The organism is Streptomyces sp. SX-6, assembly GCF_059089585.1.
This window is the reverse complement of the sequence record NZ_JBTHHU010000022.1, coordinates 1-111940: the sequence shown is the minus strand read 5'-3', so window position 1 is coordinate 111940 and position 111940 is coordinate 1. Positions and strand designations below refer to the sequence as shown.

Genomic DNA, 111940 nt, shown 5'->3' with positions numbered 1-111940 from the left:
CGAGGATGGCGGCGGCCTCGTCGGGGTCGGCGGTGCCGCCGTACAGGTCGATGTCGTACGCCGAGTCCGGCCGTCCGATCCCGACGACGACGTCGAACGCCTCGTCCGGCGCGAGCCGCCCGCCCGCCGCGCCGACCGCGACGACGGCGGCCCGCCCGGCGAGTGCCTGGAGGCACAGCGACTCGAGCACGGGCCGCACCAGCCGGTCGGTCTTGCCGCACCCGGGAGGGCCGACGGCGAGCAGCGAGGTGCCGAGCAGCTCCGGGTCGAGGGCGCAGCCGGCGCCGCGGTGCTCGTAGGGGTTGCGCTCCTCGTCGGCGGCGGTGCCGATGCGGACCTGCGAGGTGACGAGGTCGTGCCGTGCGGAGCGCGCGGGCAGGTCCCGCGCCCCGGAGGGGTGGGCGCAGGCGGCGGCCCCGTGCCGCAGCACCGTGTCGGTGAACGCCGCGAGGCGACTGGGCCGGGCGCGTACGGACTGCCAGGCGCGCTCGATGCGGGCGTGGTCCACGTCGTTCATCAGCCCGCCCCATGTCTCCGCCGCGAGCCGGTCGGCCGCGTCGTGCGCCCCCATGGCCCGCAGGTGCGCCCACTGCGCGGGGTCCTCCTCCGGTGCGGCTGCGGCATGCGGTGCGCCGGCCGCGGGTTGCCGGGCGCCCTGGTCCGCAGCGCCGCCGTAGCGGCGCATGAGCTCGCGCCAGTGGCCGAGGCGGTGGGCGATGGCGAGGAGGAGGAGGGTGAAGAGGACGTAGTAGGTGTACGAGGCGTAGAGCCACGACCCGGGCGATTCACGCCATGAATCGGGTGCGACCTGGAGCAGCGGCCACATCCAGTCCTTGCCCAAGTCACCGTCGATGAGCAGGGACATCACCACCCAGACGCCGACGAACGCAAGGGCTGCACGGGTGATGAGGTGTGGCGCCGGAATCCGTTCCGGCGCCACCGGCACAAAGAACCGCGGGTAACGATTCTTGAGCGTCCGGCAAGCAGGCTCGACGGCACGCCGGACCGGGTCGAGCAACCGGTTGCCGCACCAGCGCCCGACCGGCACGAAGTACCGGCGCCACAGCTCGGGCCACCTGCCGATCCGGCCGAAGAAGGCGGCAAGCACACTCAAGATCAGCACGAAGTACGCATACGAAGCGATGTAGTGCTCCTGGGTGGTGTCGTCCCACGAGTCCGGCATCATCGCGTCCAAGGGCCACCGCCAGTACGGGCCGAGATAGCCGTTCGACAACAACGACCACGCCAGCCACCCGCACAAGAACGCCACCACCGCCCCGCCCACCAACTGCCGCCCCGGCACCCGCCCCGGCTCCTCCGGCGGGCGGGGCCGGTGCTCGTAGGCCCAGATGCCCGGCCGTGTGACGACGCGCGGCGCGCGCAGCCAGGTCACGAACGGCGGTGGCGGGGCGCCGGGGCCGGCCGGGTTCTCGACGGCGGGAGGGGCAGGGGTGCGAGGGGGCGGCACGTCGGCCGGATGAGGGAACGCCCCCTGCCGTGCGCCCTGCGTCCCGTACGTGCCCTCGGTGTCCATCCGCCGCTCCTCGCCCCCCGACCAGAAGGTCCGCGTGCCATCGCTCCGCGGCTCAATCTAGTGTCTTCGCAGCGGGAGTTCAGCGTCCCCGGCACTGCCGGGGCCCGCGGGCGGGTCCCGGCCCGCCATATCCGGTACGGACAAGGCGCCGCGCGCACTTCTCCCGAACGGAACATGCCCGGCCCCCCTCCGCGCCCCTAGCCTGCGACCAGCAGCACTTCCCCACCTCCCGAAGCCGAAGCCTGGAGCCCCTCATGACCGAACTGACCGGAGGCCCGTCCCTCCCCCAGGAGCGCCGCGTCGTCACCGCGATCCCCGGCCCCAAGTCGCTGGAGCTCCAGGCCCGCCGCACCGCCGCCGTCGCCGGTGGTGTGGGTTCCGTGCTGCCGGTGTTCACCGTGCGCGCCGGCGGCGGTGTGCTCGAGGACGTGGACGGCAACTCGCTGATCGACTTCGCCTCCGGCATCGCCGTGACCTCGGTGGGCTCGAGTGCCGAGGCGGTCGTGCGCCGGGCGTCGGCGCAGCTCGCCGACTTCACCCACACCTGTTTCATGGTGACCCCGTACGAGGGCTACGTGGAGGTCTGCGAGCAGCTCGCCGAGCTGACCCCGGGCGACCACGCCAAGAAGTCCGCGCTGTTCAACTCGGGCGCGGAGGCCGTGGAGAACGCGGTCAAGATCGCCCGTGCGTACACCAAGCGGCAGGCGGTCGTCGTCTTCGACCACGGCTACCACGGCCGGACGAACCTGACGATGGCGCTCACGGCCAAGAACATGCCGTACAAGCACGGCTTCGGCCCGTTCGCCCCCGAGGTCTACCGCGCCCCGCTGGCCTACCCCTACCGCTGGCCCACCGGCCCGGAGAACTGCGGTCCCGAGGCCGCGGCCCAGGCCATCGACATGATCAGCAAGCAGGTGGGCGCGGACAACGTCGCCGCGATCATCATCGAGCCGGTCCTCGGCGAGGGCGGCTTCATCGAGCCGGCCAAGGGCTTCCTCCCGGCGATCGCGCAGTTCGCCAAGGACAACGGCATCGTCTTCGTCGCCGACGAGATCCAGTCCGGCTTCTGCCGCACGGGCCAGTGGTTCGCGTGCGAGGACGAGAACGTCGTCCCGGACCTGATCACCACGGCCAAGGGCATCGCGGGCGGTCTGCCGCTCGCCGCCGTCACCGGCCGTGCGGAGATCATGGACGCCGCGCACGCGGGCGGTCTCGGCGGCACGTACGGCGGCAACCCGGTGGCGTGCGCGGCGGCGCTCGGCGCGATCGAGACGATGCGCGAGCTGGACCTCAACGCGAAGGCCAAGCGCATCGAGGAGGTCATGAAGGGCCGCCTCACCGCGATGCAGGGCAAGTACGACATCATCGGCGACGTCCGCGGCCGCGGCGCGATGATCGCGATCGAGCTGGTGAAGCCCGGCACGAAGGAGCCCAACGCCGAGGCGGCGGGCGCGCTGGCGAAGGCCTGCCACGCCGAGGGGCTGCTCGTGCTCACCTGCGGCACCTACGGCAACGTGCTCCGCTTCCTGCCGCCGCTGGTCATCGGCGAGGACCTGCTGGGCGAGGGCCTGGACATCATCGAGGCGGCACTGGCGCGTATCTGAGCGTCGGACGCGCGCCTGAGCGTCCATCGTTCAGGAGTGCGTGAAGAACGTGTGCGGGGCAGGTGGTGGAGGGGTGATCCGGCTTTCGGCCCCCGCCCCCGCTGCCGTACGGTTTCTTCAGATGAACGCACCACCCCATCCTCACCGATCGGACGGCCGCCCGCCCCACACCCCCCGGGGCGCGCGGCACACCGGTCATGACGACGGCCCCGGAACGCTCCCCCCTGTTCCGGGGCCGTCGGCTGTCCTCCCGGCCGTCTTCCCGGCCGTGTGCGCCGTGCTGTTCGCCCTGATCACCTGGCAGGTCGCCGGGCACGGGCCGCTGCGCTCGCTCGACGAGCGGCTGGGCCGGGCCGTCGCGGGCTCGGCCGTCCCCTCCTCCGTCGCCGGATTCCTCGCCGACCTCGGCAACGCCTCCGTGGCGCTGCCGGTGCTGGCCGTCGCCGTGCTCTGGGTCGTACTGCGCCCCCGTACACCGCGCCGTGCACTGCCCCCGCTGGCCGCCGTGCTCGCGATGGCGGCGGTACCCGCGCTGGTCGTCCCACTCAAGACGTGGATCGCCCGCCCCGGCCCGCCCGCCATGGGGTCCGGCCCGCACGACGGCTTCTTCCCGTCGGGCCACGCGGCCACGGCCGCGGTCGCGTACGGCCTCGCGGTGCTGGTGCTGCTCCCCCGACACCGACGCCAACACCGACACCAACACCGGCTCCGCCACCGGCTGCCGGTGGCCGTCGCCTTCGTCCTGCTCAACCTGGGCACCGGCATCGGGCTCGTCCGGCGCGGCTACCACTGGCCGCTGGACGTGCTCGGCGCCTGGTGCCTGGCCGGCATCCTGCTGTGGGCCTTCACGCGCGTACAAGCCCGGGCCGGCTAGCTGTCGAAACCGAGCCCCACCTTGTCCATGGCCTTGAGCCAGAGGTTGCGGCGTCCGCCGTTCTCGTCGGCCCGGGTCATCGACCACTGCGTGAGGCCGATGCCCACCGACCGCACCGGCTCGGGCGGGAAGGGCAGTGGCTTGCTGCGGACCATCTCCAGCTCGGTGCGCTCCGTACGCTCCCCGGACAGCAGGTCGAGCATCACGTCCGCGCCGAAGCGGGAGGCACCGACGCCGAGGCCGGTGTAGCCGAGGGCGTAGGCGACCCGGCCGCCGTGCGCCGTGCCGAAGAAGGCGGAGAAGCGGGAGCAGGTGTCGATGGCACCGCCCCACGCGTGCGAGAAGCGCACGCCCTCGAGCTGCGGGAAGTACCGGAAGAAGTGCTCGGCGAGCCTCTGGTACGTGGCCGGGTGGTGGTCGTACTCCGCCCGGATCCCGCCGCCGTAGTGGTAGACGATGTCGTAGCCGCCCCACAGGATGCGGTGGTCCGCGGTGAGCCGGAAGTAGTGGAAGTGGTTGGCGCTGTCGCTCAGCCCCTGCCGCCCCTTCCAGCCGATCGCCGCCAGCTGTCCGGCCGTGAGCGGCTCGGTCATCAGCGCGTGGTCGTAGACGGGCGCGATGTACGAGCGCAGGCGCTTGACCAGCGACGGGAAGGCGTTGGTGCCCAGTGCCGCCTGCCGGGCGAAGACCCGCCCGTAGGGGGTGCGGACCGCGACGCCGGCGCCGCGCGAGGAGAGTTCGGTGCCGGGCGTGTGCTCGTAGATCCGTACGCCCGCCTCGAGGCAGGCGCGCCGCAGGCCCCAGGCGAGCCGGGCGGGGTGCAGCATCGCGACGCCGGTGCGGTCCCACAGGCCGGCGAGGAAGGCCGGGGAGTCCACTTCGGCGCGCAGGGCGTCGTGGTCCAGGAACTCATGGCCGGGGAAGCCCAGTTCGGCGAGCGTCTCGGCGGTCTCCCGCAGCTCGTCGACCTGGTGCGGTGCGGTGGCTATCTCGATCTCGCCGGTGCGCTCGAAGTCGCAGTCGATGCCGTGGCGGGAGAGGGCGTCCTCGATCCCGTCGAGGTTGCGGCGTCCGAGCTCCTCGAGCAGGGGGAGTTCATCGGGCCAGCGGGCCAGGCCGTTGCCGAGGCCGTGGGTGAGGGAGGCGGCGCAGAAGCCGCCGTTGCGGCCGGAGGCGGCCCAGCCGCACTCCTCGCTCTCGATGAGAACGACGTCGCGGCCCGGATCGCGTTCCTTCGCGTTGAGGGCGGTCCACAGACCCGTGTAGCCGCCGCCGACGACGAGCAGATCACAGTGCTCGTCACCGACGAGGGCGGCACGGGCCTCGGGCCGGCCGGGGTCGTCGAGCCAGTAGGGGCGGAGGGTGGTGTCGGAGAGTGATTGGACAGGGTTCATGGCACCGGCGGCCATGGTCTCAGCTCCTTCTTCGCCTCCTGCCGGCCAGCTGGCCGACGAGGACGCACAACACGGCGATGACGAACATCGCCGTTCCGATGACATTGATCTGAACGGGCGTGCCCCTTTGCGCCGCTCCCCACACGTACATGGGGAAGGTCACAGTGGAGCCCGCGTTGAAGTTCGTGATGATGAAGTCGTCGAACGAGAGCGCGAAGGAAAGCAGTGCTCCGGCCGCGATGCCGGGGGCGGCGATCGGGAGCGTGACCCGCAGGAAGGTCTGCAGCGGGGTGGCGTAGAGGTCCTGGGCGGCCTGTTCCAGGCGGGGGTCCATGCTCATGACCCGGGCCTTGACCGCGGTGACCACGAAGCTCAGGCAGAAGGTGATGTGGGCGATCAGGATGGTCCAGAAGCCGAAGCTGACGCCCATGTTGAGGAAGAGCGTGGCCAGCGAGGCGGCCATGACCACCTCGGGCATCGCCATCGGCAGGAAGATCAGCGTGCCGACGGACGAGCGGGCCCGGAAGCGGTAGCGGGCGAGCGCGAAGGCGATCAGGGTGCCCAGGACGGTCGCGCCGATCGTGGCCCACACGGCGATCCGCAGGCTGAGGGAGAGCGAACCGCACAGGTCGGCGACGTCGCAGGGGTGGGTCCAGGCGTCCGTGGAGAAGCGCTGCCACTCGTAGTTGAAGCGGCCGTTGGGCTTGTTGAAGGAGAAGACCGTCACGACGACGTTGGGCAGCAGCAGGTACGCCAGCGTCAGCAGACCGGCGATCACGACCAGGTTGCGGCGGAGCACGCGCATCAGACCACCTCCTCCGTCCCGGACCGGCGGATGTAGACGGTGACCATGGCGAGGATCGCGGCCATGAGGATGAAGGACAGGGCGGCGGCCGTCGGGTAGTCCAGGACGCGCAGGAACTGTGACTGGATGACGTTGCCGATCATCTTCTGGTCGGGGGAGCCGAGCAGTTCGGCGTTGATGTAGTCGCCCGCGGCGGGGATGAAGGTGAGCAGCGTCCCGGCGACGACTCCCGGCATGGACAGCGGCAGCGTCACCTTGCGGAAGGTGGTCAGCGGCCGGGCGTAGAGGTCGCCGGCGGCCTCGTGGAGCCTGCCGTCGATGCGTTCGAGGGAGGCGTAGAGCGGCAGGATCATGAAGGGCAGGAAGTTGTACGTGAGGCCGCAGACGACCGCGAGCGGGGTGGCCAGCAGCCGGTGGCCCTCGGTGAGGCCCAGGGCGTCGGTCAGGCCGAGGACGTGCAGCGAGTCGAGCGCGGAGACCACGGGTCCGCCGTCGGACAGGATCGTCTTCCAGGCGAGGGTGCGGATGAGGAAGCTGGTGAAGAACGGCGCGATGACCAGGACCATCAGCACATGGCGCCAGCGGCCCGCGCGGAAGGCGATGAGGTACGCGAGCGGGTAACCCAGCACCAGGCAGAGCGCCGTGGCCACGGCGGCGTAGCCGACGGAGCGCAGGAACTGCGGGTAGTACTGGCTCAGCGCGTCCGCGTAGGTGGCGAAGTGCCAGGTGACCCGGAAGCCCTCTTCGAGCGAACCGGTCTGTACGGAGGTGGACGCCTGGTAGACGAGGGGCGCGGCGAAGAAGACGAGCAGCCACAGAACGCCCGGGAGCAGCAGCCAGTAGGGGGCGAGCTTGCGGCGGCGGGCCGCTTTGGGGACGGTCGTCACGATGGCCCCTCCCCCAGGCCGACGTCCGTGCCGGCCTCGATGCGCTGGGCGGCGTCCAGGCCGAAGCCGTGGCCCGGGTTCCAGTGCAGGACGACCTCGGCGCCGGGGGCCAGGCGGGAGTCGCGGTCGACGTTCTGCTGGTACACGGACAGACCGGTGCCCGCGGGGCTGTCGACGAGGTACTGCGTGGCGACGCCGGTGAAGCTGCAGTCGGCGATGCGGCCGGTTATGCGGTTGCGGCCATCGGCGATGGTCCGGGCGTCCTCGGCGGGGGTGAGGGCGATCTTCTCCGGCCGGATGCCGGCCAGGAGCTTCCCGCCCGCCCGGGCGGTGGTGGTACATCGGGCCGCGGGGAGCGAGAGGGTGGTGCCGGCGGCACGGAGCACGAGATTCTCCCCGGAGGTGTCGACGACCTCGGTGGCGATGAGGTTGGAGGTGCCCAGGAAGTTGGCGACGAACGTGGTGCGCGGGGTCTCGTAGAGGTCCGCGGGGGCACCGAGCTGCTCGATCCGGCCGGCGTTCATGACGGCGACGGTGTCGGCCATCGTCATCGCCTCCTCCTGGTCGTGGGTGACATGGATGAAGGTGATGCCGACCTCGGTCTGGATGCGCTTGAGCTCGAGCTGCATCTGGCGGCGGAGCTTGAGGTCGAGGGCACCGAGCGGCTCGTCGAGGAGCAGCACCTGCGGGCGGTTGATGAGCGCGCGGGCGACGGCGACGCGCTGCTGCTGTCCGCCGGAGAGCTGCTGGGGCCTGCGGCGGGCGAGGTCGCCGAGCTGGACGAGCTCGAGCATCTCGTCGACCTGCTTGCGGACGGACTTGATGCCGCGGCGGCGCAGGCCGAAGGCGACGTTCTCGTGGACGTCCAGGTGGGGGAAGAGCGCGTAGCTCTGGAAGACGGTGTTGACAGGCCGCTTGTACGGAGGGAGAGCGGTGACGTTCGTGCCGTCCAGCGCGACGGTGCCGGTGGTGGGCTCCTCCAGCCCGGCGATCATGCGCAGGGTGGTGGTCTTGCCGCAGCCGGAGGCGCCGAGGAGGGCGAAGAACGAGCCCCCGGGCACGGTCAGATCGAGCGGATGGACGGCGGTGAAGCCGCCGAAGCGTTTGCTGATCTTGGTGAGGCGTACGTCGCTACCGCTGCTGCCGCTGCCGTTCAGGGCGGGTTCTGTCATGGGTGAGGATCCAGGAGTGTGGGGGCGTAGAACACATAACAGTGACATACGGTCGCCAGTGGCCCGATACTGGCCGGGCTGCCTGGATGGGTTCGCCGATCCTGGCAGAGCGAAAGGGATGTAACAAGGGATATCGTCGCAGCTTTTTGTTTCAGCGACGGAATCAGCAACTGTCAGTCCCGGGTGCCAAGATGACGGCATGACAAGCCCACGCTCCGTGACCGAACTGACCACCGCCGTCGCCCTCGGCGAGCACTTCAAGTACGTGTATTTCTGGGGTCATAGGCCCCGCCGTGACGGCAGCGCGGGCCCCGGGTGCTTCAGCCAGTGGTGGCCGTCACCCTTCACCGTGGACGGCGTGGAGTACGCCACGGCGGAGCACTGGATGATGGCAGGCAAGGCCCGGCTCTTCGGCGACCCCGAGGCGGAGGCCAAGGCGCTGGCCGCGGGTCACCCCAAGCAGGCGAAGGACGCGGGCCGCGCGGTGCGCGGTTTCGACGAGGAGAAGTGGCGCGCGCACTGCTTCGAGCTGGTCACCGAGGGCAGCGTGCACAAGTTCGCGCAGCACCCGGAGCTGCTGGAGTATCTGCTGGGCACCGGGGAGCGCGTGCTCGTGGAGGCCAGCCCCCTGGACCGGGTGTGGGGCATAGGCCTGGCGGCCGACGACGAACGGGCGCAGGACCCGGCACGCTGGCGCGGGGAGAACCTGCTGGGCTTCGCGCTGATGGAGGCCCGTCAACGCCTCGCCCGTCAGCGCCTGGCGGCGAACACGAGCGGCGCGGGCCCGGGCGGCGCGGACAGGTAGGCCCCGTAGGTCGCGTCGGGGTCGTCCTCCTCCACGGGATCGCTGCCGCGGTGGCTGTGGTGATGGGTGGCGATCAGTATCACCAGCACGATGGCGACGATGAAGCCCGCGCTGCCCATGATCAGGCCCGTGAGGGCCTGGCCCCGGTTGGCCGCCTCGCCCCGGCCGGACTTGCCCATGCCGATCGCGCCGAAGACGATCGCGAGCACACCGAGCACGACGCCGAACACCATGGTCCACGACAGGACGAACGCCACGATGCCCAGCACCAGGGCGGCCGTGCCGAAGCCGTTGCTGGGCACCGCGGGAACAGGGGCGGGGGCGCTCCAGCCCGCTCCGTAGGGCCCGCCCGGATAGGCGTACGACCCCTGCGGGTACGGCCCCTGGGGGTACGGGGGCATCGGCGGCGGCTGGTAGGCGCTGGGGGTGCCCGGACCGGTGGGCGCGAGGGGTACGGGCGGCACGGGCGGCCCGCCGAACGGTTCCTGCGGCTGTGGCTGCGGTGTGTCCCGGTCGGACATGTCCCTCCCCATCGGCTGTGCCGTCATGCTAAGCCCTCGTTCCGGTCGCCATGCCCACGACGCATACGATGATCGACGCCCACGTTGCCGCCCACGGTTCGAACAGCCCTTGGAGGCCTGCATGTCCCTCGACCCGTTCATCGCCGGGCTCCCGAAAGCGGAGCTGCACGTGCACCACGTCGGTTCCGCCTCGCCCCGCATCGTCGCCGAGCTGGCCGCCCGGCACCCCGATTCGCCGGTGCCCACCGACCCCGAGGCATTGGCGGACTTCTTCACCTTCCGCGATTTCGCGCACTTCGTCGAGGTCTATCTCTCCGTGGTCGACCTCATCCGCGACGCCGAGGACATCCGGCTGCTGACCTACGAGGTCGCCCGCGACATGGCCCGCCAGAACATCCGCTACGCCGAGCTGACCGTCACCCCGTACAGCTCGACCAAGCGCGGCATCCCGGACGGCGCCTTCGTCGAGGCGATCGAGGACGCCCGCAAGGCGGCCGAGACCGAGCTGGGCGTGACCCTGCGCTGGTGCTTCGACATCCCCGGCGAGGCAGGCCTGGAGGCCGCCGAGGAAACGGCCCGCATCGCCTGCGACCTGCGGCCGGAGGGTCTGGTCTCGTTCGGGCTCGGCGGCCCCGAAATCGGCGTCCCCCGGCCCCAGTTCAAGCCATACTTCGACCGGGCCATCGCCGCGGGCCTGCACAGCGTCCCGCACGCCGGCGAGACCACCGGCCCGCAGACGATCTGGGACGCCCTGACCGAGCTGCGCGCCGAGCGCATCGGCCACGGCACCAGCGCCACGCAGGACCCGAAGCTGCTGGCGCACCTGGCCGAGCACCGCATCCCGCTGGAGGTCTGCCCGACCTCCAACCTGGCGACCCGCGCCGTGGCGGACATCGAGCGGCACCCCGTCAAGGAGATGGTCGCCGCCGGCGTCCTGGTGACCATCAACAGCGACGACCCGCCCATGTTCGGCACCGACCTCAACACCGAGTACGCGGTCGCGGCCCGGCTGCTCGGCCTCGACGAGCGGGGCATCGCCGGTCTCGCCAAGAACGCCGTCGAGGTGTCCTTCCTGGACGCCCCGGGCAAGGCGGCGCTCACCGCCGAGATCGACGCCTACACCGCCGACTGGCTGGCCCGTCGCTGACCCGACGGACACAATGGCCCGCATGCGAGCGTTCACCGTCGTCGGTCACCGCGGCGACCCCTACGTCCACCGCGAGAACACCCTGCCCTCGCTCCGCTCGGCCTGGCGGGCGGGGGCGGGATCGGTGGAGATCGATGTCCGGCTCACCCGGGACGGCGTGCCCGTGCTGCTGCACGACGCGACGCTGGCGCGGCTGTGGGGGCACGACCGCCCCCTCGCCGCGCTCTCGGCGGACGAGGTCTCCGGGCTGACCGGCGGCGGGGTGCCCACCCTGCGGGAGGCGCTCGCCGAGGAGGGCCCCGGCCGGCTGTTCATCGACCTGCCGGACCCGGCCGCGGCGCAGCGAGCGGTCGCCGAGGTGCACGCCCACGGGGCCGCCGGGCGGGTCTACTACTGCGGTGGCACGCCGTCGATGCTCGAGGTCCGCCGGGCCGACCCGGACGCCGAGATCGCGCTCACCTGGACGAGGTCCGTCCCGCCCCGCCCGGCGCTGCTCGCGGCGGTGCGCCCGCACTGGCTCAACTACCGCTTCGGACTGGTGACTCCGGAGGTCGTGGCACGCGACCACGACGCCGGGCTGCGGGTGTCCGCCTGGACGGCCGACACCGGGTACACCATGCGGCGGCTGCTGCGCGCCGGGGTGGATTCGATCACGACGAACCGGGTCGCGGCACTCCGGGCACTGGCCTCCTAGAGCCCGACGATCTCGTTCCACTCCTTCTCGAACTCCGGCCGCTCCCTGGGCGTCATGTCGCGGGCGGTCGCGAGCCGCTTGCGCATGTCGTCGCTGGGGAAGATCAGCGGGTTCTCCGCGAGCGCCGCGGTGTCCTTGTCCTTCGACGAGGCGAGCACCTCACGGGCGGCGGGCACGGGACAGACGTAGTTGACCGAAGCGGCGAGCTTCGCGGCCACCTCGGGCTCGTAGTAGTAGTCGATGAGCTGCTCGGCGCTGCGCTTGTGGCGGGCCAGGTCCGGGATCATCAGGCTCTCGGCCCACAGCTCCGCGCCCTCCTGCGGCACGACGAACTCGATGTCCGGGTTGTCGGCCTGGAGCTGGATGATGTCGCCGGAGTAGGCCTGGCAGGCCAGGACATCGCCGGAGGAGAGCTCCTTGATGTAGTCGTTGCCGGTGAAGCGCCGGATGTGCCGCGCCCGCACGAGGCGGCGCAGCTGGTCGGTCATGGTGTGGAAGTCGTCGGCGGTCCAGCGGGTGACGTCCGCGCCGTTGCCCTGCATCAGCAGGGAGAACGCCTCGTCCATCCCGGCCAGCAGCGTGACCCGGCCGCGCAGGTCGGGCTTCCAGAGGTCGGAGGTGTGCCGTATCTCGCGGCCGAGCTTCTTGCGGTGGTAGGCGATGCCCGTGATGCCGGACTGCCACGGGACGGTGTGCCGCCGCCCGGGGTCGAAGGACGGCTTGCGCAGCAGCGGGTCGAGGTTGCGGGCGACGTGGGGCTGGCGCGTGCGGTCCATCTCCTGGACCCAGCCGAGGCGGACGTAGCGGGCGCACATCCAGTCGCTGACGACGATGATGTCCCGGCCGGTGTCCTGGTGGTTCATCAGGGCCGGGCCGATCTTGCCGAAGAACTCGTCGTTGTCGTTGATCTCCTCGGTGTACTTCACCGAGATGCCGCTGCGCTTCTCGAAGCCCTCCAGCGTCGGCCGCCGCTGGGGGTCGTGCTCGTCGGTGTCGATGTAGAGCGGCCAGTTGGCGAAGGTGAGCCGCCGGTCGGCCGCCGAGCGGTCGGCCGCGGTCCGGTCGCCGGGGGCGATGTACGCGGCGGGCACGCCGCATCCGGCGAGCGCGGCGGCCCCCGCGCCCGCGCCCAGCGCGCGCAGCAGAGAACGGCGGGACAGGGACTTCAAGGGCTCACTCGCAATTCCGGCGGGACGGCGGGGACGGGCGGTCGGCTCCTTGCGCGCTGGGGGCGCCGGGCCGACCGCCGATGATAACGGCCGCCGGCCCGTGATCCCGAGACCGTCCTCAGCCGAGGGAGGTCATCACGTGCTTGATGCGCGTGTAGTCCTCGAAGCCGTAGGCCGACAGGTCCTTGCCGTAGCCGGACTGCTTGAAGCCGCCGTGCGGCATCTCGGCGACGAGCGGGATGTGCGTGTTGATCCAGACGCAGCCGAAGTCGAGCGCCTTGGACATCCGCATGGCCCGCGCGTGGTCCTTGGTCCACACCGAGGACGCCAGCGCGTACGCGACGCCGTTGGCGTAGGCGACGGCCTGCTGCTCGTCGGTGAAGGACTGGACGGTGATGACCGGGCCGAACACCTCGTGCTGGATGATCTCGTCGTCCTGCTTGAGCCCGGAGACGACGGTGGGGGCGAAGAAGTAGCCCTTGTCACCGACCCGGTGGCCGCCGGCCTCGACCTTGGCGTGTGCGGGCAGCCGCTCGATGAAGCCGGTCACCTGCTTGAGCTGGTTGGCGTTGTTGAGGGGGCCGTAGAGCACGTCCTCGTCGTCCGGCCGGCCGGTCTTCGTGTCGGCTGCGGCCTTGGCCAGGGCGGTGACGAACTCGTCGTGCACCGACTCGTGCACCAGTACCCGGGTCGCGGCCGTACAGTCCTGGCCGGCGTTGAAGTAGCCGGCGACGGCGATGTCCTCGACGGCCTTGGCGATGTCGGCGTCCTCGAAGACGACGACCGGTGCCTTGCCGCCCAGCTCGAGGTGGACGCGCTTGAGGTCGCGGGAGGCGGACTCGGCGACCTGCTTGCCGGCCCGTACGGAGCCGGTGATCGCGGCGAGCGCGGGCACCGGGTGCTCGACCATCAGCCGGCCCGTCTCGCGGTCGCCGCAGATGACGTTGAACACGCCCTTGGGGTGGCCCAGTTCCTCCAGGACCCCGCCGATGATCTCGGCGATCAGGACGGTGGAGGCGGGGGTGGTGTCCGACGGCTTGAGGACGACGGTGTTGCCCGCGGCGAGCGCCGGGGCGAACTTCCACACGGCCATCATCATCGGGTAGTTCCACGGCGCCACCTGGGCGCAGACACCGATCGGCTCGCGCCGGACGATGGAGGTCATCCCCTCCATGTACTCGCCGGCCGAGCGGCCCTCCAGCAGCCGGGCGGCGCCGGCGAAGAAGCGGACCTGGTCCACCATCGGGGGGACCTCTTCGCTGCGGGTGAGCGCCAGCGGCTTGCCGGTGTTCTCCGACTCGGCGGCGATCAGCTCCTCCGCCCGCGCCTCGAAGGCGTCGGCGATCTTGAGCAGGACCTTCTGGCGCTCGGCGGGCACGAGGTCGCGCCAGTGGGGGAAGGCATCCGCGGCCGCCGCCATGGCGGCGTCGACATCGGCCGCGCCGGACAGCGGGGCGGTGGCATAGGGCTCGCCCGTCACCGGGTTGATCACCTCGGTGGTCCGCCCGTCGGCGGCGTCCCGGAACTCTCCGTTGATGTAGTTGCGCAGACTGCGGAGCTCGGCGGTCACTTATGCACCTCTCCTGTGAGATGTCCGGCGTGTGAGACGCCCAGCCTAGTCAGGAGGGCGACGTTTTCGATACACCCAAACACATAGAACAACGAAATCAGTGGCCATCGGATCCCCTAACAACGAATTTCATCACTTCGAGGCTTGCCCCACAGCGGACTCCTCATGCACAGTGGACCCGTGGCCACTCGTAGTGCAGATCCGAAGAGCGCGACCGGCACACCGCCGCTCGACTCCGTCTCCCTGGCGATCATCGAGCAGCTCCAGGAGGACGGCCGCCGCCCCTACGCGGCGATCGGCAAGGCCGTGGGGCTGTCCGAGGCGGCCGTGCGGCAGCGTGTGCAGAAGCTGCTCGACCAGGGCGTGATGCAGATCGTCGCCGTCACCGACCCGCTGACCGTGGGGCTGCGGCGGCAGGCGATGATCGGCATCAATGTCGAGGGCGACCTCGACCCGGTCGCCGACGCCCTCACCGCGATGGACGAGGTGGAGTACGTGGTGGTGACCGCGGGCTCGTTCGATCTCCTCATCGAGATCGTCTGCGAGGACGACGAGCACCTCCTCGAAACGATCAACAAGCGCGTCCGGACCCTGCCGGGTGTGCGCTCCACCGAGACCTTCGTCTATCTCAAGCTCCGCAAACAGACCTATACCTGGGGAACTCGATAGCCGTGAGCAAGGACCATTCCAGTACGGCGTACGACCACCTGTGGATGCACTTCACCCGCATGTCGTCGTACGAGAACGCGCCCGTGCCCACCATCGTGCGCGGCGAGGGCACGTACATATTCGACGACAAGGGCAAGCGCTACCTCGACGGTCTCGCCGGGCTGTTCGTGGTCCAGGCCGGCCACGGCCGCGCCGAGCTCGCCGAGGCCGCCGCCAAGCAGGCGCAGGAGCTGGCCTTCTTCCCGGTGTGGAGCTACGCCCACCCCAAGGCCGTCGAACTGGCCGAGCGGCTGGCCCACTACGCCCCGGGCGATCTCAACAAGGTCTTCTTCACCACCGGCGGCGGCGAGGCCGTCGAGACCGCGTGGAAACTGGCGAAGCAGTACCACAAGCTCACCGGCAACCCCACCAAGTACAAGGTGATCTCCCGGGCCCTCGCCTACCACGGCACCCCGCAGGGCGCCCTCTCCATCACCGGACTCCCGGCCTTCAAGGCCCCGTTCGAGCCGCTGGTGCCCGGCGCGCACAAGGTGCCCAACACCAACATCTACCGCGCCCCGGAGCACGGGGACGACCCCGAGGCGTTCGGCCGCTGGGCCGCCGACCAGATCGAGCAGGAGATCCTCTTCGAGGGCCCGGACACCGTCGCCGCCGTCTTCCTCGAGCCCGTGCAGAACGCGGGCGGCTGCTTCCCGCCGCCGCCCGGGTACTTCCAGCGGGTGCGCGAGATCTGCGACCGGTACGACGTGCTGCTGGTCTCGGACGAGGTCATCTGCGCCTTCGGCCGGCTCGGCACGATGTTCGCCTGCGACAAGTTCGGCTACGTGCCGGACATCATCACCTGCGCCAAGGGCATGACCTCCGGGTACTCCCCCATCGGCGCCGCCGTGATCTCCGACCGGATCGCCGAGCCGTTCTTCCGGGGCAGCAATGTCTTCCTGCACGGCTACACCTTCGGCGGCCACCCGGTCTCCTCGGCCGTCGCCCTGGCCAACCTCGACATCTTCGAGCGCGAGGGCCTCAACCAGCACGTGCTCGACAACGAGGCGGCATTCTCCGGCACGCTGTCCAAGCTGACGGACCTGCCGATCGTCGGCGACGTGCGCGGCAACGGCTTCTTCTACGGCATCGAGCTGGTGAAGGACAAGGCCACCAAGGAGTCGTTCACCTCCGAGGAGTGCGAGCGGCTGCTCTACGGCTTCGTGTCCAAGAAGCTCTTCGAGAACGGCCTGTACTGCCGGGCCGACGACCGGGGCGACCCGGTCATCCAGGTCGCCCCGCCGCTGATCTCCGACCAGTCGACGTTCGACGAGATCGAGCAGATCATCCGCGGCGTCCTCACCGAGGCCTGGACCAGGATCTGACGCAAGCCGCCACCCCCCACCCGGCCGTGGGGGGGGGGGGGGGGGGGGGGGGGGGGGGGGGGGGGGGGGGGGGGGGGGGGGGGGGGGAGAGGGGGGGGGGGGGGGGGGGGGGGGGGGGGGGGTGGTGGGGGGGGGGGGGGGGGGAGGGCGGGTCCGGGGCTCAAACCCTAGCGCCAGCCACCCCCGTCCACCCCGCCCGGCACCGCACCACCAGGCGCATACGGCTCACGCGTGAAGACGAACGTGCCGACATCCAGGTGGCTCACCGTCCCGTCCGGGTGCCGTACGACCGTGAGGGTCTCCCCCGCGTAGTACCCGTCGAGCCCCGTCCACGTCCCGTCCGCCTCCGCGCGGAACCGTGCCTCGCGGCCGGAGTTGCCGAGTGCCGACAGCTCCAGCCCGCGGTGTGCGCGGAGGCGCAGGGTCATCGGGGCGGCGCCCCAGTACCAGGGGCCGGTCAGCTCGAGCAGGGCCGGGTCCACCGCGTCGAGCGGACGCCACGGTGCGGGGATGCGGGGCTCGTGCCGTACGACCGTGTCCACCAGGTCCGCGACCACCGGCTCCACCGGTCCCGATGTCCTGTTCGCCAGCGCGACCGCCGCGACGTCCTCGTCCGGACTCGCCCAGAGCGTTGCCACGAACCCCGGCATCGAGCCGGTGTGCCCGCACACGAACCGCCCGTGGCGACGGGCCAGTTGCAGGCCGAGGCCGTAGCCGTCGGACCAGTCGGCACCCTGCGGCTCGACCGCCGGGCGGCGCATCTCCGCCAGCGACGCGGCATCGAGCACCCGGTCGTCGCCGTGCAGCAGGAAGGCCGCGTACCGGCACAGGTCTGCGGCCGTCGACCACAGCTGTCCGGCCGGGGCCAACAGCCCGGTGTCCGCGGCGGGTTCGGGCAGCAGGGCGTCCGCCCACGGGTGCACGGCCCAGCCGTCCGCGTGCGGCGCCGCGGGCGCGTACGTCGTGCGCCGCATGCCGAGCGGCTCCAGCACCTCACGGCGCAGCACCTCGTACCAGCTCTCCCCGCGCAGTTGCTCGACGAGCGCGCCGACCAGCGCGTACCCGGGGTTGGAGTAGTGGTACAGGCGCCCGGCCGGGTGCTTCCGCGGGCGCTCGCCGAAGATGTCCGCGCGCTCGGGGCGCAGTGCGCCGTCCGTACGCTCCCACCACGGGCCGCGCGCCTCGGCCGCCAGGCCCGAACTGTGCGACAGCAGCTGGGCGATGGTGGCCTCGGCGGCCTCGGGCACGTCGAGGTGCTTGGCCAAGGGGTCGTCCAGGTCCAGCAGCCCCTCGTCGCGCAGCCGCAGGACCAGGACCGCGGCGAAGGTCTTGGTGAGCGAGCCGATGCGGTACTGGGTGCCGGCGTCCGGTGTCCGCCCGTCCACGCTGCCGCGCCCGGCGGACCACACCATCCGTCCCTCGCGCATCACCGCCGCCGTGAGGGAGGGCATACGGTCCTCCGCCTGGGCAACGGCGACCCGGTGCAGCAGGGCCCGTCGGGTGGCGGGCAGCAGCTCGGTGAACTCCTCGTGTGCAGTGGTCATTGCCGCACCATAGGCATCTCGGCTCACACACGTCACGACCTTATGGTGCCTGAGGCAGAAGAATTGACCCGTCTTTCCGGCGCGGAAATGCACCCCTCGGGCGGTCTCTGCCGTTCCTAGGGTGAAGCACATGACAGAGATCCACAGCACCGAACGCATGAACTTCCACGCCCTCGCGCCCAAGGTCTACAAGGCCGTCCTGGCCCTGGACGGCGCCGCCCGGGCGGGCGTCGACCCGGTCGTCCTCGAGCTGGTCCAGATCCGCACCTCGCAGCTCAACCGCTGCACGTACTGCATCGATTACCACACGAAGGACGCGCGCAAGGCGGGCGAGACCGAGGAGCGGATCTACCAGCTCAGCGCCTGGGAGGACTCGCACCTGTTCACCGCCCGGGAGCGCGCCGCGCTCGCCCTGACCGAGGCCGTGACCCTGCTGCCGGGCGGCGTCCCGGACGACGTGTACGACCGCGCCGCCCGGCACTTCGACGAGCAGGAGCTGGCCCAGCTCATCTCGGTGATCTTCACGGCCAACGTGTGGAACCGGATGAACGTCACCACGCGCCCCCATGGCTGAACGCATGGGGGTACCCCCATCGCCGCCGGGCACGGAATGACGGGCGACGCCATGACCCTGGCCGGTACCCCGGCCACCGACGACGACGTCCGCTCGCCCCTGAAGGGGTGGGCGGCCGTCCTCGCGGTGACGCTGGGCATCTTCTCCCTCATGACCTCCGAGCTGCTGCCCGTCGGTCTGCTCACCCCGGTCGCCTCCGCGCTCGACGTGTCGGAGGGTACGGCCGGCCTGATGGTCACCGTGCCCGGCCTCGTGGCCGCGGTCTCGGCGCCCCTGGTGACCGTGGCCACCGGGCACGTGGACCGGCGCCTCGTGCTCGTCGCGCTGATCGGCATCGTGGGCGCCGCCAATCTGGCGTCCGCCTGTGCACCGTACTTCGCCGTGGTCCTGGCGGCCCGGTTCCTCATCGGGATCAGCGTCGGCGGCTTCTGGGCGATCGCCGGGGGCATCGCCCTGCGGCTGGTGCCGGAGGAGCACGTGGGCCGGGCCACCGCCGTGATCTTCGGCGGGGTCGAGACCGCGTCCGTACTCGGCGTGCCCACCGGCACCCTGCTCGGCGACCTCAGCGGCTGGCGTACCGCCTTCGCGGCCGTGGGACTGCTGGGGCTGGCCGCGCTGACCTGCATGGTCTTTCTGCTGCCGCCCCTGCCCGCGACCCGGACGATCACTCTGGCCGAACTGCCCCGGCTGCTGCGCGCGTTCTCCGGGCTGCGGGCCGGACTCGCCGTCACCTTCCTCGTCATCACCGGCCACTTCGTGGCCTACACCTTCCTGCGCCCGGTGCTGCGGGACGACGGCATCGACGGCAGCGCGATCGGCGTGCTGCTGCTGGTCTTCGGCGTGGCCGGGATCGCCGGCAACTTCCTCGCCGGTGCGCTGGTCACCCGGCACGTCCGCCGTGTCGTCACCGGCATCGGGGCCGTGCTCGCCGCCGCCATGGCCGCGCTCGCCCTGGCCGGCGACGGCGGAACGCCGGCCGCGGCGGCCGTGCTGGTCCTCTGGGGGCTGGGCTACGGGGCCGTGCCGGTCAGCATGCAGACGTGGGTCCTCAAGGCCGCGCCGGACGCGACCGAGGCCGCGTCCTCGCTGTACGTCGCGGTGTTCAACCTGTCCATCGCCCTGGGCGCGCTGTTCGGCGGCTTCGCGGTCGACGGCCTCACCACGGCCGGGGTGTTGTGGATCGGCGGCGGACTGACGGTGCTCGCGTCGCTGGTGATGGTGGTGACGGTGGTGCGACCCCGCGCGTCATGAAGACCCCGCGCGTCATGAACCGGAACGGGCGCGCGGGGCAAGGACGGTGAGGGCGGTGAAGGCCATGCCGATCAGGAGCGCGCCGCCGTGGATGTTCTGCGCGGCCGCGAGGACCAGCGCTGTCGCCACCGCCGCGACGGCGGCCCAGCGGGCCGCGCCGCGGGCCCGCATCTTCTCGATCACGGTCCCCGCCACCACGGCACCCACGATGCCCGGCACCAGCGCCACACTCGCCATCGTGGCCAGCAGCGCGGCGCACCAGATCAGCAGTACGCGGGGCGCGGCGGCGGGGAGGCGGCCGTCGCCGCGCCATATCGCGAAGGCGACCGAACCGGTCAGGCCGCAGATCGCGATCGAGTTGCCGCCGCCGACCGGCTGCCATGCGTAGCCGATGAACTCGGCGGCCACACCGGCTCCGAAGTAGTGCACCAGCCAGGCGCGGCGGGAGAGCACCTGCTCGGCCACCGCGCCGATCAGCGCCAGGAAGAGCAGGTTGGACAGCGTTCCGATCACGCCGCCGTCCTGGACGAACAGCGAGGTCACCGACCGCCACCACTGCCCGTGCAGGCCCTGCGGGGTGCGCTGGAGGTGTTCAAGCATCCCGGGGATCACGAACTGGAGCGCATTGGCCACAGCGGTCACGGCGAACACCGCGCCGGTGACGACGGGACGGCGGTGGCCCAGCAGAGCCGGAGCGCCGGCCTCGGCGCTGATCGTTGTCATGCGACGATCATAGAGAGAAAATATAGATCGGGTCAATATTTAAGCCCGGCCGAAGCTTGTACTGGGTATGCTGGAGCCATGACCGGACAACTCGGCCTGCGGGAGCGCAAGAAGCTCCGGACCACGCAGCTGCTCTTCTCCAACGCCATCGGCCTGTTCCTCGAGCACGGCTTCGACAACGTCACCGTGGCCCAGATCGCGGAGACCTCGGACGTCTCCAAGATGACGGTCTTCAACTACTTCCCCACCAAGGAGGACCTCGTCCTGCGCCCCCTCGAGGAGCACGTCCCCGACGCGGCCCGCATCGTCCGCGAGCGGGCCGCCGGCGAGTCCCCCCTCGCGGCCCTGCGCCGCGCCTTCCTGGCCGCGCTCGACGCACGCGACGCCTCCACCGGGCTCAACGACTCCCCGACCGTCCTGGGCGTGTGCCGCCTCGTGCACAGCACCCCCTCGCTCTCCGCGCGGGCCCTGGTCCTCACCCGGCGGGGCCACGCCCTGCTCGCCGCCGAGCTCCCCGGCCCCCCGGTGCTCGCCGAGGCCGTAGCGGCCCAACTGGCCGGGACCCACGAGGCCTTGTACGCCGAGAACCTGCGGCGCATGCTCGCGGGCGAGACGGCGGACGCCGTCCACCCCGACGCGGTCGCCAACGCCGAGGCGGCCTTCGGCCTGCTCGAGGGTGGCCTCCGTCACTTCGGGGCCGGGGATGTCACATCCGTCGCCCAGACTTCGTCATGATCATGGCGATCACGACCGAAAGACACTGAAAGACGGGGCCGATGGAGCCGATGGAGCCGATGGGCGAGAACGACTTCCTGGCGGAGCGCTTCGAGGAGCACCGCGGGCATCTGAAGGCGGTGGCCTACCGGATGCTCGGCTCGCTCACCGAGGCGGACGACGCCGTCCAGGAGGCCTGGATCCGGCTCAGCCGCTCCGACGCCGACACCGTGGAGAACCTGGGCGGCTGGCTGACCACGGTCGTCGGCCGGGTGTGCCTCGACATGCTGCGCTCGCGCACCTCGCGCCGGGAGGAGTCGCTGGAGGAGCGGGTACGGCTGCCCGACCCGGTCGTCGACGGCACCGAGGCCGTCGACCCCGAACACGAGGCGCTGCTGGCCGACTCCGTCGGCCTCGCGCTGCTCGTCGTCCTGGGCACGCTGGCCCCCGCCGAGCGGCTCGCGTTCGTCCTGCACGACATGTTCGCCCTGCCCTTCGACGAGATCGCCCCCGCCCTCGGGCGCACCCCGGCGGCGACCCGCCAGCTCGCGAGCCGCGCCCGCCGCCGGGTGCAGGGCGCCGATACGGCCCCCGACACCGACCTGCCCCGCCAGCGCGAGGTCGTCGACGCCTTCCTCGCCGCCGCCCGCGGCGGCGACTTCGAGGCGCTCGTCACCGTCCTCGACCCGGACGTCGTGGTCCGCTCCGACGGCGGCAGCCGACGCCCGAGCCTGGTCCGCCGCGGCGTCGCCGCCGTGTCCGAACAGGCCGTCCTGGGCGCCCGTTTCGCCGGGGCCACCCGGCCCGTACTCGTCAACGGAGTCGCGGGGGCCCTCGCCACGATGGACGGACGCCCCCTGTCCCTCATGGCGTTCACGGTCAGGGGCGGCAGGATCACCGCGATCGACATCCTCACCGACCCCGAGCGCCTCAGCCGCCTCGACCTCACGGAGTTCGACGGCTGAGGCTGCGTCAGATCACTGCGCCGGGTCAGTCGTCTTTCACGCTGAGGCCGATGTGCTGCGCCAAGACCGGTGCCAGGTCGAACAGTTGGGCCGTGCTGATCGTCGCGCCGTTCAGGGATCCGATCCCGGAGGCGATGCCCAGCGCGGTGGCCTCGCGCAGGTCGACCCTCGTCAGCCTGGCCTTGTCGAACCGTGCCCGGTCCAAGGACGATCCGGGGAAGCGGACGTCGGTCAGTTCCGCACCGCCGAAGTCCACGTCGCGCAGGAGGCAGTCGACGAAGACGACGTCCTTCAGCGTGGTCGCGCGCAGGTTGACCGAGTCGAGTTTGCACTGGTGGAAGACGACACGGCGCATCTCGGCACCGTGGATCTCCGTACCGGCGAAGACACCGGCGACGCACTCGCTGTCCAGCCAAGTGGTCTCCGCGAGGTTCGTCCCGACCATACGGACGGCGTGCAGCCACACCTCGTCGAACCGGGAACGCCGCAGACGGCCACGGTCGAAGGCGGCCGAGGAGAAGGCCGACTCACTGAAGAGGGCACTGCCTGCTTCCGCGTCCTGGAAGGAGGAGCCGTCGAAGTGGAGCCGTTCGTAGGCGCCCGCCTGCTCGAGCTCGCCGGTGAAGGGCTCGAGGTGGTGCGCATACGGCAGTGCGGCCAGGTCGCGGGGGGCGCTCACTCGCATGGGTTCCTTCCGGGGCGACGGAGTCGGGCGCCTTCACAAGGCCCCTGCGATCAGGTCTGGGCCATGTCCACGAAGCGCGAGTAGTGGCCCTGGAAGGCCACCGTGATCGTGGCCGTCGGGCCGTTTCGGTGCTTGGCCACGATCAGGTCCGCCTCGCCCGCGCGGGGCGACTCCTTCTCGTACGCGTCCTCGCGGTGGAGCAGGATGACCATGTCGGCGTCCTGCTCGATGGAGCCGGACTCACGCAGGTCGGAGACCATCGGCTTCTTGTCCGTACGCTGCTCCGGGCCACGGTTCAGCTGCGACAGCGCGATGACCGGGACCTCGAGCTCCTTGGCGAGGAGCTTGAGGTTACGGGACATGTCCGAGACCTCCTGCTGACGGCTCTCGGGGCGCCGGGCGCCGCCGGACTGCATCAGCTGGAGGTAGTCGATGACGATGAGCTTGAGGTCGTTGCGCTGCTTGAGACGGCGGCACTTGGCGCGGATCTCCATCATCGACAGGTTCGGGGAGTCGTCGATGTAGAGCGGCGCGGCGGAGACGTCGGGCATGCGGCGCGCGAGGCGCGTCCAGTCGTCATCGGTCATCGAACCCGAACGCATGTGGTGCAGGGCGACCCGGGCCTCGGCGGAGAGGAGACGCATCGCGATCTCGTTGCGGCCCATTTCGAGGGAGAAGATGACGCTCGGCAGATCGTTCTTGATCGAGCAGGCCCGGGCGAAGTCCAGCGCGAGCGTCGACTTGCCCATCGCGGGACGGGCGGCGATGACGATCATCTGGCCGGGGTGGAGGCCGTTCGTCAGGGCGTCGAGGTCCGTGAAGCCGGTGGGGACGCCGGACATCTGGCCGCTGCGCGAGCCGATGGCCTCGATCTCGTCGAGCGCGCCCTCCATGATGTCGCCGAGCGGGTGGTAGTCCTCGTTGGTGCGCTGCTCGGTGACGGCGTAGATCTCGGCCTGGGCGTTGTTGACGATGTCGTCGACGTCGCCGTCGGCCGCGTATCCCATCTGCGTGATGCGGGTGCCCGCCTCGACCAGCCGCCGCAGGACCGCACGCTCATGGACGATCTCGGCGTAGTACTCGGCGTTGGCCGCGGTCGGGACGGTCTGAACCAGGGTGTGCAGATACGACGCACCGCCGACGCGGGCGATCTCGCCGCGCTTGGTGAGCTCCGCCGCGACCGTGATCGGGTCGGCGGGCTCGCCCTTGGCGTAGAGGTCGAGGATGGCCTGGTAGACGGTCTCGTGCGCGGGCTTGTAGAAGTCGCTGCCCTTGAGGACCTCGACGACGTCGGCGATCGCGTCCTTCGAGAGCAGCATGCCGCCGAGGACGGACTGCTCGGCGTCGACGTCCTGCGGGGGGACGCGCTCGAAGCCGCCGGACTGCTGGCCCTGCCAGGCGCTGTCGTCGCCCCCGCGGTCGTGCTGCTCGCGGGAACGGCCGTCACCACGGCCGTCGGCACGACGGGAGCGGGGGAAGGGGAGACGGTCGCCGGGGCCGCCGCCCGCCCAGGGGTCGTCCATGGGCTCGGGGACGCTCACCCCCACCACCTCCTCCCGTCCGCGAAGCGGACCTCACCGTGCCTCTCTTTCTTACGGCACGGCTCCGACAAACAGGACGCCCGGCTCCGGTTGTGGCGCGTCGGGATGACGCCGGTCTCGTAAGGTCGAAAGGGGGCCTGGGAGACGGGAACGGACGGTGGGCGCCGGTCCACGGTAGGCCCGCGGGCACCGTCAGCCAATCTGGTTATCCACAGGGCATGTGGATGAGGGGCCCCAAGCTGTGGAGAACCCCCTCCAACCTGTGCACGGGTCGGGGGAAAGCGCTGTGGACAACACCACTCCACCGCCATGAGCGCGCTTCTGACCTGCATGTTTGTCATCCACCGGCTGTTGAGGAGAAAAAGTTTTGCGGCCGGGCCCAGATGGCGACAAACGGCACAGAGAAGATCGCGGTTCACAACGCCGAGTAAGTGACAAAAGGCCATTGCGCTCATTACCTGTGGAAGATTGAATGGGACCTGTGAGTCACACCCTCCCCCGCCGCCTGCCCATGGCCCACGCGCACGACCGCGAGATCGTCGCCCTGGCCCTGCCGGCCTTCGGCGCGCTCGTCGCGGAGCCCCTGTTCGTGATGGCCGACAGCGCCATCGTCGGCCACCTCGGCACCCCGCAGCTCGCCGGGCTGGGCATCGCCGCGGCACTCCTCACCACCGCCGTCGGCGTCTTCGTCTTCCTCGCCTACGCCACCACCGCCGCCGTCGCGCGCCGGGTGGGTTCGGGAGACCTCCGGGGGGCCGTCCGGCAGGGCATGGACGGTATCTGGCTCGCCCTGCTGCTGGGTGCCGCGATCGTCGGCGCCGTGCTGCCCACCGCTCCGGCACTCGTCGAGCTCTTCGGCGCCTCCCCGGCCGCGGCCCCGTACGCCGCCGACTATCTGCGGATCAGCGCACTGGGCGTGCCCGCCATGCTCGTCGTGCTCGCGGCCACGGGGGCGCTGCGGGGGCTCCAGGACACCCGGACCCCGCTGTACGTCGCCGTCGGCGGCTTCGCCCTCAACGCCGTGCTCAACCTCGCGCTCGTCTACGGCGCCGGGCTCGGCATCGCGGGCTCCGCCTGGGGCACGGTCGCCGCGCAGTGGGCCATGGCGGCCGTCTACCTCGCCGTCGTCGTACGGGGCGCGCGGCGGCACGGCGCCCCGCTGCGGCCCGACGCCGCCGGGATACGGGCCTGCGCCCGGACCGGGGTGCCGCTGCTGGTCCGTACGCTCGCGCTGCGGGCGGTGCTGATGATCGCGACGGCGGTCGCGGCCCGGCTCGGCGACAGCGAGACGGCGGCGCACCAGATCGTCCTCTCCCTGTGGAACCTGCTCGCCTTCGCGCTGGACGCCATAGCGATAGCCGGGCAGGCGATCATCGGCCGCCAACTCGGCGCGGGGGACACCGAGGGGGCGCGCGCGGCATGCCGCCGCATGGTGCAGTGGGGCATCGCCACCGGCGTGGTGCTGGGGGTGCTGGTGATCGCCGCGCGGCCGCTGTTCGTCCCGCTGTTCACCTCCGACCCGGCCGTACGGGACACGCTGCTGCCCGCCCTGCTGGTCGTGGCAGCCGTACAGCCCGTCGCGGGCATCGTCTTCGTCCTGGACGGGGTACTGACGGGGGCCGGGGACGGCCCGTACCTCGCCTGGGCGATGCTGGCGGTCCTCGTCGTCTTCGCACCCGCCGCGCTGCTCGTCCCCGCCCTGGGCGGCGGGCTCACGGCCCTGTGGTGGGCGATGGCGCTGATGATGGCGGTGCGCATGCTCACACTGTGGCTGCGGGCACGGTCGGGGCACTGGATGGTCACCGGGGCGGTACGGGCGTAGGAGCCGTACGTCACGTGACGTCACGTACGCGGAAGGGCCGCACCCCGAGGGGGTGCGGCCCTTCCTCATGCTCTGCCGAGCACGACGCTGCTTACGCGGCGATGACCTCGATGCCGAGCTTGGCAACGACGTCGGCGTGCAGACGCACGGACACCTGGTGCGCGCCCAGGGTCTTGATGGGCGAACCCAGCTCGACGCGGCGCTTGTCGACCTCGGGACCACCGGAAGCCTTGATCGCCGAAGCGACGTCGGCCTGGGTCACGGAGCCGAACAGGCGGCCGGCCTCGCCGGCGCGGACGCCCAGGCGGACCTTGACGCCCTCGAGCTGGCCCTTGATCTCGTTGGCCTGCTCGATCGTGGCGATCTCACGGATCTTGCGGGCGCGGCGGATCTGCGCCACGTCCTGCTCGCCACCCTTGGTCCAGCGGATCGCGAAACCGCGCGGGACCAGGTAGTTGCGGGCGTAGCCGTCCTTGACGTCCACGACGTCACCGGCGACACCGAGGCCGGAGACCTCGTGGGTGAGGATGATCTTCATTATTCGGTCACCCTTCCCTTATCGCGCGGACGAGGTGTAGGGCAGCAGCGCCATCTCACGGCTGTTCTTCACGGCCGTGGCGACGTCACGCTGGTGCTGGGTGCAGTTGCCGGTAACGCGACGGGCACGGATCTTGCCGCGGTCGGAAATGAACTTCCGCAGCATGTTCGTGTCCTTGTAGTCCACGTACGCGGTCTTGTCCTTGCAGAAGGCGCAGACCTTCTTCTTCGGCTTGCGCGGAGGCGGCTTAGCCATTGTCTCTCTCCAGTGTGATCAAGAAGTTTGTTGCTGTTCGCCCTAGAAGGGCGGTTCGTCGGAGTAGCCGCCGCCGGAGTTGCCGGAGCCGCCGCCCCAGCCGCCTCCGCCGCCCTGCTGGCCGCCGGACGGAGCACCGGTCGCCCAGGGGTCGTCGGCGGGAGCCCCGCCGCCACCCTGCTGGCCGCCGCCGGGACCGGAGCCCCAGCCGCCGCCCTGGCCGCCGTTGCCGCCCTGGCCACCCTGGCCGCCGCCGTAGCCACCCTGGCCACCACGGCCGGTGGTCTTGGTGACCTTCGCCGTGGCGTTCTTCAGGCTCGGCCCGACCTCTTCGACGTCGAGCTCGTAGACCGTGCGCTTGACGCCCTCGCGGTCCTCGTAGGACCGCTGCTTGAGCCGGCCCTGCACGACGACACGCATGCCGCGCTGGAGCGACTCGGCGACGTTCTCCGCCGCCTGCCGCCACACCGAGCACGTCAGGAAGAGGCTTTCGCCGTCCTTCCATTCGTTGCTCTGGCGGTCGAAGGTGCGGGGAGTGGACGCGACACGGAACTTCGCGACCGCCGCACCGGACGGGGTGAAGCGCAGCTCGGGGTCGTCGACGAGATTGCCGACGACCGTGATGACGGTCTCGCCTGCCATGGATGAACCTCTCGGCGGGTGTGCTGGCTGCTTGCTACTCGTTGCGATACAGCCCGATTACCGCTGAACCGGTGGGGTTCAGTGGGTCTCGGGACGGAGGACCTTGGTCCGGAGGACCGACTCGTTCAGGTTCATCTGGCGGTCGAGCTCCTTGACGACCTCAGGCGTGGCCTGCAGGTCGATGACCGAGTAGATGCCCTCGGGCTTCTTCTTGATCTCGTAAGCGAGACGACGACGGCCCCAGGTGTCGACCTTCTCGACCTTTCCGTTGCCCTCACGGACGACGGAGAGGAAGTTCTCGATCAGCGGGGAGACAGCGCGCTCCTCGAGATCGGGGTCGAGGATGACCATCACCTCGTAGTGACGCATGTGGAACCCACCTCCTTTGGACTCAGCGGCCACGGTCGATCCGTGGCAGGAGGGTCGTGATGCGTTGACAACGGTATCGGCCAGCACTGACAAACAGTGCGGAGCCGAAGGACCGGCCCTTGGCAGATACCGATGCAGACCGTACAGAGTACCCGTACACCGGCCTCCGGTTGAAATCCTGGCGCCGGGGGCCACAATTTGTACGCAACGGGTGTGACCGGCGCCATAATGCGCCACCTGCCTTGAGGAGGTAGCTCGATGACACAGGCGGTCAGGCAGCCCCACGGTTTGCGCGCTCTGATCAACTCCGTGCTCAACAGCGACGGAAAACCGCATCCAGTCGAGAACACCTTCGTCGTCCTGACGGTCGCGCTCGGTGCGCTGGCCTTCATCTCCTCGGCCTTCAAGGACCTGCACCTGCTCAGCTCGTGGAGCGGGCTGGCGGGCGTCCTCAGCGGGGCCTGGGGACAATTCATCTCGGCCACCACGGGAGAGCGTTTCCTGCTGATCATCGGGCTGGGCGCCTCCGCGATCGGCCTCTTCCTCGGCATCGCCCACGGCGGGCTCTTCGGCGGCGTGCTCGGATAGGGGGCGGTACGCCCAAACGGGGCGCTCCCCGGTCGCAGTAGGCTTCGGCGCGAGAGCCGGAGCCCCGACCCTGGGGACACACCTGCCGAGGAGCGCCCCGTGAGCCTGACCCTGAGGACCATCAGCCGAGAGCAGCATCTGGCATACATCCAGAGTCTGCCCGCGGCCAGTCACATGCAGGTCCCGGCGTGGGCTGACGTCAAGGCGGAGTGGCGCTCGGAAAGCCTCGGCTGGTTCGACAAGACCGGGCAGATGGTCGGCGCCGGCCTCGTCCTCTACCGTCAGCTCCCCAAGATCAAGCGATACCTGGCCTACCTGCCCGAGGGCCCGGTCATCAACTGGTACGCCCCGAACCTCGAGGACTGGCTCCAGCCCATGCTGGCCCACCTCAAGCGGCAGGGCGCCTTCTCCGTGAAGATGGGCCCGCCGGTCGTCATCCGCCGCTGGGACGCGGGCGCCATCAAGGCGGGCATCGCCGACCCGGACGCCAAGCGCCTGCGCGACGTCGAGGCCACCTTCATCGAGCCGCGTGCCTTCGAGGTCGCCGACAAGCTGCGCCGCATGGGCTGGCAGCAGGGCGAGGACGGCGGCGCCGGCTTCGGTGACGTGCAGCCGCGCTACATCTTCCAGGTGCCGCTGGAGAACCGTTCCCTGGAGGACGTCCACAAGGGCTTCAACCAGCTGTGGCGGCGCAACATCAAGAAGGCCGAGAAGGCCGGCGTCGAGGTCGTCCAGGGCGGCTACGAAGACCTGCCCACCTGGCAGCACCTGTACGAGATCACCGCGGAGCGCGACAAGTTCCGCCCGCGGCCGCTCAGTTACTTCCAGCGCATGTGGACGGCCCTCAACACCGAGGACCCCAACCGCATGCGGCTGTACTTCGCGATCCACGAGGGCGAGGCCGTCGCCGCGGCGACCATGCTGATCGTCGGCGGGCACGTCTGGTACTCCTACGGCGCCTCCGCCAACCACAAGCGCGAGGTCCGCCCCTCGAACGCGATGCAGTGGCGGATGCTGCGCGACGCCTACGCGCTGGGCGCGAGCGTCTACGACCTGCGGGGCATCGGCGACTCCCTCGACGAGAACGACCACCTCTTCGGGCTCATCCAGTTCAAGGTCGGCACGGGCGGCCAGGCCGCCGAGTACCTCGGCGAGTGGGACTTCCCGCTCAACAAGCTGCTGCACAAGGCCCTCGACATCTACATGTCGCGCCGCTGACCCCACCGCACCGACCACACCCAGGGAAAGGAACCGGGACCGGCCATGGCGCTCACGCTCTACGTCGACACCCAGCGCTGGAGGACACACCAGCAGTCCGTCCTCCAGCAGTTCCCGGGCATCGTCCCGGTCTGCAAGGGCAACGGCTACGGCTTCGGCCACGAGCGGCTGGCCGATGAGGTGGCCCGCTTCGGGTCGGACACCATCGCCGTCGGCACGACCTACGAAGCGGCCCGGATGAAGGACCTCTTCGGCGGCGACATCCTGGTGCTCACCCCCTTCCGGCTCGGCGAGGAGCCCGTGCCGCTGCCCGACCGGGCCATCAGGTCCGTCTCCTCGGTCGAGGGCGTGCGCGGCCTGGTCGGCGCGCGGGTCGTCGTCGAGGTCATGAGCAGCATGAAGCGGCACGGCATCAGCGAGGAGGACCTGCCCAAGCTGCACGCCGCCATCGAGGACGTGCGCCTGGAGGGCTTCGCCATACATCTGCCGCTGGACCGCGGCGACGGCAGCACCGCCGTCGACGAGGTGACCGCGTGGATGGAGCGCCTGCGCAACGCCCACCTGCCGCTGCACACGATGTTCGTCAGCCACCTCAAGGCCGATGAACTCGCCCGGCTGCAGCAGCAGTTCCCGCAGACCCGCTTCCGCGCCCGCATCGGCACCCGGCTGTGGCTCGGCGATCACGACGCCACCCAGTACCGGGGCTCCGTCCTGGACGTCACGCGGGTGTCCAAGGGCGACCGCTTCGGCTACCGCCAGCAGAAGACGGCCGGTGACGGCCACCTCGTGGTCGTGGCCGGCGGCACCTCGCACGGCGTCGGCCTGGAGGCGCCGAAGGCGCTGCACGGCATGATGCCGCGCGCCAAGGGCGTCGCCCGCGCGGGCCTGGCGACCATGAACCGCAATCTCGCGCCCTTCGTGTGGGCGGGCAAGCAGCGCTGGTTCGCGGAGCCCCCGCACATGCAGGTCTCGATCCTGTTCGTGCCCAACGACGCACCCGCCCCGCAGGTCGGGGACGAGCTGGTGGCCCATCTGCGGCACACCACCACCCAGTTCGACCGGTTGCTCGACCACTGATCCACCCCCCGTGGTGACCGGGCCCGGAGCAGCGGCTACACGGAGCCGCTGCTCCCGTCGGCCCATCGGACAGACGTGCTGTCGGAGCGGTCCGCGGGCGACCGGCCCGCGGAACCGAGGGTGACTATGTCCGGGGCCCCGTCCAGCACGCCGCCCGAGGGGTCGTCCGAGCCGTCCTGCCGCACGACGTCCCGCTCCGGCCGGAGGATGTCGCGCACGACGATCGCGCACAGGTAGAGCGTCCCCAACAGGTGCAGGACGATGGCCAGTTGATAGCCCTCCACCGGCAGGCCCTGATGCTTGTCGCCGCTGTTGGTGTAGGCCAGGTAGAACCAGATGCCCAGGAAGTACAGGACCTCGCACGCCTGCCAGACGAGGAAGTCGCGCCACTTGGGACGGGCCAGCACGGCCAGCGGGATGAGCCACAGCACGTACTGCGGCGAATAGACCTTGTTGGTGAGGACGAAGAGCGCCACGATCAGGAAGGCCAGCTGCGCGAAGCGCGGCCGCACGGGAGCGCGCAGGCCGAGCCAGGCCAGGGCCAGACAGCCAAGGACCATCAGCACCGTCGCATAGGTGTTGACGTCCTCCAGCGGATCGCCCGTGCGCTGGGAGATGATCAGCCAGAGCGAGCCGAAGTCGACCGGCCGCTCCTGGCTGAAGGCGTAGAACTTCGCCCAGCCCTCGCGGATGTGGAGACCCGAGGCGCCGTACGTGAGCATCACCGGCAGGTTCACCACGAGCCAGGCGCCCGCCGCCGCGGCCAGGGTCCGGCAGAAGTCCCGCCACTTCCCGGCCCGAAGGCACAGGATGAACAAGGGCCCCAGCAGAAGCAGCGGATACAGCTTCGCCGCGGTCGCGAGCCCCAGAAGAACGCCCGCGAAAACCGTGCGGCCACGTGACCACATGAGCATCCCGGCAGCTGTCAGCGCCACCGCGAACAGGTCCCAGTTGATGGTGGCGGTCAGCGCGAGGGCCGGGGAGAGGGCCACCAGCAGGGCGTCCCAGGGGCGGCGGCGGTGCGTCCGCGCCACGCATGCCACCACGACGACGGCGCAGGCCATCAGCATCCCGGCATTGATGAACCAGTTGAACTGCTCACGGCTCTGGAGGCTGCCGCCGCCCGGCGTGAACAGGGCCGCGACCTCCATGAACAACCCGGTGAGGACCGGATATTCGAGGTAGTCCATCTCCCCGGCGCTGCGGGGGATCCGGTCGAAATACGGAATGAGACCGGAGTCGAAGCCGCGCCCGGAGAACAGGTGCGGGATGTCGGAGTAGCAGGCGTGCGTGTACTGGGTGGTGGCGCCGAAGAACCAGCCATGGTTGTAGCACGGCAGCTTCTGCACCATCCCCACGGCGAACATGCCGATCATCACGAACGCGATCACCAGGACCGGCGTCAGCCACCGGACGCCGCCGGGCAGCGCCCGCCGTCCGGCCGGCCCACCGATGAGCTCACTGCCGGCGGCAGCCACCTCGTCCTCGACGGTGGGCCGTACAAGCTGGTCGTCCCGCACGCTCCTCATGCGCCCATCCTGCCGTACCCGGCACGAGGCCGCTGAGGCCTGTGGACAGGCCCGGGCCTGTGGACAACTCCGTCACACCCCCGGGGACCGCCCCGCAACGCTGCGAGACGGCCCCCGGGGCCCGGACGGTACGAAGGTGCCGGTCAGACGGTACGGAGGGACCGGTCAGCGGTCTCCCGCCCCGCCGGACAGCCCGCCGAAGAGGCCACCGCCCGTACGCCGGGTCGGCCCGGGCTGTGCCGTCTCCCCGGGATCGCCGGGTCCGCCCGTGGTGCCGGGGCCGCCTGTGGTGCCCTCGTCGGCGCCACCGTTGCCCCCGGTGCTGCCGGGACGGCAGTGACGGTCGAGCAGCCCGCAGGTCCTGCTGGGCGACGGCGAGGCGGACGGGGAGGCCGAGGCCGACGGGGACTCCGACGGCGAGGCCGGGACCGAGGGGGCCGCCGACGGGGACGGAGCGGCCGAGGGGCCGGCACCGTTGCCGTAGATCTTCTCCCCGATCGGCTGAGGCGCGTCGAACGACTCGGACTGCTGCCCCTTGAGCGCCTGGCCCATGTAACTCGCCCAGATCTCCGCCGGGAACGACGCTCCGTGAATCGTGGGCTTGCCGCCCACGCCGCGCATCGACAGGAATTCCTGGTTCTTGGCATTGGGGTCGACGCGGAACATGCCGATCGCCGTGGACAGTTGCGGGGTGTATCCCGCGAACCAGGCGGAGCGGTTTCCGTCGGTCGTTCCCGTCTTGCCCGCGACGGGCCGGTCACCAAGCCGCGCGGCCGTACCGGTGCCCGCGTCGACGACGGTCTTCAGCACGTCGGTGACATTGTTCGCGACATTCGAGCTGAAGGCCTGCTTGCTCTGCTTGGCGTGCTCGAAGACGGGCTTGCCGTTCTTCTCCACCTTCTCGACCGAATACGGATCGATCTGCCTGCCGCTGTCCGCGAAGGTCGCATACGCACCTGCCAGCCGGATCGCACTGGGTGCCGAGGTACCCAGGGAGAAGGTCGGTGTGAGCGCGGCGAGCTGTTCCTTGTCCAGCCCGGCCCTGAGCGCGGCTTCCTGGACCATGTCGGTGCCGACGTCCATGCCGAGCTGGATGTAGGGGGTGTTCACCGAGAACTGCATGGCGGTCCGCAGGCTGACGTCGCCCTTGTCCTCACCGCCGTCGTTCTTCTGGTGCCATTCGCTGCCGTCCTTGTCGTGCCAGACCGTACCGCTGTACGTCCGCAGCGTCAGCTTGTTGTCGCCGTTGTAAATGCTCTCCGGGGAAACAAGCGTGCGCTGGCCGTCCGTCTGCTGCGGCCCGAGGGCGGGATTGCGCTTGCCGTGCGTCATGGCGGCGGCCAGCACGAAGGGCTTGAACGTCGAACCCACCTGGACGCCGGTGTAATCCGCGTTGTTGGTGAAGTGCGTCAGGGCGTTCTCGCCGCCGTAAATGGCCACGATCCGGCCAGACTTGGGCTCCACCGAGGCGCCTCCGAACTGCACGAACTGGTCGACGTCCCGCACATCCGGCTTGATGTTCGTCTTGCGCACGGCGTCGACCGACTTCGCCAGGGCCTCCACCTTGTCCCGGTCGAAGGTCGTGTAGATCTGATAACCGCCCTTGTCCAGCTCGCCCTTGCTGATCGTCGAGTGGGCGACGATGTAGTTGTCGGCGAGATCGGTGAGGTAGCCGACCTGCCCGGCCCGGTTGGTCGCGGGCTTGGGCTTCTGGGGCTGTGGGAATCCCTTGGAGACCCACATGTCGCGCTCGGACGCCCCCAGGTGACCCACCTGGACCTCCCGGTCCAGGGTCCATTTCCAGCGGTCCGAGGCCCTCTTGAGATTCCTCTCCGGCGTCGCCGCCGGCCCCTGTCCGCCGTACGGGTCGTACAGATTGGGCCCGTTCAGCGTCGCCGCCAGATAAGCGCTCTCGCTCGCCGTGAGGTCCGCGCAGTCCTTGTCGTAGTACGCCCGCGCCGCGGCCTGGATGCCGTATGCGCCGCGCCCGTAATAGGCCGTGTTGAGATACCCCGCGAGAATGTCGTGCTTGTCCTGGGTGGCACCCACCTTGACCGAGATCAGCAGCTCGGTGGCCTTGCGCTTGAGCGTCTGCTCCTGGCTCAGATAGGTGTTCTTCACGAACTGCTGGGTGATGGTCGAACCGCTCTGCGTCTCACCGCCCTGCGCCATCTTCACGACCGCCCGGGCAATGCCCATCGGGTCGACGCCCCAGTCCTTGTAGAAGCTGGCGTTCTCGGCCGAAATCACCGCGTTCTGCATGGACTTGGGGATCTGCGAGATCGACACGATCTGCCGGTTCAGATTGCCGCCGCCGGCGACGACCATCTGCTTCCCGTCGGACCAGTAGTAGACGTTCTTCTGCACCTTCGAGGCCAGCTGCGCACTCGGCACCTGCACCACGGCCAAGGCGACGCCCAGCGTCCCGATCACCAGCCCGGCGAACGACGCGCACGCGCCCGCGACCAGCTTCCAGGAAGGGATCCAGCGCCATACGCCGGTCCGGCCCGCGCGCGGGTAGTCGATGAAGCGCTTACGGTCCGGTCTGCCCTGCCCGGGCGAGCGTCTGCGCCCGCCGCCACCGCGCTGAGCGGCGCGCCGGGCTTCGGCCCGCCCGCCGTACCGGGGTTCACCGCCCCGGCCGGGGCCGGGCACGGAGGGGCTGCTGCGCGGTGCGGCGCGGCGGCCGGACGCCGGCTGCTGGGCCGCACGGCGGGCAGCGGCCCGGCCTCCGCCCTGCGGCCGCGGTGGCTTGCGGCGATGCTCGCTCATCGAACGACTACTTCCTCGGGCAGGCACTATCGCCTGGAAGCGGCAGGTGGGTTGCGTTCCCCCCGGTGCGCGAACCGGCCTCCCTGAGCGACCGGGCGCACTGCATGCGGGACGAGGACGCCTGCCGGCGTCACTCGGTTCCCGGTGGTCCGCATGGCGCACAGACTACGCACCGTCAAATCCCGACCACTGTGGATGTTCACTCCAAATCAGGCCGCACGTGTCCCACGAACCGGTGATGTGACGTCGTTCACCGTTCCCCCTCTTGTCCACCCGGGACGGCCGTTCTATCTTCTGGATGTATCGAGTCGATACATCAGCTCGGCACATCAGCTCGACACTCAGCTCGCTATAAGGGACCTATAAGGACAAGGGATCAAAGGGACTAGGCTGTGGGAGACAAGGAGGCGAAACATGAGCAGACGCTCCGGCATCCTCGAGTTCGCCGTCCTCGGCCTGCTCCGCGAGTCCCCGATGCACGGCTACGAGCTGCGAAAGCGCTTGAACACCTCGCTCGGAGTGTTCCGGGCGTTCAGCTACGGGACCCTCTACCCCTGCCTGAAGTCCCTGGTGGCGAACGGCTGGCTGGTCGAGGAGCCCGGAAGTGCTCCCGAGGACGCCAGAGCGGCCACCCTTGCCGGCCGACGAGCGAAGATCGTCTACCGGCTGACGGCGGCGGGGAAGGAGCACTTCGAGGAGTTGCTCGCCCACACCGGTCCCGACGCGTGGGAGGACGAGCACTTCGCCGCCCGGTTCGCGTTCTTCGGGCAGACCTCCCGGGACGTGCGGATGAGGGTGCTGGAAGGCCGCCGCAGCCGTCTGGAGGAGCGTCTCGAGAAGATGCGCGCCTCCTTCGCCCGTACCCGGGAACGGCTGGACGACTACACCCTCGAACTCCAGCGCCACGGCATGGAGTCGGTGGAGCGCGAAGTCCGCTGGCTGAACGAGCTGATCGAGAGCGAGAGGGCCGGGCGCGACAAGCGCACCGGTCCGGACCAGTGACCCCTGCACCCCGCAGGGCTTCGTCGGATACACACAGGGAGCAACCGGAATGGGTTCGGTTCGCGTAGCCATCGTCGGCGTGGGCAACTGCGCCGCCTCGCTGGTACAGGGCGTCGAGTACTACAAGGACGCCGACCCGAACGGCCGCGTGCCGGGTCTGATGCACGTTCAGTTCGGTGAGTACCACGTGCGGGACGTCGAGTTCGTCGCCGCCTTCGACGTGGACGCCAAGAAGGTCGGCCTCGACCTCGCGGACGCCATCGGCGCCAGTGAGAACAACACCATCAAGATCTGCGACGTGCCCGCCACCGGCGTCACCGTCCAGCGCGGCCACACCCTCGACGGCCTGGGCAAGTACTACCGCCAGACCATCGAGGAGTCCTCCCAGGCCCCGGTCGACATCGTCCAGGTCCTCAAGGACAAGCAGGTCGACGTCCTGGTCTGCTACCTGCCGGTCGGCTCCGAGGCCGCCGCCAAGTACTACGCCCAGTGCGCCATCGACGCCAAGGTCGCCTTCGTCAACGCCCTTCCGGTCTTCATCGCCGGCACCAAGGAGTGGGCGGACAAGTTCACCGAGGCGGGCGTTCCGATCGTCGGTGACGACATCAAGTCCCAGGTCGGCGCCACCATCACCCACCGCGTCATGGCCAAGCTCTTCGAGGACCGGGGCGTCATCCTGGACCGCACGATGCAGCTGAACGTCGGCGGCAACATGGACTTCAAGAACATGCTCGAGCGCGAGCGCCTGGAGTCCAAGAAGATCTCCAAGACGCAGGCCGTCACCTCCCAGATCCCCGACCGCGACCTGGGCGAGGAGAACGTCCACATCGGTCCCTCGGACTACGTGGCCTGGCTGGACGACCGCAAGTGGGCCTACGTGCGCCTCGAGGGCCGCGCGTTCGGCGACGTCCCGCTGAACCTGGAGTACAAGCTCGAGGTCTGGGACTCCCCGAACTCCGCCGGCGTCATCATCGACGCCGTGCGCGCCGCGAAGATCGCCAAGGACCGCGGCATCGGCGGCCCGATCCTGTCGGCCTCCTCGTACTTCATGAAGTCCCCGCCGGTGCAGTACTTCGACGACGAAGCCCGCGAGAACGTCGAGAAGTTCATCAAGGGTGAAGTGGAGCGCTGAGCCCCTCACCGGCGCTGAGCACCCACCCATACGCCGCGGGCCCCCGGGAAATCCCCCGGGGCCCCGCGGCGTGTGTGAGGCTGGGCGGCATGCCCGTTGTGCGTGATCTTCGCGTCCTGCTCCGGCTGCGGGACTTCCGCCGGCTGCTGGCCGTACGCCTCCTCTCACAGGCCGCCGACGGCGTCTACCAGGTCGCGCTCGCCGCATACGTGGTCTTCTCCCCGGAGAAACAGGCATCCCCCGCCGCCATCGCCTCCGCCATGGCCGTTCTGCTGCTGCCCTACTCCCTGCTCGGCCCCTTCGCCGGAGTGCTGCTGGACCGCTGGCGCCGCCGCCAGGTGCTGCTCCACGGCAATCTGCTGCGGGCCGTCCTGGCCACCGTCACCGCCCTGCTCATCGTCGTGCGGGTCCCCGAGTGGCTCTTCTACGTCTCCGCGCTGTCGGTCACTGCCGTCAACCGCTTTGTCCTGGCCGGGCTTTCGGCCTCGCTGCCCCGGGTCGTCGACAGCCAGGAACGCCTCGTCATGGCCAACGCGATCTCGCCGACCGCCGGCACGCTCGCCGCCACGGCGGGCGGCGGCGTGGCCTTCGTCGTACGCCTCGCCGTCCCCGGGGGAGTGGCCTCCAACGCCCTGGTCGTCCTTGTCGGGGCGGTGCTGTATCTGTGCGCGTCACTCAGCTCGCTGCGCATCCCCATCGCGCTGCTGGGCCCGGACGCCTCCGTGCCCGGGGTCAGGCTGCGTACGGCCCTGGCGGTCACCACGCGCGGACTCGTGGACGGGCTGCGGCACCTGGCGGAGCGTCATACCGCCGCACGCGCGCTCGCGGCGATGACGCTGATGCGCTTCTGCTACGGCGCGCTGACGGTCACTCTGCTGACGCTCTGCCGCTACGCCTGGACCGATACCAGATCCGCAGGGCTGGCGCTGCTCGGCCTCGCCGTCGCGGTCTCGGGCGCGGGGTTCTTCGCGGCCGCCGTGGTCACCCCGTGGGCGGTGACGTGGCTGGGGCGGCTCGGCTGGATCGTGGCCTGTGCCGCAGTCGCCGCCGTCCTCGAACCCGCGCTGGGGCTGCCGTTCGAGCCGGTGCCGATGCTCATCGCGGCCTTCGTCCTGGGGCTCGTCACCCAAGGCGCCAAGATCTCGACGGACACAGTGGTGCAGGCCTCGGTCGACGACGCCTTCCGCGGCCGGATCTTCTCGCTCTACGACGTGCTCTTCAACGTCGCCTACGTCGGCGCGGCGGCCGCGGCGGCGCTGATACTGCCGCACGACGGACGGTCGGTGGCACTGGTGATCACCGTGGCCGTGATCTACGCAGCGGTCGCCGCCGCCCTCGCCGGGGGCGGTGTTTCACGTGAAACACCGCAACGTTTCACGTGAAACACCGCAGGGGCCTCAGCCCTGCGCCGCCCACCACTCCTTGAGCGCGGCCACAGCCTCGTCATGCTCCATCGGCCCGTTCTCGAGCCGCAGTTCCAGCAGGTGCTGGTACGCCTTGCCGATCCGGGGGCCCGGGCCGACGCCCAGAATCTCCATGATCTCGTTGCCGTTCAGATCCGGCCGGATCGCGTCCAGCTCCTCCTGCTCCTTGAGCAGGGCGATGCGCTCCTCGAGGCCGTCATACGCCCGGGAGAGCGCCTGCGCCTTCCGCTTGTTGCGCGTCGTGCAGTCGGAACGGGTCAGCTTGTGCAGCCGGTCCAGCAGCGGACCCGCGTCCCGGACGTACCGGCGCACGGCCGAGTCGGTCCACTCGCCCGTGCCATAGCCGTGGAAGCGCAGGTGGAGCTCGACCAGCCTCGAGACGTCCCTCACCAGCTCGTTGGAGTACTTGAGCTTGGTCATCCGCGCCTTGGTCATCTTCGCGCCCACCACCTCGTGGTGGTGGAAGGAGACACGGCCGTCGGACTCGAAGCGGCGGGTCTTCGGCTTGCCGATGTCGTGCAGCAGCGCCGCCAGGCGCAGCACCAGGTCCGGACCGTTCTCTTCCAGCGCTATGGCCTGGTCCAGGACGGTGAGCGTGTGCTCGTAGACGTCCTTGTGCCGGTGGTGCTCATCGTGCTCCAGGCCCAGCTTCGGGAGCTCCGGCAGCACGAGTGCCGCGAGCCCGGTGTCGACGAGCAGGCGCAGGCCCTTGCGAGGGTGGCCGGAGAGGATCAGCTTGTTGAGCTCGCCCTGGATCCGCTCGGCGGAAACGATCTCGAGGCGGTCGGCCATCTCCGTCATCGCCGTGACGACCTCGGGCGCGACCTCGAAGTCGAGCTGGGCGGCAAAGCGCGCGGCGCGCATCATGCGCAGCGGGTCGTCGGAGAAGGACTCCTCCGGAGTGCCGGGGGTGCGCAGAACCCGTGCGGCGAGGTCCTCGAGGCCGTTGTGCGGGTCGATGAACTCCTTCTCCGGCAGCGCGACGGCCATGGCGTTGACCGTGAAGTCACGGCGGACGAGATCTTCCTCGATGGAGTCGCCGTAGGAGACCTCCGGCTTTCGCGAGGTCCGGTCGTACGCTTCCGACCGGTATGTCGTGATCTCCAGGTCGAAGCCGGATTTGCGGCATCCCACCGTACCGAAGGCGATGCCGACCTCCCAGAGGGAGTCCGCCCACGGGCGCACGATCTTGAGCACGTCCTCCGGACGGGCGTCGGTGGTGAAGTCCAGGTCGTTGCCGAGGCGGCCCAGCAGGGCATCCCGTACCGATCCGCCGACCAGGGCGAGGGTGAACCCGGCCTCGCGGAAACGGCGGGCGAGGTCGTCGGCCACGGGGGAAACCCGCAGGAGCTCGCTCACGGCACGGCGCTGCGCCTGGCTGAGCTCGTTGGTCGGCGTGGGGTTGCTGTTGTTGGCATTCGGCACAACAGAAGAGGGTACGTGCCCGCACGCCCGTCGGGCCTCCTGGTGACGGTGCGCACGTGGCGGCTGTCACAAAGCAGGAGCAGCAGGGCATCGGGACCCACAGACGATCTTGTGTCCCGGTCCGCAGCACTTCGTCACAGCGGGTCTCGTTACCATTCGTGGACGCACATCCGACGACCACCACTGACTGACGAGGGACGGGCGAGCGCGTGGCCGAGGCGGCAGAGTTCCAGGAGACGTTCCAGGGGACGCCCGCTTCTGCCTGCCGGTGGTTCCGGCACGCCGCCATTCTGCTCGCCGGAGTGCTGCTGTTCATGGGGCTGACCCAGCTGCCGGCGACTCCCGCCGCGCACGCCGAGGACGGGGGCTCCCGCACGGTCTCCGTGTCCATCGACACGCTGACGCCCATCGCACCCACCCAGGGCGACACTGTCACCGTCTCGGGCACGGTCACCAACAACGGGAAGTCGACGGTCACCGGTGCCCACGTCGGGCTGCGTGTGGGCTCGCTGCTCAGTACGCGCAGCGACATCGACGCCATCGGCGACCGGAGCGGTTTCTCGCCCGGCACGGACGGCGCCGAGCTGTCGGGCCACACGCAGAAGATCGACAAGCTGGCGCCGGGTATCAGCCGCGAGTTCAAGCTGTCCCTGCCGGCGAAGGACCTCAACCTCGACCGAGACGGCGTCTACCCGCTGGGTGTCTCACTGTCGGGTCAGACCGCCGACCAGCAGTACGAGCGGGTGCTGGGCATCAAGCGCACCCTGCTCCCCTGGCAGCCGTCCACGGCCGACGGCAAAAAGACCCAGATCACCTTCCTGTGGCCGCTCGTCTCGGCCACGCACCTCACCGGCCGCACCCAGCCCGACCAGCAGCAGACGCCGGTCTTCCCGAACGACGACCTGGCGAAGGAGCTGGCGCCCGGAGGCCGCCTGCAGCAGCTCGTCGCCCTGGGCAAGAACCTGCCGGTCACCTGGGTGATCGACCCCGACCTGCTGGCCACGGCCGAGGCGATGACGAAGAGCTACCGCGTCGCCGGGCCGAACGGCACGGTCACCCCCGGCCACGGCCAGGCGGTCGCCAAGCAGTGGCTCAGCCAGCTGCAGTCCGCGATCGACAAGCATCAGGTGGTGGCGCTGCCCTTCGGCGACCCCGACATCGCCTCGCTCGCCCACAGCGGCAAGAACGTCTCGGGCTCCCTCAGCCACCTCCAGCCCGCCACCGAGCTCGCGGCGACCACCGTGGACACCATCCTCGGCGTCAAACCGCGCACGGACTTCGCCTGGCCCGTCGACGGTGCCGTCGACTCCTCGATCGTGGACGTCGCCACCTCGGCCGGCGCCCACAACGTGATCGCCCGCAGCGACAGCCTGCGCGAGGCGGCCGGCTCCCCGTACGCCCCCACGGCGGCCCGGCAGATCGGCGGCGGGAACACAGCGGTAGTCGCGGACGCCCGGCTGTCCACGGCCTTCCAGGGCGACCTGACGCATGCCGGAGACTCCTCGCTGGCCGTGCAGCAGTTCCTCGCCCAGAGCCTCATGGTCAACAAGCAGGCGCCGGAGAACGAGCGCAGCATCGTGGTAGCCCCCCAGCGCATGCCCACCACGAGCCAGGCACAGGCGATGGCCGCGGCACTCGGCGGCCTCACGGACGGCCGCTGGACCCAGCCCCTCGACCTCGGGAACGCGGCCAAGGCGAAGCCGGACCCGGCAGCGAACCAGCAAGTGCCCGGCAGCGGCTCGTACCCGTCGTCGCTGCGCGCGCAGGAGTTGCCCAAAGAGGCATTCGACGAGATCAAGAGCACCCAGGACGCCCTGGACAGCTTCAAGGTGATCCTGACCTCGCCGGACCGCGTCGTCACCCCGCTCGGCAACGCGATCATGCGCGAGATGTCCGTCTCCTGGCGCGGCGACGCCGACGGCGCGAGCAGGTTCCGGGGCTCCGTGGCCTCGTACCTGCAGGAGAACAAGCGGCTCGTCCAGCTGGTGAAGAAGTCCGACATCACCCTCTCCGGGCGCAGCGCGACCATCCCGGTGACCGTGCGGAACAGCCTGCTGCAGCCGATCGCCGGACTGCGCCTGGAACTGCAGTCGACGCAGCCGAACCGGCTCAGAATCGACACGTCGCAGCCGATCAAGATCGACGGTGGGCACAGCCAGTCCGTGAAGTTCGAGACGCGGGCCTATGCCAACGGTCCGGTGAAGGTAAGGGCTCAGCTCTACACTGCCGACGGCCAGCCTTATGGCCAGTCGATGGACTTCATCGTGCATGTCACCTCAATCACCCCTATGGTGCTGCTGGTCATCGCCGGTGGTGTCCTCCTGTTGGTGCTCGCGGGCCTGCGGATCTATCTCAAGCGCAAGCGCTCGGGCAACCGCAGCACCGGGGAGAACGGGCCGGAAGGCGGCAGCGAAGCCGCACCCGCCGGTGACGGGAACGGGGGCGGCGAGCCCGAAACCGGATCGCGAAGCGGTGACCCATCCGGCTCAGGTGAGAAAGTGGAACGTTGACGTGTCATGGGGCCGCTCGGCCGCGGACTGATGAGGTGGGGTTGCGATGAACGCGCCGTACGAGGGTGACCGCGGACAGGGCGCGGGCGGTGAGCAGCGGGTCCCGTACCCGCCGACTCCGCCCGTCCCGGATCCGCAGCACCCGGGCCCGTACACCCAGGACCCCTATCTGCGGGACGCCTACGCATCCGACCCGTACCCCGGCCACGACCCGGCCGCGCAGGACCCGATGACCGGTGCGCCGTACCCGCAGCAGCACGCGTACGGCGGCGATGACGCCCCGACACAGCTGATCGGCACCGTCGGCGGCTTCCCGCCGCCCCAGGCCCCGGAGCAGCCGCAGCGGGACGCGTTCGCGCACCTCTTCCGCGACCAGCAGCAGCCACAGCCGCAGCCGTACGAGCCGCCGCAGCAGCCGTACGAGGCACCGCAGCCTCCGCAGGGCCAGCAGATCCCGGCGCCGGGGCAGTACGCGCCCCCGCCTTACGGGGCTCCCGCGGCCCCGGCGATCGCGGAGCCCGAGCCGGAGCCGATTCCGGCCGCCGCCCCGGCGAAGGGCGGCAAGGCGGCCAACCTTCTGAAGTCCAGCGCGCTGATGGCGGCGGGCACCCTGGTCTCCCGGCTCACCGGCTTCGTCAAGAACGCCTTGATCGTCGCCGCGCTTGGCGCGGGCGTGCTCGGCGACGCGTACAACGTCCCCATGCAGTTGCCGACCATGGTCTACATCCTGACCATCGGCGGCGGTCTCAACTCCGTCTTCGTCCCCCAGCTCGTCCGGGCGATGAAGGAGGAGGACGACGGCGGCGAGGCGTACGCGAACCGGCTGCTGACTCTGGTGGCCGTGGTGCTCGGCGGCCTCGTCCTGCTCACGGTGTTCGCCGCGCCCCTGCTCGTCCGTATGGTGTCGAACCCGCTGGCCGACAATCCGTCGGCCAACTCGGTCGCCGTCACCTTCGTCCGGTACTGCATGCCCACGATCTTCTTCATGGGCATCCACGTGGTGATGGGGCAGATCCTCAACGCGCGCGGGAAGTTCGGGGCGATGATGTGGACTCCGGTCCTCAACAACATCGTCGTCATCGCCACCTTCGGCCTGTTCATCTGGGTCTACGGCACCCAAGCCACCTCCGGCATGGAAGCGGCCACGATCCCGCCGGAGGGTGTACGCCTCCTGGGCGTGGGCACGCTGCTCGGCCTCGTGGTACAGGCCCTGGCGATGATCCCCTACCTCCGCGCGACCGGCTTCAAGATCCGGCCCCGCTTCGACTGGCGCGGTCACGGCCTCGGCAAAGCTGCCAAGCTGGCCAAGTGGACGGTCTTCTTCGTCCTCGCCAACCAGGCAGGCCTCATCGTCGTCACCCAGCTCGCCACCTGGGCCGGGATGAAGGCATCGGACCAGCACCACGCCGGAACGGGCTTCACCGCCTACCTCAACGCCCAGCTCATCTGGGGCATGCCGCAGGCCATCATCACCGTCTCCATCATGGCCGCCATGCTGCCGCGCCTCGCCCGCTCCGCGGCCGACGGGGACGCGAGCTCGGTGCGGGACGATATCTCGCAGGGCCTGCGCACCTCGGCCGTCGCCATCGTGCCCATCTCCTTCGGCTTCGTCGCCCTCGGCATCCCCATGTGCACGCTGCTCTACGGCGGATCCGGCATCGACAGCGCCCGCGCCATGGGCTATGTCCTCATGGCCTTCTCCCTCGGCCTGATCCCGTATTCGGTGCAGTACGTCGTCCTGCGTGCCTTCTACGCCTACGAGGACACGCGCACGCCCTTCTACAACACCGTCATCGTCGCCGCCGTGAACGCGGCTGCTTCGGCCATCAGTTACGTCGTCCTGCCCCCCCAGTGGGCCGTGGCCGGCATGGCCGCGTCCTACGGCCTCGCCTACGCCACCGGCGTCGGCGTCGCCTGGCGCCGACTGCGCAACCGGCTGGGCGGCGACTTGGACGGCTCGCGCGTCGTGCGCACCTACGCCCGCCTCGCCGGTGCGTCCCTTCCCGCGGCCCTCATCAGCGGTGCCATCGCCTACGGCATCGGCAAGGTGCTGGGGAGCGGCATCATCGGTTCGCTCGCCGCTCTGATCGGTGGCGGGATCATGCTGCTCGGTGTCTTCTACATTGCCGCGAAGCGGATGCGCATCGAGGAGATGACCGCCATGGTGGGCATGGTCCGCGGGCGGCTGGGACGCTGAGCCGAGTGCAACCTTCGCCCGCCTTCGCGTGTCGTGCATAGCGTCGGACTGTGGGCACAATTGTCGTGGCTGTGGACAGGGTGCAACGGATGGGGAGGCAGGAACGGCGGTGGCGGAACGGAGCATGGCTGCTGTCGACGTGGCAGGCAACAGCGGCGACCAGCCGCTGACCGCCAAGGCGGGCAAGGCCACGGCCGACGGGGCGGAGGCAGAAAAGGACGGCAGGAGTCCCGCGCGTGACGCGCAGCGGGCCGAGCTGCACAGCGGCCACAAGCTCGCCAGAAGGTACCGCCTCGAGGAGTGCGTCACCCGTCTGGAGGGATTCAGCAGCTGGCGTGCCGTCGACGAGAAACTGCGCCGGGCCGTCGGGGTCCACCTGCTGCCGGCCGACCATCCGCGGGCCCGTTCGGTCCTCGCCGCCGCCCGGTCGGCCGCCCTCCTCGGCGACCCGCGCTTCGTCCAGGTCCTCGACGCCGTCGAGGAGAACGACCTCGTCTACGTCGTCCACGAGTGGCTGCCCGACGCCACCGAACTCACCACGCTCCTGACCTCCGGCCCGCTCGAGCCGTACGAGGCCTACCAGCTCGTCTCCCAGGTCTCCCAGGCCATGGCCGCCGCCCACCGCGAGGGCCTGGCCCATCTGCGCCTCGGCCCGGGCTCCGTCCTGCGCACCGGGAGCGGCCAGTACCGCATCCGCGGCCTGGCCGTCATGGCCGCGCTCCGCGGCATCACCTCCGACCACCCCCAGCGCACCGACACGGAGGCCATCGGCGCGCTCCTGTACGCCGCGCTGACCCAGCGCTGGCCGTACGAGGGCAACGCCCACGGCCTGTCCGGGCTGCCCAAGGGCGTCGGACTCATCGCCCCCGACCAGGTCCGCGCCGGGGTCCACCGGGGCCTGTCCCAGCTCGCGATGCGCGCGCTCGTCAACAACGGCGCCACCGCCTCACGGCAGGAACAGCCGTGCACCACCCCGGAGGAGCTCTCCAAGGCAGTCTCCGCGATGCCGCGCATCCGCCCCCCGGAGCCGGATTTCACCACCACGCCCTCCTACGGACGCACCGTCTACCAGCAGGGCGCCTACGGGCCACGGACGGAGCCCGCCCCCGTCTCCCCGCCGCCCCCGCTGCAGAGCCCCACGGGCACGGCCATCAAGTGGGTCGTGTCCTCGATCCTCATCGCCGCGCTGGGGCTGGGCAGTTGGCAGCTCGCGGACACCCTGCTGAAGCACGGTGAGGAGGACAAGACCGACCACTCGCAGACCACGGACGGCGACGAACGGACGAAGAAGGCTCCGGTCAAGAAGCTCGCCATCGCGGGTGCGAAGGAGTACGCGACAGATGGAAATCTCCAGCGTCCCGACAAGGTGAAGAGCACGTACGGCCAAAGCTCCGGCATGTGGCGCACGGCGACGTACACCGGCGGCCCGGAGCTCGCCCCGTTCAAGGACGGGGTCGGGATCGTGTACGACCTGGGTGCCGAGAGGAAGCTCTCGAAGGCCACGATCAAGCTGCGTTGGAGCGGGGACTACACCCGCATCTCGCTCTACGCAGTTGATGGTCTGTCGCCCTCCGAGGGGCCGAAAGCACTGAAGGACCTGCAGACCAGCAAGACGTCCGGCACCTCGATGAACTTCTCCCTGAAGACACCGGCCCACACCCGTTACGTCCTCTTGTGGATGACCGCCGTGCCCGAATCGGGGGCGGATTCCGGGACATTCACCGGGGCCGGATACAAGCAAGCCATCACCCATGTGGAGTTTCGCGGCGAGTAGCCCCTCGGTGCCGTAGGCCCTCTGCCCCTATCCAGCCAAACCCCGCCCTCTCTAAGTTGGTCCTGGCAACAGGCCGCGCACACACGAGACGGCGCTCTCGGGGACGGGGTGAGGGCAATCACGACACATGGAAGCCGCAGCGACGGCGAGTTGCTCGCCCGCCATGTCGCCGGTGACCCCGATGCCTTCGGCGAGCTCGTACGCCGTCATCGCGACCGGCTCTGGGCCGTGGCGCTCCGCACCCTCGGCGACCGGGAGGAGGCGGCCGACGCCGTGCAGGACGCGCTGGTCTCCGCCTACCGGTCCGCCCACACCTTCCGTGGGCAGTCCGCCGTCACCACCTGGCTGCACCGCATCACCGTCAATGCCTGCCTGGACCGGGCGCGCAAGGCCGCCGCACGGCGTACCGCACCGCTCGCGGAGACCGAGCGGCTGGAGCAGCTCCTCGAGCCCCACGAATCCGCGGCCGAACCCGCCGAGCGCATGGACCTGCACCGCGAACTGCTCGGCGCACTGGCCACGTTGCCTCCCGACCAACGGGCAGCCCTCGTTCTCGTCGACATGCAGGGCTACCCCGTGGCGGAGGCGGCCGCTGTGCTGGACATCCCGGTCGGCACGGTGAAGAGCCGCTGCGCGAGAGGCCGGGCCCGGCTGCTGCCGATGCTCACCCATCTGCGGCCCGGTGGCAGGGGTAGCCCTCCCACCGAAAGGGAAAGGAACCGGTCGCAGGGGACGTCCGTCCCACCACCGGCAGGACAGAGTGACGCGGATCCAGTGAAGGGCGGAGGTGGGCGAGCGTGACCTCGACGACCGGCACGGACGGACACCCGGAGGTTGCGGAGATCTCCGCACTGACCGAAGGCGTGTTGTCTCCCGCCCGTACCGCCGACCTGCGGGCGCACCTGGCCGACTGCGAGCTCTGCGAGGACGTGCACAGCTCGCTGAACGAGATCCGTGGCGCGCTCGGCACCCTCCCCGGTCCGGTACGGATGCCGGCGGACGTGGCGGGAAGAATCGACGCCGCACTCGCAGCCGAAGCGCTCCTCGATGCGACCACCCCAGGCACCGTTTCACGTGAAACGGCGGCAGGCACGGCCACGACGGTTTCACGTGAAACGACGTCGCGTGGCACCGAACGTGTTTCACGTGAAACCGCCGACCGGCCTGCGGGCCGACCGCGCACAGCCACCGGCCCCGGCCGCATCACCCGCCGGGGCCGCCGCTGGCCCACGGCCCTGCTCGGCACCGCGTGTGCCGCCGCAGTACTCGGCGTGGGCACCCTCTTGCTCCAGTCCGGCAACGGCGGCACCGCGGTGCAGGGGGCGGAGCCTCACGCGTCGACACCCCGAAGCGCCTCCGGTGATCTCACCGACCGGGTCCACGCTCTCCTGAGTTCCCGGAAGGCCTCAGCGACGCGGGGCATGAGCGAGCAGAACTCCTCCGAGACCCTGCGCGACGCCGGCACCACCGCCCCGGTCTGTGTGCGGCGGGGCACCGGGCGCACGGACCAGCCGCTGGTCACACACCAGGAGACGTACGAAGGCAAGGACGCCTATTTCGTGGTCTTGTCGCACCCCGGTGATGACACGCTCGTCGACGTTTTCGTCATCGATTCCGCCTGTGACACCGTCTCGCCGTCAACGCCGGGAAAGGTGCTGGTGAAACGGACGGTGTCGGGTTCCTGAGGAAGCTCTGCCGCTGCTGTCGTGTCTCCCGTGGGAATGCTCGCCCCGTAGGATCCGTTGGGTGGGGTGAGACCCAGCAAGGACCCCAGTCAGCAGTCGGCAGACAAGGAAGACACCCGTGAGCGACGTCCGCAACGTGATCATCATCGGCTCCGGGCCCGCGGGCTACACCGCTGCGCTCTACACCGCCCGCGCCTCCCTGAAGCCCCTGGTCTTCGAGGGCGCCGTGACCGCTGGTGGTGCGCTGATGAACACCACCGACGTGGAGAACTTCCCCGGCTTCCGTGACGGCATCATGGGCCCCGACCTCATGGACAACATGCGGGCCCAGGCCGAGCGCTTCGGTGCCGAACTCGTTCCGGACGACGTCACCGCCGTCGACCTCAGCGACGAGATCAAGACGGTCACGGACTCCGCCGGCACCGTCCACCGTGCCAAGGCCGTGATCGTGACCACGGGCTCCCAGCACCGCAAGCTGGGCCTGCCCCGCGAGGACGAGCTCTCCGGCCGCGGTGTCTCCTGGTGCGCCACCTGCGACGGGTTCTTCTTCAAGGACCAGGACATCGCCGTCATCGGCGGCGGTGACACCGCGATGGAGGAGGCGACCTTCCTCTCGCGCTTCGCCAAGTCCGTCACCGTGGTCCACCGCCGCGACGCGCTGCGGGCCAGCAAGGCGATGCAGGAGCGTGCCTTCGCCGACCCGAAGATCTCGTTCGTGTGGGACAGCGAGGTCGCCGAGATCCACGGAGACGCCAAGCTCTCCGGCCTCACCCTGCGGAACATCAAGACCGGCGAGACCTCCGAGCTGCCCGTGACCGGGCTGTTCATCGCCATCGGCCACGACCCGCGCACCGAGCTTTTCAAGGGCCAGCTGGAGCTGGACGACGAGGGCTACCTCAAGGTCGACGCCCCCTCCACCCGCACCAACCTCACCGGTGTGTTCGCCGCCGGTGACGTCGTGGACCACACCTACCGGCAGGCGATCACCGCCGCCGGCACCGGCTGCTCCGCCGCGCTCGACGCGGAGCGCTTCCTCGCGCACCTCGCCGACGGCGAGAAGGTCCGCGAGCCCGAGCACACCGCCTGACCCCCTCCCACCCCCCTCGCAGAAAACACACAAGGAGACCTCCATGGCTCTCAAGGCCGTGACCGACGCGTCCTTCGACGAGGACGTCCTCAAGAGCGACAAGCCCGTCCTGGTGGACTTCTGGGCCGCCTGGTGCGGTCCGTGCCGCCAGATCGCGCCCTCGCTCGAGGCGATTGCCGCCGAGCACGGCGACAAGATCGAGATCGTCAAGCTGAACATCGACGAGAACCCGGCCACCGCCGCGAAGTACGGCGTGATGTCGATCCCGACGCTCAACGTCTACCAGGGTGGTGAGGTCGCCAAGACCATCGTCGGCGCCAAGCCCAAGGCTGCCATCGAGCGGGACCTGGCCGACTTCCTCGGCATGTAAGCAGTCGCTGTTTCACAACGGCCTCAGCGCCGGCTCCTTCTGCACCGCACCGAGCAACCGGTCCAGTGCCAGCTCGACGTCCTCCTTCCAGGAGAGCGCCGACCGCAACTCCAGCCTCAACCGCGGATATCGCGGGTGGTGCCGCACGGTCTTGAACCCCACCGCCAGCAGATGATCGGCAGGCAGCACACACGCGGGCTCCTTCCAGCGGGCGTCGCCGAAGGCCTCGATCGCCTTGAAGCCCCGCCGGAGCACATCCTTCGCAACGGTCTGCACCATCACCCGGCCCAGTCCCTGCCCCTGGTAACGCGGCATCAGCCAGGACGTCATCAACTGCACCGCGTCCGCCGCCACGGGGCTCGTGGGGAAGGCCGTCGAACGCGGCACATAGGCCGGCGGGGCGTAGAGCACAAAGCCGACCGGCACATCGTCGACGTACACCACGCGGCCACAGGAACCCCACTCCAGGAGAACGGCCGAGATCCAGGCTTCCTTCTCCAGCTCCGGGCGTCCGGCCCTCAGCGCCGCTTCGCCACTGACAGGATCCAGCTCCCAGAAAACGCAGGCACGGCAGCGGTTGGGGAGGTCCGGGAGATTATCCAGCGTGAGCGGTACGAGCCGACGCCCCATGGAGCCAGTTCCTCACTTCCGTCGCGTGCCGCGACCCGGGCGGCACCCAGTGCCTTGCGCTCCCGGAGCAGGCTTCCGACGAATCCGCCCGCTGCCCCCAGGCCCAAGCCCGTCGCCACCAGTCCGGTCCGGCTCACCGTTCGCATGGCCTCGCCCCTCCGTGAACGTGCGTCAACGTGTCCAACGTGGTTATGCCATACCTCAACGCATCGTATCCGCACGTCGATTGGGCGGACAGTCGGCCACGGCAAAGGGGCGGGCCGTGTTCCACGCGAGTGTTCCACGTGAAACACGGCCCGCCCCTTTGCGGCCGTTGGCGGTCCTACTCAGCCGCGTCCTCATCGGTGAGCTTCTGGTCCAGTACGCCGCCCTCACCCGGGGCGAGCGTGCCCAGGATCCGCTCCAGATCCTCGATCGAGGCGAACTCGACGACGATCTTGCCCTTCTTCTGGCCGAGGTCGACCTTCACCCGGGTCTCGAAGCGGTCCGACAGTCGTGAGGCCAGATCACCCAGGGCCGGCGACACCCGGGCTCCGGCCCTGGGCCCCCTGGCCTTCGACGGGCTCTTCGAGCGCGACCCCATCAGATGCACGATCTCCTCGACCGACCGCACCGAGAGCCCCTCGGCCACGATGCGGCGGGCGAGCTTGTCCTGCTCCTCCGCTTCGTCGACGCCGAGCAGCGCACGGCCGTGACCGGCGGACAGAACACCCGATGCCAGCCGCTGCTGCACGGACGGCGTCAGCTTCAGCAGCCGGAGCGTATTGGAGACCTGCGGACGCGAGCGCCCGATACGGTCGGCCAGCTCGTCGTGCGTGCAGTTGAAGTCCCTGAGCAACTGGTCGTAGGCGGCGGCCTCTTCCAGCGGATTCAGCTGGGCGCGGTGCAGGTTCTCCAGGAGCGCGTCGAGGAGCAGCTTCTCGTCGTCCGTCGCCCGGACGATCGCCGGGATCCTCTCCAGCCCGACCTTCCGGCAGGCCCGCCAGCGACGCTCGCCCATGATGAGCTCGTAGCGCTCGGGCGCCGTCTGACGCACCACCACGGGCTGGAGGAGTCCCACCTCACGGATGGACGTCACCAGCTCGTCGAGAGCTTCGTCGTCGAACACCTCACGGGGCTGACGCGGGTTGGGCGTGATGGAGTCGAGGGGCAGCTCGGCGAAGTACGCTCCGGCCACCGTCTCCACAGGCGCTTCGACGGACGGCTCGGGGATCGCTGTTTCACGTGGAACGACGACGTCGTCCACCGCGAGCGCAGCCATCTGCACCGCGGCCCCACGGTCCGCCGTCAGTACCGGAACCGCTGCGGGGGACGTCGCACCGGGTCCCATCGCCGGTGCACCGTTCTCCGATCCCTTCGGCGCCGCCGGGATCAGTGCACCGAGCCCACGGCCCAGTCCTCTACGTCGCTCACTCACTGCAGCCCCTCCGACATGCTGTGCTGGTCTTGCTGTTGCTGACGACCCACCGTATGGGCCCTGCCAGCGTCGTAGTGCACACCGACCCCCCGCAGGGCGATCTCGCGAGCCGCCTCCAGGTACGACAGCGCGCCGCTGGAGCCCGGGTCATAGGTGAGAACCGTCTGACCGTAGCTGGGGGCTTCGGAGATGCGCACCGAGCGCGGAATGCTGGTCCGGAGCACCTCCTGGCCGAAGTGGCTGCGCACCTCGTCGGCCACCTGCGAGGCGAGCCTGGTCCGGCCGTCGTACATCGTCAGCAGGATCGTCGACACATGGAGCTCGGGGTTGAGGTGACCCCGCACCAGCTCCACGTTGCGCAGCAACTGGCCCAGTCCTTCCAGCGCGTAGTACTCGCACTGAATGGGGATCAGCACCTCGACACCGGCCACCAGCGCATTGACCGTCAGAAGGCCGAGCGAGGGCGGGCAGTCGATGAGGATGTAGTCCAACGGCTGTTCATAGGCCTTGATGGCCCGGTCCAGCCGGCTCTCGCGGGCCACCAGCGAGACGAGCTCGATCTCGGCACCCGCCAGGTCGATGGTGGCGGGGGCGCAGAAGAGGCCCTCCACATCCCGCACGGGCTGGACCACATCGGACAGCTGCTTCTGGTCCACCAGGACGTCGTAGATGGACGGGACGTCGGCGTGGTGGTCGATGCCCAGTGCCGTCGAGGCATTGCCCTGCGGGTCGAGGTCGACCACCAGCACCCGGTTGCCGTGCAGCGCCAGCGAGGCCGCCAGGTTCACGGTGGTCGTGGTCTTGCCGACCCCGCCCTTCTGGTTGGCCACCACCATCACCCGGGTCTGTTCCGGCCTGGGCATAGGGGGCGGCGTTTCACGTGAAACCGCCTCCCCGGCGGCCAAGGGGCCGGGACCGGGCACCGGTTCGGAGTCGGCGGGGCGGGGGCCGGGGACCGGGTCGGCCATCGGCCCCGCGATATTGGCGTCGGACCGCAAGGATTCACTCTCCTCGACTTCAGGCTCGCGATGAACAGAGCCTGCCATGGTTTCGGGGCCGTGAACCAGCGAGGCCCGCTCTCCTGTGGATGAATCCACTTCTGTGGACAACTCCACAACACCCTTGAGCGGCCGCCGGTCGCGTCCGGCAGCCGCTCGACCACGGTTGATGATGCCGTGCAGCAAGGAGCGATGTTTCACGTGGAACACGATGAACGCGCCCCACGGCCACCCCGCTGCGACACTCCGCTTGCGTAGTTTTGACAGCTTGTATGGAGCAACGCCGGTCTGCTCCAGCGCAACGTCAGCGGCGACGGCGCGCCCTGGCCGCCTTCGCCCGCTTCGCGGCGAAGCGCACACCGCCGGGACTCTCCCCGACCTCGACCCGCACCAGGGTCGACGGCGGATCGACCACGCCCTCACCGACCTGCAGTACCGAGGTGCGCACGACCCCGAGCTTGCTCAACGCGGCCCGGGCGCCCTGCAGTTCGGACTCGGCCGTGTCGCCCTTGAGGGCCAGCATTTCGCCGTACGGACGCAGCAGCGGCACGCCCCAGCCCGCCAGCCGGTCCAGCGGGGCCACGGCCCGGGCCGTCACCACATGCACCGGCGGCAGCTTGCCCAGCATCTCCTCGGCCCGGCCGCGGACGACCGTGACATGGTCGAGCCCCAGGAGCTCGACGACCTCCGAGAGGAAGGTCGTACGGCGCAGCAGCGGCTCCAGCAGCGTGATCTGGAGGTCGGGGCGAACCAGGGCCAGCGGGATGCCCGGCAGTCCGGCGCCCGAGCCCACATCGCAGACCGAGACTCCCTCCGGCACGGCCTCGGAGAGTACGGCGCAGTTGAGCAGGTGCCGCTCCCAGAGCCTCGGGACCTCACGGGGGCCGATCAGCCCACGCTTCACCCCCGCGTCGGCGAGCAGCTCCGCGTAGCGGACGGCGTCAGGAAAGCGGTCGCCGAAAACCTCCCGTGCCTCCGGGGGCGCCGGGGGGAGCTCCGCTGCCTCTTCCACGGTGAACCGTCCTTCCGTACAACGTTGGATCTGAGATATCAGGCTGACAAGGATCGGCCCCGTCTGCGAGCAGACGGGGCCGTGAACACCGGGAAGCTGGGTCGGATCAGGAGGGCAGGACGACCACGCGGCGCTGCGGCTCCTCGCCCTCGGACTCGCTGCTCAGGCCCGCCGCCGCCACGGCGTCGTGGACGACCTTGCGCTCGAAGGGGGTCATCGGGTCGAGCCGGACCGGCTTGCCCGTGCTCCTGGCCTCCTCGACGGCCTTGGCGCCCACCTTGGCGAGCTCGTCACGCTTGCGGGCCCGGAAGCCGGCGATGTCCAGCATGAGACGGCTGCGGTCGCCGGTCTCCCGGTTCACGGCGAGCCGGGTCAGCTCCTGGAGCGCCTCCAGCACCTCACCATCGCGGCCCACCAGCTTCTGCAGATCGCGGCTGGACGGGTCGCTGATGATCGAGACCGAGGCACGGTCGGCCTCGACATCCATGTCGATGTCGCCGTCGAGGTCGGCGATGTCCAGCAGTCCCTCGAGGTAGTCAGCCGCGATCTCGCCTTCCTGCTCGAGGCGGGACATGCTGTCGGCGCCCTCGGCGGCAACCGCACTGGCCTGGTGCTGGGTGTCCGTCACGGTGGACTCCTTCTTACTTCTTCGACGACTGGTGCTTGGCCCGCGGCTGGCCCTTGCGCTGCCCGGACTTGGCGGCACGGGCCGAGGAGCCACCGTTCTGCTGGGGCTTGGTGTCCTCGGACGCCTTGGACTCCGGCTTCCCGGACTCCGGCTCCTTGTCCTGCGGCTCCTCGGCCTCCGGCTCCGGGTCCTCCTCCTTGGCACCGTTCCCGGAGGACGCGCGGGTGCGGGGCTGCGAGGGACCGGCGGGGCCGCCGGTCTGCCGCTTCGACTTCGGCTGCCGCTTGGGCTGCTGGCGGGCGGCACGGGCGGCCTCGGCGGCCTCCCGCTTCTCGACGGCCTCCGGCTCCTCCGTGAGCTTGCCCTTGGCCCGCAGCCGCTCCTGGCGCTGCTTGAAGGCGAGGCTGCCCGGGGTGGGGTTACGCCGGATGACGAACATCTGCTGGCCCATCGTCCACACGTTGGTGGTCAGCCAGTACACGAGGACACCGACCGGGAAGTTGATGCCGAAGACGGCGAACATGATCGGGAAGACGTACATCAGCATCTTCTGCTGCTGCATGAACGGCGTCTTCACCGTGAGGTCGACGTTCTTCGTCATCAGCTGGCGCTGCGTGAAGAACTGCGACAGCGACATCAGGACGATCATGACGACCGTCACGACCCGCACGTCGGTGACCGACGCGTTGAGGCTCTCGATCTTGTGCGCGTTGTCCAGGAACTTCACGGACAGCGGGGCGCCGAAGATGTGCGCGTGCCGCGCGCTCGCCAGCAGGTCCGCGTTGATGAAGCCGACCGTCTTGCCCTGGGCGATGTGGTTCAGGACCTGGTACAGCGAGATGAAGAAGGGCGACTGCGCGATGATCGGAAGGCAGCTCGAGAGCGGGTTGGTGCCCGTCTCCTTGTAGAGCTTCATCATCTCTTCGGACTGGCGCTGCCGGTCGCTCTTGTAGCGCTCCTGGATCGCCTTCATCTTCGGCTGGAGCGCCTGCATGTTCCGCGTCGCCTTGATCTGCTTCACGAAGAGCGGGATCAGGCAGATACGGATCAGCACCACCAGCGAGACGATGGACAGACCCCACGCCCAGCCACCGTTCCTGTCGAACATCAGACTGAAGAACGAGTGGAACTGGACGATGATCCAGGAAACTACGTAATAAAGAGGACCGAGGATCGTGTCCACGAATCAGGCTCCTTGGGCGTTGGGCTGAGTCTCGGGCTGTGCGGCGGGACCCTGTACGGGGTGCCCGCCCAGTCGGCTCCTCAGCCGCTGGTGCCAGACCGGGCGCTTCCGGGGAGGTACGTGATCGACTCCACCGAGCGACCACGGGTTGCAGCGCAGGATGCGCCAGGCCGTCAGCGCCGTTCCTTTGAGCGCACCGTGCACGTCAATGGCCGTATAGCCGTAGTGCGAGCACGACGGGTAGTACTTGCAGACCGGCCCCAGCAGGGGGCTGATGGTCCACTGGTACAACTTGATCAACCACAGCAGCGGGTACTTCACCGTGCGCTCCCTCCCGGGGGTAGGCCGGGGTTCCGGAGATCACTCTCCGGGGGATTGCAGCTTTGCGACGCCCCTCCCAACAGCCGCTGCAGAGCGGTGTCGAGATCGCGGGCCAGCTGACCGTGATCCGCTTCGCCCGCGCCCGGCAGGGCGCGTACGACCACCAGGCTACCGGCGGGCAGCAGATCCAGCCGTTCGCGCATGAGGTGGCGCAGTCTCCGCTTGACCAGGTTGCGCACCACGGCTCCGCCGACGGCTTTGCTCACGACGAAACCCGCACGCGCCTGGGGAACAGTCTCCCCAGGTGGGTGCGGGTCCGTTGTACCGCTGCGTAGGTGGACGACGAGGAGCGGGCGCCCGGCCCTGCGTCCTCGGCGAACCGCGGTCGCGAAGTCCTCTCGCCGCCTCAGCCGTGAGTCGGTGGGCAGCACATCAGGACCTAGGTGTCCGCGGATCAGGCCGACAGGCGGGCGCGACCCTTGCCACGGCGGGACGCGAGAATCGCGCGGCCGGCACGGGTACGCATGCGCAGGCGGAAGCCGTGGGTCTTCGCGCGACGGCGGTTGTTCGGCTGGAAGGTGCGCTTGCTCACTCGGGGGCTCCAGAAATGAATCGTGTGATGGCGTGACATCGCCTGGCTGTCACCGTGCGCCCACGAGAAGCTCGCAATACGCAAGGCACCGCTTCACGACCGCACTCGAAGGAGTGCGACCCTTGCCCATCGGAGGCAGGCGGCAGCAGCCATCGACAACTCGACCTGGTCACGGTACGCGGGGCTACGCCATCCGGTCAAACCGGGAACGCACCAGGGAACACCGTAGCCTCCCGGACGGCAGCCCGTCGCACACCATGCCCGGCGGAACGGGGCCTCCGACTCATGGCACAGTTGTGCACACCCTGTGGACAACGACTTGAACCGCGCGCCACGCCCTGACTACCGTGGCTGAACTCCGAATACTTCCCGCCTGCCCCGAGAACCACACCTTCGTGGGACTCAAAGGCTCCCCAAGCTGACCGAGAGAGCGTGCCCTGTGGCTGACCTGCCTGCCGATCTTGCCGCAGTGTGGCCGCGCGTGCTCGAGAAGCTCCTCGGCGACGGCCGGGGCCAGGGCCAGGGCGTCGAGGGCAAGGACGTGCACTGGATCCAGCGGTGCCAGCCTCTCGCGCTGGTCGCCGACACCGCGCTGCTGGCCGTGCCGAACGAGTTCGCCAAGGGCGTCCTCGAGGGCCGGCTGGCCCCGCTCGTGAGCGAGACGCTCAGCCGTGAGTGCGGGCGCCCGATCCGGATCGCGATCACCGTCGACAACTCCGCCGGCGAGCCCCCCGCCCCCCAGCCGCCCGCGCGCGACGAGCGCCCGCAGCGCTTCGAGCCCCCCGCCGGGGGCGGCCAGGACCGCGACGCGTACGAGGGCTACGGCCGGCAGCCCGCGGGCGACGACCTGCCCTCCGTACGCCCGGCGTACCCCGACTACCAGCAGCCCCGCACCGAGCCCGGCGCCTGGCCGCGCCACGCGGGCCCGGGCGGCGCGGACCGCGGCGGCGACTACGGCTGGCAGCAGCCGCGCCTCGGCAACTCGTACGAGGCCGAGCGCGACCCGTACGCCTCGCAGCACGCCCCGCACACCCCGCCCGCGTACGAGCAGCAGCAGGACTACCGGCCGCAGACACCCTCGTACGAGCCGCCCGCCCGGCGCGAGCTGCCCGAACCGCCCGCGCGCGGCGCGGGCCCGGCGGAGCGGCCGCCCTCGTCGGGTTCGTCCGGCTCGTCGGGTCCGGTCGAGCCGACGGCGCGGCTGAACCCGAAGTACCTCTTCGACACCTTCGTCATCGGCGCCTCCAACCGCTTCGCCCACGCGGCGGCGGTCGCGGTGGCCGAGGCGCCCGCCAAGGCGTACAACCCTCTGTTCATCTACGGGGAGTCGGGCCTCGGCAAGACCCATCTGCTGCACGCCATCGGGCACTACGCACGCAGCCTCTACCCGGGCACCCGCGTGCGGTACGTGAGCTCCGAGGAGTTCACCAACGAGTTCATCAACTCCATCCGCGACGGCAAGGCGGACGCGTTCCGCAAGCGCTACCGCGACATGGACATCCTGCTGGTCGACGACATCCAGTTCCTCGCGAGCAAGGAGTCGACGCAGGAGGAGTTCTTCCACACCTTCAACACCCTGCACAACGCCAACAAGCAGATCGTGCTGTCCTCGGACCGGCCGCCCAAGCAGCTGGTGACCCTCGAGGACCGGCTCCGCAACCGCTTCGAGTGGGGTCTGATCACGGATGTGCAGCCGCCCGAGCTGGAGACGCGCATCGCGATCCTCCGCAAGAAGGCGGTGCAGGAGCAGCTCAACGCCCCGCCGGAGGTGCTGGAGTTCATCGCCTCCCGGATCTCGCGCAACATCCGCGAGCTGGAGGGCGCGCTGATCCGCGTTACGGCCTTCGCGAGCCTCAACCGGCAGCCGGTGGACCTCGGCCTCACCGAGATCGTCCTCAAGGACCTGATCCCGGGCGGCGAGGACGCCTCCCCGGAGATCACGGCGCCGGCCATCATGGCCGCGACGGCCGACTACTTCGGGCACACGGTCGAGGACCTGTGCGGGGCCTCGCGCAGCCGGGTGCTGGTCACGGCCCGGCAGATCGCGATGTACCTCTGCCGGGAGCTCACGGACCTCTCGCTGCCGAAGATCGGCGCGCAGTTCGGCGGCCGCGACCACACGACCGTGATGCACGCGGACCGCAAGATCCGTGCGCTCATGGCCGAGCGGCGGTCCATCTACAACCAGGTGACCGAGCTGACCAACCGCATCAAGAACGGCTGACACACCGCACGAGAACGCTCCTCAGGGCGCCTCGGGACGCTTCCCGGGGTGCCCTTCGGCGTTCCGGGGCGGGGCGGCCGGGCCCGGCCGGGGGACCGGGGGTTGCCCCCGGGAAAACACAGTCCGGGGCGCCCTTCGGCGTTCCGGGAAGCGTTCCGGGTGGGGAGGAGAACGGGACAGGGCCGACCCGCTTGTTCGAATACGGACGCGTGACCCCCGGTTCTCCACAGAATCCTCCCGGACACCCCGTCCACACCCTGGGGACCGGGAAGTTATCCAGATGATGTCCACAGAGGGGCCTGTTGATAGGCCATCAGGGGAGGTCAGCGGCATGTGGATTTGTGGCAAACGCAAGTCCACAGCCTGTGGACGACCACTCCGCCCACAGAGGTCCGGCCGGTTGTCCACCGGCCGCCCACAGGAAGATCGCTGTTGTGCACAGCCTTTCCACACGGATGTCCACTGTTCGGCAACGAAACGCCCGAAGTCACCGCACCGAGTGAAAGGCGTCACACCAAGCTGCCGGGTTGGCCTGTGGGGAACGTGGGTAAAGCTGGGGACGCGCCTGGGGAGAAGTGGCCCCCGCCTGTGCACCGCCTGTGCAGAACTTTCCGTTCTCCACAGCGACCCCCGCTTTTCCACTGCCTCCGCCCACAGGGCCGGTGGACAAAAAATCGCGGTTGACCTGGGAAGAGACCGTTTTCCACGGTTTCCACAGGCCCTACTACTACGACCACAGAGTTAAAGCAGGGAACTCGTTTCGAAGTGGGTCCTGTGCACAACCCGGCTCCGGGCCGCGCCACGCCGTCGGGCCCGACTTGACCCCGAGCCGCGCTCGCTGTCAGCGGCGTGCGTCAGACTGGTCTCCGGCATTCAGCCGACGACGAAGCCAGCAAGAGCGAGCCAGCAACAAGCAGGAGGCGGTTCCGGTGAAGATCCGGGTGGAGCGCGATGTACTCGCGGAGGCAGTGGCCTGGGCGGCCCGCAGCCTCCCGGCCCGTCCGCCGGTGCCGGTCCTCGCCGGCCTGCTGCTGAAGGCGGAGGAGGGCTCCCTGAGCCTCTCCGGCTTCGACTACGAGGTCTCGGCCCGTGTCTCCGTCGAGGCGGATGTGGAGGAGGACGGCACCGTCCTCGTCTCCGGCCGGCTCCTCGCGGACATCTGCCGCTCGCTCCCCAACAGGCCTGTGGAGATCTCCACCGACGGCGTGCGTGTCACGGTCGTCTGCGGCTCGTCGCGATTCACACTCCACACCCTGCCTGTGGAGGAATACCCGGCCCTGCCCCAGATGCCGACCGCCACGGGCACGGTCCCGGGCGAGGTCTTCGCTTCCGCCGTCTCCCAGGTCGCCATCGCCGCCGGCCGTGACGACACGCTCCCGGTGCTCACCGGTGTGCGGATCGAGATCGAGGGCGACACGGTCACCCTGGCCTCCACCGACCGCTACCGCTTCGCCGTCCGCGAGTTCATGTGGAAGCCCGAGACCCCGGACATCTCCGCGGTCGCCCTGGTGCCCGCCAAGACGCTGCTGGACACCGCCAAGTCGCTCAGCGGCGGTGACTCGGTGGCGCTGGCTCTGTCCGGCTCCGGTGCGGGCGAGGGGCTGATCGGTTTCGAGGGCTCCGGCCGCCGTACGACGACGCGTCTGCTCGAGGGCGACCTGCCGAAGTACCGCACGCTCTTCCCGACCGAGTTCAACTCGGTCGCGGTGATCGAGACCGCCCCGTTCGTCGAGGCCGTCAAGCGCGTGGCCCTGGTCGCCGAGCGCAACACCCCGGTGCGGCTGAGCTTCGAGCAGGGCGTGCTGATCCTCGAGGCCGGCTCCAGCGACGACGCACAGGCTGTGGAAAGGGTCGACGCCCAGCTCGAGGGCGACGACATCTCCATCGCCTTCAACCCCGGCTTCCTGCTGGAGGGTCTGTCCGCGATCGACTCCCCGGTCGCCCAGCTCTCCTTCACCACCTCCACCAAGCCCGCGCTGCTCAGCGGTAAGCCCGCGCTGGACGCGGAGGCGGACGAGGCGTACAAGTACCTGATCATGCCGGTGCGGCTGTCGGGCTGAGGCCTTGGGCGCTGAGCCGAGGCCGACGTCTGAGCGCTGACGCCCGACAGGTGTGCACACACCGTCGGGCGTAGGCTCGGACCGGGGCACATACCGCAACGACTACGGCATAGAGGATCAACGATGGAGCTCGGTCTCGTCGGTCTCGGCAAGATGGGCGGCAACATGCGCGAGCGCATCCGCCGCGCAGGCCACACCGTCATCGGATACGACCGCAACCCGGACCTGGCGGATGTCCACAGCCTCAAGGAGCTTGTGGATTCCCTTCAGGGCCCGCGCGTGGTGTGGGTCATGGTGCCCGCCGGCGCGGCGACCCAGTCGACCATCGACGAGCTCGCCGAGCTGCTCTCCCCGGGCGACATCGTCGTCGACGGCGGCAACTCCCGCTGGACGGACGACGAGAAGCACGCCGGGGAGCTCGCCGCCAAGGGCATCGGCTTCGTCGACTGCGGCGTCTCCGGCGGTGTCTGGGGCCTGGAGAACGGTTACGCCCTGATGTACGGCGGCGACGCCGAGAACGTGGCGAAGGTCCAGCCGGTCTTCGACGCGCTCAAGCCCGAGGGCGACTTCGGCTCCGTGCACGCGGGCAAGGTCGGTGCGGGCCACTTCGCCAAGATGGTCCACAACGGCATCGAGTACGCGATGATGCAGGCCTACGCCGAGGGCTGGGAGCTGCTGGAGAAGGTCGACTCCGTCACTGACGTGCGCGAGGTCTTCCGCTCCTGGCAGGAGGGCACCGTCATCCGCTCCTGGCTGCTCGACCTGGCCGTCAACGCCCTCGACGAGGACGAGCACCTCGACAAGCTGCGCGGCTTCGCCGCCGACTCCGGCGAGGGCCGCTGGACGGTCGAGGCCGCGATCGACAACGCCGTGCCGCTCCCCGCGATCACCGCGTCCCTCTTCGCCCGCTTCGCGTCCCGTCAGGACGACTCCCCGCAGATGAAGATGATCGCCGCGCTGCGCAACCAGTTCGGCGGCCACGCGGTCGAGAGCAAGTAACCCAGCAGAGCCGGGGGAGGTCGGCGCACAACCATGCACGTTTCGCATCTGTCGCTGGCCGACTTCCGCTCGTACGCCCGGGTCGAGGTCCCGCTCGACCCGGGCGTCACGGCTTTCGTGGGCGCCAACGGCCAGGGCAAGACGAACCTCGTCGAGGCCGTCGGCTATCTGGCGACCCTCGGCAGCCACCGCGTCTCCTCCGACGCGCCCCTGGTGCGCCTCGGTGCGGAGCGGGCGGTCGTCCGTGCGGCCGTCGTCCAGGGCGAGCGGCAGCAGCTGATCGAGCTGGAGCTCAACCCGGGCCGCGCCAACCGGGCCAGGATCAACCGGTCGTCCCAGGTCAGACCCCGTGACGTGCTCGGCATCGTGCGCACCGTCCTGTTCGCCCCCGAGGACCTGGCCCTGGTCAAGGGCGATCCCGGCGAGCGCCGCCGCTTCCTCGACGAGCTGATCACCGCGCGCGCCCCGCGGCTGGCCGGGGTGCGCTCCGACTACGAGCGCGTCCTCAAGCAGCGCAACACCCTGCTGAAGTCCGCCGCCATGGCCCGCCGGCACGGCGGGCGCTCGATGGACATGTCGACCCTCGACATCTGGGACCAGCACCTGGCCCGCGCCGGTGCGGAGCTGCTGGCCCACCGCCTCGACCTGATCGCCACCTTGCTGCCGCTCGCCGCCCAGGCGTACGAGCAGCTGGCGCCCGGCGGCGGCCCGGTGGCGTTCGATTACAAGGGCCCGCTCGGCACCGAGAGCGTCCGAAGCCGCGAGGAGCTCTGCGAGGTGCTGCTCGCCGCGCTCGGCGAGGCCCGCAAGCAGGAGATCGAGCGCGGTGTGACGCTCGTCGGCCCGCACCGCGACGACCTCGTGCTGCGCCTGGGCCGGCTGCCCGCCAAGGGGTACGCGAGCCACGGCGAGTCCTGGTCGTACGCGCTGGCGCTGCGGCTGGCCTCGTACGAGCTGCTGCGCGCGGAGGGCAACGAGCCGGTGCTCGTGCTCGACGACGTCTTCGCCGAGCTCGACGCCCGGCGCAGGGAGCGGCTGGCGGAGCTGGTGGCCCCCGGCGAGCAGGTGCTGGTGACGGCCGCGGTGGCGGAGGACGTGCCGGGCGCCCTGGCCGGTGCGCGGTACACGGTGACGGAGGGCATGGTGGAGCGCGCATGACCGATCCCGTGCGGAAGCCGGAGCCCACCGGCGTGGACCTCGCCCGGGTCGCGCTGCGTGCCGCCAAGGAGCAGGCGCGGGCGCGCGGCAACGCGGTGCAGCAGAAGAAGCAGGCGCGGCGCGGCGGCCTGCGGTCCGGCGCGCGGGCCGACGGCCGCGACCCGCTGCCGCTGGGCTCGGCCATCAGCCGGCTGATCACCGAGCGGGGCTGGGAGAAGCCCGCCGCGGTGGGCGGGGTGATGGGGCGCTGGCCGCAGATGGTGGGCCAGGACGTGGCGCTGCACTGCGTCCCGCAGAAGTACGACGAAGAGGCCCGGGAGCTCACGGTCCAGTGCGACTCGACGACGTGGGCGACCCAACTCCGGTTGCTCGCACCGACGTTGGTGGCCCGGCTCAACGCCGATCTGGGCCAGGGCGCGGTGCGCATGATCAAGGTGCTGGGCCCGGGCGGACCCGGCCGGCGGTACGGCTCGCTGCGTGCTCCGGGGAGCACAGGGCCGGGCGACACATACGGATGAGCCGGGCGGGTTTGCTGAGACTCCGCTCACGGTAGCGGGTGGTTGACAGCCGGAAGCGCTGAGTGCCGCTGTGAGCCCCTCAGAGCCCGGGGTCGCATATGGGGAGTCGGCTGATGCCGGTTCAGGGCGGCACATGGGGACTCAGACGCCGCCAAACCCCCATTCATGTCACCGCTACCGGTAGACTGGTGGCAATCCGCCGCCTATTCGCGGAACTAGTCGAACGACGCAGCCGCTCCTGCCTGCCCGCCGGGTTCAGCCGGCCGGGGGCAACTCCCCGCAGCAGTCAGGGGAAGGTCTGTGCTGTGCCAGAAAGGGCGCTTCGTGGCCGATTCCGGCAACCCCAACGAGAACACCACCCCTTCCGCCTCCGGCGGTGAGACGTCGTACGACGCCAGCGCGATCACCGTGCTGGAGGGCTTGGACGCGGTCCGCAAGCGGCCGGGTATGTACATCGGCTCCACAGGCGAGCGCGGCCTGCACCACCTGGTGCAAGAGGTCGTCGACAACTCCGTGGACGAGGCCCTGGCGGGCCACGCGGACACCATTGATGTGACGATCCTGCCGGACGGCGGGGTGCGCGTGGTGGACAACGGCCGTGGCATCCCGGTGGGCATCGTCCCCTCCGAGGGGAAGCCGGCCGTCGAGGTCGTGCTGACCGTGCTGCACGCGGGTGGCAAGTTCGGCGGTGGCGGCTACGCCGTCTCCGGTGGTCTGCACGGCGTCGGCGTCTCGGTGGTCAACGCGCTGTCGACGCGGGTGGCCGTCGAGGTCAGGACTGACGGCTTCCGCTGGACCCAGGACTACAAGCTGGGCGTCCCCACGGCACCGCTGCAGAAGAACGAGGCGACCGAGGAGACCGGCACCTCGGTCACCTTCTGGGCCGACGGCGACATCTTCGAGACCACCGAGTACTCCTTCGAGACGCTCTCCCGGCGCTTCCAGGAGATGGCCTTCCTCAACAAGGGCCTGACCATCGCGCTGACCGACGAGCGTCCGGACCATGTGGACGAGGAGGGCAAGCCGCTCTCCGTCCGCTACCACTACGAGGGCGGCATCTCGGACTTCGTCCGCTACCTCAACTCGCGCAAGGGCGAGATGGTGCACCCCACGGTGATCGCCTTCGACGCCGAGGACACCGAGCGGATGCTCTCGCTCGAGGTGGCGATGCAGTGGAACACCCAGTACAGCGAGGGTGTGTACTCGTTCGCCAACATCATCCACACCCATGAGGGCGGTACGCACGAGGAGGGCTTCCGCGCCGCGCTGACCTCGTTGATCAACAAGTACGCGCGCGACAAGAAGCTGCTGCGGGAGAAGGACGACAACCTCACGGGTGACGACATCCGCGAGGGTCTGACCGCGATCATCTCGGTCAAGCTGAGCGAGCCCCAGTTCGAGGGCCAGACCAAGACCAAGCTCGGCAACACCGAGGTGAAGACCTTCGTCCAGAAGGCCGTCTACGAGCAGCTCACCGACTGGCTGGACTGCAACCCGAACGAGGCCGCGGACATCATCCGCAAGTCCATCCAGGCGGCCACCGCCCGGGTGGCGGCCCGCAAGGCGCGTGACCTCACCCGCCGCAAGGGCCTGCTGGAGACGGCCTCGCTGCCGGGCAAGCTCTCGGACTGCCAGTCGAACGACCCGACCAAGTGCGAGATCTTCATCGTCGAGGGCGACTCCGCCGGCGGCTCGGCCAAGTCCGGCCGCAACCCGGAGTACCAGGCGATCCTCCCGATCCGCGGCAAGATCCTGAACGTGGAGAAGGCGCGCGTCGACAAGATCCTGCAGAACACCGAGATCCAGGCGCTGATCTCGGCCTTCGGCACCGGTGTGCACGAGGACTTCGACATCTCGAAGCTGCGCTACCACAAGATCATCCTGATGGCGGACGCCGACGTCGACGGCCAGCACATCAACACCCTGCTGCTGACCTTCCTGTTCCGCTTCATGCGGCCGCTGGTCGAGGCCGGGCACGTGTACCTGTCCCGTCCGCCGCTCTACAAGATCAAGTGGGGCAAGGACGACTTCGAGTACGCCTACTCCGACCGCGAGCGCGATGCGCTGATCCAGCTGGGCCGGGAGAACGGCAAGCGGATCAAGGACGACTCGGTCCAGCGCTTCAAGGGTCTCGGCGAGATGAACGCCGAGGAGCTGCGCGTCACCACCATGGACATCGACCACCGTGTCCTCGGCCAGGTCACGCTGGACGACGCGGCCCAGGCGGACGACCTGTTCTCGGTGCTCATGGGCGAGGACGTCGAGGCACGGCGCTCGTTCATCCAGCGCAACGCCAAGGACGTCCGCTTCCTCGACATCTGAGTCGGCCCGTACGAACAGCCGCGCCGCGAAAGGACTTTGAACGACAATGGCCGACGAGAACACTCCCGATACTCCCGTGACCCCGGACGGCACCACGCCGGAAGGCCAGCCCGCCACCATCGAGGGCGTGGGCATGCGTGTCGAGCCCGTCGGGCTCGAGACGGAGATGCAGCGCTCCTACCTCGACTACGCGATGAGCGTGATCGTCTCGCGTGCGCTGCCCGACGTGCGGGACGGCCTCAAGCCGGTGCACCGCCGTGTGCTGTACGCGATGTACGACGGCGGCTACCGGCCCGAGAAGGGCTTCTACAAGTGCGCCCGTGTCGTCGGTGACGTCATGGGTACGTACCACCCGCACGGCGACGCCTCCATCTACGACGCGCTCGTGCGCCTGGCCCAGCCCTGGGCGATGCGGATGCCGCTGGTCGACTCCAACGGCAACTTCGGCTCCCCGGGCAACGACCCGGCCGCCGCCATGCGGTACACCGAGTGCAAGATGGCGCCGCTGTCGATGGAGATGGTCCGGGACATCGACGAGGACACCGTCGACTTCCAGGACAACTACGACGGCCGCAACCAGGAGCCGACGGTCCTGCCGTCGCGTATCCCCAACCTGTTGGTGAACGGTTCCGCCGGTATCGCGGTCGGCATGGCGACCAACATCCCGCCGCACAACCTGCGCGAGGTGGCCGAGGGCGCCCAGTGGTACCTGTCCAACCCCGAGGCCACCCCCGAGGAGCTGCTCGACGCGCTCGTCGAGCGCATCAAGGGCCCCGACTTCCCGACCGGCGCGCTCGTGGTGGGCCGCAAGGGCATCGAGGAGGCGTACCGCACCGGCCGCGGCTCGATCACCATGCGCGCGGTGGTCGCGGTCGAGGAGATCCAGAACCGCCAGTGCCTGGTGATCACCGAACTCCCGTACCAGGTCAACCCGGACAACCTCGCGCAGAAGATCGCCGACCTGGTCAAGGACGGCAGGGTCGGCGGCATCGCGGACGTCCGTGACGAGACCTCCTCGCGCACGGGCCAGCGCCTGGTGATCGTCCTCAAGCGGGACGCGGTCGCCAAGGTCGTCCTCAACAACCTCTACAAGCACACCGATCTGCAGACCAACTTCGGCGCCAACATGCTGGCGCTGGTGGACGGCGTGCCGCGCACCCTGTCGCTGGACGCCTTCATCCGCAACTGGGTCACGCACCAGGTCGAGGTCATCGTCCGGCGCACCCGCTTCCGGCTGCGCAAGGCCGAGGAGCGCGCCCACATCCTGCGCGGTCTGCTCAAGGCCCTGGACGCCATCGACGAGGTCATCGCGCTGATCCGGCGCAGCGACACGGTCGACGTGGCCCGCACGGGCCTGATGGGTCTGCTGCAGATCGACGAGATCCAGGCGAACGCGATCCTCGAGATGCAGCTGCGCCGCCTGGCGGCCCTGGAGCACCAGAAGATCACCGCGGAGCACGACGAACTCCAGGCGAAGATCAACGAGTACAACGCGATCCTCGCCTCGCCCGAGCGTCAGCGCGGGATCATCAGCGACGAACTCGCCGCGATCGTCGAGAAGTTCGGCGAGGACCGGCGCAGCAAGCTGGTGCCGTTCGAGGGCGACATGTCCATCGAGGACCTGATCGCCGAAGAGGACATCGTCGTCACGATCACCAACGGCGGCTACGTCAAGCGCACCAAGACCGAGGACTACCGCTCGCAGAAGCGCGGCGGCAAGGGCGTGCGGGGCACGAAGCTCAAGCAGGACGACATCGTCGACCACTTCTTCGTCTCCACCACGCACCACTGGCTGCTGTTCTTCACCAACAAGGGCCGGGTCTACCGGGCGAAGGCGTACGAGCTGCCGGATGCCGGCCGGGACGCACGCGGTCAGCACGTGGCCAACCTCCTCGCCTTCCAGCCGGACGAGAAGATCGCCCAGATCCTCGCGATCCGCGACTACGAGGCGGCCCCGTACCTGGTGCTCGCCACCAAGTCCGGCCTGGTGAAGAAGACTTCGCTCAAGGATTACGACTCGCCGCGCTCCGGCGGTGTCATCGCGATCAACCTCCGGGAGACGGAGGACGGCCGCGAGGACGAACTGATCGGTGCCGAGCTGGTCTCGGCCGACGACGACCTGCTGCTGATCAGCAAGAAGGCGCAGTCGATCCGGTTCACGGCCACGGACGACTCGCTGCGCCCGATGGGCCGTGCGACGTCGGGCGTCAAGGGCATGAGCTTCCGCGAGGGTGACGAGCTGCTGTCGATGAACGTCGTCCGTCCGGGCACGTTCGTCTTCACGGCCACCGACGGCGGGTACGCGAAGCGGACGAACGTCGACGAGTACCGCGTCCAGGGCCGTGGCGGCCTCGGCATCAAGGCGGCGAAGATCGTCGAGGACCGGGGTTCGCTGGTCGGTGCGCTGGTGGTCGAGGAGAGCGACGAGATCCTCGCCATCACGCTCGGCGGTGGCGTGATCCGTACCCGGGTCAGCGAAGTTCGCGAAACGGGCCGTGACACCATGGGCGTTCAGCTGATCAACTTGGGCAAGCGCGATGCCGTTGTGGGCATCGCCCGCAACGCGGAGGCCGGGCGCGAGGCCGAAGAGGTCGACGAGATCGGCGAGGTCGACGAGGACGCGTCGGCCGGGGGCGAGGGGACCGAGCAGGCCGCCGTCGTCCAGTCTCCGTCCGAGGACACCGAGGAGTAGGTCGTGAGTCGAGCCACGGGTGCCAAGCGGCGGGGGTCCGCGGGTACCGCAACCGATCAGGGCGGCGCCCGTGGCTCCGGCGATGACCGGGCAGAATCCCGGGGCGGGGGCACCGGTATCGCGAGCAGGGGGGAAACCATGACGGACACTCGAGGTCCACAGCCGTACCACCCGCCGAAGGCGTACGAGCCGCCGGCCGGGCGTTCCGCTTCCGGCTCCGCTTCGAAGGCTTCCAGGGCTTCGAAGCGGGCCCCTTCGGCCGCTTCGGCTCCCTCGTCTCCTTCGGCTCCTTCGAAGAACAGCGCGGCGCCCATGGCCGCGGCGGGGCCGCGTACGCGCTCCGCCCGGCTGCGGGTGGCCAAGGCCGACCCGTGGTCGGTGATGAAGGTCAGCTTTCTGCTGTCGCTCGCGCTGGGCGTCTGCACCATCGTGGCGATCACGGTGCTGTGGCTGGTCCTGGACGCCATGGGCGTCTTCTCGGCCATCGGCAGCACCGTCAACGACGCCACGTCCGGTGAGGGCGGCGGCTTCGATCTGCAGTCGTTCCTGTCGCTGCCGCGGGTGCTGATGTTCACCACGGTCATCGCGGTGATCGAGGTGGTGCTCGCCACCGCACTGGCCACTCTGGCGGCATTCGCCTACAACCTCTCCGCGTCTTTCGTGGGCGGGGTGGAGCTGACGCTCGCCGAGGACGAGTAGCTCCGGCGGGCGATTTTGGGACTGGGGCCCGAGTGCGCTAATCTTTCGGTGCAGCGCGGGGCTATAGCTCAGACGGTTAGAGCGCTTCCCTGATAAGGAAGAGGCCACAGGTTCAAGTCCTGTTAGCCCCACCGGCGCGATCGGCCCGGCCGGAGAGAAATCTCCGGTCGGGCCGATCGGCTTTCTGCGGCGGGAGTTGGGAGCGGTCGCCCGCTGGTAAAGGTCCGGACTCAGGTCACCGATCGGTATCGGCCGGTGTGTATCATCGGCCACCAGAGTCCCCTTACCGTCAAGGAAAGACGAGGTCGCGCGGTGAAGAAGCTCCTCCTGGTCGCACTGGCCGCCATCGGCGGGCTCCTCGTGTACCGCCAGATCCAGGCGGATCGCGCCGAGCAGGATCTGTGGACGGAGGCGACCGACTCCGTGCCCGCAGGTTCGGGTGTGTGAGAACAAGAGCCCTGTGGCCGGGCCCCTGCCGCCAGACGCGGCCGGGGCCCGGTTCTTTTTGCGTTTGCAAATAAAATGATTGCGAAGGTGAACGTGCGGCTCAGCCGGCGCTGAGCGCCCAGATGCCGATCACGAGACAGACCAGCGCCAGGACGAGCACCGGGACGGCCACCCGTGCGGGCGGTCCCGGCCTCCTGGGCGGCGTGGGGGCGACAGCGGGCAGCCGCAGGGTCGGTGCCACGGGCGTGGGCCGGGAGGGGCCTTCAGGCGCGTACGCGGGCCTCGGCGGGGCGGGCGTCGGGAGTACGGCCGCCGAGGGCGCCGGGGAGGCCGTCCCGGCCGGTTCCGCGGCCTGTTCCACGACCGGTTCCGGTTCGGGGCCGTGCGGCCCGTCCGGGCCTTCGGGGCCGCTGGGGCCGAATCCCGGCGGCAGCGGGCCGATCTGGTCGAAGACCTCGATCAGTTCCCCGTCCCCGCCCGTCTCCGGCAGCAGCTCGACGGCCGAAGCCAGCGCCTTGCGCACCCCCGTGGCCGTACGGAACCGGACGGCGGGGTCGGGCTGCAGAAGATTCGCGACGACGTCCCACAGCGGCGCGGGGACCTCTTCCGGCGGGCCCGGCACGCCCTGCTCGAGGAATCGGTGCACGAGTGCTTCCGCGTCGGGTTTCCGTCCCGTGAGCAGATACAGCGCGACAAGGCCGACGGCGAAGAGGTCGGCCGGGAAGTCCGGTTCCTCGCCCGCCATTTGCTCGGGCGCGAAGTAACCGGGCGTTCCCATCACATAGTTGCTCTCCGTGAGCCGTGGTTCCCCCTTGCGCATGGCCACGCCGAAATCGGAGAGGCGCAAATGCGGGCGCCCCGTTCCGGTGGCTTCCAAAAGGAGATTGGCGGGCTTGATGTCACGGTGCACCACGCCCTCCAGGTGCACCGCGGAGAGCCCCGAGAGCAACTGGTCGAGGAGCACGCACACATAGCGCGGCGGCAACGGGCCGTAATCACCGATGAGATGGGCGACGGAACCGCCGCGCACCATGTCCATGGTGAACAGCACCTTGTCGTCGTCCGCCGCCCAGCTCAGCGGCGCGAGCACATGGGGATGGTCGATGCGCAGGGCCTGCTCGCGGACGAACCGCAGCAGGGTGTGGGCGTCGCTCTGCAGGAGCACCTTGGCCGCCACGTAGCGGCGCCGCCGCAGGTCCCACGTGCGCCACACCGCCCCCGCGCCGCCGCGCCCGATCGGGTCGACCAGCTCGTACCGCCCGGCGAAGACCTCGCCCATCGCGCCGCCCCGCCCTCACCGGCGGTGTCAGCTCTGGTGCCCCTCGTAGTGCGCGACGGCCTCCGCGGTGCGCCCGGCGCCGTAGACGCGGAGGAACTCGGCGAGTTCGGGGTGGACGGGGGCGAGGGTGTCGGCGGCGTCGATGATGTCCCCGGCACCGGCCACCGAGCGCAGCAGCGACTGGATCTCGCGGACGACCCGCTTGACGGTCGGAGCACCGCTGCTGGCCGTCGTCTGCGTGGAGTTGAGGACGGAGCCGCCGGAAGTCCGCTTGACCTCCTCCATGCGCTCCGCGGCCTCGGCGGCGCTGACGGTGCCGTCCGCGACCTGTCCGGAGAGCTCCTGCAGCGCCTGGACCCGCTGCACCACGGCCGGGTTGCCGATCTTCGCGCGCTGACCGCTCATCAGCTGCGAGAGCATGGGCGCCGACAGGCCGAGGACGGACGCGAGACGGGCCTGGTTGAGGCCGAGATCGTCGATGAGACGGCGGAAGAGCGCCCCCAGCGGCTCCCCGTACCAGCTCCGCTGAAGCTCTCGTGCGCGGGCGGTGGCATCCTGCTGTGCTGCGTCCATCTCGCTCTCCCCTTCGCTTCGCGGCAGCGAATCTTGCGCTGCATCCTACGGAGAGCGGTGGGTACGGGCGATACCTGGTCGGGAACACCGTCGGCACCGGGTAGTCTGGTGTGGCACGGGGCCTTAGCTCAGTTGGTAGAGCGCTGTCTTTGCATGGCAGATGTCAGGGGTTCGACTCCCCTAGGCTCCACCGATGAAATGCCCGCTGACCTGCGGAAACGCTAGGTCGGCGGGCATTTTTGCGTTGGCGGCGGTGCGCACGTCCGGCGGCCGGTACGTGGAGCCGTTGTGCGCAAGGGAGTTGGCCGCTCAGGGGCGGTTGCCGTCCTCGTCCTCCGGGTAGCCCTCGGCCTCCGCCTGCTTGGCCCGGACCTCCGGGTCGACCGTCGCGTCACCGCTGCCGTCGACGGAGGACAGCGGCGGCCGGTCGGAGACCTCGGTCGGGGCCGGCGGTTCGACGAGCCAGTCGGGGTTGGCCTGCTTCTGCCACCACTGCCAGGCGGCCACCGCACCGCCCGCGAGGACGCCCAGCACCGCGAGCCGCTTCACCAGCCGCCCGCACCTGCGCCGCCGGTCCTGCCGCCTCACGAGCCTGCCGATCTCCTCAGCCGACACCTCGCCGCGCAGCGCGGCGAGGGCCGCCGTGCCCCGGGAGACCGCCTCGTCGCGCGCGGGTCCGGCGGCGGAGCGGGCCTTCGCCGCGGCCTGGCAGACCTTCGGCGGCAGGACGTCACGGGCATGTTCCAGGCGGGGCTGGAGATGGCTGTCGTACTGGGAGCGGGCCTGCTGCGCCGCCTCGACGACCTTGGGCGCGAGCCGCGTCCGGGCCTCGTGCGCGTAGTGCACGGCGGTTTCGCGCGCCGTGCCCGCGTAGGGCGCCACCACTTCCGCGGCATGGCGCACGCTGTCCTTGGCGGTGCTGGTCGCGGCGCGCACGCTGTCCTTGCGGGTCACGAGTACCTCCTCATCGGTGGCATATGGTTTGTCGCCTTTCCACCCAGTGAAGAATCATGCCTGCCCATGGGTGGTCCGGCATGTGCGAGCGGGCATCCGGGTCAAAGGGGGCTTCGCACGACCATGCCACGTCCACCCGCCCGCGCGCGGGACTTCGGGCGTACAACCGACCGGCAGCGCCCGTGCGAGGATCGGGGGCGCTGTCAGTACAGACCAGAAAGGCAGATCGTGGCCGAGCAGCTCTACGCCACCCTCAAGACCAACCAAGGGGACATCGAGATCCGGCTTCTGCCGAATCACGCCCCCACGACGGTCAGGAACTTCGTCGAGCTCGCCAAGGGCGAGCGGGAGTGGACCCACCCGGCGACCGGCAAGAAGTCCACGGACCCGCTGTACGACGGGACGGTCTTCCACCGGGTCATCAGTGGCTTCATGATCCAGGGCGGTGACCCGCTGGGCAACGGCACCGGCGGTCCCGGATACGAGTTCAAGGACGAGTTCCACCCGGACCTCGGCTTCACCAAGCCGTACCTGCTGGCCATGGCCAACGCCGGTCCGGCCACCAACGGTTCGCAGTTCTTCATCACCGTGTCCCCCACCGCGTGGCTGACCGGCAAGCACACCATCTTCGGCGAGGTCAGCAACGAGGCCAGCAAGAAGGTCGTGGACGCCATCGCGGAGGCCCAGACCAACCCGCGCACCGACCGTCCGGTCCAGGACGTCGTCATCGAGTCCGTGGTGATCGAGACCCGCGAGGGCTAGACCCGCGACACCTGATAGGGCGTATCGGGCGCATCCCGGGAACCCGTGGCCCCGCCCGTCCGTATGACGGGCGGGGGCCGTGGGTTGCCACCGGTCCACGACAGGGGCGAGGGAGAGCATGAACGACCAGGCCGTCTGCTGCTACCGGCACCCCGAGAGGGAGACGGGCATCCGCTGCACGCGCTGCGAGCGGCCGATCTGCCCCGAATGCATGGTCAGCGCCTCGGTGGGCTTCCAGTGCCCGGACTGCGTGAGTGGCGGCGGCGCGGGTGAGGGTTCCCGCCCCCGGGACACCGCACCGCGCACGGTCGCGGGCGGCCACCGGCCGGGCGATCCCTATCTCGTGACCAAGGTCCTGCTGGGGATCAATGTCGCCGTGTGGCTCGCTGTGCTGGCGGCCGGCGACGGGCTGGTCCAGGCGCTGGAGCTGTTCGGCAAGGCGTCCGTCACCTACGGCGAGCCCCTGGAGGGCGTAGCCGAGGGCCAGTGGTACCGGCTGCTGACGGCCGTCTTCCTGCACCAGTCACCGGCCCACATCGGGTTCAACATGCTCTCGCTGTGGTGGCTGGGGCCGCCCCTGGAGGCCGCCTTCGGGCGCGCCCGCTATCTCGCGCTCTATCTGCTGGCCGGCCTGGGCGGCAGCGCGCTGACCTACCTCATCGTGCCCCAGAACAGCGCCTCGCTCGGCGCCTCCGGCGCGATCTTCGGGCTGCTGGGTGCCACGGCCGTGCTGATGCGGCGGCTGAAGTACGACATGCGCCCGGTCGTCGCGCTCCTCGTGCTCAACCTGATCTTCACCTTCACCTGGCACAACATCGCCTGGCAGGCCCACATCGGCGGCCTGGTCGTGGGCTCGCTCGTGGCCTTCGGGATGGTGCACGCGCCCCGCGCCCGGCGCACCCTGGTCCAGGGGCTCACCTGCGGTGCGGCGCTGCTGGCGATCGTCGCGGTGGTCGTCGTGCGGACGCTGCAGATCGGCTGACGGGCCGGGGTGCGGGCCGTCACTCACACCGGTGGGTGCACAGGTTGTCCACAACACCCACCGATTCGTGTGCATGTTCTGGTGCGATGTGCCAACGATGCCCGTGCGCAACGCTCTGACCAGCGCTTTTGCGGCGAGACGCCGATGCGACCCGGAAGGCACAGTGCTTCCGATCAGTCACACCGGCGTCAACGGCCAGGAAGTTATCCACAGATCTTCTGAGTTTTTCCCCACTGTGGACGAAGGTGTGGATAACCCGGCTACTTCCACTGTGTGGAGACCACGAACCCCGCGGCGATGAAGCCGAAGCCGACCACGATGTTCCAGTTGTGCAGGGCCTCGATCGGCATGTCACCGCTCGTCACATAGAAGACGACGATCCAGGCCAACCCGATCAGGAACATCGCCAGCATCACCGGCGCCACCCAGCCGCGCCCGGAGCTCAGCTTGATGTTCTGCTGCTTGACCGGCGGCGGGGTGAAGTCGTCTTTCTTGCGGATCCGTGACTTCGGCACGAGGAACTCTCCTGTCGATGCGCTGCGTGACCGCGCTGGGGTTACTTGGCGATTACAAGGGGCTGTTGTCCGGCCGGCGGGGAACACTGCCTTCCCCCGGGCGTCCGTTAGCGTAGTGCTTCCGCGGCGTCGGAGAGGACAAGGGTACGTTGAGCAATTCTGCCGACTCCACCAGCGACTCCACCAGCAAGCCTTCCCGGCGATTCCGTCCGGTACGGCTGTTGACCGCCGCGGTCTTCGCCCTCGCGGGCCTCATCTTCTGGATGAGCTTCAACACCGCCAAGGGCACCAACATCCGTACGGACGCCTCCATGCTGCGCCTGTCCGACCTCATCCAGGAACGCAGCAAGGCCAACGGCGACCTGGAGGCCGGTGCCGCCAACCTGCGTACCCAGGTGGACAGCCTCGCCCGGCGCGACACCGGCGCCAACTCCGCACAGGACAAGCGGCTCGACGAGCTAGCGCAGGCCGTCGGCACCCGGAACCTCACCGGCCAGGGCCTGACCGTCACGCTCACCGACGCCCCGCCGAACGCCACGGCGAAGATCCCCGGCGTCCCCCCGCCGCAGCCCAACGACCTCGTCATCCACCAGCAGGACCTCCAGGCCGTCGTCAACGCCCTGTGGCAGGGCGGGGCCAAGGGCATCCAGATCATGGACCAGCGGCTGATCTCCACCAGCGCGGTGCGCTGTGTGGGCAACACCCTCATCCTCCAGGGCCGGGTCTACTCCCCGCCGTACAAGGTGACGGCCGTCGGCGACCGCGGGGAGCTGCGCAAGGCCCTGGACGCCTCCCCGGCGATCCGGAACTACCTCCAGTACGTGAGCGCGTACGGCCTCGGCTGGAAAATCGACCAGCACGACACCGTGACTCTCCCGGGGTACTCGGGCACAGTTGACCTCCACTACGCCAAGCCCGTGGAGTGACCCGGGAGGGGGTGGCGGCCGGTGCGGATGCGACTGGTCGTCCGGACGTTCAGCGAACTGTGCGTCACCGTCGGCACGTTGACCGTCCTCTTCGTGGCGTACCTCCTGTACTGGACCGGGGTCCGGGCCGACCGGGCCATGGACGGCGAGATCGACCGGCTCCACGAGCAGTGGGCCGCCCAGGCCCGGACCCCGGCCGCCGGAGCCGAAGCGGTATCCGGCACTGATCCCGGCGCCGATCCCACGGCCGATCCCGCACCCGAGCCCGGGGACGAGGCCCCCGCCGCACCGTCCGCCGGCCCCCGCACGCCGGGCCGGCAGGCGCCGCCCCCGGCGCGCCCGTACCGCTCCGGCGCCCCCTTCGCCGTGATGTACATCCCCCGCCTCGGCGCCGGCTGGGCCAAGCCCGTGCTCCAGGGCACCGGCACCGGGGTGCTCAAGAAGGGGCTCGGCCACTACGAGCGCTCCGCGCGCCCGGGCGGGACCGGCAACTTCGCGGTCGCCGGCCACCGCCGCACGTACGGCGACCCCTTCAAGGACCTCCCCGACCTGCGCCCCGGCGACGCCGTGGTGCTCACGGACGGGACGAGCTGGTTCACGTACCGCGTGGACCGCAGGCCGTACCGGACGCTGCCCGACGACACCGGGGTCGTCGCGCCCGTCCCCGAGGGCTCCGGCTACCGCGGGCCCGGCCGCTATCTGACGCTCACGACCTGCGAACCGGAGTGGGGCCACAGCCACCGGCTGATCGTCTGGGGGCACCTCGAGGCCACGCAGCCCGTGGGGGAGGGCAGGCCGGGGGCTTTGAGCGGCTGAGCCCCACGGGACGCCCCTGCCCCTTAGGCTGTTGCTGGAATTCCCCCACCGATCGGCAAGTAGGGACAGCATGTACGTCTGGATCTGGCGTCATCTGCCGGGCAACGCATGGGTGAAGGCGCTGATCTCGCTGGTGCTCGTGCTGGCGGCCGTCTACGTGCTCTTCCAGTACGTGTTCCCCTGGCTGGAACCGCTGCTGCCGTTCAACGACGTGACGGTCAACGACAGTATGGCGGTGACGCGGTGAGTGCGCGCATTCTCGTCGTGGACAACTACGACAGCTTCGTCTTCAACCTCGTCCAGTACCTCTACCAGCTCGGCGCCGAGTGCGAGGTCCTGCGCAACGACGAGGTGGCCCCGGCCCACGCCCAGGACGGCTTCGACGGCGTGCTGCTCTCCCCCGGCCCGGGTGCGCCCGAACAGGCCGGTGTCTGCGTCGACATGGTGCGCCACTGCGCGTCCACGGGGGTGCCGGTCTTCGGGGTGTGCCTGGGCATGCAGTCGATGGCGGTCGCGTACGGCGGCGTCGTCGGGCGGGCGCCCGAGCTGCTGCACGGCAAGACCTCGCCGGTGACGCACGAGGGCACGGGCGTCTTCCAGGGCCTGCCGTCGCCGTTCACCGCCACGCGCTACCACTCGCTCGCGGTCGACCGGGACAAGCGCTGGCCCGACGAACTCGAGATCACGGCCCGCACGGAGACGGGCCTGGTGATGGGACTGCGCCATCGCGATCTCCCGGTCGAGGGCGTGCAGTTCCATCCCGAGTCCGTGCTCACCGAGTGGGGGCACCGGATGCTCGCCAACTGGCTGGCCGTCTGCGGCGACACGGGGGCGGTGGAACGGTCGGCCGGGCTCGCCCCGGTGGTCGGCAAGGCCGGCGAGTGACCGGACTCCGCCCCGAGTCCTACGGCATCACCGCCCGCATCGTCTCGCAGCCGCTTCCGCCGCAGGAGTACTCCCAGCCGCTGCCGCCCGAGGAGTACTCCCCGCCACTGCCCACGGCCGGGCGCGCGGAGCGGCGCAGGGCGGCCCGGCGGGCGCGCAGGAGCGGCCTCGGGGTGGCTGTGAGCCGGGGCGTGGGCGAACTGTTCATCACGCTCGGCGTGGTGATGCTGCTGTTCGTCGCCTACCAGCTGTGGTGGACGAACGTCATAGCCCACCGGCAGGCGGGCCACGCGGCCGGCAGCCTGCAGCACGCCTGGGACCAGGGCGACGGCAAGGACCGGGACGCGGGCGCGTTCTCCCCGGGCGAGGGCTTCGCGATCCTCTACATCCCCGCGCTGGACGTGAAAGCCCCGATCGCGGAGGGCGTGAGCAAGCACAAGGTCCTGGACAAGGGCATGGTCGGCCACTACTCCCAGGGTCCGCTCAGGACCGCGATGCCCTGGGACAGGCAGGGCAACTTCGCGCTGGCGGGCCATCGCAACACCCACGGCGAACCGTTCCGCTACGTCAACCGGCTGCAGCCCGGCGACAAGATCGTTGTGGAGACGAAGAGCGCCTTCTACACCTACGAGATGACGAGCCGGCTGGACCAGACGTCCCCCGCGAACACCACGGTCATCAAGCCCGTCCCCCAGGGCTCCGGCTTCTCCGGCCCGGGCCGGTACATCACGCTGACGACCTGTACCCCCGAATTCACCAGTACGTACCGGATGATCGTGTGGGGCAAGATGGTGGACGAGCGCCCGCGGAGCAAGGGCAAGCCGGACGCGCTCGTCGAGTGAAGCGGCACAGGACTGGAACGGGGTACGAACGCGGTGGCACAGCGGCACGACCGTACGCGCGGGCGCATAGCCGCCACCGTCAGCGTCATCGGTGAACTGCTGATCACGGCCGGGGTGTTGATGGCGCTGTTCGTCGTCTACTCGCTGTGGTGGACGAACGTCATCGCCGATCGCGAGGCGAAGAAGCAGGGCAACCATGTGCGCGACACCTGGGCCAAGGCGGGCCCGGGCGCGCTCGACACCAAGGACGGCATCGGCTTCCTGCACGTACCGTCCATGAAGAACGGCGAGGTGCTGGTCAAGCCCGGCACCGGCAGTGACGTCCTCAACGAGGGCGTGGCCGGTTTCTACCGCAAGCCCGTCAAGGCGGGGATGCCCTGGGACAAGCAGGGCAACTTCACGCTCGCCGCGCACCGGGACGGGCACGGCGCGAAGTTCCACAACATCGACAAGGTGAAGACCGGTGACGCGGTCGTCTTCGAGACGCGGGACGTCTGGTACGTCTACAAGGTCTTCGCGGAGCTGCCGGAGACCTCGCGCTACAACGTCCGGGTGCTGGACCCCGTCCCCAAGGAGTCCGGGAAGGCCGGTCCGGGCCGCTACCTCACTCTGACGACCTGTACGCCCGTCTACACCTCCGACTACCGCTACATCGTCTGGGCGGAGCTGGTGCGCCAGGAGAAGGTGGACTCCAAGCGGACGCCGCCGAAGGAACTGCGCTGACGAACGACGAAGGCCGGAACCCCCGTGGGGGTTCCGGCCTTTGGTCATGACCGGTCAGTCCTTGCGGCCGCCGATGATGCCGCCGAAGAAGCCGCCGTCGTTGCCTCCGCTGCGGCCGTTGTTGCCGTTGCCGTTGCTCCCGTTGTCACCGGGGATGCCGGCGATGGTGGTGAGGTTGACGGGCGTGTTCCGGTCGACCTGGGTGCCGGCGGCCGGGTCGGACGTCATCACCATCGCGTTGTCGTCCTGCGGGCCCCCGGAGATGTTCCCGACCTTCAGCCCCGCGCCCGCGAGAGTCTTGCGGGCGTCCTTGAGCTTCTGGCCGATCACACCGGGCACGGTGGTCTTCTGCGGGCCCTTGGAGACGTCCAGCGTCACCTCGGTGCTCGGAGCGACCAGGGTGTCACCGCCGGGGTTCTGGTTGACGACCTGGTTGGCCGGCTGGTCCGAGTCCACGGGGTTCTTCTTCACCGAGAAGCCGAGGGCGCTCAGCTGCTTCTGGGCCGCGTCGAAGGACTGCCCGACCACGGAGGGCAGGGTGGTCTTCTTCTGCGCGATGGCCACGGTGAGCGTGATGGTGTCGCCCTTGTTGGCCTTGGAGCCGTCGGACGGGTCCTGGTCCAGGACGGTGTTCGGCTCCTGCTCGGTGGACTCCTTGGTCTCCTTCTTGACGACGAAGCCCTTGTCCTCGAGCCTCGACCTGGCGTCGTCGTACTGCTTGCCGCGGACGTTCGGCACGTCGATCTTGGCCGGGCCGTCCGAGACGACGACCTTGATCTCGCTGTTCTTCTTCACCTTGGTCCCGGGCTTGGGATCCTGGTCGCAGATCTTTCCCTTGTCCTGGTCGCAGTTCGCGGTGCTGCCCTGGACCACCTTCAGGTCGATGTTCTCGCCGGACTTCTTGGCGGAGTCCAGGGTCTCGCCCACCAGCGACGGGACCGCGATGTCGCCGCTGCTGCCGTTCTCGCTGAACAGCGACTTGCCGATGAAGATCGCGCCGACGAGGACGAGGATGCCCGCGAGCACCAGCAGAACCGTGGAGACCTTGCTCTTGCGGCCGCCGCGCCCGTGCCCGCCGTCGTCGTAGCCGCCGCCGTAGCCCCCGTCGTCGCGTACGGGCGGCAGCATCGAGGTCTGGCCCGCGGCGTTCGGGTCGTGCGGGCGGAGCATGGTGGTCGGCTGGTCCTCGCCGTAGCCCCCGCCGTAGCCGACGGCGCCCATGGCGGCCGTGGCGGCCACCGGACGGCCGTCGAGGGCCGCCTCGATGTCGGCGCGCATCTCGTCGGCCGACTGGTAGCGGTAGTCCGGGTCCTTGGTCAGCGCCTTGAGCACGATGGCGTCGATCTCGGGCCTGATCTCGGGGTCGAAGACGCTCGGGGGGTTCGGCTCCTCCCGTACGTGCTGGTACGCCACCGCCACCGGGGAGTCGCCCACGAACGGGGGCCGGACGGTGAGCAGTTCGTAGAGCAGACAGCCCGTGGAGTACAGGTCGGACCGCGCGTCGACCTGCTCGCCCTTGGCCTGCTCGGGGGAGAGGTACTGGGCGGTGCCGATGACGGCCGCGGTCTGGGTCATGGTCATGCCGGCGTCGCCCATGGCCCGGGCGATGCCGAAGTCCATCACCTTGACCTGGCCGGTCCGGGTGAGCATGACGTTGGCGGGCTTGATGTCCCGGTGGACGATGCCCGCGCGGTGCGAGTACTCCAGCGCCTGCAGGACGCCGGTGGTCATCTCCAGCGACCGCTCGGGCAGCAGCTTGCGCCCGGAGTGCAGCAGCTCGCGCAGGGTGGACCCGTCCACGTACTCCATGACGATGTACGGGATCGAGACGCCGTCGACGTAGTCCTCGCCGGTGTCGTAGACGGCGACGATCGACGGGTGGTTGAGCGAGGCCGCAGACTGGGCCTCACGGCGGAACCGGGCCTGGAAGGACGGGTCGCGGGCGAGGTCCACCCGCAGCGTCTTCACGGCGACGGTGCGGCCGAGCCGGGTGTCGTGGGCGAGGTACACCTCGGCCATGCCACCGCGGCCGAGCACCGAGCCCAGCTCGTACCGGCCGCCGAGGCGACGCGGCTCTTCCATAGCTCCAGCCCTTCCGTTTTCCGACCGCACGGGTCGTGGGTCCGGCGGTGTGCTGTCCGCGCATACGGTACCCGGCGCACTGTGTGCGTTCCGGACGCGAACGTCACCCGATACGCGACTGGTACCGCCAGAGCGTGACCGGGATCACTTCGAGCTCTTGAGCACGGCCTCCATCACGTTCTTGGCGATCGGGGCCGCGAGCTTGCCGCCCGCGATGTCGTCACGCGTGGTGTCCGAGCCCTCGATGACGACGGCGACGGCGACCGGGGAGCCCTTGTCGGTCATCGCGTAGGAGAGGAACCACGCGTACGGGTTGCCGCTGTTGTCCACACCGTGCTGGGCCGTACCGGTCTTGCCACCGACCTTGACGCCGCTGACATCGTCGATCTTGGCCTCGGTTCCGGTTCCCTCGTTGACCACCGTCTCCATGGCGCTCTGCAGCGCCTGGGCGTGCTCCGCGGACAGCGGCTGGCTCAGCTGCTTCGGCTGGTGCGTCTCGATGACGTTGAGGTTCGGCGCCCGCAGCTTGTCGACCATGTACGGCTCCATCAGCTTGCCGTTGTTGGCGATCGCGGAGGCGACCATGGCCATCTGGAGCGGGGTGGCGCGGTTGGAGGCCTGGCCGATGCCGGCCATGGCGTTCTGCGGACGGTTGTCCTTGGGGAAGACGCTCTCCGCGACGCCGACGGGCGTGACGAGGTCCTTGTTGTTGAAGCCGAACTTCTCGGCCTCGGACTTCATCTTGTCGTTGCCGAGGTCGGCGCTCATCTTGCCGAAGACGCTGTTGCAGGACCACTGGAGGGCCGCCCTTATCGACACGTTGTCGCAGGGCATCGTGGTCTCGTTCGTCAGTGGCACGTTCCGGGTGTCCGGCAGCGTCCACCCCTTCGGCGAGTTGGTCTTCTCGTCGACGCTGTTGTAGAGCCCGTTCTCCAGCGCGGCCGAGGCGGTGACCACCTTGAACGTGGAGCCGGGCGGGTACGTCTCGCGCAGCGCCCGGTTGAGCATCGGCTTGTTCTTGTCGCTGTCGAACTTCTTCCACGCGTCGCCGTCGTTGGCCCCGGCGATCTTCGAGGGGTCGTACGAGGGCGTGGAGGCCAGCGCGAGGATCTTGCCGGTGCGCGGGTCTATGGCGGCGACGGCGCCCTTCTTGTCGCCGAGGCCCTTGAACGCGGCCTCCTGCGCCTTGGCGTTGAGGGTGGTGATCACGTCACCGCCCTTCTTGCCCTTGCCGGTGATCATGTCGATCGTCCGGTTGAAGAACAGCCGGTCGTCGTCACCGGTGAGGACCTTGTCCTCCAGCTTCTCCAGCTGGTTGGAGCCGAAGACCTGCGAGCTGTAGCCGGTGACCGGCGCCCACATCTCGCCGTTCTGGTAGGTCCGCTTGTACTTGTAGGTGACGCCGTTGACCTCGGTGGAGCCGGTGATGGCCTGGCCGTCGACGATGATGTTGCCGCGCGGCTGGCTGTAACGGGCGATCTCCACGCGGAGGTTGTGCTTGTTGTTCTTGAGCTCGTCGGCCTGGACGAACTGGAGCCAGTTGTCGCGGATCATCAGGGCGAGGACGAGGAGTCCACAGAAGATCGCGATCCGGCGCACGGGCTTGTTCACGGTCGGACCACCTGGGTCATCTCGGCGTCGGGGTGGGTGGGAGTCGGGGCGGGGCGGCGGGCGGTGTCGCTGATTCTGATGAGGATGGCGATCAGTGCCCAGTTGGCGAGGACGGACGAGCCGCCCTGGGCCATGAAGGGCATCGTCATGCCGGTCAGCGGGATCAGGCCCATGACGCCGCCGGCGACGACGAAGACCTGGATGGCGAACGCGCCGGACAGGCCGATCGCGAGCAGCTTGCCGAACGGGTCGCGGGCGGCGAGGGCGGTGCGCACACCGCGCTCCACCACCAGCCCGTAGACGAGCAGCAGGGCCATCACGCCCGCCAGGCCCAGTTCCTCGCCGACGGTGGCGAGGATGAAGTCGGAGTTGGCGGCGAAGCCGATGAGGTCGGAGTTGCCCTGGCCCCAGCCCGAGCCGGACACACCGCCGGAGCCGAAGGTCATCAGGGCCTTGGCGATCTGCTCACTGGCCTGGGACTGGCCCCAGCCGGCGAAAGGATCCAGCCAGGCATCCACACGGGCCTGCACATGGGACTCGAAGGAGGCGACGCCCACCGCGCCCGCGGCGGACATCAGCAGGCCGAAGAAGATCCAGCTGGTGCGCTCGGTCGCGACGTAGAGCATCACCACGAACATGCCGAAGAACAGCAGCGAGGTGCCCAGGTCGGTCTCGAAGACCAGGATGAGGATGCTCACCGCCCAGACGGCCAGGATCGGCCCGAGGTCACGGCCGCGCGGCAGGTACATGCCCATGAAGCGGCGGCTGGCCAGGGCCAGGGCGTCGCGCTTGACCATGAGGTAGCCGGCGAAGAACACCGCCAGGATGATCTTGGCGAACTCGCCGGGCTGGATCGTCCCGAGCCCCGGGATCGTGATCCAGATGCGCGCGCCGTAGACCGCGGGGAAGAACATCGGCGCGATCAGCAGGGCCAGCGAGACGGCCATCGAGATGTAGGTGTAGCGCTGCAGGATCCGGTGGTCCTTCAGCACGAACAGCACCCCGATGAACAGCGCGATGCCGAGCGCCGAGAACAGCAGCTGGTTCGTGGCGGCCGGGGCGAAGCTCTTGGACGCCTGGAGCCTCGGCGACTGGTCCAGGCGCCAGATGATCACCAGGCCGAGCCCGTTGAGCAGGGTGGCCAGCGGCAGCAGCACGGGGTCGGCGTACCGGGCGAACCGGCGCACCGCCAGGTGGCCGACGCCGGCCAGCAGCCCGAGGCCGATGCCGTAGCCGAGCATGCCGGAGGGCAGCTTGCCGTCGAGGGCGAGGCCCACGTTGGCGTACGCGAAGCAGGGGAGGAGCACGGCGAACCCGAGCAGGAGGAGCTCGGTGTTGCGCCGGCTCGGCTGGCTCGCCGTACTGATCGTGGCGGTGGAAGAGATGGCTGACATGCTGGTGGTGCCCCTCACAACCTCACTGCGGAGCGATGCTGCACTGGTCGGCCAGCTTCCGCTCGTCGTCGGTCAGGGTGGGGGCGGGGTTGGGAGCCGGCGTGGCGGTCTGCGGCTGGCCCTTCGTCGCGGCGAGGGGCTTGTTCTGCTTCTGGCTCTCGCGCTGCTGCTTGTTCGCCTTGTCCGCCTTGTCGATGTCTTCCTTCTTCTTGCAGATGCCCGCCAGCGTGCTCAAGTCCTTGATCTTCTTCAGGGCGTCGTCCCGGTTGCCGACCGCGATCGTGTCCTCGACCCGGCCGCGCTGGTCGACGGGGAGGTACTTGAGTTCGATCTCGGGGTGGTCCTCGTAGAGCTTGTTCAGGCTGACCCAGGCGAGGTCCTGGTTGATGCCCTGGTAGAGGGCCACGTGGTTGTTGTCCTTGGTGCCCACGTAGTACTGGGTCTGGGTCCACTGGTAACCGGCGTAGAGGCCGCCGCCGATGAGGCCCAGCACCACGGCGGTGATCAGCGAGCGCTTGAGCCACTTGCCGCGCCGGGGCGGCCTGAGGTCCTCGTCGTACTCGTCGACGAACGAGCCGTAGCCGCCCTCCGGCGCACCGTTCCCGCCTCCGCTGCCGGGCGGGCCGAAGCCGCCCGCGGGCTCCTGCGGGGTGCGGCCCAGCTCGGAGGCGCGGCCCGCGGGGGTCTGCATGGCGCCGCCGTCGCCCAGCTGGAACTGGTTCTCGGCCACGGCGCCGACCACGACGGGGGTGTCACTGATCTGTTCGGCGAGGGTGTCCCCGCCGTCCATGTCGAGGACGTCGGCGATGATGACGGTTACGTTGTCGGGACCGCCGCCGCGCAGCGCCAGTTGGATCAGCGCCTGTACGGTCTCGTGCGGGCCCTGGTAGGCGGCGAGCGTCTCCTCCATCGTCTGGTGGCTGACGACCCCGGAAAGACCGTCGGAGCAGATGAGATAGCGGTCCCCGGCCCGGACCTCACGGATCGACAGGTCGGGTTCCACGTGGTCGCCGCTGCCCAGGGCGCGCATCAGCAGCGAGCGCTGCGGGTGCGTGGTGGCCTCTTCCTCGGTGATCCGGCCCTCGTCGACCAGCCGCTGCACCCAGGTGTGGTCCTGGGTGATCTGGGTGAGGACGCCGTCGCGCAGCAGATAGGCGCGGGAGTCGCCGACGTGGACGAGACCGAGCCGCTGGCCGGTCCACAGCAGGGCGGTGAGCGTGGTGCCCATGCCCTCGAGCTGCGGGTCCTCCTCGACCATGGCGCGCAGTTGCTCGTTGGCCCGGTGGACGGCGGAGCCGAGGGACGTGAGGGGGTCGGAGCCCGGGACGTCGTCGTCGAGCGTCACGAGGGTGGAGATCACCTCGGAGCTGGCGACCTCACCGGCGGCCTGGCCGCCCATGCCGTCGGCGATGGCGAGCAACCGGGGGCCGGCGTAACCGGAGTCCTCGTTGCCTTCCCGGATCATGCCCTTGTGGGATCCGGCGGCGAAGCGCAGTGACAGACTCATGCGCACCTCGCCAGTCGGCTCCGGGTACAGCCCCTTGCCCACCTCGATGCCCACCCTCCGGTCGTCATGGTCCTACTACTTCCGCAGCTCGATGACGGTTTTGCCGATGCGGATCGGCGAGCCGAGCGGGATCGGGGTCGGGGTGGTCAGCCGGGTCCTGTCGAGATAGGTCCCGTTGGTCGAACTGAGGTCTTCGACGATCCACTGGCCGTCGCGGTCCGGATAGATCCTGGCATGCCGGCTGGAGGCGTAGTCGTCATCCAGCACGATCGTCGAGTCGTGGGCGCGGCCCAGGGTGATGGTCTGCCCCTGCAGGGCCACGGTGGTGCCGGTGAGCGAACCCTCGGAGACCACCAGCTTGGTGGGCGCGCCGCGGCGCCCGCGGTCCCGGCGGCTCTCGCCGCGGCGCCCGCCGGACTGCTGCTGCTGGCGCTGCGGCGGCGGGGTGACCTGCTGCTGGCGCTGGGTACGCGCCTCGGCGCCGCCCCGGCGCGAGGCACCGCGCGCGGTCACGCGTGTGCCGAACAGGTCGCTGCGGATGACCTGTACGGCCACGATGACGAACAGCCACAGTACGGCGAGGAAACCCAACCGCATGACCGTGAGGGTCAGCTCTGACATTGGCCCCGCTTCACCCTTCGGCTTGCCGGTAAACGATGGTGGTGCTGCCCACGACGATCCGTGAGCCGTCGCGGAGCGTAGCGCGGGTCGTGTGCTGCCCGTCCACGACGATGCCGTTGGTCGATCCCAGGTCCTGGATCGTGGCCGGAGTGCCGACCCGGATCTCGCAGTGCCTGCGCGAGACGCCGGGGTCGTCGATCCGTACGTCCGCCTCGGTGCTGCGGCCCAGCACCAGGGTGGACCGGGAGATCTGGTGGCGGGTGCCGTTGATCTCGATCCAGCGCCGGACGGTGGCCCCGGCGCCCGTGCCGCCCGGTCCGCCCGGGCCGCCCGTGCGGGGCAGGGAGCGGGCCGTTCCGGGCGGGGGGGACGACGGCATGGGCGGTGCCCCGGTGGGCTGGGAGGACCAGCCGCCGCCGTGCGTGACGGCACTGGCGCTGCCCGTCTGGCGGGGCGCCGGCGGCTGGTGGCCTTGCGACCCCTGCGACTCACTGGCCGCGAGGGTGCGGCTGCGCACCCGGTACAGACCGGTGTCGAGGTCGTCCGCCTTCTCCAGGTGGACCTTGATCGTGCCCATGAAGGTGTAGCGCTGCTGCTGTGCGTAGTCGCGGACCATGCCGGACAGCTCGTCGCCGAGCTGGCCGGAGTACGGGCTGAGCCGCTCGAAGTCCGGAGTGCTCAGCTCGACGATGAAGTCGTTGGGAACGACCGTACGGTCGCGGTTCCAGATGGTGGCGTTGTTGTCGCACTCACGCTGGAGTGCTCCCGCGATCTCGACGGGCTGCACCTCGGACTTGAACACCTTGGCAAAGGTGCCGTTCACGAGACCCTCGAGTCGCTGCTCGAAGCGCTTCAGTACTCCCACGGGGCACCTCCTTCCCTAGGTGACGCCTGTGATGCCCGGTGCCGTTCCTGATACTGCTTACTGATCGTATCCACGCCTCGGGAAAACGGCTGGTTCCCCTTCGGCGCCAGGAGTGACGAGTGTCGCCTCGGGCTCCTTCGGGCTCCTTCGCGCTCCCTTACCAGGGATCGTAGAGGCGCCCGAGAGCCAGTGTCCCGCAACCGGAGGGGTCCCCGTCGCCCGCCGTCCCGCCGGGAACGCGTGTGAGGGCACCCTCGGTGCCGTGCTAATGTTCTGCATGTCGGAAGGCGGTCGCACCGAAGAGGAGCGGGAGCCGGAAGGCAACACCCAATGCGCGGGTGGCGGAATAGGCAGACGCGCTGGATTCAGGTTCCAGTGCCCGCAAGGGCGTGGGGGTTCAACTCCCCCCTCGCGCACCAGACGAAACGGTCGTCATCGTGATTCACGATGGCGGCCGTTTCGCGTTGTTCAGCGGAGTGCGGTGCGCAGGGCGGCGATGGCCGCGGCGATGTCGGGGTTGGCCTCGGCGGCCTCGTCGAGGGCCGCGGTGAGGGTCTGCTCGTAGGTGGCGCGGGCCTCCGCGTGGCGGGTGCGGCCCTCTTCCTTGATGACGGTGTAGACGCCGCGCTTGTCGTCGGCGCAGACGTCCCGGTAGGTGAAGTCGGCCGCGTGGAGGCGGCCGACGAGGCGGGTCACGGAGCTCTGGTTGAGGCCGAGTTTGTCGGCGAGCTCCTGCATGCGCAGTTCGCTGTCGGAGGATTCCGAGAGGTGGCCGAGGGCGCGGTACTCGGACAGGCCCAGGCCGTGGCGGCGCTGGAGGGCGGTGGCGAGGCGGCCTTCGACGTGGCTGTGGAGGGCGAGGAGGCGGGTCCACAGCTGTGCGTCGGTGAGGTGGGCGGCGGGCGTGCTGGTCATGGGTTACTTGTACATGCATACTTCCTTGCCCGGCAAGGGCCCTGGCAAGGGTCAGTCCTGTGCCGCGTTGTAGCGCAGCAGGTAGTCGGCGAAGCGGGCGAGGTCGTCCGGGTCCCAGCCGGCCACGCGCTCCTCGAAGGCGGACCGGCGGCTGGCCGTGACCTGGGCGAGGACCGCGGTGCCGCGTTCTGTGAGATGAAGCACGTGGTTGCGCTGGTCACTGGGGTCGGGGCGGCGCTCGACGAAGCCGAGGCGCTCCAGGGCGGCGACCTGGCGGCTGACCGTCGACTTGTCGAGCAGGTAGTGCGCGGCGAGGTCGGTGGCGCGGCAGCCCCGCCGGTCCTCGAGGTGGGCGAGGAGCGTGTAGGAGACGAGCGAGAGCTCCGGGTGGAGCCGGCCTGCCGAGGCGCGCGCCCGGCGCGCGAACCGGGTCAGTTCGCGCTGGATGGTCTCCAGGGAGTGGGAGCGGTCGCGGTCCGGCATGGGGTCCCCTCGGTCCTCTCGGCGGATTTGGTTGTACAGTACAACTTGAAGTGAAAGTTGTATAAGCCAACCATTTTGGAGGGAGCGGCGATGAGACCCCCGCTGCGTCACGTCCTGACCCATCTGCTCACCCCGCTGCTGATGTGCGTCGGCATGGGTCTCGCCTACCTGGGCGCGTTCGCCCAGCCCTCGCCGCACCGGCTGCCGGTGGCGGTCGTCGGGTCCGGGCCGAGCGCCAAGGTGCTGGCGCAGACGGTCGCCGACGCCGCGGGCGGCGACCGGCTCGTCGTGCGTACGGTCGCGGACCGCGACGAGGCGGTGCGGCAGCTCAAGGACCAGGACGTGTTCGGCGCGTACGTGCCGAACCGGCACGCGCCCGAGCTGCTGGTCGCCTCGGCCGGGTCCGACACCACGGCGACGGCCGTGCAGAAGGTCTTCACTCCGGTCGCCGCCCACCAGGGCGCTCCGCTGAAGGTGACCGATGTCGTGCCGCCCTCGGAGCACGACCCGACCGGGCAGGGCATCTTCTTCCTGCTCGTCGCGCTGAGCATCGGCTCGTACGCCTCGGTCGCGGTGATCGGCGGTGCGGGGGCGGCGCTGCCGCTGCGGATACGGGCGCTGCTGGCGGCGGCCACCTCGCTGGTGGTGAGCGTGATCGGCGCGGCGCTGGCCGGGCCGGTGTTCCACCTCGTCGACCACGGGCTGTGGGGCGTGTGGGGGCTGTCCTGGCTCTACACGGCGGGCGTACTGCTGCTCGGCACCGGACTGCACACCTTCCTGAAGCGGTGGACGACGCTCGGCGTGATGGTGCTGTTCGTGATGCTCAACTTCACCAGTTCCGGCGGGGTGTTCCGGCCCGAGCTGCAGAACGGCTTCTTCGCCTCGCTGCACGCGTTCTGGAACGGCGCGGGCTTTGTGGAGGGCACGCGCAGCTTCGTCTACTTCGATCACGCCGGGCTGGGCGGGCATGTGACATCTCTCGCTCTGTGGCTGGTGGCCGGTGTGGTGGCCGTCGTCGCCGCGGGGGCCGCGGAGGCGCGGCGTGCGGTTGTTCCGGCTGTTGAGGGAGAGGCCTCCGGGGAAGAGGCGGAGGAGGCGGAAGAGGAGATGGAGGAAGCGGTCGGCGTGTGACCCGTACGCTGGCACGGTGACGAATCCCGAAACCGAAGAAGCGGGCACCGAGCGGCTGGAGCAGGCCGTACGGTCGGCCGAGCAGGCGCTGATCGAGTTCGAGATCGCGGTCGAGACCTTCCGGGTGGAGGTCGAGAACTTCTCGCGGCTGCACCATCAGCGGCTCGGGCCGCTGTACGGGCGGCTCGAGGAACTGGACGCGCTGATCGCGGAAGCCGTCGCGGCGCGTACGGGCGATCCCGAGGACGCGCGGCGGGCGCAGGAGGCGCGGGCGCTGGTGCAGCCCATGCCCGGCGTGGACGAACTGCTGGGCGGCTGGCTGGACTCGGACGGCCTGCTGCCCGAGGCGCAGGCCATGCTCACCGGGCAGTCCGTCCAGCCGCCGAAGCGGGTACGGCCGGGCGACGGGGCCCGCAAGGCCTACCGCGAGCTGGTGCGCAAGGCGCACCCTGATCTCGGTGCGGATGGGGCCGACCGGGAGCGGCGCGAGGCGTTCATGGTGCGGGTCAACGCCGCGTACGCCGCGGGGGACGAGGCGCAGCTGCTGAAACTCGCCGAGGAGTGGGCGGCCGGACCGGTGCCGCCGCAGCGGCGGCCGAGCCGTGCGGAGGAGCTGTACGTGCGGCTGGAGTGGCTCGCGGAACGCAAGGACCTGCTGTCGGCGCTGGTCGTCGAGCTGGAGGCGTCCGCGATCGGCTCGATGATCAGGATGGCCCCGGAGGATCCGGACGGACTGCTCGACGAGATCGCGAACGGGCTGCGGACGCAGATCGCCGAGCGGGAGGCCCGGCTGGCCTCCTATGTCGGGTAGCGTCGATGGCATGAGGTTTGGTTCCGGTGTCCCCGAAGTGGGGATCGATGCTCTTGCGCCCGATGACTTCCTGCTGGACGTGCGGGAGGACGACGAGTGGGAAGCGGGGCATGCGGAGGGTGCGCTGCACATTCCGATGAGTGAATTCGTCGGTCGGTTCGGGGAGTTGCCGGCCGACGGGCGTCGCATTCATGTGATCTGCCGGTCGGGCGGGCGCTCGGCGCAGGTGACGTCGTATCTGGTGCAGCGGGGGCTGGATGCGGTGAATGTGGATGGCGGGATGCAGATGTGGGCGGCGCTGGGTCGGCCGGTGGTGGATGCCGGTGGTGGCCCGGGCGCGGTGATCTAGCCCCTGGCCCGCCCTTTCACCGTTTCTTCCGGGGCTGCGCCCCGGGCCCCGAAACCGCGCTTCGCGCGGTTGTCCTCAAACGCCGGACGGGCTGGCTATAGCAACTCGCCCAGGGCCTCCTCGTGGGCCGATGCCGGGCCGAGCGAGAGCTCGAGGTGCTTCGCCCACGCGTGGTAGCGGTGCAGGGGGTAGGTGGTGTCGGCGCCGAAGCCGCCGTGGAGGTGGTGGGCGGTCTGGACCACGCGGCGTACGCCCTCGGAGGCCCAGACCTTGGCGACCGCCACGTCCGCGGCCACCGGCAGGTCCCCCTCCGTGCCGGATTCGAGGCGCCAGGCCGCCTGCCAGAGGGTGGCCTCCATCGCGAGCAGGTCGATGTAGCGGTCCGCGGACTGCATGGCGACGGCCTGGAACGTGGCCAGGGGGTGGCCGAACTGTTCGCGTTTCGCGGTGTATTCGGCCGTCATGCGGGACACCGCCGTACCCAGGCCCAGCGCGAGCGCGCACGTGCCGGTGGCCAGGAGGAGGCGCAGCCGCTCCCATGCGCCGTCGGCGGTGACGATCTCGTCGTCGGTGAGGTGTACGGAGTCCAGCCGGAGCCCGGCGAGGAGTTCGCCCGTGGTGGAGACCTGGTCGGCGAGCGCGAGGCCGGGGCGGTCGCGGGGGACGAGGGCGAGTACGGTGCGGCCGTCGGGGGTGTGGGCGGGGAGCAGGACGACGTCCGCGCCGTGGGCCCAGGGGATGGATGTGAGTTCGCCCTCGAGGAGCCAGGATCCTGAGTCCGACTGCCGTGCGGTGACCGCCAGTTCGGCCGGGCCGTGGCCCGTACGTCCGTGGGCGGCGACGGTGACGACGAGCTCGCCGCGGCCGATGGCCGGCAGGAGCCGGGGGGCGTACGGGCGCAGGGCGAGGGCCGCCGCGCTCGTCTCCAGCAGCGGGACGCGGGCCAGGACCCGTCCGGCCTCACGCAGCACCAGGCACAGGGCGAGGGGGCCGAGCCCCGAACCGCCGTGCTCGGGCGGCACGGTCAGGCTCAGCAGGTCGGCGGCGGCGAGCCGTTGCCACAGCGCGCGGTCCAGGTCCCCCGCGACCGGGCCGTGGACGAGCGCCGGGCTGGGCACGTCGTCGGGGGCGGTCGAGGAGAAGACGCCCTGCGCGGCCTCGGCCGCGGCCAGTTGTTCCTCGGTGAAGGTGAAGTCCATGGCAGCCTCCTGACGAGCTGATGGTCCGTCAGGAAGGAGTCATAGACCGGTCAGCGGTCGAAGTCCAGCTCCACCCGCTCCGTGGCCGGATGCGACTGGCAGGCCAGTACGTACCCCGCGGCCAGCTCCTCCTGCTCCAGCGCGAAGTTGCGGTCCATCCGCACCTCGCCCGAGACCAGGAACGCCCGGCACGTCCCGCACACGCCGCCCTTGCAGGCGTACGGCGCGTCGGGCCGGTTGCGCAGCACCGCGTCCAGCAGCGATTCGCCTTCCCGCACCGGCCAGTTGCCGCTGCGGCCGTCGAGGTGTGCGGTGACCGTGCTGCTGGTGATGGTCGTGGCGGGGCGTTGCGCGGCGGCCGGTTCGGTGGCGACGTGGAAGATCTCCTGGTGGATCCGGTCCGGGGCGACCCCGAGCCCGCGCAGTGCTCGCTGTGCGCCCTCCACCAGGCCGTACGGGCCGCACAGATACCAGCCCGCGACGCCGTCCACCGGCAGCAGCGCGGGCAGCAGCCGGGACAGGCGCTCCTCGTCCAGCCGGCCGGAGCGCGGGCCGGCCTGGCGCTCCTCGCGGGAGAGGGTCTGGACGAGCTGGAAGCGGTCGGGGAAACGGTCCTTGAGGTCGGCGACCTCGTCGAGGAACATCGTCGACGCCGTGGTGCGGTCGCTGCGAAGGAGGGCGAAGCGGGCGTTCGGCTCGCGGGTGAGCAGCGTCGTCGCGATGCACAGCACCGGTGTGATGCCGCTGCCGCCGACGACGGCCGCGAAGTGCCCGGGCCTCGGCTCGAGGACGAAGCGGCCCGCGGGGGCCATCACCTCCACCGTGTCCCCGGCGGCCAGTTCCTTGAGCGCGTACGTCGAGAACGCGCCGCCGTCCACCAGCCGTACCCCCACCCGCAGGGTCTCGGGCCCCTCCGGGCCGGGGGCGATGCCGCAGATCGAGTAGGTGCGGCGTATCTCCGTGCCGTCGACCGTCCTGCGCACCGCCAGGTGCTGGCCCGGCGCGTGCCGGAAGGCGGGGCGCAGGCGGGGCGGCACGGCGAGGGTCACGGCGACCGAGTCGTCGGTGAGCGGTTCGACGGCCGCCACCCGCAGGGGGTGGAAGGCGCCGTGGTGGGCCGCTGCCATCTCACAACTCCTTGAAGTGGTCGAACGGTTCACGGCACGCCTCGCACCGGCGCAGTGCCTTGCACGCGGTGGAGGAGAAACGGCTGAGGAGCGTGGTGTCGGTGGAGCCGCAGTGGGGGCAACGGATGCCGAGCTGTACGGCCACGGGGCCGGACGCCGATCCGCCCGGGCGCGGCGGGGCGATGCCGAACTCGGCCAGTTTGCGGCGGCCTTCGGCGCTGATGTCGTCCGTCGACCACGCCGGTGCGAGGACGGTGCGCACCTCGACCTCGGGGACGCCGTGTTCGTGCAGGACGCGTTCGATGTCCGACGCCATCGCCTCGATCGCCGGGCAGCCGGTGTACGTGGGGGTCAGGTCGACCTCCACGCGGCCGGGGCCGGTGACGCGTACGTCGCGTACGACGCCGAGCTCGGCGAGGGTGAGCACCGGCAGTTCCGGGTCGGGCACGGACCCGGCCAGGGCGCGGAGTTCGGATTCCGTGGCGGTCACCATGACGCCCCCGGGTGGCTGCGGTGCAGATGCTGCATCTCCGCGAGCATCCGCCCGAACGGTTCGGTGTGGATGCCCTGCCGCCCGGCGCCCGCGGTCCAGGCACCGTGGCGCGGCAGTTCGGGCACGGTCAGGCCGGCGGTGGTGAGGGTCGCGGTGACGCGGTCCAGCCAGGCACGGTCCAGGGTCTCCCAGTCGGCGTCCACGCCCTCGACCGGCTCGAACAGTTCGCCCGTGTACCGCCACAGGCCGTCCACGGCACGCTGCATCCGCGCGTGGCTCTCGTCCGTGCCGTCGCCGAGGCGCAGCGTCCAGTGCTCGGCGTGGTCGCAGTGGTACGCGGTCTCCTTGACCGCCTTCCCGGCGAGCGGGGCGAACGGGCCGGAGCGGGATGCCAGTTGGGTGTGGAGCAGGTGCTGGTACGTCGAGAAGAACAGCTGCCGGGTGATGGTGTGGGCGAAGTCGCCGTTGGGCTGCTCGACGAGCTGGACGTTGCGGAAGTCGCGTTCCTCGCGGAGGAAGGCCAGCTCGTCCTCGTCCCCGGCCAGGGACAGCAGGGTGCGGGCCTGGCCCAGCAGGTCCAGGGCGATGTTGGCGAGCGCGACCTCCTCCTCCAGGACCGGGGCGTTCCCGGCCCACTCCCCCAGCCGGTGGGAGAGCACGAGGGCGTCGTCGCCGAGTGCGAGTGCGGCTGTCCTCACAGGCGTCACAGGTGCTTCACCCCTTCCGGGATCTCGTAGAAGGTGGGGTGGCGGTAGGGCTTGTCGGCGGCGGGCTCGAAGAACGGGTCCTTCTCGTCCGGGGAGGAAGCGGTGATCTCGGCCGAGGGGACCACCCAGATCGAGACGCCTTCGGAGCGGCGGGTGTAGAGGTCGCGCGCGTTGCGCAGCGCCATCTCCGCGTCCGGCGCGTGCAGGCTGCCCGCGTGGGTGTGGGACAGGCCGCGCCTGCTGCGTACGAACACTTCCCACAGGGGCCAGTCGCTCATCGTGCGTCTCCCTCATGCTTGTTCGCGTACGCCGCCGCCGCTTCCCGCACCCAGGCGCCCTCCTCGTGGGCGAGGCGGCGGCGGGCGAGGCGCTCCTCGTTGCAGGGGCCGTTGCCGCGCAGTACTTCGTTGAACTCGTCCCAGTCGATGGGGCCGAAGTCGTGGTGCCCGCGCTCCTCGTTCCAGCGCAGCTCGGGGTCGGGGAGGGCCAGGCCCAGTGACTCGGCCTGCGGCACGCAGATGTCCACGAAGCGCTGGCGCAGCTCGTCGTTGGAGTGCCGCTTGATCTTCCAGGCCATGGACTGCGCCGAGTGGGACGACTGGTCGTCCGGCGGGCCGAACATCATCAGCGACGGCCACCACCAGCGGTTCACCGCGTCCTGCGCCATGGCGTGCTGCGCCTCGGTGCCCCGGCTCAGGGTGAGCAGCAGCTCGTAACCCTGGCGCTGGTGGAACGACTCCTCCTTGCAGATGCGGACCATGGCCCGGGCGTACGGGCCGTACGAACACCGGCACAGCGGGACCTGGTTGGTGATCGCCGCACCGTCCACGAGCCAGCCGATCGCGCCCACGTCGGCCCAGGTGAGGGTCGGGTAGTTGAAGATCGACGAGTAGCGCTGGCGGCCCGCGTGCAGCTTGTCGAGCATCTCCTCGCGCCCGGTGCCCAGCGTCTCGGCTGCGCTGTAGAGGTAGAGCCCGTGGCCCGCCTCGTCCTGCACCTTGGCCATCAGGATCGCCTTGCGCCGCAGCGAGGGCGCCCGGGTGATCCAGTTGGCCTCCGGCTGCATGCCGATGATCTCGGAGTGGGCGTGCTGTGCGATCTGCCGTACGAGCGTGGCGCGATACGCGTCCGGCATCCAGTCCCGTGGCTCGATGCGCTCGTCGGCGGCCACGGCGGCGTCGAATGCGGCTTGGGGGGTGCGTGTCGCGTCTGGCAGCGTCGTCGTCATGCGCGCGCCCTCGCTCTCTGGTGAGGCTCTGGTCTTACTCCCTACCGACCGATCGTTCGGTTCAATGGTGGTGCGTGTCCTCGGAAGGTGTCAAGCCGCGGCGGCGTCGGTACGGTTCGGGATGCGGTCGCGGGCCCTCACCCGCCGGTGACCACCGGACACGCACAGGAATCGGGGCGCACATGACGACGGCGACGGACGACGGTCACGGGGACGGAGACGGGGACGAACCGGGCTGGGCCGGACTCTCCCGCCCCGCACGCCTCGTCGTCGCCTGCGGGGCGGCCGTCGTGGCCGTGGCGGTCACGGTGCACCTGGCGATGGTGTTCCTGCACGTCGCCCCCGCCAATACGGTCAGCAGGCAGCACGCCTCCGCCATCAACGACTACGTCCTGCCCGAGTTCGAGCAGAACTGGAAGCTGTTCGCCCCCAACCCCCTCCAGCAGAACATCGCCGTCCAGGCCCGTACCCGGCTGCGCAGCCCCGACGGCCGCACCACCCAGACCTCCTGGGTCAACCTCTCCGCCCTGGACGGCGCCGCCATCCTGCACAACCCGCTGCCCAGCCACACCCGTCAGAACGAACTCCGCCGCGCCTGGGACTTCTACGCCAACACCCACGACGAGCACGAGCAGCCCACCGGCCTGCGCGGACGCCTCTCCGAGGCCTACATCCGCCGCATCGCCCTCTCCCGGCTCGGCGCCACCCACGACGGCCGCCCCGTCGAGCAGCTCCAGCTGCGCACCGTGACCAAGCTGATCAGCCCGCCGTCCTGGAGCGACCAGCCGCCCGCCGGTGACCCCGTCTACCGGGAACTGTCCTGGTGGCCGGTCACCAGCGCCGACCTGTCGGACCTGTCGGGGGTGACGGCCCGGTGAAGCGGTCCATCGCCGCGGGCCTCGCCCGCGTCACCGAGTCCTCCCTCGGCCTGTACCAGGCGGCCGTCGTCCGTATCGGCCTGTCCTTCACCTGGCTGTTCTTCCTGCTGCGCGAGTGGCCCAACCGCCATGAGCTGTACGGGCCCGACGGACCCTGGAGCTGGTCGCTGGCCCGGCAGCTCATCGCCGACAACCACTCCTTCACCGTGCTGATGTGGTCCGACAGCACGTGGTGGTTCGAGACCGTCTACGCGCTCGCGATGCTCTCCGCGCTGCTGCTGATGCTCGGCTGGCACACGCGCGCCGTGTCCGTCCTCTCCATGATCACCGTGCTGGCGCTGCAGAACCGCAGCGTGTTCGTCGGCGACGGCGGCGACAACGTCATCCATCTCATGTCGCTGTACCTGGTGTTGACGCGGTGCGGCCAGGTCTGGTCCCTCGACGCGAGGCGCGCACGGCGGCTTACGGGGCCTGATCGCGTGGGCGTGGCGCTGTGGCTGTGCGCCGCTGTGGCCCTGGTCCTGGCCCAGCTGCTCGCCGACCCCCGTATGCGGTGGACGGAGCACGGCCCGCTGCCCGGCCTGGGATGGGCGACTGCGCTGTGGGGGCTGTGGGCCGTGTACGGGCTGTGGTGGCTCGCCGAGCGCTACGCCCCCCGCGAACCGCGGGCCGTGCTGCGGATGCTGGCGCATCTGGTGCACAACGCCGGGCTGTTGGTCATCATGGCCGAGGTCTGCCTGATCTACGCGACCGCGGGCTGGTACAAGGTCCAGGGCACGCTCTGGCAGGACGGCACGGCCCTGTACTACCCGCTGCACCTGGACTACTTCTCCCCGTGGCCCGCGTTGTCGCATGCGCTGGGCACGAGCGGGGTCATGGTGCTGCTGCTGAGCTATGCGACGGTCGCGATGCAGGTCGCGTTCCCGTTCACGCTCATCAACCCACGGGTGAAGACCGCGTTGTTGGTGGTGATGATGGTCGAGCACGTGGGCATCGCGGTGGTGCTGGGTCTGCCGTTCTTCTCGCTCGCGATGCTTGCCGCTGACGCGGTGTTCCTGCCGACGGCTTTCCTGCGGTGGGTCGACGGCCGTTTCCGGCACGGTTTCCGCTTCCGCGGGGTGCCTGCGCAACGGCGGGCGGGCGATGACGATGCGGTGGCCGCGTCCGCGGGTGCGGATGCGGGGATCCGGGGGTAGCCGTTACATCGGCTTCGGCCGGCCCCGCGTGCCCTCCGCCTTGCTCTTGCTGGTGCCGTGCTCCCGCAGCTGCCGGGCACGCTCCTGAAGGCGTTCGCGTTCGCGAGGGTCCTCGGTCTGCTTGGCCCGCTCGTCCAGTTGCCGGGCCTTGTCGCGGATCTGCTGGGCCTTCTGGGAGATCTCGTCGGCGTTGCCCATGGTCACTCCTGGTGCTGGTGATGGGACTTTGCGCCAGCTAAACACGGGTCCGGCGGCCCCGCACGCCCACAGCATCCATCGTGGGGCGATGGGGGTGCGTCAGGGATGACAACGCACCTACGCCCACCCGAATGCGCCGTGTTCCAGACGCCCTTGACGGCCCGACAATGCACGGGAAAGGCTGGCGCAAGAACCCGCAACCGGCTCGGCACGGGAGGGCACGATGGATCTACAGTTCGTCGGCATAGACCCGGACACGCCCAATGGCGGATCGCCCACGGTGTGGCTCGAAGAGGATAAGCGCGAGATCGTCATCCAGGGATGGATCCCTGACCTGGAGATGTACGCCAAGATCAGTGAAACCGAGTGGGTGCCGGGCCACCCCACTGGGGTGCCTGACCACGAGGCTGTGGTGCGCATCCCCGTCCGGATGATCCCGACCTTGAGGAAGGCGTGCGATGACGCAGAGCGTGCCGGACTTTACCGCCCTGCTGAGGAGCGCTGAGCACTCGGCAGCTCACCTGGAAATGCGGGACTCCTACATGGACGACCCGGTGTTCGCTGCCTGGCGCGAGGGGCGTTCCGCCGAACTGCCCGAGGAGTACCGCGTGTGGTTCGACCTGGTGAAAGAGACTGTGGGCCGGGGCGTCGCCATGCGCCGCGCCCGTATCGTCTCGGAGCCGGTCACCGACTACATCCGGTGGGAGCACGCCATCACCGAGCAGCACAACCTCGCGGCAGGTGAACAGGTTCGCTGGTTGCCGCGTCGGCTTGCATCGGACATCGCATTGCCCGGAAACGATCTCTGGCTGATCGATGACCGACTGGTCCTCTTCCACTGGTTCACGGGTGACGGTGAGTGGGCCGGGCACGAGTTCAACCAGGATGCGGGCACGGTACAGATGGTCAGCACCGCCTTCGCGACCGTGTGGGAGCGCGCTGTCCCGCACGACCAGTACACCCTCTGAGTAACCACACCCGGCAGTCAACCTATGTCATTGTCCCCGTCCTCCAGCGTTGTTGAAGCACGCAAGGCCCTCGCATACCGCCTTGCCGAGATCCGCAAGGACGCCGGCTTCACAGGGGACCAGTTGTCTGCCAGGTGTGGGTGGCACCCTGCCAAGACCAGCCGTATCCAGAGCGCAAAGTCCGCCCCTTCCGAAGCCGACATCAAGGTCTGGTGCACCGCCTGCGAGGCCCAGGACCAGATCCCTGACTTGATCGCTGCCGCCCGCGCAGTGCAGTCGATGTACACCGAGTGGCGCCGGATGGAGCACAACGGGCTGCGAGCTGCGCAGGAGTCCGTTGCTGCCCTCTATCAACGGACAAGTCTGTTCCGGGTCTACGCAAGCCGAGTCATGCCGGGGATGGTGCAGACCCGGGAGTACACCGCCGCTGTTCTTCGTACGATCCAGCGTGAGCGCGTCGCCATCGATGATGTCGAAGAGGCTGTCGACGCTCGCATGGAGCGGCAACGGATGCTGTTCTCCGGTCGGCACCGCTTTGGACTGCTGATCGAGGAGTACGCACTGCGCGCCGCAGTGTGCGACACGGAAACGTTGGCGGGTCAGCTCGGATATCTGCTTGCCGTCAGTGCCCGGCCGTTCGTCAGCCTCGGCGTCATACCCATGGGATGCGACCGTCCCCACCTGCCAGTTGAAGACTTCTACATGTTCGACGAGGCCGAAGTCGCGGTCGAGCTGACCTCCGGCTACCTTCGGATCACCCAGCCCCGCGAGATCGCCGACTACATCAGGACGTTCACTTCCCTGGCGAACATGGCCGTTCACGGTTCGCGGGCACGTGCTCTGATCACGGCGGCAATCGACGCTCTCGGGTGAGATCCCGCAATCAGTCGCAAGTTCGTTGAGGAGGCTCGCTCGCCGTCCCTACTGTCAATGAGGCCGTCAGGCAGCCAACTCCGGTGAATGGTGGGGTAAATGAGCACGCATACCGTGATCCGCTACGCGGACTGGATGATCGGCCCGGACACTGCCCCCGAGGCACCAGCGATCATCCACGAGATGCAGTGCACGACGTGCGGTGCGTCGTCCCCGGCGGACGAGGACTTCGAGGCCGTACGGAGCTGGGCCTTCCGGCACGTCGGTCGTGCCCCGTCGCACACGGGGTACCGGGAGATCGTCCACCGGTTCTGGCGTGCCACGTTGGTGAGGTGAGCGGTGCTGGATCCGCCGATGGTGGGGGCGGCTACGGTGGGCGGTTTACGTGGCGGGTGCTTGGCCGTCTGCGCGCATCGTCGTTGTGCACGTCGAAAAGCGGCTTCCTGCGGTGGGTGGGGGGGGGGCTTGTCACGCCTCAACAGCCCCAGGTTTCGCTCCTGTTGCCGCCGTGGAGGGTTACTGGCGAGTCGGGTACGGGTTTCCGCCCGAAAACTGCCCTCAGAGGTGCGGAAACCCGTACCCGACTCGCCGTTCGGCATCCGGAGCCACCACGCCCCCGCACTCGGCAACGGGCATCGGCCGCGCCCCCTCCCCCGCCCGTAGCCCGCCGCTGTGCGCCGGAGGCGCGAGACGAGACCCGAACCCGCCCGAGCACCATGCCGCCCCACGAAGCACCTGCGTGCGCGCCTGCCGGACAGAGATCGCCGCATCATTGTGAATTCCGGATCGGGGGACATCGCGACGAACCGCTCACCACCGCGCCCGACGCGCGCCACACTGCTGGCGTCAGGCCAGTCCTGGGGAGGAGCGCGCCGATGTCCACGCTGTCATACGGGTGTTGCTACACGGATGGGCGAGCTTGCCGGCACGGACCTCCGTTCGCCACCGTCTACGTGTCCGGCGGTACGGAGCACGAGTTGCGGCGGCAGGCCGACCACGCGGCCGCGTACGCCAGGATCCGTGCGTGGAGGGTGACGCGGACCGTGGTCGAGAGCACGCCCCAGCTTCCGTTGGAGGAACGGGAAGGCTGGAAGAGGGTGATGGCGGGCCTGGCCGAGGCGGCGACGGACGTCATCCTCGTCCACAGTCCGGCGACAGTGGGCGTCGACGTGATCAACTTCGAGTTGCTCAAGGCGGATTTCCGCGCGCGGGAGACCGTGCTCACGGCCGTGACCGGCATCCCGGACACGTATCCCAACCCGCGGCGCGGGAAGGGACACGGCTCAGGCGTGGGCTAGCAACTGGCCGATTTGGTGATGCGCACCGCGTCGAGCTGGCCGCTCGAGACGGCGAAGGTTCCCTTCGGGGGGATGCACGTGGTGTAGCCGCCGACCCACCTGATGACCGCTGTGTTGTGGGCACGGGCGTTCACCACGGTGAGCGGGGCCTTCGGCTTGGACGGCAGGGGCTGCCAGTGCTTCGTGATGTCCTTGAACTGGCCGATCACGCGGTCTTTCTTGATGAAGCACACGTAGGGGGACGAACACTTCGCCTTGGCCACCGACACCGGCTCGGCGGCGCCGGCGGTCATGGCCGAGCCCATGAGAAGCGCGCCTGTCATGGTCAGTGTGGCCACGCCCGTACCGATTCTTCTGGCGGTAGTCATGGGGGGAGGTATACGCCCGGTGCGCATGCACGGGCGAGGTGTGAACAGGTCATCGTGGCGTGGTTAGGCTGAAACCATGACCACGGACGTGACCAGGCAGTGGGGCGAGCTCGCCCCTGGTGCGGTGCTGCTCGACGGCTTTCATGCGCTCAAGCACGCGCTGCGCTTCGGCGCGGATGTGGGGGTTGCCGTCACCAGTGACAAGGCGGCGGCGCTGGCGCTCGCGGACAAGCTGGCCGATGACCTGACGCGGACCCTCGACGGGCTTCTGGTGGAGGTGGACGCGCGGACGCTGCGGGAGCTGGTGCCCAGGGTGCATCCAACAGGGGTGGCGGCACTGGCCGTTCGGCCGGAGCGGGCGGCGAATCTCGAGGCGCTGGCGCGGGCGGGCCGGAAGGCCCCGGTTGTGGTGCTGGACAATCCTCGGAATCTCGGGAACATCGGGGCGGTGGTCAGGCTGGCAGCCGGGTTCGGGGTCAGTGGGGTGATCACCACCGGGGACATCGATCCTTGGCACTCCAACGCCGTGCGGGCCGGGGCCGGGCTGCACTACGCCACCGCCGTGGAGCGGGTGGCCGTGGACGAGCTGCCGGACGGGCCGCTGTTCGCGCTCGACCCGGAAGGGGAGGACATCCGGGCCCTCACCATCCCGGACGATGCCCTGCTCGCGTTCGGGTCGGAACGGCACGGGATTTCACCGGAGGTGAGGGCCAAGGCGGACCGGCTGGTGTCGTTGCCGATGCGGCCCCAGGTGTCCAGCTACAACCTCGCCACGAGTGTGGCGATGGCGTTGTTCCACTGGGGTGGGCCCGGAGAGAGCTAGTTGGTGTTGCGGATCATTTGCTGGAGCACCTTCAGCGTGGTGACGTAGTCCGCGTCGTCGATGCCCTCGTGGATGCGGGCGCGGATCTCCGGGGCGTGCTGCTTGAGGGTCATGCGGGCGTCCTCGCCCGCCTCCGTGATCCACAGCCGTGCCTCGGCGTCGCGCGTGAGCCAGCCGCGTTCCAGCAGGACCTTCGCCTCGGCTTCCAGGTCGTCCTCGGGGCGGATGTAGGTGGCCATGGCCTGCTGGAGTTCGGGGACGGTCATGCCGTGGCCGTCCGGCGAGATGTCGTTCTTCGACAGGTTGCGCAGCAGCCAGAACTGGGGCTGGGTGAAGCCGTGTTCGGCCTGCTGGGCCCGGGTGAAGGCGATGAGGGACTCGTAGGCCATGCGGGTCCAGTACGCGGCCGGTTCCGAGGCGGAGAGGTGCTGGGTCGTCGTCATGGGCAGGACCGTAGGACCTCAAGTCCGGTTGAGATCAAGGCCGGCCGGGCGGGGCCTGGTCAGGAGAGCGCCGCGAAGCCGGTGCAGAGCAGGCGGACGCTCCGCGCGAACTTCTCGTCCTGGCTCAGGCGTGGGATCAACGGGCCCATGACCAGGGGGAACCGCTCGCCCAGTTCGGCGTGGAGCTCGGCGGTGACGGGCGGTGGCGTCGTCGGCTGGTTCTGCTCCTGGAGCACGAAGCCGGTGATGTGGCTGAGCAGGGTGTCGGCGGCGATGCCGCAGTGGTCGGCGGGCAGGCCGGCGTCGAGGAGGGTGCGCAGCAGGCGTTCCATCAGGGAGAGGGCGCCGGTGCTGAGCATGCCGGGGCTCTCGGCGAGGAGTTGGGCGCCGCCGGGGTGCTCTTTGATGCTCAGGCGCAGGGTGGTGGCCTGGGTCTCGATGCGGTCCTGCCAGGCGGCGGTGGGCGGGAGGGCGGTCAGGGCTTCGGTGCCGGCGTCGTACGCCCGGCGGCAGACCCGGTCGGCCATCAGGGCGAGCAACTCGTCCTTGCCGCGCACGTGGTAGTAGAGGCTGCCGGCGTGGGTGTCGAGGCGGTCGGCGACCTGGCGCATGGACAGGTTCTGGTAGCCGACCTCGGCGAAGACGGCCATGCCCGCGTCGACGATGCGCTCCTTGGTGAGCTTCATGCGTCCCACCGTACAACGTTTTCCAACACCGTTCGAAAACTGTGCTAGCTTTGCGCCATCAGGTTTTCCAACGGCGTTGGAAATGGGAAACGCCGCAACCGGGGGGAGGCAGGCATGGGGGCGATCGTCTTCAACGTGACCACGGCCGCGCTGATGGTGATGATGGTCAACTGCGGGCTCGGCGTGGTCGGTCGTGACACCCTGCGCGGGCGGCCGGTCCCATGGGCGGCGGTCGCCCTGACCGGGCTCGCCGTCGGGGGCGTGCTGTTGCAGCTCGTCTGGTCCGGTGCCATGGACGCGCTGGACGCAGACCCCGCCAGGTCCGGGTGGTGGCGCGAGTTCACCTCGGTGTTCATGCAGAACGGCGGCCTCTTCGGCGGCCTGTGGAACCTCGTCACCCTCGCCGCCGTCGCCGCGCTCGCCCAGTGGTACTGGGGCGGCACGCTCACCCTCGGCTTCTTCCTCGCCGGCATCCTGCTGCCCGGCCGGATCGACTCCCTGCTCGGTTTCGGCGGCGACGCCGGCACCGACCCGCGCAACTTCGCCGGCAGCTCCGGCGCCACCTATTTCCTCGGCGCCACCCTGGCCCTCGCCTTCCTCACCCGCACCCGTCTCCCCAAGGAGCTCGCCCTGGCGGCCGGTGTCCCGGTGCTGGGTCTCGCGATGTGGTTCGCCCAGGAGAACGGCCACGGGCTGGTGTCCGTCTACGGGTTCGCCCTCGCGGCGGTGGCGTGGGCGGTCCGCCGCCGGGTCGCCGCCGGAACGCCGCGGCAGGCGGGCTGACCCGCGGCGTTCCACCGGCGATGCAGCCCTACACCGGCCTGCGGACCTCGATCGCCCGGAAGCGGTTGGCGACGAAGGCGCTGTCGCACAGGGCCGCGTTCGCGGCCGGGTTGCCGCCCGAGCCGTGGTAGTCGGAGAAGGCGGCGGTCTGGTTGACGTAGACACCGCCGGTGAGGTTGAGGGAGAGCTGGGCGCACTCCTCCAGGCAGGCGTCCTCGATCAGGCGCTCGGCCTCGGCCGAGGTGGTGTACGCGCCGACCGTCATCGCGCCCTTCTCGCGCACCGTGCGCCGCAGCAACTCCACCGCCGCCTCCGTCGAGTCGACGGCGACCGCGAAGGAGACCGGGCCGAAGCACTCCGAGAAGTACGCCGCCTCGGCGTCCGGCTTGGCACCGTCGAGCTTGACGATCACAGGGGTGCGGACCGTGGCGCCGGGGAAGTCGGGGTTCGTCAACGTGCGGGAGGCCAGGGCCACTTCGCCGAAGCGGGGGGCCGCGTCGACGCGCTCGCGGACCTGGGGGTTGACGATGGCGCCGAGCAGCGCGTGGGCGCGGGCGTCGTCGCCGAGGAGCTTGTCGACCGCCGTGGCGATGTCGGCGGTGACCTCGTCGTAGGACTTGTGCCCGGCGTCCGTGGCGATGCCGTCGCGCGGGATGAGCAGGTTCTGCGGGGTGGTGCACATCTGGCCGCTGTACAGGGACAGTGAGAAGGCCAGGTTGCCCAGCATGCCCTTGTAGTCGGACGTCGAGTCGATGACGACCGTGTTGACGCCGGCCTTCTCCGTGTAGACCTGCGCCTGGCGGGCGTTGGCCTCCAGCCAGTCGCCGAACGCCGTGGAGCCGGTGTAGTCGATGATGCGGATCTCCGGCCGTACGGCCAGGGTCTTGGCGATGCCCTCGCCGTCCCGCTCGGCGGCCAGCGCGACCAGGTCGGGGGAGAAGCCCGTCTCGCTCAGGACCTCGCGGGCGGCGCGGACCGTGAGGGCGAGCGGGAGGACCGCGCGCGGGTGCGGCTTGACCAGGACGGCGTTGCCGGTGGCGAGGGAGGCGAACAGGCCGGGGTAGCCGTTCCAGGTGGGGAAGGTGTTGCAGCCGATGACGAGCGCGATGCCGCGCGGCACGGCGGTGAACTCCTTGGCCAGCTCGAGGGGTTCGCGCTTGCCCTGCGGCTTGCTCCAGGAGGCGCCGAGCTCGACGGCGTTCTGGTGGGCGTAGGCGTACGTGACGGCCTCGAGGCCGCGGTCCTGGGCGTGCGGCCCGCCGGCCTGGAAGGCCATCATGAACGCCTGCCCGCTGGTGTGCATGACCGCCTGCGCGAACTCGGGCGTACGCGCGTTGATGCGGGCGAGGATCTCCAGACAGACCAGGGCGCGGGCCCGGGGGCCCGCCTCGCGCCACTGCCGCATCCCGGCGCGCATGGCGGGGAGCAGGACGTCGAGGTCGGGGTGCGGGTAGGTGATGCCCAGCTCCGGCCCGTACGGGGAGACCTCGGAGCCCGCCCAGCCGTCCGTGCCGGGCTGGTCGAGCTCGAAGCGCTTGCCCTTGAGGGCCTCGAAGGCCGCCTGGCCCTCGGCGGGGTCCCCGTACGGCTTCGGGTGCTCGGGGTACGGGGACCAGTAGGCCCGGGTGCGGATGGTCTCGAGGGCCTTGTCGAGAGTGGCCGTGTGCTTCTCGGCCAACGTGTCGATGGTGAGTCCGACGGTCACGTCTGACCAACTCCTCGGCGAGCTGGGTGCGGATGTGGATGCGTGCGGTGGAACTGTCCCGGAGCTACATTAACCGAACGATCGGTCGGGACAAGGGGGCCCGGCACTTCAGTGCACGACTCATCGGGGAGGATCACGGACATGACCGCAATCGAGCCGGCAATCGAGCTCGCTATCGGGCCGGACCGCGTCGTCGCCGTCGTCGGCAGCGGCACCATGGGCCAGGGCATCGCCCAGGTCGCCCTGACCGCGGGGCATCCGGTGCGGCTGTACGACGCCGTGCCCGGGCGGGCCGGGGAGGCGGTACGGGCGATCGAGGCCCGTCTCGGCCGCCTCGTGGCCAAGGGCAGGCTCGAAGCCGGCGCCCGCGACGCCGCCGTGTCCCGGCTGGAGGCGGTGGCGGATCTCGCCGCGCTCGCCGGTTCGGCCCTCGTCATCGAGGCGATTGTCGAGCAACTCGACGTCAAGCAGAAGCTGTTCGCGGAGCTGGAATCGGTCGTGGCCGAGGACTGCCTGCTCGCGACCAACACCTCGTCCCTGTCGGTGACCTCCGTCGCCGGTGCGCTGCGCGTGCCCGGCCGGGCGGTCGGGCTGCACTTCTTCAACCCCGCCCCGCTGCTGCCGCTGGTGGAGGTAGTCGCCGGGCACGCCACCGGTCCGGCCGCCGCCGACCGCGCCCGGGCGACCGTCGCCGCCTGGGGCAAGACGCCGGTGCGCTGCGCGGACACCCCGGGGTTCATCGTCAACCGCATCGCCCGGCCGTTCTACGCCGAGGCGTTCCGCGTCCTCGAGGAGCGCGGCGCCGATCCGGCCACCATCGACGCGGTGCTGCGCGAGAGCGGCGGCTTCGCGATGGGACCCTTCGAGCTGACCGACCTCATCGGCCAGGACGTGAACGAGGCGGTCACCCGTTCGGTCTACGAGGCGTTCAGCCACGACCGGAAGTTCACGCCCTCCCTCGCCCAGCGCCGCCTGGTGGAGGCCGGGCTGCTGGGGCGGAAGTCCGGGCGTGGCTGGTACGACCACTCCGCTGTGGGCGCCGCCGCCGTACGGCCGGAGCCGCACACGGCGGAGCCGTGCAAGGCGCCCGGCGAGGTCGTCCTGCGCGGGACGCTGCCCGGTCCGGCGGCCGTCCTGCCGGAGCTGATCGAGGCGGCGGGGATCGGCCTGTCCCGTACTCCCGGCCCCGGGGGCGCGGGGTACCTCGAGCTCCCCGGCGGGGCCCGGCTCGCGCTCGCCGACGGGGCGATGGCCGCGGAGCCGGCCGTCCGCTTCGACCTGGCCCTCGACTACCGCACCTGCGCCCGCGTCGCCCTGGCCGCCTCCGCGACCGCCTCCCCGGCGGACGTACGGGCGGCCACCGGCCTGTTCCAGGCGCTCGGCAAGCGGGTCAGCGTGATCGACGACGTCCCCGGCATGATCGTCGCGAGGACGGTCGCGATGCTCGTGGACTTCGCGGAGGACGCCGTCGGCCGGGGCGTCGCGAGCCCCGCGGACATCGACACCGCCATGCGGCTGGGCGTCAACTACCCGTGCGGGCCGCTGGAATGGGGCCGGGAGCTGGGGGCCGCGTGGGTGTGCCGCGTCCTCGCCGCCATGGAGTCCGAATACCCGGGCGGTCGCTACGCACCGTCCCTGTCACTGCGCCGCCGTGCGGCCGCCGAGGAGGGCCTGCTTCAATCATGACCATGGCCAAGCGCGACACCTACACGCCCGAATCGCTGCTCGCGGTCGCCGTGGAGGTGTTCAACGAGCGGGGCTACGACGGCACCTCGATGGAGCACCTCTCCAAGGCCGCCGGAATCTCCAAGTCCTCGATCTACCACCACGTCAAGGGCAAGGAGGAGCTGCTGCGGCTGGCGATAAACCGCGCGCTGGACGGGCTCTTCGCCGTGCTCGAGGAGAGGCGGGCCCGCGAGGGGCGGGCCGTCGAGCGGCTCGAGTACGTCACCCGGCGCGAGGTCGAGGTGCTCATGGCCGAACTGCCGTATGTGACGCTGCTGCTGCGCGTGCGGGGCAACACGGACACCGAGCGGTGGGCCATGGAACGGCGCCGCGAGTTCGACCACCGGGTCGCCGCCCTGCTGAAGGAGGCCGTCGCCGAGGGCGACCTCCGCGCGGACGTGGACGTACGGCTCGTCACCCGGCTGCTGTTCGGGATGGTCAACTCGATCGTGGAGTGGTACCGGCCGGAACGGGGCGGTGCGGCGACGAGCCACGAGGTGGCGGACGCGGTGGTCCAGACGGCCTTCGCCGGGCTCCGCGCGCAGCATCGACAGGGCTAGAGATTCTCCTCGAGGTCCTGCTCCTCGAAGACCAGCAGCGTGCGCGTGCTGAGCACTTCCTCTATGGCCTGGATGCGGGTCAGCACCAGCTCGCGCAGGGCGCGGTTGTCCCTGGTGTGGACGAGCAGCAGGACGTCGAAGTCCCCGCTCACCAGGGCGATATGGGCAGCTCCCGGCAGCTCCCGGAGCTTCTCGCGGACCGTGCGCCAGGAGTTCTGGACGATCTTCAGGGTGATGTACGCGGACGCGCCCTGACCCGCCCGCTCCTGGTCGATGCGCGCGCCGAAACCGCGGATGACCCCGTCGTCGATGAGGCGGTTGATGCGCGCGTACGCATTGGCCCGTGACACGTGCACCCGCTCCGCGACGGAGCGGATGGACGCGCGTCCGTCGCTCTGCAGCATGTGCAGGATCGAGCGGTCTATCTCGTCGAGCGGCCGTGCCGGTGCTCTGCATCCGGTTTTGGCCATCTGTTCGTCCGGCATACCGCCATGCCTCCCCTTCATGGACGTGCTGTCCATATCTCACGGTGCGGCGAGCCGTTTGTCCACAGGCGGAGGCCGCCTGTAGCCAAACTGCGTCGACGACCGAACAATCGGTAGGGAGAGCGCAGGGCGCTTTCCGGTCAAGCTCGTCCTCATAGCTCGTCCTCACAAGGAGGTGGCTGGCAATGACGGTCCTGGAGCAGCCCGGCTCGTACCGGCCCATCCCGCCCCCCGCCTGGCAGCCCCGCACCGACCCCGCGCCGCTGCTGCCGGACGCCGAGCCGTACCGGCTGCTGGGCACGGATGCCGCGGACGCGCTGGATCCGGCGCTGCTGCGGCTGCTGTACGGCCACCTGGTGCGCGGCCGGCGCTACAACACGCAGGCCACCGCGCTCACCCGGCAGGGCAGGCTGGCGGTCTACCCCTCGTCCACCGGGCAGGAGGCGTGCGAGGTCGCCGCCGCGCTGGTGCTGGAGGAGCGGGACTGGCTCTTCCCCAGCTACCGCGACACCCTCGCCGCCGTGGCCCGCGGCATGGACCCCGTAGCGGCCCTCACGCTGCTGCGCGGCGACTGGCACACCGGCTACGACCCGCACGAGCACCGCGTCGCCCCGCTGTGCACCCCGCTGGCCACCCAGCTCCCGCACGCGGTCGGGCTCGCGCACGCCGCGCAGCTCAAGGGCGACGACGTGGTCGCGCTCGCCATGGTGGGCGACGGCGGCACCAGCGAGGGCGACTTCCACGAGGCGCTCAACTTCGCCGCGGTCTGGCACGCCCCGGTGGTCTTCCTCGTGCAGAACAACGGCTTCGCCATCTCCGTCCCGCTGGCCAAGCAGACGGCCGCGCCGTCGCTCGCCCACAAGGCGGTCGGCTACGGCATGCCCGGCCGGCTGGTCGACGGCAACGACGCGGCGGCCGTGCACGAGGTGCTGGCCGAGGCCGTGCACCGGGCCCGGTCCGGCGGCGGGCCCACGCTGGTGGAGGCCGTGACCTACCGCGTCGAGGCGCACACCAACGCGGACGACGACAAGCGCTACCGCAGCGACGCCGAGGTCACCGCCTGGCGCGCCCACGACCCGTTGGGCTTGCTGGAACGGGAGTTGACGCGCCGCGGGCTGCTCGACGAGGACGGCATCCGCGCGGAGCAGGAGGCCGCGGAGCGGCTCGCCGCCGATCTGCGCGAGCGGATGAACCAGGACCCCGTCCTGGACCCGATGGACCTCTTCACGCACGTCTACGCCGAACAGACCGCCCGCCTGCGCGAGCAGGCGGAGCAGCTGCGTGCCGAGCTGGCGGCCGCGGACCAGGGGGAAGCATGAGCACCACTACGGTCGGGCGCAAGCCCGCCAGCATGGCGCAGGCCCTCAACAGGGCGCTGCACGACGCCATGGCCGACGACCCTGCCGTGCACGTGCTGGGCGAGGACGTCGGCACGCTGGGCGGCGTCTTCCGGGTCACGGACGGGCTGGCCAAGGAGTTCGGCGAGGACCGTTGCGCCGACACCCCGCTGGCCGAGGCGGGCATCCTCGGAACGGCTGTCGGCATGGCCATGTACGGGCTGCGGCCTGTCGTGGAGATGCAGTTCGACGCCTTCGCGTACCCGGCTCTCGAGCAGCTCATCAGCCACGTCTCGCGGATGCGCAACCGTACGCGCGGCACGGTGCCGATGCCGATCACCGTACGGGTGCCGTACGGCGGCGGGATCGGCGGCGTCGAGCACCACAGCGACTCCTCCGAGGCGCTCTACATCGCCACCCCCGGGCTGCACGTGGTCACCCCGGCGACCGTCGCCGACGCGTACGGGCTGCTGCGGGCCGCGATCGCCTCCGACGACCCGGTGATCTTCCTGGAGCCGAAGCGGCTGTACTGGGCCAAGGCCGACTGGTCGCCCGAGCACCCGGAGCCCGTGCCGGGCATCGGTACGGCGGTGGTCCGGCGACCGGGCAGCTCGGCGACGCTGGTGACGTACGGGCCGTCCCTGCCGGTGTGCCTCGAGGCCGCCGAGGCGGGTGCGGCGGAGGGCTGGGACCTGGAGGTCGTCGACCTGCGCTCGCTGGTGCCGTTCGACGAGGAGACCGTCTGCGCGTCGGTGCGGCGCACCGGGCGCGCGGTCGTCGTGCACGAGGCGACCGGATTCGGCGGTCCGGGCGGGGAGTTGGCTGCCCGGATCGGCGAACGCTGCTTCCATCATCTGGAGGCGCCGGTGCTGCGGGTCACGGGATTCGACATCCCGTATCCGCCGCCGATGCTGGAGAAGCACCATCTGCCCGGCGTGGACCGGGTGTTGGACGCGGTCGCACGGCTGCAGTGGGAGTCGGAGTGGAGGGCGCGCTGATGGCTGTCGTACGCGAATTCACGCTGCCGGATCTGGGGGAAGGGCTCACGGAGGCCACGGTGGTGCGGTGGCTGGTGTCCGTGGGGGATGTGGTCGCCGTCGACCAGCCGGTGGTGGAGGTGGAGACGGCGAAGGCGATGGTGGATGTGCCGTGCCCGTACGGGGGTGTGGTCACCGCGCGGTTCGGGGAGGAGGGGGCGGAACTGCCGGTGGGCGCGCCGCTGTTGACGGTGGCGGACGCGGAAACTTCCGCGGAGACTGCTGCGGGGGGCTCGGGGAACGTTTTGGTGGGCTACGGCACGCAGGCGCCTGCGGCGCGGCGGGCCCGGGTGCGGGTGGGGGCGCCGCCGCCTCCGGTGTCCGCTGCCGGTGGCTCTGTCGCGGTGATATCCCCGCTCGTACGGCGCATCGCGCGGGAGCGCGGCGTGGACCTGCGGCAGGTGCGGGGCAGCGGGCCGGACGGGCTGATCATGCGGGCGGATGTGGAGAAGGCGTCCGCGCCGGTGGCGCCGGAGGGTACGCGTGTGCCGCTGCGCGGGGTGCTGGGGGCGGCCGCGGAGAAGTTCAGCCGCAGTCGGCGTGAGATCCCCGATGCGACGTGCTGGGTGGATGCGGATGCGACGGAGCTGCTTGCCGCGCGGGAGGCGATGAACGCCTCCGGGCGGGAGAAGGTCTCGTTGCTCGCGCTGCTCGCGCGGATCTGTACGGCGGCGCTCGCCGAGTTCCCGGAGCTGAACGCGACGGTCGATGCGGAGGCACAGGAGATCGTGCGGTTGCCGCACGTGCATCTGGGCTTCGCCGCGCAGACCGGGCGGGGGCTGGTCGTGCCCGTCGTGCGCGACGCGCACGCGCGCACGGTGGCCGGCCTGTCGACGGAGATCGCCCGCCTCACGGAGTCCGCCCGCGAGGGCCGGCTCACCCCGGCGGAGCTGACGGGTGGCACGTTCACCCTCAACAACTACGGCGTCTTCGGCGTCGACGGCTCCACGCCGATCATCAACCACCCGGAGGCGGCGATGCTGGGGGTGGGCCGGATCGTCCCCAAACCGTGGGTGTGGGGTGGGGAGTTGGCGGTGCGGAGTGTGGTGCAGTTGTCGCTGACGTTCGACCATCGGGTGTGTGATGGGGGGACGGCGGGGGGATTCCTGCGGTTTGTAGCTGACTGTGTGGAGCGGCCGGTGGTGTTGTTGCGGTCGGTGTGAGGTTCGCCCCGGCCCCGCCCTTTCACCGTTTCCTCCGGGGGCGAAGCCCCCGGGCCCCCGGGCCCGCGGGCCCGGGATCCCCCGGTGTGTTTCCTGGGGTTACCCCCCTTAG

Annotated in this window: 110 protein-coding genes, 3 tRNA genes and 1 pseudogene (1 of these 114 cut by a window edge); 62 read left to right on the top strand and 52 right to left on the bottom strand. The window is 70.0% G+C overall.

Annotated elements, in window-relative coordinates; translation table 11 throughout:
* Positions 1-1534, bottom strand: partial view of a type IV secretory system conjugative DNA transfer family protein gene (locus ACV530_RS24520; protein ID WP_494334786.1) — the 5' portion only. It extends 974 nt beyond the left edge of the window; only the first 1534 of its 2508 coding nucleotides appear in the window; it begins with the start codon at positions 1532-1534; its stop codon lies beyond the left edge, outside the window.
* A gap of 254 nt (positions 1535-1788) precedes the next feature.
* Here ACV530_RS24520 and gabT point away from each other — a divergent pair, with 254 nt between their 5' ends.
* Together gabT and ACV530_RS24510 are read left to right on the top strand one after the other, a co-directional pair.
* Entirely contained in the window at positions 1789-3138 is a 1350-nt protein-coding gene (gabT, locus tag ACV530_RS24515; protein ID WP_494334785.1) for a 4-aminobutyrate--2-oxoglutarate transaminase, read from the top strand.
* A 121-nt stretch (positions 3139-3259) separates the two neighbouring features.
* A complete protein-coding gene (locus ACV530_RS24510) occupies positions 3260-4012 on the top strand; it encodes a phosphatase PAP2 family protein (RefSeq protein WP_494334784.1) in 753 nt (250 codons plus the stop codon).
* Here ACV530_RS24510 and ACV530_RS24505 read toward each other — a convergent pair.
* Genes ACV530_RS24505 through ACV530_RS24490 form a run of 4 tightly spaced genes read right to left on the bottom strand, consistent with a single transcriptional unit; the run spans position 4009 to position 8270 of the window.
* Positions 4009-5421: an NAD(P)/FAD-dependent oxidoreductase gene (locus tag ACV530_RS24505; protein WP_494334783.1), complete on the bottom strand. Its 1413-nt coding sequence runs from the start codon at positions 5419-5421 to the stop codon at positions 4009-4011. The genes ACV530_RS24510 and ACV530_RS24505 overlap by 4 nt on opposite strands.
* A 4-nt stretch (positions 5422-5425) precedes the next feature.
* Positions 5426-6211 carry an ABC transporter permease gene (locus ACV530_RS24500; RefSeq protein WP_494334782.1) on the bottom strand — a complete coding sequence of 262 codons (786 nt, stop codon included), beginning with the start codon at positions 6209-6211 and terminating at the stop codon, positions 5426-5428.
* Positions 6211-7098, bottom strand: coding sequence for an ABC transporter permease (locus tag ACV530_RS24495; RefSeq protein WP_494334781.1), 888 nt, complete (start codon positions 7096-7098; stop codon positions 6211-6213). Before ACV530_RS24495 ends, ACV530_RS24500 begins: the two co-directional genes overlap by 1 nt.
* Complete coding sequence (locus tag ACV530_RS24490; RefSeq protein WP_494334780.1) at positions 7095-8270, bottom strand: ABC transporter ATP-binding protein; 1176 nt, start codon at positions 8268-8270, stop codon at positions 7095-7097. The genes ACV530_RS24495 and ACV530_RS24490 overlap by 4 nt, the downstream gene beginning before the upstream one ends.
* Before the next feature lie 199 nt (positions 8271-8469).
* On the opposite strand from ACV530_RS24490, the gene ybiA reads away from it, so the two are divergent.
* Entirely contained in the window at positions 8470-9075 is a 606-nt protein-coding gene (gene ybiA / locus ACV530_RS24485) for a riboflavin biosynthesis intermediates N-glycosidase (RefSeq protein WP_494334779.1), read from the top strand.
* Here ybiA and ACV530_RS24480 read toward each other — a convergent pair.
* A complete protein-coding gene (locus ACV530_RS24480) occupies positions 9021-9596 on the bottom strand; it encodes a DUF4190 domain-containing protein (RefSeq protein WP_494334778.1) in 576 nt (191 codons plus the stop codon). The two genes, ybiA and ACV530_RS24480, sit on opposite strands and share 55 nt — an antisense overlap.
* A 121-nt stretch (positions 9597-9717) precedes the next feature.
* Here ACV530_RS24480 and ACV530_RS24475 point away from each other — a divergent pair, with 121 nt between their 5' ends.
* Both ACV530_RS24475 and ACV530_RS24470 read left to right on the top strand, forming a co-directional pair.
* Complete coding sequence (locus ACV530_RS24475) at positions 9718-10743, top strand: adenosine deaminase (protein ID WP_494334777.1); 1026 nt, start codon at positions 9718-9720, stop codon at positions 10741-10743.
* 22 nt (positions 10744-10765) lie between these two features.
* Positions 10766-11437 carry a glycerophosphodiester phosphodiesterase gene (locus ACV530_RS24470; RefSeq protein WP_494334776.1) on the top strand — a complete coding sequence of 224 codons (672 nt, stop codon included), beginning with the start codon at positions 10766-10768 and terminating at the stop codon, positions 11435-11437.
* On the opposite strand, the gene ACV530_RS24465 is transcribed toward ACV530_RS24470, so the two are convergent.
* Both ACV530_RS24465 and ACV530_RS24460 read right to left on the bottom strand, forming a co-directional pair.
* Complete coding sequence (locus ACV530_RS24465) at positions 11434-12597, bottom strand: polyamine ABC transporter substrate-binding protein (protein ID WP_494334798.1); 1164 nt, start codon at positions 12595-12597, stop codon at positions 11434-11436. The genes ACV530_RS24470 and ACV530_RS24465 overlap by 4 nt on opposite strands.
* A gap of 127 nt (positions 12598-12724) precedes the next feature.
* Positions 12725-14176 carry a gamma-aminobutyraldehyde dehydrogenase gene (locus ACV530_RS24460; protein ID WP_494334775.1) on the bottom strand — a complete coding sequence of 484 codons (1452 nt, stop codon included), beginning with the start codon at positions 14174-14176 and terminating at the stop codon, positions 12725-12727.
* A 165-nt stretch (positions 14177-14341) separates the two neighbouring features.
* Here ACV530_RS24460 and ACV530_RS24455 point away from each other — a divergent pair, with 165 nt between their 5' ends.
* A complete protein-coding gene (locus ACV530_RS24455; protein WP_494334774.1) occupies positions 14342-14845 on the top strand; it encodes an Lrp/AsnC family transcriptional regulator in 504 nt (167 codons plus the stop codon).
* A complete protein-coding gene (locus tag ACV530_RS24450; RefSeq protein WP_494334797.1) occupies positions 14830-16209 on the top strand; it encodes an aspartate aminotransferase family protein in 1380 nt (459 codons plus the stop codon). Before ACV530_RS24455 ends, ACV530_RS24450 begins: the two co-directional genes overlap by 16 nt.
* A gap of 167 nt (positions 16210-16376) precedes the next feature.
* On the opposite strand, the gene ACV530_RS24445 is transcribed toward ACV530_RS24450, so the two are convergent.
* Positions 16377-17753: a serine hydrolase domain-containing protein gene (locus tag ACV530_RS24445; protein ID WP_494334773.1), complete on the bottom strand. Its 1377-nt coding sequence runs from the start codon at positions 17751-17753 to the stop codon at positions 16377-16379.
* A gap of 157 nt (positions 17754-17910) precedes the next feature.
* On the opposite strand from ACV530_RS24445, the gene ACV530_RS24440 reads away from it, so the two are divergent.
* Both ACV530_RS24440 and ACV530_RS24435 read left to right on the top strand, forming a co-directional pair.
* The gene (locus ACV530_RS24440; RefSeq protein WP_494334796.1) at positions 17911-18327 is read left to right on the top strand and encodes a carboxymuconolactone decarboxylase family protein; all 417 of its coding nucleotides are present in this window, start codon (positions 17911-17913) and stop codon (positions 18325-18327) included.
* Between the two features lie 51 nt (positions 18328-18378).
* Entirely contained in the window at positions 18379-19578 is a 1200-nt protein-coding gene (locus tag ACV530_RS24435) for an MFS transporter (protein WP_494334772.1), read from the top strand.
* Between the two features lie 12 nt (positions 19579-19590).
* On the opposite strand, the gene ACV530_RS24430 is transcribed toward ACV530_RS24435, so the two are convergent.
* The gene (locus ACV530_RS24430; RefSeq protein WP_494334771.1) at positions 19591-20301 is read right to left on the bottom strand and encodes a rhomboid family intramembrane serine protease; all 711 of its coding nucleotides are present in this window, start codon (positions 20299-20301) and stop codon (positions 19591-19593) included.
* A gap of 78 nt (positions 20302-20379) precedes the next feature.
* Between ACV530_RS24430 and ACV530_RS24425 the strand changes: the two genes are divergently transcribed.
* A complete protein-coding gene (locus ACV530_RS24425) occupies positions 20380-21036 on the top strand; it encodes a TetR/AcrR family transcriptional regulator (RefSeq protein ID WP_494334770.1) in 657 nt (218 codons plus the stop codon).
* A gap of 59 nt (positions 21037-21095) precedes the next feature.
* Entirely contained in the window at positions 21096-21980 is an 885-nt protein-coding gene (locus ACV530_RS24420; RefSeq protein WP_494334795.1) for a sigma-70 family RNA polymerase sigma factor, read from the top strand.
* A gap of 25 nt (positions 21981-22005) precedes the next feature.
* Here ACV530_RS24420 and ACV530_RS24415 read toward each other — a convergent pair whose 3' ends face one another.
* Both ACV530_RS24415 and dnaB read right to left on the bottom strand, forming a co-directional pair.
* Positions 22006-22665, bottom strand: coding sequence for a pentapeptide repeat-containing protein (locus ACV530_RS24415; RefSeq protein ID WP_494334769.1), 660 nt, complete (start codon positions 22663-22665; stop codon positions 22006-22008).
* 50 nt (positions 22666-22715) lie between these two features.
* Complete coding sequence (gene dnaB / locus ACV530_RS24410; protein WP_494334768.1) at positions 22716-24206, bottom strand: replicative DNA helicase; 1491 nt, start codon at positions 24204-24206, stop codon at positions 22716-22718.
* A gap of 511 nt (positions 24207-24717) precedes the next feature.
* Between dnaB and ACV530_RS24405 the strand changes: the two genes are divergently transcribed.
* The gene (locus tag ACV530_RS24405; RefSeq protein WP_494334794.1) at positions 24718-26028 is read left to right on the top strand and encodes an MATE family efflux transporter; all 1311 of its coding nucleotides are present in this window, start codon (positions 24718-24720) and stop codon (positions 26026-26028) included.
* Positions 26029-26119: 91 nt separating this feature from the next.
* Here ACV530_RS24405 and rplI read toward each other — a convergent pair whose 3' ends face one another.
* The 4 genes from rplI to rpsF form a co-directional block, all read right to left on the bottom strand.
* The gene (rplI, locus tag ACV530_RS24400; RefSeq protein ID WP_494334767.1) at positions 26120-26566 is read right to left on the bottom strand and encodes a 50S ribosomal protein L9; all 447 of its coding nucleotides are present in this window, start codon (positions 26564-26566) and stop codon (positions 26120-26122) included.
* Positions 26567-26584: 18 nt separating this feature from the next.
* Positions 26585-26821, bottom strand: coding sequence for a 30S ribosomal protein S18 (gene rpsR, locus ACV530_RS24395; protein WP_004950692.1), 237 nt, complete (start codon positions 26819-26821; stop codon positions 26585-26587).
* Between the two features lie 42 nt (positions 26822-26863).
* Positions 26864-27463 carry a single-stranded DNA-binding protein gene (locus ACV530_RS24390; protein ID WP_494334766.1) on the bottom strand — a complete coding sequence of 200 codons (600 nt, stop codon included), beginning with the start codon at positions 27461-27463 and terminating at the stop codon, positions 26864-26866.
* Positions 27464-27541: 78 nt separating this feature from the next.
* Positions 27542-27832 (bottom strand): 30S ribosomal protein S6, encoded by a 291-nt coding sequence (gene rpsF, locus ACV530_RS24385; protein WP_049719052.1) that lies wholly within the window; start codon positions 27830-27832, stop codon positions 27542-27544.
* 258 nt (positions 27833-28090) lie between these two features.
* Here rpsF and ACV530_RS24380 point away from each other — a divergent pair, with 258 nt between their 5' ends.
* From ACV530_RS24380 to ACV530_RS24370, 3 genes are all read left to right on the top strand, one after another.
* Positions 28091-28420 (top strand): hypothetical protein, encoded by a 330-nt coding sequence (locus ACV530_RS24380; protein ID WP_494334765.1) that lies wholly within the window; start codon positions 28091-28093, stop codon positions 28418-28420.
* A gap of 99 nt (positions 28421-28519) precedes the next feature.
* Positions 28520-29638, top strand: a complete 1119-nt coding sequence (locus ACV530_RS24375; RefSeq protein WP_494334764.1) for a lipid II:glycine glycyltransferase FemX — start codon at positions 28520-28522, stop codon at positions 29636-29638.
* A gap of 45 nt (positions 29639-29683) precedes the next feature.
* Positions 29684-30715, top strand: a complete 1032-nt coding sequence (locus tag ACV530_RS24370) for an alanine racemase (protein ID WP_494334763.1) — start codon at positions 29684-29686, stop codon at positions 30713-30715.
* A gap of 35 nt (positions 30716-30750) precedes the next feature.
* Here the strand turns inward: ACV530_RS24370 and ACV530_RS24365 are convergent, their stop codons facing one another.
* Positions 30751-32244 (bottom strand): glycosyltransferase family 87 protein, encoded by a 1494-nt coding sequence (locus ACV530_RS24365; protein WP_494334762.1) that lies wholly within the window; start codon positions 32242-32244, stop codon positions 30751-30753.
* 165 nt (positions 32245-32409) lie between these two features.
* The gene (locus ACV530_RS24360; protein WP_494334761.1) at positions 32410-35016 is read right to left on the bottom strand and encodes a transglycosylase domain-containing protein; all 2607 of its coding nucleotides are present in this window, start codon (positions 35014-35016) and stop codon (positions 32410-32412) included.
* 414 nt (positions 35017-35430) lie between these two features.
* On the opposite strand from ACV530_RS24360, the gene ACV530_RS24355 reads away from it, so the two are divergent.
* The 3 genes from ACV530_RS24355 (at position 35431) to ACV530_RS24345 (ending at position 38532) form a co-directional block, all read left to right on the top strand.
* The gene (locus ACV530_RS24355) at positions 35431-36018 is read left to right on the top strand and encodes a PadR family transcriptional regulator (protein ID WP_494334760.1); all 588 of its coding nucleotides are present in this window, start codon (positions 35431-35433) and stop codon (positions 36016-36018) included.
* A 49-nt stretch (positions 36019-36067) separates the two neighbouring features.
* Positions 36068-37150 (top strand): inositol-3-phosphate synthase, encoded by a 1083-nt coding sequence (locus ACV530_RS24350; protein ID WP_494334759.1) that lies wholly within the window; start codon positions 36068-36070, stop codon positions 37148-37150.
* An 89-nt stretch (positions 37151-37239) separates the two neighbouring features.
* Positions 37240-38532, top strand: coding sequence for an MFS transporter (locus ACV530_RS24345; protein ID WP_494334758.1), 1293 nt, complete (start codon positions 37240-37242; stop codon positions 38530-38532).
* Positions 38533-38547: 15 nt separating this feature from the next.
* Here ACV530_RS24345 and ACV530_RS24340 read toward each other — a convergent pair whose 3' ends face one another.
* Positions 38548-39999, bottom strand: a complete 1452-nt coding sequence (locus ACV530_RS24340) for a CCA tRNA nucleotidyltransferase (protein ID WP_494334757.1) — start codon at positions 39997-39999, stop codon at positions 38548-38550.
* A gap of 209 nt (positions 40000-40208) precedes the next feature.
* On the opposite strand from ACV530_RS24340, the gene ACV530_RS24335 reads away from it, so the two are divergent.
* From ACV530_RS24335 to trxA, 7 genes are all read left to right on the top strand, one after another.
* On the top strand, positions 40209-42509 hold the full coding sequence (locus ACV530_RS24335; protein WP_494334756.1) for a DUF6049 family protein: 2301 nt from the start codon (positions 40209-40211) through the stop codon (positions 42507-42509).
* 46 nt (positions 42510-42555) lie between these two features.
* The gene (murJ, locus tag ACV530_RS24330) at positions 42556-44706 is read left to right on the top strand and encodes a murein biosynthesis integral membrane protein MurJ (protein ID WP_494334755.1); all 2151 of its coding nucleotides are present in this window, start codon (positions 42556-42558) and stop codon (positions 44704-44706) included.
* A 109-nt stretch (positions 44707-44815) separates the two neighbouring features.
* Positions 44816-46480, top strand: coding sequence for a protein kinase family protein (locus ACV530_RS24325; RefSeq protein ID WP_494334754.1), 1665 nt, complete (start codon positions 44816-44818; stop codon positions 46478-46480).
* A 108-nt stretch (positions 46481-46588) separates the two neighbouring features.
* Positions 46589-47281, top strand: coding sequence for an RNA polymerase sigma factor SigM (sigM, locus tag ACV530_RS24320; RefSeq protein WP_494334753.1), 693 nt, complete (start codon positions 46589-46591; stop codon positions 47279-47281).
* On the top strand, positions 47278-48165 hold the full coding sequence (locus tag ACV530_RS24315) for an RsmA family anti-sigma factor (RefSeq protein WP_494334752.1): 888 nt from the start codon (positions 47278-47280) through the stop codon (positions 48163-48165). The genes sigM and ACV530_RS24315 overlap by 4 nt, the downstream gene beginning before the upstream one ends.
* 118 nt (positions 48166-48283) lie before the next feature.
* Positions 48284-49252: a thioredoxin-disulfide reductase gene (trxB, locus tag ACV530_RS24310; RefSeq protein ID WP_494334751.1), complete on the top strand. Its 969-nt coding sequence runs from the start codon at positions 48284-48286 to the stop codon at positions 49250-49252.
* A gap of 43 nt (positions 49253-49295) precedes the next feature.
* Positions 49296-49622, top strand: coding sequence for a thioredoxin (gene trxA / locus ACV530_RS24305; protein WP_494334750.1), 327 nt, complete (start codon positions 49296-49298; stop codon positions 49620-49622).
* A 12-nt stretch (positions 49623-49634) separates the two neighbouring features.
* Here trxA and ACV530_RS24300 read toward each other — a convergent pair whose 3' ends face one another.
* The 9 genes and pseudogenes from ACV530_RS24300 to rpmH form a co-directional block, all read right to left on the bottom strand.
* Positions 49635-50252: a GNAT family N-acetyltransferase gene (locus ACV530_RS24300; RefSeq protein ID WP_494334749.1), complete on the bottom strand. Its 618-nt coding sequence runs from the start codon at positions 50250-50252 to the stop codon at positions 49635-49637.
* Positions 50253-50574: 322 nt separating this feature from the next.
* Complete coding sequence (locus tag ACV530_RS24295) at positions 50575-51669, bottom strand: ParB/RepB/Spo0J family partition protein (protein WP_494334748.1); 1095 nt, start codon at positions 51667-51669, stop codon at positions 50575-50577.
* Positions 51666-52715 (bottom strand): ParA family protein, encoded by a 1050-nt coding sequence (locus ACV530_RS24290; RefSeq protein WP_494334793.1) that lies wholly within the window; start codon positions 52713-52715, stop codon positions 51666-51668. The genes ACV530_RS24295 and ACV530_RS24290 overlap by 4 nt, the downstream gene beginning before the upstream one ends.
* 256 nt (positions 52716-52971) lie before the next feature.
* The gene (rsmG, locus tag ACV530_RS24285; RefSeq protein WP_494334747.1) at positions 52972-53679 is read right to left on the bottom strand and encodes a 16S rRNA (guanine(527)-N(7))-methyltransferase RsmG; all 708 of its coding nucleotides are present in this window, start codon (positions 53677-53679) and stop codon (positions 52972-52974) included.
* Positions 53680-53785: 106 nt separating this feature from the next.
* A complete protein-coding gene (locus ACV530_RS24280) occupies positions 53786-54253 on the bottom strand; it encodes a Jag family protein (RefSeq protein WP_494334792.1) in 468 nt (155 codons plus the stop codon).
* Between the two features lie 67 nt (positions 54254-54320).
* Complete coding sequence (yidC, locus tag ACV530_RS24275; protein ID WP_494334746.1) at positions 54321-55490, bottom strand: membrane protein insertase YidC; 1170 nt, start codon at positions 55488-55490, stop codon at positions 54321-54323.
* 3 nt (positions 55491-55493) lie between these two features.
* Positions 55494-55811 carry a membrane protein insertion efficiency factor YidD gene (gene yidD / locus ACV530_RS24270; RefSeq protein WP_494334745.1) on the bottom strand — a complete coding sequence of 106 codons (318 nt, stop codon included), beginning with the start codon at positions 55809-55811 and terminating at the stop codon, positions 55494-55496.
* A 62-nt stretch (positions 55812-55873) separates the two neighbouring features.
* Positions 55874-56242, bottom strand: a pseudogene (gene rnpA / locus ACV530_RS24265) (ribonuclease P protein component); the annotation flags it as partial.
* 23 nt (positions 56243-56265) lie between these two features.
* Positions 56266-56403 carry a 50S ribosomal protein L34 gene (rpmH, locus tag ACV530_RS24260; RefSeq protein ID WP_003949374.1) on the bottom strand — a complete coding sequence of 46 codons (138 nt, stop codon included), beginning with the start codon at positions 56401-56403 and terminating at the stop codon, positions 56266-56268.
* Positions 56404-56842: 439 nt separating this feature from the next.
* On the opposite strand from rpmH, the gene dnaA reads away from it, so the two are divergent.
* From dnaA to ACV530_RS24210, 10 genes are all read left to right on the top strand, one after another.
* Entirely contained in the window at positions 56843-58627 is a 1785-nt protein-coding gene (gene dnaA, locus ACV530_RS24255) for a chromosomal replication initiator protein DnaA (RefSeq protein WP_494334744.1), read from the top strand.
* Between the two features lie 929 nt (positions 58628-59556).
* Complete coding sequence (gene dnaN / locus ACV530_RS24250; RefSeq protein ID WP_494334743.1) at positions 59557-60687, top strand: DNA polymerase III subunit beta; 1131 nt, start codon at positions 59557-59559, stop codon at positions 60685-60687.
* Between the two features lie 123 nt (positions 60688-60810).
* Entirely contained in the window at positions 60811-61686 is an 876-nt protein-coding gene (gnd, locus tag ACV530_RS24245; protein ID WP_494334742.1) for a phosphogluconate dehydrogenase (NAD(+)-dependent, decarboxylating), read from the top strand.
* 33 nt (positions 61687-61719) lie between these two features.
* A complete protein-coding gene (gene recF / locus ACV530_RS24240; protein ID WP_494334741.1) occupies positions 61720-62844 on the top strand; it encodes a DNA replication/repair protein RecF in 1125 nt (374 codons plus the stop codon).
* Positions 62841-63362 (top strand): DciA family protein, encoded by a 522-nt coding sequence (locus ACV530_RS24235; protein WP_494334740.1) that lies wholly within the window; start codon positions 62841-62843, stop codon positions 63360-63362. The genes recF and ACV530_RS24235 overlap by 4 nt, the downstream gene beginning before the upstream one ends.
* A gap of 300 nt (positions 63363-63662) precedes the next feature.
* Entirely contained in the window at positions 63663-65684 is a 2022-nt protein-coding gene (gene gyrB / locus ACV530_RS24230; protein ID WP_494334739.1) for a DNA topoisomerase (ATP-hydrolyzing) subunit B, read from the top strand.
* Positions 65685-65730: 46 nt separating this feature from the next.
* Positions 65731-68376 carry a DNA gyrase subunit A gene (gene gyrA / locus ACV530_RS24225; protein ID WP_494334738.1) on the top strand — a complete coding sequence of 882 codons (2646 nt, stop codon included), beginning with the start codon at positions 65731-65733 and terminating at the stop codon, positions 68374-68376.
* A 3-nt stretch (positions 68377-68379) separates the two neighbouring features.
* Entirely contained in the window at positions 68380-69075 is a 696-nt protein-coding gene (locus ACV530_RS24220; protein ID WP_494334737.1) for a DUF3566 domain-containing protein, read from the top strand.
* 57 nt (positions 69076-69132) lie between these two features.
* Positions 69133-69206 (top strand) — tRNA-Ile (locus ACV530_RS24215).
* A gap of 181 nt (positions 69207-69387) precedes the next feature.
* Positions 69388-69522 (top strand): DLW-39 family protein, encoded by a 135-nt coding sequence (locus ACV530_RS24210; RefSeq protein ID WP_003958712.1) that lies wholly within the window; start codon positions 69388-69390, stop codon positions 69520-69522.
* 100 nt (positions 69523-69622) lie between these two features.
* Here ACV530_RS24210 and ACV530_RS24205 read toward each other — a convergent pair whose 3' ends face one another.
* Together ACV530_RS24205 and ACV530_RS24200 are read right to left on the bottom strand one after the other, a co-directional pair.
* Positions 69623-70801 (bottom strand): serine/threonine-protein kinase, encoded by a 1179-nt coding sequence (locus ACV530_RS24205; RefSeq protein WP_494334736.1) that lies wholly within the window; start codon positions 70799-70801, stop codon positions 69623-69625.
* A 27-nt stretch (positions 70802-70828) separates the two neighbouring features.
* Positions 70829-71374 carry a helix-turn-helix domain-containing protein gene (locus ACV530_RS24200; protein ID WP_494334735.1) on the bottom strand — a complete coding sequence of 182 codons (546 nt, stop codon included), beginning with the start codon at positions 71372-71374 and terminating at the stop codon, positions 70829-70831.
* 117 nt (positions 71375-71491) lie between these two features.
* On the opposite strand from ACV530_RS24200, the gene ACV530_RS24195 reads away from it, so the two are divergent.
* Positions 71492-71564, top strand: a tRNA-Ala gene (locus ACV530_RS24195).
* 119 nt (positions 71565-71683) lie between these two features.
* On the opposite strand, the gene ACV530_RS24190 is transcribed toward ACV530_RS24195, so the two are convergent.
* Positions 71684-72328, bottom strand: a complete 645-nt coding sequence (locus ACV530_RS24190; RefSeq protein ID WP_494334734.1) for a DUF5324 family protein — start codon at positions 72326-72328, stop codon at positions 71684-71686.
* A gap of 228 nt (positions 72329-72556) precedes the next feature.
* Between ACV530_RS24190 and ACV530_RS24185 the strand changes: the two genes are divergently transcribed.
* The gene (locus ACV530_RS24185; protein WP_494334733.1) at positions 72557-73090 is read left to right on the top strand and encodes a peptidylprolyl isomerase; all 534 of its coding nucleotides are present in this window, start codon (positions 72557-72559) and stop codon (positions 73088-73090) included.
* 118 nt (positions 73091-73208) lie between these two features.
* Positions 73209-74072, top strand: coding sequence for a rhomboid family intramembrane serine protease (locus tag ACV530_RS24180; protein WP_494334732.1), 864 nt, complete (start codon positions 73209-73211; stop codon positions 74070-74072).
* Positions 74073-74332: 260 nt separating this feature from the next.
* Here the strand turns inward: ACV530_RS24180 and crgA are convergent, their stop codons facing one another.
* The gene (gene crgA, locus ACV530_RS24175) at positions 74333-74587 is read right to left on the bottom strand and encodes a cell division protein CrgA (protein WP_494334731.1); all 255 of its coding nucleotides are present in this window, start codon (positions 74585-74587) and stop codon (positions 74333-74335) included.
* Between the two features lie 149 nt (positions 74588-74736).
* Here crgA and ACV530_RS24170 point away from each other — a divergent pair, with 149 nt between their 5' ends.
* From ACV530_RS24170 to ACV530_RS24145, 6 genes are all read left to right on the top strand, one after another.
* Positions 74737-75513, top strand: coding sequence for a DUF881 domain-containing protein (locus ACV530_RS24170; protein ID WP_494334730.1), 777 nt, complete (start codon positions 74737-74739; stop codon positions 75511-75513).
* Positions 75514-75534: 21 nt separating this feature from the next.
* Entirely contained in the window at positions 75535-76329 is a 795-nt protein-coding gene (locus ACV530_RS24165; protein ID WP_494334729.1) for a class E sortase, read from the top strand.
* A gap of 70 nt (positions 76330-76399) precedes the next feature.
* Positions 76400-76576, top strand: coding sequence for a hypothetical protein (locus ACV530_RS24160; RefSeq protein ID WP_494334728.1), 177 nt, complete (start codon positions 76400-76402; stop codon positions 76574-76576).
* Positions 76573-77214, top strand: a complete 642-nt coding sequence (locus ACV530_RS24155) for an aminodeoxychorismate/anthranilate synthase component II (RefSeq protein WP_494334727.1) — start codon at positions 76573-76575, stop codon at positions 77212-77214. Before ACV530_RS24160 ends, ACV530_RS24155 begins: the two co-directional genes overlap by 4 nt.
* Positions 77211-78056 (top strand): class E sortase, encoded by an 846-nt coding sequence (locus tag ACV530_RS24150; protein WP_494334726.1) that lies wholly within the window; start codon positions 77211-77213, stop codon positions 78054-78056. Before ACV530_RS24155 ends, ACV530_RS24150 begins: the two co-directional genes overlap by 4 nt.
* 33 nt (positions 78057-78089) lie before the next feature.
* The gene (locus tag ACV530_RS24145) at positions 78090-78779 is read left to right on the top strand and encodes a class E sortase (protein ID WP_494334725.1); all 690 of its coding nucleotides are present in this window, start codon (positions 78090-78092) and stop codon (positions 78777-78779) included.
* Positions 78780-78833: 54 nt separating this feature from the next.
* Here ACV530_RS24145 and pknB read toward each other — a convergent pair whose 3' ends face one another.
* The 6 genes from pknB to ACV530_RS24115 form a co-directional block, all read right to left on the bottom strand.
* Complete coding sequence (gene pknB / locus ACV530_RS24140; protein WP_494334724.1) at positions 78834-80861, bottom strand: Stk1 family PASTA domain-containing Ser/Thr kinase; 2028 nt, start codon at positions 80859-80861, stop codon at positions 78834-78836.
* A gap of 144 nt (positions 80862-81005) precedes the next feature.
* A complete protein-coding gene (locus tag ACV530_RS24135; protein ID WP_494334723.1) occupies positions 81006-82472 on the bottom strand; it encodes a peptidoglycan D,D-transpeptidase FtsI family protein in 1467 nt (488 codons plus the stop codon).
* Entirely contained in the window at positions 82469-83866 is a 1398-nt protein-coding gene (locus ACV530_RS24130; protein ID WP_494334722.1) for an FtsW/RodA/SpoVE family cell cycle protein, read from the bottom strand. Before ACV530_RS24130 ends, ACV530_RS24135 begins: the two co-directional genes overlap by 4 nt.
* Positions 83867-83888: 22 nt before the next feature.
* On the bottom strand, positions 83889-85373 hold the full coding sequence (locus tag ACV530_RS24125; protein WP_494334721.1) for a Stp1/IreP family PP2C-type Ser/Thr phosphatase: 1485 nt from the start codon (positions 85371-85373) through the stop codon (positions 83889-83891).
* A gap of 75 nt (positions 85374-85448) precedes the next feature.
* A complete protein-coding gene (locus tag ACV530_RS24120; RefSeq protein WP_494334720.1) occupies positions 85449-85994 on the bottom strand; it encodes an FHA domain-containing protein FhaB/FipA in 546 nt (181 codons plus the stop codon).
* A gap of 10 nt (positions 85995-86004) precedes the next feature.
* Positions 86005-86859 (bottom strand): FHA domain-containing protein, encoded by an 855-nt coding sequence (locus tag ACV530_RS24115; protein ID WP_494334719.1) that lies wholly within the window; start codon positions 86857-86859, stop codon positions 86005-86007.
* 332 nt (positions 86860-87191) lie between these two features.
* Between ACV530_RS24115 and ACV530_RS24110 the strand changes: the two genes are divergently transcribed.
* Positions 87192-87278 (top strand) — tRNA-Leu (locus tag ACV530_RS24110).
* Between the two features lie 49 nt (positions 87279-87327).
* On the opposite strand, the gene ACV530_RS24105 is transcribed toward ACV530_RS24110, so the two are convergent.
* Together ACV530_RS24105 and ACV530_RS24100 are read right to left on the bottom strand one after the other, a co-directional pair.
* Entirely contained in the window at positions 87328-87774 is a 447-nt protein-coding gene (locus tag ACV530_RS24105) for a MarR family winged helix-turn-helix transcriptional regulator (RefSeq protein WP_494334718.1), read from the bottom strand.
* A gap of 51 nt (positions 87775-87825) precedes the next feature.
* Entirely contained in the window at positions 87826-88257 is a 432-nt protein-coding gene (locus tag ACV530_RS24100; RefSeq protein ID WP_494334717.1) for a MarR family winged helix-turn-helix transcriptional regulator, read from the bottom strand.
* Between the two features lie 90 nt (positions 88258-88347).
* On the opposite strand from ACV530_RS24100, the gene ACV530_RS24095 reads away from it, so the two are divergent.
* The 3 genes from ACV530_RS24095 to ACV530_RS24085 are packed head-to-tail and all read left to right on the top strand — an operon-like array spanning position 88348 to position 90548.
* Positions 88348-89388 carry a YhgE/Pip domain-containing protein gene (locus ACV530_RS24095; RefSeq protein ID WP_494334716.1) on the top strand — a complete coding sequence of 347 codons (1041 nt, stop codon included), beginning with the start codon at positions 88348-88350 and terminating at the stop codon, positions 89386-89388.
* Positions 89389-89404: 16 nt separating this feature from the next.
* Entirely contained in the window at positions 89405-90199 is a 795-nt protein-coding gene (locus ACV530_RS24090; RefSeq protein WP_494334715.1) for a hypothetical protein, read from the top strand.
* A 10-nt stretch (positions 90200-90209) separates the two neighbouring features.
* Positions 90210-90548 (top strand): rhodanese-like domain-containing protein, encoded by a 339-nt coding sequence (locus ACV530_RS24085; protein ID WP_494334714.1) that lies wholly within the window; start codon positions 90210-90212, stop codon positions 90546-90548.
* A 95-nt stretch (positions 90549-90643) separates the two neighbouring features.
* On the opposite strand, the gene ACV530_RS24080 is transcribed toward ACV530_RS24085, so the two are convergent.
* Genes ACV530_RS24080 through paaA form a run of 6 tightly spaced genes read right to left on the bottom strand, consistent with a single transcriptional unit; the run spans position 90644 to position 95302 of the window.
* Positions 90644-91747, bottom strand: a complete 1104-nt coding sequence (locus ACV530_RS24080; protein WP_494334713.1) for an acyl-CoA dehydrogenase family protein — start codon at positions 91745-91747, stop codon at positions 90644-90646.
* Positions 91748-91797: 50 nt separating this feature from the next.
* Positions 91798-92874 (bottom strand): 2Fe-2S iron-sulfur cluster-binding protein, encoded by a 1077-nt coding sequence (locus ACV530_RS24075; protein WP_494334712.1) that lies wholly within the window; start codon positions 92872-92874, stop codon positions 91798-91800.
* Position 92875: 1 nt separating this feature from the next.
* Positions 92876-93367: a 1,2-phenylacetyl-CoA epoxidase subunit PaaD gene (paaD, locus tag ACV530_RS24070; protein WP_494334711.1), complete on the bottom strand. Its 492-nt coding sequence runs from the start codon at positions 93365-93367 to the stop codon at positions 92876-92878.
* Positions 93361-94074 (bottom strand): 1,2-phenylacetyl-CoA epoxidase subunit PaaC, encoded by a 714-nt coding sequence (paaC, locus tag ACV530_RS24065; RefSeq protein WP_494334710.1) that lies wholly within the window; start codon positions 94072-94074, stop codon positions 93361-93363. Before paaC ends, paaD begins: the two co-directional genes overlap by 7 nt.
* Positions 94071-94352: a 1,2-phenylacetyl-CoA epoxidase subunit PaaB gene (gene paaB, locus ACV530_RS24060; protein WP_494334709.1), complete on the bottom strand. Its 282-nt coding sequence runs from the start codon at positions 94350-94352 to the stop codon at positions 94071-94073. The genes paaC and paaB overlap by 4 nt, the downstream gene beginning before the upstream one ends.
* Entirely contained in the window at positions 94349-95302 is a 954-nt protein-coding gene (gene paaA, locus ACV530_RS24055) for a 1,2-phenylacetyl-CoA epoxidase subunit PaaA (protein WP_494334708.1), read from the bottom strand. Before paaA ends, paaB begins: the two co-directional genes overlap by 4 nt.
* A 182-nt stretch (positions 95303-95484) precedes the next feature.
* Between paaA and ACV530_RS24050 the strand changes: the two genes are divergently transcribed.
* Together ACV530_RS24050 and ACV530_RS24045 are read left to right on the top strand one after the other, a co-directional pair.
* Complete coding sequence (locus tag ACV530_RS24050) at positions 95485-96180, top strand: DUF5819 family protein (RefSeq protein ID WP_494334707.1); 696 nt, start codon at positions 95485-95487, stop codon at positions 96178-96180.
* Positions 96177-97376 (top strand): HTTM domain-containing protein, encoded by a 1200-nt coding sequence (locus ACV530_RS24045; protein WP_494334706.1) that lies wholly within the window; start codon positions 96177-96179, stop codon positions 97374-97376. The genes ACV530_RS24050 and ACV530_RS24045 overlap by 4 nt, the downstream gene beginning before the upstream one ends.
* A gap of 3 nt (positions 97377-97379) precedes the next feature.
* Here the strand turns inward: ACV530_RS24045 and ACV530_RS24040 are convergent, their stop codons facing one another.
* Positions 97380-97574, bottom strand: a complete 195-nt coding sequence (locus ACV530_RS24040; protein ID WP_494334705.1) for a DUF6381 family protein — start codon at positions 97572-97574, stop codon at positions 97380-97382.
* 223 nt (positions 97575-97797) lie between these two features.
* Here ACV530_RS24040 and ACV530_RS24035 point away from each other — a divergent pair, with 223 nt between their 5' ends.
* The 5 genes from ACV530_RS24035 (at position 97798) to ACV530_RS24015 (ending at position 100713) form a co-directional block, all read left to right on the top strand.
* Positions 97798-98079, top strand: a complete 282-nt coding sequence (locus ACV530_RS24035) for a hypothetical protein (RefSeq protein WP_494334704.1) — start codon at positions 97798-97800, stop codon at positions 98077-98079.
* Positions 98033-98542 (top strand): DUF6879 family protein, encoded by a 510-nt coding sequence (locus ACV530_RS24030; protein WP_494334703.1) that lies wholly within the window; start codon positions 98033-98035, stop codon positions 98540-98542. Before ACV530_RS24035 ends, ACV530_RS24030 begins: the two co-directional genes overlap by 47 nt.
* Positions 98543-98566: 24 nt before the next feature.
* On the top strand, positions 98567-99415 hold the full coding sequence (locus ACV530_RS24025; RefSeq protein ID WP_494334702.1) for a Scr1 family TA system antitoxin-like transcriptional regulator: 849 nt from the start codon (positions 98567-98569) through the stop codon (positions 99413-99415).
* A 99-nt stretch (positions 99416-99514) separates the two neighbouring features.
* Positions 99515-99751 carry a DUF7848 domain-containing protein gene (locus tag ACV530_RS24020; RefSeq protein ID WP_494334701.1) on the top strand — a complete coding sequence of 79 codons (237 nt, stop codon included), beginning with the start codon at positions 99515-99517 and terminating at the stop codon, positions 99749-99751.
* A 539-nt stretch (positions 99752-100290) separates the two neighbouring features.
* Positions 100291-100713, top strand: a complete 423-nt coding sequence (locus tag ACV530_RS24015) for a recombinase family protein (protein ID WP_494334700.1) — start codon at positions 100291-100293, stop codon at positions 100711-100713.
* Here ACV530_RS24015 and ACV530_RS24010 read toward each other — a convergent pair.
* Positions 100710-101081, bottom strand: coding sequence for a hypothetical protein (locus tag ACV530_RS24010; RefSeq protein WP_494334699.1), 372 nt, complete (start codon positions 101079-101081; stop codon positions 100710-100712). The genes ACV530_RS24015 and ACV530_RS24010 overlap by 4 nt on opposite strands.
* A 76-nt stretch (positions 101082-101157) precedes the next feature.
* Here ACV530_RS24010 and ACV530_RS24005 point away from each other — a divergent pair, with 76 nt between their 5' ends.
* Positions 101158-101904, top strand: coding sequence for a TrmH family RNA methyltransferase (locus ACV530_RS24005; protein ID WP_494334698.1), 747 nt, complete (start codon positions 101158-101160; stop codon positions 101902-101904).
* Here the strand turns inward: ACV530_RS24005 and ACV530_RS24000 are convergent.
* Positions 101901-102347: a MarR family transcriptional regulator gene (locus ACV530_RS24000; RefSeq protein WP_494334697.1), complete on the bottom strand. Its 447-nt coding sequence runs from the start codon at positions 102345-102347 to the stop codon at positions 101901-101903. The two genes, ACV530_RS24005 and ACV530_RS24000, sit on opposite strands and share 4 nt — an antisense overlap.
* Before the next feature lie 59 nt (positions 102348-102406).
* Positions 102407-103033, bottom strand: a complete 627-nt coding sequence (locus ACV530_RS23995) for a TetR/AcrR family transcriptional regulator (protein ID WP_494334696.1) — start codon at positions 103031-103033, stop codon at positions 102407-102409.
* Between the two features lie 114 nt (positions 103034-103147).
* On the opposite strand from ACV530_RS23995, the gene ACV530_RS23990 reads away from it, so the two are divergent.
* Positions 103148-103816, top strand: coding sequence for a hypothetical protein (locus tag ACV530_RS23990; protein WP_494334695.1), 669 nt, complete (start codon positions 103148-103150; stop codon positions 103814-103816).
* A gap of 28 nt (positions 103817-103844) precedes the next feature.
* Here the strand turns inward: ACV530_RS23990 and paaN are convergent, their stop codons facing one another.
* Positions 103845-105521, bottom strand: coding sequence for a phenylacetic acid degradation protein PaaN (paaN, locus tag ACV530_RS23985; protein ID WP_494334694.1), 1677 nt, complete (start codon positions 105519-105521; stop codon positions 103845-103847).
* Between the two features lie 141 nt (positions 105522-105662).
* Between paaN and ACV530_RS23980 the strand changes: the two genes are divergently transcribed.
* Both ACV530_RS23980 and ACV530_RS23975 read left to right on the top strand, forming a co-directional pair.
* Entirely contained in the window at positions 105663-107207 is a 1545-nt protein-coding gene (locus ACV530_RS23980) for a 3-hydroxyacyl-CoA dehydrogenase (protein WP_494334693.1), read from the top strand.
* Positions 107204-107806 (top strand): TetR/AcrR family transcriptional regulator, encoded by a 603-nt coding sequence (locus ACV530_RS23975; protein WP_494334692.1) that lies wholly within the window; start codon positions 107204-107206, stop codon positions 107804-107806. Before ACV530_RS23980 ends, ACV530_RS23975 begins: the two co-directional genes overlap by 4 nt.
* Here the strand turns inward: ACV530_RS23975 and ACV530_RS23970 are convergent.
* Complete coding sequence (locus ACV530_RS23970) at positions 107803-108291, bottom strand: Lrp/AsnC family transcriptional regulator (RefSeq protein ID WP_494334691.1); 489 nt, start codon at positions 108289-108291, stop codon at positions 107803-107805. The two genes, ACV530_RS23975 and ACV530_RS23970, sit on opposite strands and share 4 nt — an antisense overlap.
* Before the next feature lie 185 nt (positions 108292-108476).
* On the opposite strand from ACV530_RS23970, the gene pdhA reads away from it, so the two are divergent.
* From pdhA to ACV530_RS23955, 3 genes are read left to right on the top strand one after another with little or no spacing between them, the layout of a single operon-like run.
* Complete coding sequence (pdhA, locus tag ACV530_RS23965) at positions 108477-109610, top strand: pyruvate dehydrogenase (acetyl-transferring) E1 component subunit alpha (protein ID WP_494334690.1); 1134 nt, start codon at positions 108477-108479, stop codon at positions 109608-109610.
* Complete coding sequence (locus ACV530_RS23960) at positions 109607-110626, top strand: alpha-ketoacid dehydrogenase subunit beta (protein ID WP_494334689.1); 1020 nt, start codon at positions 109607-109609, stop codon at positions 110624-110626. The genes pdhA and ACV530_RS23960 overlap by 4 nt, the downstream gene beginning before the upstream one ends.
* Complete coding sequence (locus ACV530_RS23955) at positions 110626-111828, top strand: dihydrolipoamide acetyltransferase family protein (RefSeq protein WP_494334688.1); 1203 nt, start codon at positions 110626-110628, stop codon at positions 111826-111828. The genes ACV530_RS23960 and ACV530_RS23955 overlap by 1 nt, the downstream gene beginning before the upstream one ends.
* Positions 111829-111940 lie beyond the last annotated feature (112 nt).

Coding starts and splice junctions, on each gene's coding strand:
- gnd (WP_494334742.1), top strand. CDS start 60,811: ATGGAGCTCGGTCTCGTCGGTCTCGGCAAGATGGGCGGCAACATGCGC.
- ACV530_RS24200 (WP_494334735.1), bottom strand. CDS start 71,374: ATGGACGCAGCACAGCAGGATGCCACCGCCCGCGCACGAGAGCTTCAG.
- pknB (WP_494334724.1), bottom strand. CDS start 80,861: ATGGAAGAGCCGCGTCGCCTCGGCGGCCGGTACGAGCTGGGCTCGGTG.
- murJ (WP_494334755.1), top strand. CDS start 42,556: ATGAACGCGCCGTACGAGGGTGACCGCGGACAGGGCGCGGGCGGTGAG.
- ACV530_RS24430 (WP_494334771.1), bottom strand. CDS start 20,301: ATGACAACGATCAGCGCCGAGGCCGGCGCTCCGGCTCTGCTGGGCCAC.
- ACV530_RS24040 (WP_494334705.1), bottom strand. CDS start 97,574: ATGGGCAACGCCGACGAGATCTCCCAGAAGGCCCAGCAGATCCGCGAC.
- rpsF (WP_049719052.1), bottom strand. CDS start 27,832: ATGCGTCACTACGAGGTGATGGTCATCCTCGACCCCGATCTCGAGGAG.
- ACV530_RS24020 (WP_494334701.1), top strand. CDS start 99,515: ATGAGCACGCATACCGTGATCCGCTACGCGGACTGGATGATCGGCCCG.
- recF (WP_494334741.1), top strand. CDS start 61,720: ATGCACGTTTCGCATCTGTCGCTGGCCGACTTCCGCTCGTACGCCCGG.
- ACV530_RS24365 (WP_494334762.1), bottom strand. CDS start 32,244: ATGAGGAGCGTGCGGGACGACCAGCTTGTACGGCCCACCGTCGAGGAC.
- ACV530_RS24050 (WP_494334707.1), top strand. CDS start 95,485: ATGACGACGGCGACGGACGACGGTCACGGGGACGGAGACGGGGACGAA.
- ACV530_RS24415 (WP_494334769.1), bottom strand. CDS start 22,665: ATGCGAGTGAGCGCCCCCCGCGACCTGGCCGCACTGCCGTATGCGCAC.
- ACV530_RS24370 (WP_494334763.1), top strand. CDS start 29,684: ATGGCGCTCACGCTCTACGTCGACACCCAGCGCTGGAGGACACACCAG.
- rpsR (WP_004950692.1), bottom strand. CDS start 26,821: ATGGCTAAGCCGCCTCCGCGCAAGCCGAAGAAGAAGGTCTGCGCCTTC.
- ACV530_RS24005 (WP_494334698.1), top strand. CDS start 101,158: ATGACCACGGACGTGACCAGGCAGTGGGGCGAGCTCGCCCCTGGTGCG.
- ACV530_RS24095 (WP_494334716.1), top strand. CDS start 88,348: ATGAGACCCCCGCTGCGTCACGTCCTGACCCATCTGCTCACCCCGCTG.
- ACV530_RS24015 (WP_494334700.1), top strand. CDS start 100,291: ATGTCCACGCTGTCATACGGGTGTTGCTACACGGATGGGCGAGCTTGC.
- gabT (WP_494334785.1), top strand. CDS start 1,789: ATGACCGAACTGACCGGAGGCCCGTCCCTCCCCCAGGAGCGCCGCGTC.
- ACV530_RS24475 (WP_494334777.1), top strand. CDS start 9,718: ATGTCCCTCGACCCGTTCATCGCCGGGCTCCCGAAAGCGGAGCTGCAC.
- ACV530_RS24470 (WP_494334776.1), top strand. CDS start 10,766: ATGCGAGCGTTCACCGTCGTCGGTCACCGCGGCGACCCCTACGTCCAC.
- ACV530_RS24180 (WP_494334732.1), top strand. CDS start 73,209: ATGAACGACCAGGCCGTCTGCTGCTACCGGCACCCCGAGAGGGAGACG.
- ACV530_RS24130 (WP_494334722.1), bottom strand. CDS start 83,866: ATGTCAGCCATCTCTTCCACCGCCACGATCAGTACGGCGAGCCAGCCG.
- ACV530_RS24500 (WP_494334782.1), bottom strand. CDS start 6,211: ATGCGCGTGCTCCGCCGCAACCTGGTCGTGATCGCCGGTCTGCTGACG.
- paaA (WP_494334708.1), bottom strand. CDS start 95,302: ATGACGACGACGCTGCCAGACGCGACACGCACCCCCCAAGCCGCATTC.
- ACV530_RS24235 (WP_494334740.1), top strand. CDS start 62,841: ATGACCGATCCCGTGCGGAAGCCGGAGCCCACCGGCGTGGACCTCGCC.
- ACV530_RS24085 (WP_494334714.1), top strand. CDS start 90,210: ATGAGGTTTGGTTCCGGTGTCCCCGAAGTGGGGATCGATGCTCTTGCG.
- paaB (WP_494334709.1), bottom strand. CDS start 94,352: ATGAGCGACTGGCCCCTGTGGGAAGTGTTCGTACGCAGCAGGCGCGGC.
- paaD (WP_494334711.1), bottom strand. CDS start 93,367: ATGGTGACCGCCACGGAATCCGAACTCCGCGCCCTGGCCGGGTCCGTG.
- ACV530_RS24355 (WP_494334760.1), top strand. CDS start 35,431: ATGAGCAGACGCTCCGGCATCCTCGAGTTCGCCGTCCTCGGCCTGCTC.
- ACV530_RS24360 (WP_494334761.1), bottom strand. CDS start 35,016: ATGAGCGAGCATCGCCGCAAGCCACCGCGGCCGCAGGGCGGAGGCCGG.
- ACV530_RS24290 (WP_494334793.1), bottom strand. CDS start 52,715: ATGGCAGGCTCTGTTCATCGCGAGCCTGAAGTCGAGGAGAGTGAATCC.
- ACV530_RS24280 (WP_494334792.1), bottom strand. CDS start 54,253: ATGTCCCGCCTCGAGCAGGAAGGCGAGATCGCGGCTGACTACCTCGAG.
- ACV530_RS23970 (WP_494334691.1), bottom strand. CDS start 108,291: ATGCCGGACGAACAGATGGCCAAAACCGGATGCAGAGCACCGGCACGG.
- rplI (WP_494334767.1), bottom strand. CDS start 26,566: ATGAAGATCATCCTCACCCACGAGGTCTCCGGCCTCGGTGTCGCCGGT.
- ACV530_RS23990 (WP_494334695.1), top strand. CDS start 103,148: ATGGGGGCGATCGTCTTCAACGTGACCACGGCCGCGCTGATGGTGATG.
- ACV530_RS24455 (WP_494334774.1), top strand. CDS start 14,342: ATGCACAGTGGACCCGTGGCCACTCGTAGTGCAGATCCGAAGAGCGCG.
- gyrA (WP_494334738.1), top strand. CDS start 65,731: ATGGCCGACGAGAACACTCCCGATACTCCCGTGACCCCGGACGGCACC.
- ACV530_RS24440 (WP_494334796.1), top strand. CDS start 17,911: ATGAACTTCCACGCCCTCGCGCCCAAGGTCTACAAGGCCGTCCTGGCC.
- ACV530_RS23975 (WP_494334692.1), top strand. CDS start 107,204: ATGACCATGGCCAAGCGCGACACCTACACGCCCGAATCGCTGCTCGCG.
- ACV530_RS24075 (WP_494334712.1), bottom strand. CDS start 92,874: ATGGCAGCGGCCCACCACGGCGCCTTCCACCCCCTGCGGGTGGCGGCC.
- ACV530_RS24425 (WP_494334770.1), top strand. CDS start 20,380: ATGACCGGACAACTCGGCCTGCGGGAGCGCAAGAAGCTCCGGACCACG.
- ACV530_RS23955 (WP_494334688.1), top strand. CDS start 110,626: ATGGCTGTCGTACGCGAATTCACGCTGCCGGATCTGGGGGAAGGGCTC.
- ACV530_RS23960 (WP_494334689.1), top strand. CDS start 109,607: ATGAGCACCACTACGGTCGGGCGCAAGCCCGCCAGCATGGCGCAGGCC.
- ACV530_RS24030 (WP_494334703.1), top strand. CDS start 98,033: ATGACGCAGAGCGTGCCGGACTTTACCGCCCTGCTGAGGAGCGCTGAG.
- trxA (WP_494334750.1), top strand. CDS start 49,296: ATGGCTCTCAAGGCCGTGACCGACGCGTCCTTCGACGAGGACGTCCTC.
- ACV530_RS24435 (WP_494334772.1), top strand. CDS start 18,379: ATGACCCTGGCCGGTACCCCGGCCACCGACGACGACGTCCGCTCGCCC.
- ACV530_RS23980 (WP_494334693.1), top strand. CDS start 105,663: ATGACCGCAATCGAGCCGGCAATCGAGCTCGCTATCGGGCCGGACCGC.
- ACV530_RS24025 (WP_494334702.1), top strand. CDS start 98,567: ATGTCATTGTCCCCGTCCTCCAGCGTTGTTGAAGCACGCAAGGCCCTC.
- ACV530_RS24035 (WP_494334704.1), top strand. CDS start 97,798: ATGGATCTACAGTTCGTCGGCATAGACCCGGACACGCCCAATGGCGGA.
- ACV530_RS24000 (WP_494334697.1), bottom strand. CDS start 102,347: ATGACGACGACCCAGCACCTCTCCGCCTCGGAACCGGCCGCGTACTGG.
- ACV530_RS24490 (WP_494334780.1), bottom strand. CDS start 8,270: ATGACAGAACCCGCCCTGAACGGCAGCGGCAGCAGCGGTAGCGACGTA.
- ACV530_RS24080 (WP_494334713.1), bottom strand. CDS start 91,747: ATGGACTTCACCTTCACCGAGGAACAACTGGCCGCGGCCGAGGCCGCG.
- ACV530_RS24205 (WP_494334736.1), bottom strand. CDS start 70,801: ATGGGCGAGGTCTTCGCCGGGCGGTACGAGCTGGTCGACCCGATCGGG.
- ACV530_RS24390 (WP_494334766.1), bottom strand. CDS start 27,463: ATGGCAGGCGAGACCGTCATCACGGTCGTCGGCAATCTCGTCGACGAC.
- ACV530_RS24010 (WP_494334699.1), bottom strand. CDS start 101,081: ATGACTACCGCCAGAAGAATCGGTACGGGCGTGGCCACACTGACCATG.
- ACV530_RS24100 (WP_494334717.1), bottom strand. CDS start 88,257: ATGCCGGACCGCGACCGCTCCCACTCCCTGGAGACCATCCAGCGCGAA.
- ACV530_RS24505 (WP_494334783.1), bottom strand. CDS start 5,421: ATGGCCGCCGGTGCCATGAACCCTGTCCAATCACTCTCCGACACCACC.
- ACV530_RS24405 (WP_494334794.1), top strand. CDS start 24,718: ATGGCCCACGCGCACGACCGCGAGATCGTCGCCCTGGCCCTGCCGGCC.
- ACV530_RS24480 (WP_494334778.1), bottom strand. CDS start 9,596: ATGTCCGACCGGGACACACCGCAGCCACAGCCGCAGGAACCGTTCGGC.
- ACV530_RS24445 (WP_494334773.1), bottom strand. CDS start 17,753: ATGACCACTGCACACGAGGAGTTCACCGAGCTGCTGCCCGCCACCCGA.
- ybiA (WP_494334779.1), top strand. CDS start 8,470: ATGACAAGCCCACGCTCCGTGACCGAACTGACCACCGCCGTCGCCCTC.
- ACV530_RS24510 (WP_494334784.1), top strand. CDS start 3,260: ATGAACGCACCACCCCATCCTCACCGATCGGACGGCCGCCCGCCCCAC.
- ACV530_RS23995 (WP_494334696.1), bottom strand. CDS start 103,033: ATGAAGCTCACCAAGGAGCGCATCGTCGACGCGGGCATGGCCGTCTTC.
- ACV530_RS24160 (WP_494334728.1), top strand. CDS start 76,400: ATGTACGTCTGGATCTGGCGTCATCTGCCGGGCAACGCATGGGTGAAG.
- pdhA (WP_494334690.1), top strand. CDS start 108,477: ATGACGGTCCTGGAGCAGCCCGGCTCGTACCGGCCCATCCCGCCCCCC.
- ACV530_RS24120 (WP_494334720.1), bottom strand. CDS start 85,994: ATGTCAGAGCTGACCCTCACGGTCATGCGGTTGGGTTTCCTCGCCGTA.
- ACV530_RS24420 (WP_494334795.1), top strand. CDS start 21,096: ATGGGCGAGAACGACTTCCTGGCGGAGCGCTTCGAGGAGCACCGCGGG.
- ACV530_RS24345 (WP_494334758.1), top strand. CDS start 37,240: ATGCCCGTTGTGCGTGATCTTCGCGTCCTGCTCCGGCTGCGGGACTTC.
- ACV530_RS24350 (WP_494334759.1), top strand. CDS start 36,068: ATGGGTTCGGTTCGCGTAGCCATCGTCGGCGTGGGCAACTGCGCCGCC.
- ACV530_RS24300 (WP_494334749.1), bottom strand. CDS start 50,252: ATGGGGCGTCGGCTCGTACCGCTCACGCTGGATAATCTCCCGGACCTC.
- ACV530_RS24380 (WP_494334765.1), top strand. CDS start 28,091: ATGACACAGGCGGTCAGGCAGCCCCACGGTTTGCGCGCTCTGATCAAC.
- ACV530_RS24125 (WP_494334721.1), bottom strand. CDS start 85,373: ATGAGTCTGTCACTGCGCTTCGCCGCCGGATCCCACAAGGGCATGATC.
- ACV530_RS24105 (WP_494334718.1), bottom strand. CDS start 87,774: ATGACCAGCACGCCCGCCGCCCACCTCACCGACGCACAGCTGTGGACC.